The organism is Pseudomonas sp. R37(2017), from assembly GCF_002113375.1.
GTDB lineage: Bacteria > Pseudomonadota > Gammaproteobacteria > Pseudomonadales > Pseudomonadaceae > Aquipseudomonas.
The window spans coordinates 229,894-314,268 of the sequence record NZ_NEHO01000006.1 but is presented as its reverse complement, the minus strand read 5'-3'; the positions used below and the strand labels follow the sequence as shown (position 1 = coordinate 314,268).

Sequence of the window (84,375 nt, the reverse complement as noted above, 5' to 3'; positions counted from 1 at the left end):
GTGACCGGGGCAGGCGAAGGTCGCGTTGGCGGATTCGGTGTAGTGCTTGAGCGAGTCGAAGAACGGCGGCAGCAGGCTGTCTTCGTAGGCTTTGGCGGCTGTTTCCAGTTGGTTGCCGTAGTACTGGGCATTATTGCTGGACACATCAAAGACACCATTGACCTGCAAAATCACATCCTGCAGTTGTTTGTAGACCTCCAGGGAGCGATTGCTGTGGACCTTCCTGGCCACCAGAAAGATAGGGATGTCGAAACCGGTACGCTTGATGGCGTCCAGTGACCCTGCTGCCAAGTCTTCTATCGAGAGCACGGCAACCGCGACATCGGTAAAGTCAGTCTGGTCGAGCCGGACAATTTCACGGGGATTGCTGAAGCAATCTCGAACCGCATCGCTGGCTGCAATTTTCAAGGCGTTCATAACCACAATCCCTCGATTTGTATGACGTTGAAGTTCTTGGGACGATCATCTTCAGTGCCATCATGTCCCGGGGGTGGGGAGGCAGGAGCGACTGCCCCTATTGGGTATAGTTCATTTTTATTATTTGTTACTTCTTGCCGGATATATTTCATTGACCCACTTTTCTGTGGACCGAATGAAAAAGCAGCTGGACCTTGCAGGCCTGCGTACAAATTCCGGGTTGTTCAAAAGATGACTTATCCAGCCCTGCTCGATACCCTTTCTCCTCCGGTGCCTGACAGCGATTCAGGCCAATTCACACGCCATCCAGACGAACGAAATAATGAAATCCTCCACCGGTTTGCTGTTGTCAGGTATCGAGCTGGACCGTGCCAGTTCAATCCCCTTGTACCGCCAACTCTACTTGCAGATTCGCAAACAGATTCTCAGCGGCAGGATTCAGGGCGGGGTACGACTGCCTTCCACCCGGACCTTGAGCAAAGAACTGCAGCTGTCTCGAATCAGCATTCTCAATGCGTTCGATCAGTTGATTGCCGAAGGTTTTCTGACGTCGCGCACCGGGGCCGGGACTTATGTCGGCGATGAATGGGAGAGCCGCGGCATCGATGACGAAGAAAGCCAGCGCCAGCCTCCCCGCCTGTCCAATCTGAGCCAGTCCATGCTGTCGTTGCGCAGCGATCATTTTCGTGGCGTTTCCTATGCGGACTGGGCAACCGGAAGCCCGACTTCTTTCCTGCCCAGCCACAGCGCTTATGACGCATTTCCGCAATCGGTCTGGAAGCGGCTGATGAACCGCCACCTGCACAAGCCGACCAAGGCCATGCTCGGTTATGGCGAACTGCAAGGTTTGCTGGCCCTGCGCGAGGCGATTGCCGAGTATGTGTTCGATGCCCGGGGCATCGATTGCACTGCCGAACAGGTGGTCATCGTTTCCGGCGCCCAGCAAGCCTTCAACCTGCTGGGCATGCTGTTGCTCAATCCGCAGGACAGTTTCTGGATGGAAGATCCGGGGCATATCGCGGCGCGCATTGCGCTCCAGGCCCAGGGTGGTCTGGTCGTGCCGCTGCGTATCGACGATCAGGGGATCGATGTCCGGCAAGGCCTGTCGCTGTGTCCTGACGCCCGTCTGGTGTTTACCACACCTTCGCGTCAGCATCCGTTGGGCATCACCATGAGTTATGCGCGGCGCCAGGAACTCATCGATTGGGCCGCCCACAATCAAAGCTGGATCATCGAAGACGACTGCGACAGCGAGTTTCGCTACAACGGCCGCCCCCTGCCGGCACTCTATGCCATGGACCAATGGGCCCGAGTCATCTATGCCGGGACGTTCAGCAAAGTACTGTTCCCCTCGCTGCGGCTGGGTTACGTGATACTGCCCAACGCCTTGATCGAACCCTTCTGTACCCTGCGCGCGGTCATGGACCGCAGCCCGCCCACACTGCTGCAGGCGGTCACGGCAGACTTCATGCGCGAAGGCCACTTTATCGGTCATATTCGTCGAATGCGTGCGCTGTACCAGGCACGCCAGCAAGCGCTGGTCGAACAACTGCAGCAACGCTTGGGCTCGTTCTTCAGGATCACGCCGGTGGAAGCCGGTATGCACCTGATCGCCTGGTTGCCCGCGCATCTTGATGACGACACCCTGGCCAGGGAGCTCGGCCAGCAGGGCATTCATACCTATCCGTTGAGTGACTATTGTCTCGAACATGTCCTGCCGCCGGCGCTGCTGATCGGTTTTGCCAGTACCCCCGAGGACCAGGCCCAGGCGCGAGTCGAAGCGCTGGCCCAGGCCTTGAGCTCAATGGGCTATCTGCAACAGGCCACTTGACGCGAGGCAAGTGGTCTTAAGATTTAACCGATAATGGATCTATCGAGAGTTCCTGACTGGCGCGATAAAGACTGCGCCGGTAGACCCGGCGTCTGAACCAGGAACGACTCGAATGAACAATAAGATCCAGGAACGATTCAACGCCTTGCTCAGCCACAAGGCTGCCGAGGCCGAAACGCCCCCCCTGCTGACCGAGGCACTGGCTCGCCAGTTGCTCGACCGACTGGCGCAACTGCGCCTGTTTGCCCATGCCTATCCCTTGCTGACCAACCTGACCCATGGCCGCGTGACACCCGCCGACCTGCTGGACTTCGCCTGGCGCCACGAGTTGCAGGGGCTGAGCCTGCACTTGCTCGACGGGGAAGAAAACAGCCTGAGTCAAATGGCGCCTGCGCAACTTCAGGCGTTTGCAGACAAGGCCAGGGCACTCGGGCTGGATGTGCATCTGGAAATCAGCAGCACCTTGAAAAAAGATGTCGATCAGGTGATCGCCATTGCCAAGGCGCTGGGCACCCGCAATATCCGTGTCTACTCACGCTACGAAGGGGCGCTGTCCCGGGTCATGGACGTGATCGAGTCAGACCTGCACTACCTCGCGCAGCAGGCAGACGAGCACGACCTGTACTTCGACTTCGAGCAGCATGAGGAACTCAAGAGCGGCGAGATCGCGCAACTGCTGAACCGCCTGAACCACCCTCGCCTGCACGCCCTCTTCGACTTCGGCAACATGATCAATGCCTGCGAGCAGCCCCTTGCGGCGCTGCGCAACCTGGCGCCGCACATACGCCAGACCCACCTCAAGGGTGTACGCATCGTCCCCGAGCAAAACGGCTTCGGGCATTACGGCGTGCTGCAAGGCAGCGACGAAGACGACCTGCCCAACGCTCGCCTGTTGTTCGAACTGCTGATGCTCGGTGAATCGACCCCGCAAGTGATCGCCTTCATTCTCGAGCAGGAAAACCACTACGTTGCCCCGGCGTTCCGCCAGCTCGACGAAGCCGCCGACCCGTTCATTGCCTACCGGGAGATGAGTGAAACAGCACTGCCGGAAGGCTTCTCGCTGGACCAGATGCTCGCCGGTGAACACCGTTGGGCCAACAACCAGGTCGCCTATGTACGAAGCCTGTTGGCGGAGTTTCGAACCCTGGCCGAGCTGACCCTGGCCCATTGCACTGACGCCTGAACCTGACGTGCCTTGCGGCACTGCCTACCCAATCAAGCCTGGAGAACAATAATGACATCCCACGACAAGGCCAAATGGCTCAGATTCCTGATTCTCATCCTCGGTGGCGGCACCATCTACAAGCTGGCGAATCTCAAGGACGCCTTCTATATCCCCATGCAGGAATTCATGGGGCTGACCCACACCGAAATCGGCGTGCTGCTGAGCGCCAACGCCATCATCGCCACCGCGTTGTTCGTGGTGGGCGGCGTGCTCGCCGATCGGTACGACACCCGCAAGCTGATTCCCCTGGGCCTGATCGGTACCGGCAGTCTCGGGCTCTACCTGGCGACCTTTCCGCCGTTCAGCAGTCTGCTGATCGTGTTCTCCCTGCTGGCCGTGTGTGCGGACTGCATCTTCTGGCCTTCGCTGCTCAAAGCCATCCGCAATCTGGGCGACGACAAGGAGCAGGGACGCCTGTTTGGCCTTCTCGAAGGCGGGCGTGGCGTCATCGATACCCTGGTGGCCTTCTCTGCACTGGGCGTCTTCGTTGCCATGGGCTCCGGTGAAAACGGCCTGAAGTCGGCGATCCTCTTCTACTCGGTCATCGACATTCTTGCCGGCACGCTGACCTGGCTGCTGCTCAAGGGCGGCAATACCCAGTCGACCGTCAAGCCGAAGAACGGTATGTCGAACCTGCTCGAGGCCATCAAGGTGCCGGGTATCTGGCTGGTCAGCCTCAACGTGTTCATGGTCTACATCGTGTACTGCGGCCTGACCTATTTCATTCCTTACCTCAAGGAAATGTACGGACTGCCCGTGGCCCTGGTGGGTGCCTACGGCATCATCAACCAGTACTTCCTCAAGATTCTCGGCGGCCCCGCTGGCGGCTTCATTGCCGACAAGCAATTCAAGAGCGCCAGTCGCTATCTGAAATGGGCATTCCTGGCCTTGTTACCGTTGATGGGCGTGATCATGCTCATCCCGAAAAGCCCGGGTTTCATCTACGCGGGCATGGCGGCCACCCTGTCCTTCGCGCTGATTGTCTTTTCCATGCGCGGCGTGTTCTGGGCTCCCATGGGTGAAGTCGGCATTCCCCAGCACATCACCGGTTCGGCCTTTGGCATCGGTTGCCTGATCGGCTATGCACCCGGCATGTTCGCCTATGTGATCTACGGCGCGATCCTTGACCATTTCCCGGGCCAACAAGGCTACAACTATGTGTTCTCGTTGATGAGTCTGTTGGCCATTGTCGGGTTCATGGTGTCCAGCCTGCTGTATCAAGCGGTCCGCAAGAATGCCACGGTCACTGGCAAGGTCAGCGCCGCGCAAGCCTGAACCCAGACCTTGAACAGGCGGTGTGCAGTCGACCAGCGCAACTGTCGAATCGCTACACCCTGAACTACTGTCAGTCATGGGCGTGGCGCCAATCTTCGGATTGGCGCCACGCCGCAGGGTTTGCAACCGACCTGTCACGATGATCAGGGAGCCTGGCCGATGGCAAAAGATGCAAAGGTCGAATCACCGAACCAGACTTTTACCGCGCAGGGCACTGAGGCGCTGGAGGAGCCAGCCCCTGTTTCCGATGGGCCTGGCAATGGAGTCTGGCGCACCCGTATGAGCATAAGGGCACGCAAGCTGAGCAACTCGACCCAGTTTGTCATTGCCGCTGCGGTGATCCTCGGGCTGACCATGTTCTTCGTCGGCAATCTGGTCAGCGCACGCATAGAAAGTGCCGCGATACATAGCGCAGCAGAAGCAGGCGCCCAGTACATGGATACGTTTCTGGAGCCCTTTGTGCAGGAGTTGAGCCGGGACAACGCGCTCTCGGCTGCAAGTGTCCAGTCCCTGGACCACCTCACGGAAAGTCGTTCGCTGAAACAGCACATTGTCTCGATCAAGATCTGGCGAGCAGATGGCACGGTGATCTACAGCACGAACAAAGACATCACCAACTTTCAGTTCCCATTGGATGAGATCAGTGAGGCACTCAAGGGCAAGGTGGTCACCGACTTTCAAGAACTGGACGAGGATGAGAACACATTCGAGCGCAACCTGAACGTGCCGCTCTATGAGATCTACGCGCCCCTGCGGGATTCACGCAGCGGGAAAATCATCGCGGTGGGCGAGTTCTATGAAAAGGCCGATAGCCTCAAGCGCGAGATCAATCGGGTCCGAGAGGAAGTATGGGCGGTCGTCGGCGCCGCGACGCTGGCCATGCTGACGCTGCTGTTTTTCATCGTGCGGCGCGGGGACAAGATTATCCAGCAACAGCAGGTGGCACTGCGTTTGCGGCTGATAGAGCAAACCCGTCTGCACGCCAGCAATACCGAACTCCAGCACAAGATGGCGACGGCTACCCAGGAGTTTTCCCATGTCAACGAACTCACCTTGAGGCGCATTGGCGCAGACCTGCACGATGGGCCGGCGCAGCTGTTGACCCTGATTCTGATCCGTCTCGACGACCTGGCCGAGAACTGCTCCGCGGTCGATCAGGAGTCGCTGGAAACCATTCGCGGCGCCGCCACCGATGCATTGCGTGAGGTCCGCGATTTGTCACGAGGCCTGGCACTGCCGGAAATCAACGAGTTGAGCCTGGCAGATGAGTTGCAACTGGTGGCGCAACGGCACGAGCAACGCACGGGCACCAAGGTCAAATTGACGCTGGGGGCGCTACCGAAAGCCGCGCCACTGCCGCTCAAAATCTGTCTGTACCGTTTTGTCCAGGAAGCCCTCAACAACGCTTACCGTCATGCCAACGGCGAGGGTCAGGTCATCCAGGCGAAATACATCGATGGCGTATTGAACATCAGCGTCGGGGACAGTGGTCCTGGCATGGCGGCGGACGCCATGCTGCTGGAGAAATCCGGCAGGACCCGATTGGGTCTCGCCGGTTTGCGTTATCGCGTTGAATCGCTGGGCGGGTTGTTCAACATCGACTCCTGCGCCTCCGGTACGTCGGTAAAGGCACAGTTCAAGCTCTAGTCAGGCGCCGTTCCGGCATCCATGGGTGGTTTTGTCGCGCCGAGGTGAAGTCGCCCGTAAGTTTCGCGCTCCCGGTAATGCCGTAGCGCCGAGATCGCTTCGACACGATTGCGGGCATTCAGTTTCTGCATCACGCAGCCCATGTGGTGCTTGACGGTTTTTTCGCTGATCGACAGCTTTGTCGCCACCTCCCTGTTGGTCAGCCCCTTTGAAACTTCGAGAATGACCTCCTCCTCCCGATGGGTCAGATCACACTTGTGGGTTTCCCCTTCGTGCTGCTTGAAGTTGCCCAGCAGTTTGTTGGCAAACTCGGGAGTGATATAGGTCTCACCCTTGGCAACCGACCTGATCGCCAGGACCAGGTCCGGTCCGCTGACACCTTTGAGCACATACCCGCGCGCGCCGGCCTCCAGTGCCAGGAAGGCATCGTCTTCGGACTCTGAAACCGTCAGCATCAACACCTTCACATCCGACAATTGAGTGGAAATGAACCGCACCGCGGCGAAAACATCCCCCGGCATATTCACGTCCATCAACATCACATCCGGATGCGCCCTCTGGGCAATATCCCTGGCTTCGTCCGCATTGGCGCCCTGCTCCACGACCTGAAGATCCGCCCGTTTCCTCAAGGTATTGGCAACGCCCTCACGCAACATCGGATGATCGTCGACAATGCCGATACGAATGACTGGACTCATGACGCGCTCCCCAAAAAAAACAAGCACTCGAACATCCTTGATTAATAGCAGGGAATCGGCGGTGGCGCCGGCCATCAGTCGTATGTCCCCGGAGCCAGGCGTCCGGATATCAGACTTAAGTCGGAGCGAATTCGAGCGTCAACAAGCATTCGCTTTCACAACTACCAGCAACCCATTGTTTTAAAACACCGTTGAACACTTCAGTAAACACGCAGCTCATAAAACCCGGATCTGTGCCGCATCCGACCAACAGTCGCCCGCCTGCGCGGTGCCGGCCGGAACCTTCCATGGCGTGAGAGCAATAAGATACCCTGAGGAAACCGCCATACACCGCTCAGGGAGAGCACCATGCCTGTAAAAATTCAACTTTCGCAAAACGCCACTGAAGCAGAACGGCTGAGCATCCTGGCCCCGTTGCTGGCCCATAACCAGGCCAAAGGCGGGGACGACGCCCATGAAACATTTGCTCTGTTGCTACGAGACCCCGCCAGCAACGAAGTCATCGGCGGACTGTACGGCAAAATCTCCTATCGATGGCTGCTCATCGATCTTGTCAGCGTTCCCGAATCAATGCGCGGCCAAGGCATCGGAGAACGCTTGATGCACATGGCCGAAGAGACCGCGCGGGAAAAGCACTGCCTGGGTATCTGGCTGGAGACTTTCAGCTTTCAGGCCCCCGGCTTCTATCGAAAGCTTGGCTACTCCGAATTTGGACGCCTGGATGATTATCCTCCGGGACATAGCCGGCACTACTTCCTCAAGTCATTGCGCTGATCCCGACGTGGAGACGCAGCGCTAAAAATGCCGCGTATCCGGCCCGGCGGCCGACAGGCTGGTCGCCAGGGGTATGCTCTGCGTGACGTTGGCCATCCGGGTGATTTCCACCTTCAAATGATCCTTGCCGAGCAGGTAGTCGGCCAGCTTCTGGGAAAACGGCCAGTAGTTCAGATCGGCGGTCAGGGTCAGCGGCCCGACGGCATCGGCCGGCACCAGGAAGGAGAATTCCCCGATGTCGTAGCCCTTGGGCAGGATGCGGTTGTCCGAAAGAATCTGCGTGGCATTCCAGACCTCGACGTCCAATGGATTGCCGTCCTTGTCGCCGATGTGCACTTTGAAATTTCGCGTGTTGTCCTCGGTCTTGCCGTCCTTGATCGAACCCAGTCGGTAGAGCTCGCGACCAGTGGCATCGAGCACCCGGAAATCGATCCACATCTCCCGTCCTTCCGGAAAGCCGGTCGGCAACTTGTGCCCGGCGCCGACATTGGTCACCTTGACCGCTACCGAGGTGTATTCCCCGGGAATGATCGTCGCCGGCAATTGCTGGAAGGTGATTTCCCCGGCGCGCCCGAGCATCTCGCGCGCCCGTTGCGACCCCTCTTCCTGACCGAGATGCTTGAGCATCATCGCGTTGGCGCCGCTGAACCAGTGCGAGGCAACCTCTTCGCGATCCGGCCCCATGATCGCGGCCTTCCCCTTGAAACCCGGCATGTGGCAGCTCTGGCAGGTGACATCATTAAGGCTGTAGGTGCTTTCCTGCCATTCGTCATAGGTGCGCTCGACCGCCACGCTGCTGAAGGGATGCGTGACGTTGTGGCAGGTGCCGCAAAAATCCGAACGCGTGTGCAGAGCCGAATACACGGTGTCGTGATAAGGCGAAACGGCATCTTTGCGTGGGCCGAACTTGGTCGGTTTACCGTGGGCTCGAGGGCTCATGACATAGGCGCCGTTATCAAGGCCGGTGCGGGCACTGATGTTGTGGCAGGACTCGCAATCGACTCCGGGCATTGGATGATTCTTCGCGCTGTCTTCGATCGAGGAGCGGTTGACCTCCGAAGTGATCTGCCCGGTCGTGAGACCTATCGGGGTATGGCAGCCAGTGCAGAAGTTGTCGACCTTGCCCTCGGTGCCCGCACTCGCACGCTTGAGCAAGGCCCTGTAGATGGGTTCATCCCAGGCCTGGGACATCATTGACGAGCGCCACTGCCTGTAGATCTCCGTATGACAAGCACCACATACCTGGGCATTGTCGAAGTCCTTCACATTCAAGACCAGGTTACCGGTGGTATTGGCCCGGTGCGGAAAGAACGGCATCCCGCCATTTATGTGCATGAGCCTGGAGCGTGCCGGCTCCAGCCACTTCTCATTATTCTGATTGTCATTGCCGGGAGGATCGTCGGCCGCCACCAACGAGACCATCAGCAGGCACACCAGAAAGCAGAAAAGACGGCGAACGAAAGGTTTGATCAGCAGCAGAATGGGTAAGAACAATGCCGCCAGGGAAATATTCAAGTCGACAATGGCCAGTTTCAGGCCTGCCGGGACATTGAAAAAGGCCATGTAAAAGCTGGTGCACGTCGTCCATGTAATGATCAAGGCCGAAAACAGGCGCAGCGCTGACTTGGAATGGCTCATTGGCATTTCCCCTGGTCGGTGGCAGAGGATGACTGCAGCACTTCTATTGAGTAGCCAGGGTATTTCGTGATGCCAACCGATGGTTATGCGCAATCACTCAATGTAGGTACTTACAGATCCACAGTTTCCCGACTCTGCACCTTCGTGCTCGGGATGAGCTCACTCAGCAATTACCCTGCCATTGATGCAGGAGCACCTGTCATCCGACCTGAACGCTCCCGAAAACATTGCTCGGAACTTGTAGTGCTTGAGCTGCTGCACGCGCGAACTCGGCTGGGGAATCGCGCCCATTAGTGGGGGAGTTCACTCCAGAATCGGGGGCGTGGCTTCAGACCGAAGGCCGGGTATCAAAATTCACCTGCTGGTGTTGATTGAACCCTGTAGGAGCGAGCATGCTCGCGATGGACGTCAACGATGACGTGGGTTGTCTGAATGCCCGCGTTGTCCTGGCGTTTCTCGCGAGCATGCTCGCGATGAACCCGAGAACAACGCGGGGTGTCAGGCCGCCAGCGTTATCGTTGGCGACCATCGCGAGCATGCTCGCTCCTACATCCTGTCTTTCGTCGTCCGGATGAGATTGCCGCGTAACTTCACAATGGCCTTCTGCATTTGCACGAATTCGTCGGGGTCAAGACCGGTTTGCGGGAAGCCGTCTTCACGCAGGCTTTGACGCAGTTTGCGCCCCTCTTTGGTGAGATTGATCCGCACCTGGCGCTCGTCTTCCGGGTCACGCTGGCGCAGCAAATAACCCATCGCTTCAAGCTTCTTCAGGATCGGCGTGAGGGTATTGGATTCCAGGAACAGCTTTTCGCCGAGGCTGCCGACAGTCTGGTTGTCTTCCTCCCACAGCGCCACCAGGGTGATGTATTGCGTGTAGGTCAGGCCGAGCCGTTCGAGCATCGGCTTGTAGGCTTTGCCGAAGGCCAGGTTGGTGGAATAGACCGCAAAACACAGGAAGTCGGAGAGTTTGAGATCCAGGGCGGATGTCTTGTCGGTGTTTTTCATGGACGTTCTCTTGGTTCAGTCTGGCGAGACTGAAACTATACGTCGTACGCGATGATATCGGAACTGCGCATAAACACCGTCGGCCGGTTCACCCGGTAAATCCCCGGTGAACCGGCCGTGCAGTGGGTCATGCGGTCAGGACGTTGATGGCGACATCGATGTTGCCGCGCGTGGCCTTGGAGTACGGGCAGATTGCATCGGCGTTGTGGGCCAGTTCAGTCGCCACGCCATGGTCCAGTCCCGGCACGCGCAATGTCAGTCGCGCCTGGAGGAAGTAAGCCGCGCCGGTCTGGCCCAGATCGACTTCAATATCGACCGCCGTGTCGGTCGGCAGTGTCACTTTCATCTGCTGGGCGACCAGCCCCACCGCTGCGATGTAGCAGGCCGACCACGCGCCGGCGAACAGTTGCTCGGCTTTCGGGTGCGGCTGCACGGCAGTGAGCACGTGTGCGGGTGTATCGCTGCCCGGGGACGACAGCACGATGTCGAGGTTGCCGTTATGCCCACGCGACGTGTTGCCCGCGCTGTTGTGAGTGGTGTGGGTCTTGCCGGTTGCCAGTACTTTTTCGATCTTGCTCATGGGGGATTCCTCTGGTTATGAATTCGTACGATTTAATCGCATACGATATTGTTGATACTTAAAAGACGACGTTGATCAATGGGTGTGTGCAATGATCCAGTTGTTGCCGTTATGGCCATGGGAGGCTTGAGCGGTAGAGACAAACATTCTGCGGCGGCTTCCGGTGTTCATGGCGGTGTCTCCAAACGGCAAGGGTTGATGTTGTTGTAGTCGCATTCGATTTGATCGCATGCGATGGTTGAATACTCAATCAAGGCTCCAATGATGTCAAAGCTTATTTCATGCCTTGGCGATGAGCGGTAGGTTCAGGCCGAGCTCGCTACCCTCCCCGCGCCGGATGGAAGACTGGCTTCTACTATCAGGTGTCGACGGACCAGTGCAGTCAATCGAGCCGGGGTTCTTGTACGCCGGGTATTCATACGGACACAAAAAACCCCCTCGCCAGGAGGGGGTTTGATGTTTGCAAGGTTGAAACGGTTTTAGCCGTCTTCTCCTGGATGCTCGTCAGCTCACCGCGCAGGAATTCCAGCGAACAGCCAGGTCTCTTGAGCGGGCTGCTCCTCATTGCGTTTACGGGCCCACTGGGTCAGCGCGACCATCATCGCAAAGCCGAGCACGATCAACACCGGATAGGCCATCAGCAACTCGGTCAGCGAGTATTTCCAGGCCAGTGGGCGACCGACACCGAGCATGGCGGCATACAGCCAGGACACACCCGACAGTGCGCCAGAGAACAAGGCAAACATGCGCACATTGATATGGAGATCAAGCAACGACCCGGCCTTGAGCATTGCCGGCAATACATAGCGGTGCAACAACATGCCGTTGAATGTCAGCAGCAACACAATAATGACTTTGGCCTGAAGTTTCGGATTGGCAAAATAAGTCATTCCTTTATCAAGATAATCAATCCCGATAATTGCAGCTCCGGTTATCCACAAGAATAACAATGCATTGGCAACAGACTTCTGAAGACTTGCCATATGTTCGTGATCGTGCCCCGACGACACACGCCCCTTCAATAGATCCTTGACCATCGCGACATCGCTGGCAAACACCAGGCCAATGGCTACGCAACAGGCCAACAGGTGAACGTAAACAACGCCCAAACGCAAAAATTCCATGGATTCTTTCTGGCCGAGCAGGCCGACAATTGTATTTATATCCACGACTACATCTCCACTTATTGCGGCAGAGTAAATAGATCATGCCCCAGGAACGTGAAAAAGTTAATCACGCCTGCACGATCAAGTTCACATTGGTTAAAGCAACTGGAATAGTTGGGTATTACAAGAGAGAGCGACTCGCCCCGCGAGTCAGTGATGACGACATACTATCACTCCAGGTCTCAGGTAAAAAAAACCCCATGCGCATTGCATTCAATGCAGATGGGGTATCCGTCCATTTTACTAGGGAGTGCAAAGCGGCATCTCACAGGATCCGCTTGCTGGTACATCAGAGCCGAGCTTATCGGGATCGTTCACTTTTTGAGCTTGAACCGCGACAGACGGTATTGTTTCCAGCACTCGAAAGTCCCGGTTTCATTGGCTGAAACCATCGTCGCCAAGCGGCTGAATCGTTTCCGGTCTGATGTCGAAAAAAATAATCGAATTCACGCTGAACTCACACTGCCTGACCCTGCGAATAGTGAACATTGCCTTCTGAAATTTGAGTCGCGTGAACGAAGACGCGTAAAAGATCCCGGGACGGGCTCAAGCCAGCAACTGGGTGATCCACCGGGCCTGGCGCGCGATGTCCCGCACCTTTTCCTCCGGCACGGCCTGTTGCGCCCGGGCAAATTGGCTCAGGGTCTTCTGCTTCTGGCGCAGCTTGCGCTGCCACTTGAGCAGGAACGCAGGACTGCGTGCCTGCAGCTGCAACGGGCCGAAGTACAGTTCCTGGGCGGTGTAGATCACCGGCCCGGCGCGCTCGGCGACGATGATTTCGTAATCGAAACGATTTTCCCGCAGCACTTCCTCGCAGAGGATGCGGTAGCCATTTTCCATCAGCCATAGACGCAATGGCTGCTCGCCGCCGTTGGGTTGCAGGATCAAGCGCTCCCGGCCGCTCAGGTACGCCTTGCCGCTATCGAGAATGTCGCGGATGGTTTCGCCGCCCATCCCGCAGAGGCTGACTGCCGTGATCCCGTCACCCGGTTCGATTGCCGCCAGGCCATCGGCCAGGCGCACGGTGATCCGCGAATCCAGGCCGTTTTCGCGCACGGTGCGGTTGGCCGCGTGATACGGCGTCAACGCCACCTCACCGGCCACTGCCCCTGCGATGGCGCCACGGCGCATCAACGCCACCGGCAAGTAGCCGTGATCCGAGCCGATATCGGCCAGCCGCGCGCCGGCTGGCACATGTGCCGCCACGCGTTCCAGGCGCATGGACAATGTCTGTTCGTTCAACTGCGGCCCCTTTTCACCACGAGCGTCCGGCACCTTTGGCCGGATCGGGGCGCGATTGTGTAGGGCTACGCCGTGCATTTCAAATTTATGCGACCACAGCTATAGCCCCCTTCACGAAATCACTCGCGCATACACCGGTCTGTCGACGTTGCCGCCGGACAGAATCACACCCACCCTTCTGCCCGACATGGCGTCACGCTCCGAAATCAGCGCTGCCAGCGCCGCCGCACCGGCTCCTTCGACAAGATTATGGGTATCGGTGTAATACACGCGCATGGCTTCGGCGATCTGCTCATCGCTGACGGCTACGATCCGCGCCGCACCTGCTGCGTAGACGGCAAAGGCTTCGGCGATGGGCTTGCGTACGGCCAGGCCGTCGGCAAAAGTGTTGGCCGAGGCGGTTTCACAGATTGCACCCGAGTCAAATGACAACTGTGCAGCCGCCGCCTCCGTGGAAACCACGCCAACCACCTCCGTTTCCAGGCCCAGCGCATCGCGGGCGGCGATGACCCCGCAGATCCCCGATCCACAGCCTATCGGTACGTACACCGTATCCAGGTCAGGGACGGCGCTGAATAACTCCAATGCATAGGTGGCGACGCCTTTTACCAGCTCGGTGTGAAACGGCGGCACCAAGAACAGGTCATGCTCCCGAGCAAGGCGTGCGGCCTCTTCCCGGGCATCGTCGAAATCGCGGCCGTACTCGACCACTTCAGCGCCAAAGCCGCGCATGGCGTTGTTCTTTTCCAGCGAGTTACCTTCCGGCACTACGATCAAGGCCCGCAACCCCAGTGCGCCCGCCGCCAGCGCCAGGCTCTGGCCATGGTTGCCGCGGGTAGCGCTGACGATGCCCTTCACATCCGGATGCTCGCGCTTGAGCCAGTGCATGAACGTGATACCGCCGCGCACTTTGAAAGCACCGGTAGGCGTGTGATTTTCGTGCTTGACCCAAACCGTGCAACCCAACCGTCGAGCCAATAAAGGCCAAGGGTACTGGGCGGTGGCAGGCATGACCTGGTAAACGTGGCGTGCAGCCTGTTCGATGTCGTCGCGAGTCAGTGTGTGCATGAGTCAGCTCCCTGGGGTTTTGCCCAGTCTGCACACGGGCGCAGTCCGCAGGCTTTCAAAAAACCGACCTGACTTTCATGCCCCTTCTTCACTACTATGGCGCTCATGAGCCATCGAAACCGACTGCATTCACCACTTCTGTCCGAACCGGTCCGCCGAATCGAGGCCGGCCCCTGGGCGATCGAATTGCTTCCTGGCTGCGCCTATGCGACCCGATATGTAGCGAATCAGGCGGGAATCGGCTTTGCCTTCGACAGCCAGCGAGGCCTGCACGCGATCGGCAGCGACCGGATACAACCCTTCGATGCCATGCCCAACGGCCTGGCGTTCATCCCGGTCGGGTGTGACGTGTTGTCCGAATCACCCAAGGGCGGTGAATACCTGCGGGTGATGCGCAATGACGGTATTGCGTTGGAGGGGGACCGCGCTTTCAACAATCGCATCGATCAGCAAGCCACTGCTCTCGCATGGCGAATGCGCGCCGCACTATTGCAGGCTTCAGTGCGGGACGATTGGGAGGCCTGGGCACTGGCATTGGCCGAACGGGTGACGGGGAGCGAAGCGGATCCGACAGCACCCCAAGGCGCGATAACCGGCAACCGGATGCGCCTGCTCGATGAGTTCATTGATGCCGGCCTCGACGGTCCGTTGAGTGTACCGGCGATGGCAGGCCTGCTTGGATTGTCCGAAGGCTACTTCATGCGGGCCTTCAAAAACGCCACCGGCAAAAGCCCACATGCCTATCTGATCGACCGACGCCTGGCCAGGGCCAGAGCCCTGATGCGCGACTCGACAGCCACGCTGACTGAAATCGCCTACGCCTGCGGCTTCAACTCCCAGGCGCACATGACGACCACCTTCAAACAACGCCTTGGAGTGAGTCCGGCGCAGTTGCGTCAGTGTTCAAGGTTCAGTTGACGCCGGGTTGTTTCGATGACACGCAGAAGTCGACCAGCAGCAGACCCTGCCAGCGTCTACAACCGAGGCTGTATTCACTGACAGGCCTGCTGCCATAACGAATCAGGTCATGGTTGTTTACCTGTATAGCAGATCCTTATAGGATGCGATCCTTTTCAACTGCTCTCCTTCAGGTCTGGGTGAACCACGGCTATTATTCATGACAATGCGGCCTGACAATCCGAGCTCTATAGCCGCGCAGGATTTTTCGCGGAGAACAAGCGAAAAGCCGGATACAGGTTCAATTACCGCTAAAAACAATTAAAGCACCATTGAGCAAACAAACAATGACCAATCCCGATACGACGGCTGAAAACTGCAAATCCTTCAGCATAGTCATAGTGAATTACAAAACACCCGAAATCACCAAGATATGCCTGGACTTACTGCACCAACACTTAGGCAACGACAACACTCCAATATGGGTAGTTGACAACAACTCCGCCGATGAAAGCACTGAATACTTACGAACCCTTGACTGGATCAATTTAATCGAGCGCTCTGCTCCTGGACCAGAAGCTGGCCACATCGCACATGGCAAGGCACTGGATCTGGTTTTGCAACGAGTTGAAACTGATTATTTATTCCTGATGCACACAGATACATTTGTTTTCGACAAAAACGTTTTCCCAATGATGTTGAACAAGTGCTTGAAAAACCCGAAAACCGTGGCCGTGGGCTGTGTCGAGCAAATCAATCGTGGTACTGCAAGAACGCTTTGGCGCTTTAGCTCACGACTGTTCAAGCATCATTACAGACATCTGAAAATCACCATGGGATTACGCTCAAGAGAACCAAAACCGTACAGGGAAGTCTACTTGAAAAGCTTCTGCACATTATGGAACTGCAAACTTATCAAGCAACATGACATGCATTTTTCCATGGATGATCGCGTACCAGGATATACTCTCCAGGACCGCATGACCGAGCTTGGCTATACCGTGGAAATGTTATCGCCGCGTAAAATCTTCAGCTATCTTGATCACATTCAAGCCGGCACTGTGGCAGCGGCTGGCGGTTATGACAAGTCTCATAGACGAACCAAAATGTACAACAACATCCTCAAGCGCCTGAACAAGGATGACAGAAAAAGCTAAGCGACGAGCAGACGCAACCTGCTCATGGCTATTTCATGTCCCCTGCAAGTCTTTATATCAAGTTATTGGAGCGATAATGGCACCCATCACTCAAGCACTACCTATCACCTTGTCCCCGGAGCTTGATTTCAACCAAAGCGCTGCCAGCGCCCTTGGCGACTCATTGACCAGCCACTATGTTCAGGCTACGCCATTTCCACATATAGTCATCGACAATTTCTTGCATGAAGAGCTGATTTCGAGTATCTGTTCGCACTTCCCAAGCGAGCCGACCAACAATGAAATGCTCTATGAGCGCGGCTACAAAGGTCAACTGAAACGTCAAATCAGCCCCAACGAATGCACCCCCTTTTTGAAGAGTGTCTTCAACGCCTTTAACTCGGCACCGATGTTGCAGTTTCTTGAAAAACTAACAGGCATTCAAGGTTTGATACCCGACCCCTACTTTACAGGTGGCGGCCTGCATGAAACGAAAAGCGGTGGTTTCCTGGGCGTGCACTCGGACTTCAGGCTGAACAAAAAGCTGAATGTCGAGCGCAGACTGAATGTCATCATTTATCTGAATGAAGACTGGCAAGAAGAATACGGCGGCAACCTGGAGCTTTGGGATGTCGGCATGAAGACTTGTCTCAAGAAAGTCCTGCCCATTTACAATCGCTGCGTCATTTTCAACACAGACAAAGACAGCAATCATGGGCACCCAGAACCTTTGACGACTCCAGAGCACATCACCCGCAGGTCAATAGCGCTTTACTACTATACCGCCGCAACCATGGCGATCGACCCCACACAAAGAAACAAAACCCACTACAAACCAAGGCCAAAAGATCGTTTGAGCCTGAAATACTACATCAATAAATTAATCAAGAAGAAAAACTGACCGGCCTCGCCTGACGATCGATTTACTGCATTTTCAGCGTCAGGTTGCAAAGCCGGATATACCCCGCACTCGGTTATAGCCATGACATAGGGTTTCATCTCTTCAACTTTCTCTATGTCGTGGTACTACCGGCTAGCTTCTTTTTTGTTCATATCAGTGACGACTCCGTGGCACAAGGGCAAATTGTGAAGTCGCCTGAAGCGAGGTGATCACGTTTTCACGAGCCTGCGCAAGCATTCCCCTGCAATGCGTACAGGTAATTGACCCAGCATAGCCACTAATTTGCCATCCTGATTGGCGACAGCAGCCATGGCCGTTTTATGCCTTCCGACTGACCATCCTGGGTGGTTTGCAGCCCTTCCCCACACGCAGCAACCAGCCAGAAGTAGCCGGTGGTCGCGGCATTTCGATAGTCCCCGGCGTTTGGCTAAGCTTATTGAATCAAGGGGAACTGAAACCAGGGTGATTGCAGCCTTCAAGGGATCTGCTTTGGCATCAAGACGCAACGCCCAAAGGAGACGACCATGTATGCAGTGATAAGAACCTACCTGGGTACCGGAGCCAGGCAGCTATTCGAGCTTATGGAAGAGCGCAAAGGCGACATCGACGCTACCTTGCGGACAGTACCCGGGCTCGTCAGCTACACGCTGTTGAATACGGGTGATGGTGGTACTTCGATCACTGTTTGCACGGACAAGGCCGGCAGTGATGCGAGCTTGAAAGTTGCGCGTGAGTGGGTTCAGAAGAACACCTCGCATATCCATGCGAACCCGCCGATCGTAACGGAAGGTCCGGTCATTGTGCAGATCAACTAGCGACCGATCAGCAGGGTGGCGAGTGCTATACTTTTTTTCATGTTGCATGAAGTGTGCAATGTTCCCCACGGCACAGACACCGACTGCAACTTCAAGTTGACGGCTGCCGGACAGAGGAGGTCTACAGCAAACCCAAGTCCGGAGGTGTGGCATGAATCGGCACTATTACATCAGTGACAATCTCAACGATCTTGAATCCGTTGAATATGAACTCGAAGCCAGTGGCATCAATTCCGAACAAATTCATGTGCTCAGTGAAAAAGTTGCCGATGTCGAAGAACATCACCTCCACGAGGTCAACTCGTTAATGGAACAGGATGCCGTTCACTCCGGTGAGATCGGTGCGGTGATCGGTTTGCCACTCGCGGCACTGGTTCTGGTTGGCGCCTGGTGGATGGGCTGGACCGAATCCGCCGCAGGCTGGATGCCCTTTGTCTTCCTTTCCATTGTCATTCTGGGCTTCTGCATCTGGGAAGGCGGCTTTTTTGGCTTTCAGGTGACAAATACCCACTTCCGCAATTTCAAGCAGGTGGTAACCGAGGGCAAGCACATCTTCTTCGTCGATGTCGAGCCGAACCAGGAATCGCTTCTGGATCAGGTAATCAGCCAACATCCAAAGCTCAAGATTGCCGGCACTGGAGCGGCAGCCCCCCATTGGACTGTGGCCTGGCAGCACAAATGGCATCAGTTCAAGCGAGTGATATCGGGTTAGCGCCCGGACACTGAAGGCTATTCGAAAAGGGCTTACTGGCCAAAGAAAACGACCCGGCTGAGGAAGACATAGTCTGCCTCGGTGGCCATCAGCCCGACGAGCACCAGCAAACACAAAGGTGGCACCAATATCGCGTAGACCATGGCCAATCTCTCCCAGGCCATGTGCATGAAGATGGAGACAATCAAACCCGCCTTCAACAGCATGAACGTGATGATCAGGAACCATCGCAGGTAACCATGGAAGTGGAAATAGTCGACAAGGTACGACAGCGTGCTGAGGACGAATAGCAGCCCCCAGATCTTGAGGTACAAACTGATTGGATGTTGCTGCCCCTGAACATGTGCCATCGCCTGTGCTCCTCTACCATAAATAGAAGAAAGCAAAAATAAACACCCACACCAAATCCACGAAGTGCCAGTAAAGCCCGGCTATCTCGACATTCTGATAGTTGCCGGAACGCTCATAATCTCCGCGCAAAACCTTCAGCGCCACAATGCTGAGGTAGATGGCGCCGATTGACACATGCAGCCCGTGAAAACCGGTAATCATGAAGAAGCTGGCACCGAATTGCGCCGCCCCCATGGGGTTTCCCCAAGGCCGCACCCCTTCAGCGATGAGCTTGCTCCATTCAAAAGCCTGCATGCTGACGAACGTCACGCCCAAGGCTGCGGTCGCCAGCATCAGGGCCGTGGTTTTCGCGCGATCACGGCGATAGGCGTAGTTGACGGCCATGGCCATGGTGCCGCTGCTACTGATCAGCACAAAGGTCATGATGGCGATCAGAATCAGCGGGATTTCCCTTCCTCCGATGGTCAATGCGAACACTTCGCTCGGGTTCGGCCAAGCCGTAGTGATAGTCATGCGAACCGACATGTAGCCGGTTAAAAAACAGCTGAATATAAACGTATCGCTGAGCAGGAAGATCCACATCATCGCCTTGCCCCAAGGCACCTGCTTGAAGGCCTCTCGGTCCGAGGACCAGTCGCTGGCGATGCCCTGCCATCCGGGTGCTGGTGGCGAGCCCTGCAAATTGGATGAGTTGGTTTCAACCGGGGATTGCGGATGCGATGCCATGGCTTTTCACCTCAGGCCGCAGAATCTGGCGATGGCTTCATAGGTTTGCGGCGTACTGGCCAGCAGAGCGAACAGCACGAACCAGAGACCCAGCAGGTAATGCCAATAGATGGCACAGAGCTCTACGCTGGCACTGAGTTGTGCCAGCGGCACCTGACGCAGAAATTTGGCGGCGATCCAGCACCAGGCGATCAGCCCCCCCAGCAGGTGGAGCCCATGCAGGCCGGTCAACAGGTAGAAGAAACTGTTGGCCGGATTGCCGGCGACAAAGTAACCCCAGTCGACAAACTGCTGCCAGACCCAGAGTTGCCCCGCCAGAAAGGCAATTGCAAACACGCCCCCCAAGGCAAATCCAATGACAGTCAAGCCCGGCCGAGCCGCTCGGGCAGCCATGCGCGAGCATTGCAGTGCGATGCAACCGAGTACCAGAAAAGCCGTGTTCAGCCAGAGCGACCAGAGATTGGCCAGCGGTGCCAGAGGCTCTGTCAGGGGTTGCCAGTCGGTCATTTGTGAGCGGGCAACAAAGGCTATCAGGAAGAGGAAGAATAACGAGCTCACCACCACCAGAAACAAGCGCAGGCCTACTCTTGCGGTCTGGCTTCTATCGCCCGCCTCGGCGGCCTCGATCTCCTCGGGGTCGCGACGCCAGCTGCCGCCTGGGTCAACGCTGCCGGCGTTTTTCAGTAGCAGTCTGTTCATGTCTTGACGTCCGCTGTTTTAGCCCCGGCACTGAGTTGGCGCATTTGCTCCAGTTCCTCGGCAGAGACCGTTTGCGCCACGAAGTCCTGGTCTATCCCCGGCACACTGTAGTCATAGGCCCAGCGATGCACGACTGGCAGCTTCGCTCCCCAGTTACCGTGTTTCGGCGGAGTGTTCGGCGTTTGCCATTCCAGACTGGCTGCGCCCCAGGGATTACTGCCCGCGGGCTTGCCCTTGAACACACTCCAGGCCAGGTTGAACACGAACAGCAATTGGGAAACGCCGACGGTCAATGCGACCACCGTAATGAACGCATTCAACTCTTGCGCCGACTGCGGTATGAACGCGTAGTTTTCATAGGCGTAGTAACGGCGTGGCATACCCTGGAAACCCAGGTAGTGCATGGGGAAGAAGATGGCGTAGGTGCCCAGGAAGGTAATCCAGAAATGCAGTTTGCCCAGGGTGTCGTTGGTCATGCGCCCGGTGACTTTCGGAAACCAGTGATAGATGCCGCCGAACACCACCAGTACTGGCGCGACACCCATGACCATATGGAAATGGGCCACGACGAAATAGGTATCCGAAAGCGGTATATCGACGATCACATTGCCGAGAAACAGACCGGTCAGACCGCCGACCAGGAAGGTAACGATAAAAGCCAGGGCAAACAGCATCGGCACGGTCAGGTGGATGTCGCCGCGCCACAGGGTCAGTACCCAGTTATAGACTTTCAGCGCAGTCGGTACCGCGATGATCAAGGTGCTGACCGCGAAGAAAAAGCCGAAGTACGGGTTCATTCCGCTGACATACATATGGTGCGCCCACACCACAAAACTCAGTACCCCGATCGCAACGATGGCCCACACCATCATTCGGTAGCCGAAGATGTTTTTACGCGCATGGGTGCTGATCAGGTCGGAGACCAGGCCAAAAGCCGGGAGAGCGACAATGTAGACTTCCGGGTGGCCGAAGAACCAGAACAAGTGCTGGAACAGTATCGGGCTGCCGCCCTGGTGATCGAGCTGCTGCCCCAGTGAGACCATCGCCGGCATGAAGAAGCTGGTGCCCAACAGCTTGTCGAACAACATCATCACCGCGCTGACGAACAACGCCGGGAATGCCAGCAAGGCCATGATCGAGGCCATGAAGATTCCCCATACCGAGAGCGGCATGCGAAACAAGGTCATGCCGTGCGTGCGCGCCTGCAACACCGTGGTGACGTAGTTCAACCCGCCCATGGTGGCGGCGACAATGAAAATCGCCAGCGAGGTGAGCATCAGGACAATGCCCCACTCCACTCCCGGTGTCCCCTGAGCTATGGACTGTGGCGGATAGAGCGTCCAGCCGGCACCCGTGGGGCCGCCCGGGACGAAAAAACTGCCGAGCAGCACCAGTACCGCCAGCAGGTAAAACCAGTAACTGAGCATGTTGACATAGGGGAAGACCATGTCGCGGGCGCCCACCATCAACGGGATCAGGTAGTTGCCGAAGCCCCCCAGAAACAAGGCCGTCAGCAAGTAGATGACCATGATCATGCCGTGCATGGTCATCGCCTGATAATAAGAACTGGCATCCATGAACGCCAAACTGCCGGGGAAGCCAATCTGTATGCGCATCAAGTCGGACAACACCAGCGCGACAAGCCCCACGAACAGAGCCGTCAGGGAATATTGAACGGCTATGACCTTGTGGTCCTGACTCCAGATATATTTGGTCAGGAAGCTTTTGGGCTCGTGCAGCGCTTCTGTCTCGGCTTGCTCCGCATAGGCCATCACGTCATCCTCCTGCCGAAGTTTCAGTGTGTTTCCGGCTGCTCTACGGTGACTTCCCTGGCTCCGCTTTGCTCGCATCAGCGTCAGCGTTCGCTTTGGACTTGATAAAAGCGATCAGTGCATTCAGCTCCTTGTCACTGGGAGCGAAGGCCGGCATGACGGCTGCATAGCCCTTGACGATCCTGGCATTGGGATGAAGAACCGATTCTTTCAAATAGCCCTCATCGACCTTTACGCTTGCATCGTCGGCAAGTGTTTCTGTCTTGCCATACAGACCCTGCCAGCTGGGACCGATGCCTTTGGTGCCATCGACACTGTGGCAGGCCAGACAGCCAAGCGACCCGGCCAGCCGCTGCCCTTGTGCCGCCAGGTCTTGCGAAGTTTCACCTGTAGCAGGTTCTTCGCCTTGCCCCGCGACACCCAGTGACTTGATCAAGGCGATGACAGCACCCAGCTCATCGTCCTTGAGAGTATAGGCCACCATGACCGGCGGATAACCCTTAACCAGGCGGGCCTGCGGATCGAGAATCGACTCTTTCAGGTAGGCATCGTCGACCACCACACTGGAGCCATCGGCAAGCTGTTCGGTGCGACCGTACATCCCCTTCCACCCCGGGCCGAGACTGGCACTGCCATCCTGGCTATGGCAGGCCTTGCAGCCGAGTTGTTCGACCAACAGGCGGCCTTTTTCCAGCGCGCTGTCTCGACCGGGTTTGGCAGCTGTCGCCAATGTCTGCGCAAAAGTGGGTTGGGCCTTCAGCCATTGATCGAAGACGCCCTGCTCTTCCACGATCATATGGCCGCGCATGCTGTAATGCCCTACGCCACAAAATTCAGCACAAAGGACTTCATAGTTTCCGGTTTTAGTTGGCGTAAACCAAAAGTACGACACCATCCCTGGCACCATATCCATCTTGCTGCGAATTTGCGGTACATAGAAATCGTGCAGCACATCTTTGGAGCGCAGTAACACTTTCACCGGCCGATCGAGCGGAAGGCGAACTTCATTGTTCATTACAAGCACATCGTCCTGCCCTGCAGGATCCTTGGGATCAAGGCCGAGGGGATTGGCGCCATCAACAAACCTGATATCCGACTTGCCCAACTTTGCGTCTTGCCCGGCAAAACGAAAGGCCCACTGCCACTGCTGGCCGATCACTTCAAGTTCGTAGGCATTTTTCGGTACCCGAATGAAATCGTTGTAGACAACCAGGCCTGGCGCCAACATCGCGGCAATGCCGATCGAAGTAACGACAATCAACCATGATTCCAGCTTTTTGTTTTCCGGCTGGTAGGCCGCCCTGGCCCCCTTCTTGTGGCGATACCGAATCAGCGCCACCGCCATGAATCCCGTGATGGCAATGAAAAATATTCCGCTAATGATCAGGGTGATGAACAGAGTGGTGTCTATGGATCCCCAGTTGGACGCTGCCGGTGTCGCCTGCCAGGGCGCCAGTATGTGGAATAGCACTGATGCAATAACGATTAGTATCAGGACAATTGCTATCGCCATTTGCTCTTCATCCTATTCCTGTAGTTCATTGGTTATGCAAGAAGCATCGCCTCTGACGCCCAGGCAGGGCTGACAAGTACCACCCGTCCGGGCGCTAAAGTCAGTAAGAAGTATAGAGCCATCGGCTTGTACCGTGAGGCTGGCAAGGAAGCTCCGGTTGCCAGCTATACTCTATTTCTGATGACATTGAGCAGGGACGACAGAAACACAGTCCGGCAATCCATATGGGAGGTTCCGTCATGAGTGCCCTGACGATCGAAGGCTGGTGCAAAACCAGCGGCGCCCAAAAGTCCACCCCGATGGGGGAAGTCCATTTCTACGTCGACGGACCTCTGCATGTCCGCCTGGAAGAGGCCGAAGAACACCTGCAAAAGACCCACGAGCGAGATGCCATGGTCGATGTCGATATGGACTCGATGGATTTGATCATGCCCGAGGGATATGCGCCCTTGTCCGACTGCCAGATGCGAGTCTATTTACAGCACGACCGCGGTCAGTTTCACCTGGTCGGGCACCGCGCGAGTGATGGCAGCCTGATCTATACCAACGCGGTGTTGATCGATCAGTTGCTTGAGTAGCGGCTAAAGATTCGCTGCATTGATCTTTCTGCGCAGTACAGTGCACCAGACGGGTTCCTGGCGGAGCCCGTTATCGCGCATCCCGCCTCTGGCTCATCGAAACGGCAAACCTCAAAGCGGCCGGACACTGCTGTCGTCGGCTATTTAAGCAGTGTCTCTCCAGAACTTTTCCCTGTTTTTCGGTCTATGTGGATAGCCACACCCGCTCAGCAAGCGCGATCCCGCAGGCTTCGCGCGGCAAGATGGCCACACGTCCAATTTTCAATCAGAGGTTGTCTTCGTTCATGAAATTCCATGACGCACGGATGGTGCTCTTCGGCCTGTTCGCGTTCGCGGCAGTGGGCTCGGCATCGGCAACACAGATGAAGACCTCGACCCCAGCCTTGGCCACTGAAGTCGCAGTCGTTCAATCTCCGATCCCGGCTGCCGGCAACCCTTGGCCAACCCTGGCCAATATGGCCGGCAAGCAGCCAGGGCCTTTGCTTGCCCATGACGACAGGTACTGGCATGACGGCCATTGGCACTACCGCAGAGACGATTGGCGCCGAGACGACTGGCGTAGAGAACAGTGGCGCAGAGAGCAAGCCCGCCGGGAAGCCGAACGCCATCGTGACTGGGAGCATCGTCAGGACCGGGCCATGCGATATCGCTATGAGGACGATCGCCGCTACTATCGTCGCTAGCAGCCCGCTATTCCTCGAAACGCCCCGTGGAATCCCGATCGCGTTCATAGCGTCGCGTGAGCGCAAACGGCGGTAACCAGGCCTCGCGACGCACGACCCAACTCTCGTAGGTCGGTGTGAGTTGGTCCGGGGCATCCAGTGAGCCGAGGTTCACTTCGATTTCGTCGGCACTGCGCGCGAACACGGATGAACCGCAGTGCGGACAGAAATGCCGCCCTGCGTAGTCATGTGTTTCGCCTTCTATCGTCACGGCATCCTGGTGGAATATCGCGGACGCGTGAAACAGCGCCCCATGATGCTTGCGGCAGTCGAGACAGTGACAAACGCCAACCCGGAACGGGCGCCCCGATGCGACTATTCGCACCTTGCCGCACAGACAACCACCGGTGAATCGCTCCATGTCGTGCCTCCTCGCTATCATGCCGTCGGGATGTTCATCACCACCACGCCGGCGGCATGTCGCAGCAGCCCCTCAGCGCGGAAACAGAAATGTCACGGCGGCGCGAAAGCCCCACCCTTGCGGGCCGTCTTCCGGGCTGTCGAGCCAGTAGCGCGGGCCGGCCTGCACCGTCAGCGGTTGACCGCCGATCTTCAACAGTTGGGTGACCGTCAGGTTGATCGGTACCGACCATTCCCGCGATTGCCAATTGTAGGTCGACTCGGTGTTCACCCCGTAGGTCGTCAGTGTATGGGTGGTATACGAGAAAAAGGGTTGCAGGAAGGTCTGGTTGACCTTTTCCTTATCGTCCGGCGGGCTATCGTCCAGGCCCCAGATATGGTTGGCCAGTATGCCTCGGGTCCAGCCATTCGACTGTTCAAGAGCCACCGCCGTCGGGCCGAGGCCCCATTGCTCACTGCCGAGCAATTCGTCACTGCCCGTCGGTATCAACAACGCAGGCCCGGCGCCGAGTATCCAGCCACTGTCCGTGGGCTTCGTCGGCGAAAAGAAAAAACTCTGGGTGATATCGCCTGTGCCGGATTTGTCAGCCGCGCCATTGGGGGCCAGGCCGTGCTGGTCGATGATCGGCAGAATGGTGCGAGAGATCAGGTTCCAGTCTTCGTTCAGGACAAACGGCAGCACGGGCTGGATGTTGGTCACGCTGTGCATACCCTCGTCGGTCGGCCCCATCTTCTGGTCCCAGTTGTATTGGACCGGCAGGCTGTACATTGCCGCGACTGGATTGAGGGCTTTCTTCGCCAATTCTGCGGAATCTTCGGCCTGGGCCATCGGGATGAAGCCCAACGCAACGACCAGTGCCGACGCGGTAGCCATCCAGCGTTCTTTCACATCCATGCACACTCTCCTTTAGACACCAAACCGCGTTGTAAAGCGATAGCGTAGGCAACAGTAATCAATGTGCAATCCTGCCTGGCCATGTGTTTGACAGTTTTTGAGGGTTATTGATTCGGATTATCCCGCTGCCATGGGCAGCATTCGGCCCGCATTGAACGGCGTGCGAGCACCTGCTTTGCGTAACCGACCGGCGAATGACAGTGCCCGGACACAGGGCGCCCAGGCCAATGCCTGGAGTCAGGCCGGAACCCGAATGACAACTTCATCACTTGAGAACCAAATACATGGGCATGTCGAAAAAATGGATGGTGGGTATTGCTTTGAGCTGTGTATTCCAGGTCGGCTGTGTCTCGAAAGTCGCGCAGCAAGACCAATACTCGGGCTTCCTGGGCAATTACCAGGGTCTGGAGGAGCAGACTACTCCGAGTGAGCAGAAGGTATTGCGCTGGGTATCGCCGGGGTTCGATCCTCGCGCGTACTCCACCGTGGTGTTCAGGCAGATGGAGCTGTATCCAGCACCCCAGCCGACCGAACGCGTCAGCCTGAAGACACTGAAAGACTTGCAGTTGATGGCCAGCGACAGTGTCAAGAACGCCTTTGCCCGTCGCTATGCGATCGTCTCTTACCCGCAGCTGGCACCGACCGATTCGCGCTCGCTGATCCTGCAAGCCGCGATCACTCACGTCAGTGCCAACAACGAAGGCATGCACTGGTATGAAGCCGTTCCAATCGGGGCAATAGTCGGAGCAACACAAGCAGCCACCGGCCATCGGGACCAGACCGCCGAGATGTACATCGAAGCCAACCTGATCGACGCCAAGACCGGTATGCCGGTTGCGAAGATCGTTCGCAAGGTGTTTGGCGCAACACTCGAAAATGCCGAGCAGCCCATTGTTGCCAATGACTTCAAGGTTGCACTCAAAGGCATGACAGACGATATGCAGGCCCTCATCCTCAAGCGTTGACGCTCGTGCAAACCCCATCGCAAGCAGACCGGCATGGGGTTTCAAAGTGGCGCTGCGTCGCGTTTTCCCTCTGACAAACCGTCAGCCGTGCCAACGCCTGACGTGAGACTCAATGATGAAAATACTGGCCCATACCCTATCGGTCCTTATGCTGCTCTTGAGCACCAGCACCCTGGCGGCGACGGTGGTTCCGCTCAAGGGTCAGACCTCCCAGACCATCCAGCAGGACACCAGCGCCTGCCAGTCCCAGGCCAACGCGCAACATCCGGTACAAGGCACGGTGCCATCCGGCGGTCGTGTGAAAGGCGCCGCAACCGCTGCGGTAGCCGGAGCGACCGCGGCAGAAGTCCGGGGCCGTCAGCATGAAAACGTCTATGACCAGATCGACGACGATACCAAGCAAGACTATCGCCAGAACCGGGCGCACAGCGCCGCGGCTGCCGGCGCCGTCGTGGGGGCCTCCAGGCAACGTCAGGCGCGTCGAGAGAATCTTGCCGCAAGCGAGCAAAGCCTTGCCGCCAACAATTCTGTCTACAGCAGTTGCCTGCAACAACGTGGCTACGACGTTTTGCCTTGATCGGTGGCAACGAAGAGCTGATGCGTTCGCCGACTTTCTCGAGCATGACGCAACGAATCAAACCGAATCGAAATCGAGGACCGCACCCATGCGCCTGGCATGTGTTCCTGTCGTGATGATTGCCGCCTGGCTCCTGGCCGGTTGCGCCTCATCCCCGAACAACCCGACTTCAACGTTGCAAACGGACAAATCGCCCGAGCAGTATGTCGACTGCCTCGTACCCAAGTTGAAGGACAGAGAGATGAGCCCTGTCGTGTCAGCGAGCGGACGCAGCTACCGGGTGGTCGTTCCGAGCAGGATCGCCGTCGACACGGTGCTGCAAACCCATTGGGCACAGGATGGAGGCAAGGTGTATCTCTACGAGCGCCAATGGCTGGCCTCGACCTTCAACCCATCGAGTTTCGAGCGCGCCGCGCAGGATTGTCTGTAGCGCCAGACAGCGACCTGCAGGCTCCGATGCCCTGTAATCCTTAATGCAAAAAAAACCCCGCGTCCGCCATGGGAGGACGCGGGGCAAAGTTTTTTGAAACAAGAGGCGAGGATTGTTTGATAACGACAGGCAAACCATGAACGAGATTTGTGCCAACGCTCCTCAAGATCCATTTAAAACGGTAATGAACCCGACTCAAAGCTAATTGGGATCAATAATAATTTCCCATGTATCAGACGCGTCAAACACGCTCATTGATCGGTATCCCGAGCACCTCAAACAACTCAGGTAACAATTAATATCTTGACGAAACAGTGGGCTCAACCCGGCTCAGACCTTGGCTCAGCGCAATGCCAGCAGCCCGAGCTTGCAGTTTTCGGATAGCGCAGTCAGTCCGTTGCAAGCATCATTATCGAGTCCAAATCAGAACCCATGGGTAATCCGGCAATGCTTTTCCTTTGTTCGATTCAACTGCTACCAATGTCGGGCAAGGTGTTGTTTCGCACTGCACGCCGTTGAATCCAGTCGCCCCGCATTGTCCCGTGATACCCGGTGCCCCTTCCGCCTGGCTCCACATCTGCGCACACTCCCCGACCAGAATGTACCGTGCCAAATCCGGTCCCTATAATCAGGCCAGAGTCGCCTGAACGGAAGATTTCCATGAGCTACACCTTCAAACTGAAAAATGGCGCTGTGGCCGTATTCGATCCAGACAGCGCCGTGCTTTGCATTACAACACCCCATGGAGATGTGCAAAATTCCACGCTGGGTAGAGCGGAGTCGCGCCTGTTGCACCTGCTGCTCATGGAGCCAGGCGTCACTAAAAGCCGCGACGAAATCATCGACTACACCTGGAACGACCGCGTGGTTGCCTCAGGCAGTTTGAATCAAACCGTTTTCTCACTACGCAATATTCTTAATGACGGGCGAGATCACGAAATCCTGATGACCGTGCCTCGACGGGGATATTGCTTCAACCGGCACTGTATCGTCGATGCGGCGGCAGATGTACCGGCACCCACAGAGGAAGTTGCGCAGCCGCCCGCCCCCAGCCCTGCGCAACCAGTGTCGCCTGGTATTGACGGACCGTTGCCACCATCAGCCAAAACGGTCAGATCCACCCGCATTACAAAGGCTCAACTGCTCGCTTACATCGTTACGCTGGCAGTCGTAGCCTTTACCGTTTTTCAATTCGACTTCGACACGCCAAAAATTGAAATTTCGAGTATCGACAGGAATGGATTGGTCATACACGCCGTGGGCAACGATCTTGCCGAAGCAAAAGCACTGATGGAGCTGTCGGTCAAACAAACTGAACAGTTATCGCCAAACCTGAAGGGCCAGGTCTGGATCAACCTGTATAAAACCAATTACTCCGTTTCCTGTATCCGCCCGGACCAAAGCACTGCAAATCTACAATTGAACAGCAGCGAAAGAGACCTCGCCTTGATGATTCGTCAATGTCTGGAAGTCACCTTATGAAGTTTGAAATCCCGCAAGCCGTTCACTGGCCGATCATTGCTTTGATCAATGCACTGTGTGTTTTTTCGCTCTTTTACTCGCCATCGCATTACATGGAAAACACCAGTTATCAAACAAAAGCAAGGCAATGGCTGGAGGATCTCAACCAACTCAATACCGAAGAGTACCTCACGATCGGGCATGGTCGACTCACTGGAACCACTCTGGAAAGTCTGAATGGGAAAATCCGCAATGCGACCATTTCAGCGAATATAATCGGAGAAAGCAGTACACACGTCGAAATCAAAGTCAGCAACATCAAACTCAGCCAGGACAATGAACTTTTTGCCATTGAAAAGACTCCCGACCTGTTTTTCAGACGTCAATACGTCTTGCAGGAAGGCGCCATCCTGAATTACGAATTGATTCCGACATACGATAAAAGCGCCGTGTGCTTTTACGTACATGAACTTGGCCGCCTGCGCTGCATGAACCATTGACCGGTATTCCGAACCGATTGGACAGCCGCTTGGCACAGGCTCGCAACACCAAATCTCCCGAACAAAAATAACGCTTATTGATTTGAATCAAACATCTCTCCTGTCAAAATTCGTCGCCGATAATCTTAGGAATCGAGCCTGCTTGATTCTCGTCCGGGACAATGCCCTACTCAGGAGAATCAAGTGAAAGCCATGCATTTCCTGCGAACTCATAAATCGCCGAGTTTCGGATTCCTGGCGGTTGCATTTTTGTCTGCGATGTCTCCATGCGCGTTAGCGCACGATGAGCACTCCGTCGAAAGCACGACCATTGAATATTATGAAATTCAAACAAACCCGGACGACAGCCAGAAACTATCGCATCTGAAAATCCAAAGCGAAAATGAGTATCACGCGGACGAGCAGGACGATGACTTTCCTCTCTCAACCCCTCCACAAGCCGATACCGGCACGAGTTACGCCAGTTCGTTCATATTACTCTGACGCACATGACGTAAATCGCGGCAAAGGGTATTTCCACATCCTGGCGACCTCGCAAATATGAGTTATTGACTTTGGCAGGCGCTACCGGGGTGAGATTATTTTCAGCCCAAGTCGTGGCAGAGATGCAATTGAGATTCTGCTCTGCCTGAACAAACTGCTAATAAGGAATCGCCTCGATGCTACTGAAAAATTTCGTCACCGTGTCGTTTGGTTTATTGCTTTCCCTCAAGGCCATGGCCGACGACAAGGGCGTTTACAGTGCCAAATTGACGAGTGTCGAAACCAACAAGAAGGCTCCAAGTACCGTGAAAACTGGCTATCAGGTAAAAACCGGTTATCGTATTGACGACTTTTACTCCTTTACAGCAGCAGCCATTGACCCGATGAAACCCCAATCGCAGATCTTCAACACGACAATCGACGCGCGCAACGTTCAACGCATGGACGACTCAGCGTCGGACAGCAGGTACGCATTTTCGGCGGAACTGGAACTGATCCGCGAACTCTGACAAGCCATTCAAAGCCATTGGGGTCGATCTCACCGACAGCAAGGACGCCCGATCGCGTATCTTCCCCATGACTGCCCGTCAGGCTTGACCCTATTTTTTTAACAGATGAGCTTTCAATTTCATGAGTATTGCACCGCCCGATGAAATCTTTCATTTGTCTTCTGCCTTGCCGAGCCAACTGAATAGAACAATTGGCAATTGGGAAATGAGCCTGATCCCGACTGAGCATGAGGCGCGCATTCGACAACACAAACTCTTCCACAGCCCAGAGCTTCAGTGCAGTCGCCTTGAGTTTGACTCTTCCGTCACCCTGGTCAGCTCCGTTCCTGCCGGGTTCGTAACGTTCGCCATTTCGCAGGCGCCGATTGGGCGCCCCGTCGTAAACAATCACAAACTACGTCCGAATGAAGTCATCGTGCTGCACAGCGATGAATCGGTGCATTACACCTGCGAACCTAACGAAACGCTTTTCACCATCACCACAACGCTGGAGCACTATGACCGGTGCCGCCAAAAGCACTGCGTCATCGACATTCTTGCCAACAGGAAAAACCACAGCTTTCAGGCTGAAAATTTTCAGCTCATACAGTTGGCCATTCAAGCCATCAGCGCTGCCTGCGTCGACATCAACGATTGCGCATCACCGCAATTCGGCGACGCACAACGTTCAATGATAGAAAGTACGGTACTGGCTTCTCTATTGCTGTCGTTGACACCCGCTGGTGGCATCAACCGCAAGGTTCCGACCAGACGAAAAGTGGCGATAGCAGCCATCGAGTACATTCATGAAAATATTAAAAAAACACTCAACATAAAATCACTGGTAAGGCAGCTTCAAACCACTACCCGCACCCTGCATTTTGGTTTTATTGAAACGTTCGGGATGTCGCCAATCGCTTACATCAGAAACTTGAGACTGGCAAGTGCCCGTCGCGACCTGATCAATAAAACCTGGCCTACCGTAACGGAAACCGCAATGTTCTGGAACTTTCACCACCTGGGTCGATTCTCCAAGGCCTATCAGATAGCTTACGGAGAAGCACCGTCGGAAACGGCCAAGCGTCACTCAGGCAAAACCTGGAACATCACCTCATTCATTTACAACCAGGTCGCTGATGAGCGAAATCATGATTAACGGGCCTTCATCCAAGCCCTGCAAATGATGATTAATAATTTCCTTTAATTAAGCACAGGTACCCAACATTGCTTATTTGCCCATTCAAGGAAATAAGCATGCATCATCGAATAAACACACTGCCACTCAAGCAGAAAATCGCACTGTGCCTGGCCGTCTACGCAAGCGGCATCCTGTTGGCCTGGGTCATTGACTGGTACTGAAGAACGTCTCATCCACGACTACAACCGTGCACCGTGAAATATTGATACCTCGGGGTTTTTCGATGGTTGCCGCATTTAAAGCGTTACTTGGAAGGCACGCAGTCACTATAAGTCTGATTGCTGCAGCGGGTTGGGCCGCATGGTTCTGTGCCGGAGGAATGGCAGAGCTATTGATTTCACGGAAGTTGAATAACGTTTATGCCGATCTGCGTGCGGCTCAAGTGGAGCCCAATGCGCAGATCGACAAGGTACTGGGAACTCTCGGCGATTTTGATCGTTCGGGTCATGAATGCTCCGTCGAGCAATATTCCCAATTGGCCGATCTGGTTAAAAACCTGCGCTTTGTCGATCAAGCGGCAATCCAGTTGCCCAATGGCAAGATCTGTTCCTCCTACGGGCAAGAACTCCCGTCGATACTGGCCAGTAACGAAAAGCGCAGTTTTTCCGTTGGAAAACGAACCTATTGGGTCGACTCCGGCCATGCAGTTTCCGCGGACACCGACTTTATCATCGTGTCGGAACAATCGACCTACGTCTGGGCAAACAAGAAGATCCTGCTCGACAACTTGAAGCTTCCCGAGGACCTGCAACTGGACCTGATCGGTCCCGGCGGCGCAGTTCCCATTGCATCGACGGCCGCCACGCCCCTGACGATGCACAAGCCCTTCCACCTTGAAGAGCTGGTGACCACGGCAGACAAGGTACTCATCGCCTTTGCGGGCAACCGGAATGAATTGATCTCGGTTGTTTCTCTTCCATTGAGCGCCCTGACAGATCTCAAATTCAAATTATTCATTGGCCTTGGCTGCGTGTTCGCAATGCTGCTCTCGCTCGCAAGGTGTATCCAGCGTCGTTATACCTCTACTGCCGCGCGGCTTCGCCGAGCCCTGAAAGCCAACACGCTGGGCGTTCACTATCAACCCATCGTCAATTTGACGACGGGCTACCTGGTTGGCGCAGAATCACTTTCACACTGGAACACCAACGGCACCCATGTGCCTGCGGAGCTTTTCATTGCGGAGGCGGAGAAGTCCGACTTGATCCGTAAACTGACGCGCTCGGTGATTCGGCAAGTGGCGGAGGATTACAGCACTTACCTTTGGGCCTGCAAGGACTTCTATATTACGGTCAATCTTTGCGCCCAGGATATTCAGGACCCGAGCTTTCCAGACTATGTGGCCAGCGTGCTGGCAACCTACTGCATGCCGGCGTCAGCCATGGTCTTTGAAGTCACCGAAAGAACCATGCTCGATCAGAAGCCTGCCGCCATGCAACTGCGACGGCTTCGGGCATGCGGTCATCGCATTGCCGTGGACGACTTCGGTATCGGCTATTCCAACCTTTCGCTCCTGGATTCAGTGCCTTTCGACATTCTGAAAATAGATCGCTCGTTCATCGCAGACGACAGGATCGCGGCCAAGGATGCCCTGTGGCGACACATTGCCCGACTGGCCTGCTCGCAAAGACTCAAGGTCGTGGCCGAAGGTGTCGAGACTGCCGAGCAACTGCCGCACCTGGTTTCGGAGGGAGTTCTATTGGCGCAAGGCTGGTTGTTCTCCAAGGCACTGCCCGTTCAGGCGCTGGCCAGACGCTATTTTCAATGTCCGGCAAACATCGCGCCTTACGACTCAAAAATATCAATCAATGATTTCTATTAACCCCTCCAGGTCCCTCAAATGCTCGCCGAAACCTAACACCAGATAAACCTGTACAAGGACTCCACCACACATGCTACTTCGAAACCTTGGCTTCGCTTCACTGCTATCGCTGCTGTCTGTTCAGGCGCTCGCTGATGACAAAGGTTTATATCTTGGAGCGGGCGTAAGCAGCATACAGACCGAAGAATCCAGACTGGACGACGAGGACACCAGCTACAAGGTTTATGCAGGCTATCGCGTCAATAGCTACCTGGCCTTCGAGGGGGCCTACGTCGATCTCGGTCAATTCAAGGACAACAATATCGATTTCGAAGGCAAGTCGGCCCAGGCTGCCGCCCATATCGGCTTTCCGCTGGGTGATCGGTTGCGGGTATTCGGCAGTGTCGGTGCTCACGCCTGGGACGCCGACGGCAACGCCACCGATGACGATACCGGGGTTGACCTGACCTATGGTGTCGGCATGGAGCTCGATGTCTTCCGCAACATCGGCCTGCGCGCTGAATACGAAGTTCTGGAGGTCGGAGAGATCGACCTGAACCAGACGACCGCATCCGCCTACATTCTTTTTTAACAGCGCTATAACTGAGCGGCCTTGTCGGTCGCTCAACGGCCTTTCAGCAATGTCCTCCACCCTGGCATCGAGCCTGATACCCGGTGCTCAAGTGTGCCTTTCCCCGCGCAAGAACTCAGGACTCCTTCGGCTCTTGTGCCGGGGCCGGGTACCACTGGTCCCTGGGCACCCATTTCTCTTGTTGCGGATCGCCCAGGTAGTGCGGCGACATGATCTGCACGCCGTACTCGTTGAACACATCCTGGATGTTGGCGTGCAGCATGCTCAGCAGCACAGCGCGCGGTCGTGGCTGGCTGGGAATGGCCTGGGCCACCAGCCGGTATTCCGGGTAGAAATCCGACAATGCCGTCTGAAACACCTGGGGCGGTGGCACTTCTAGCACCCCCGGCGTGCGTTTCGCAGCCTCCAGCAACATTGCCTCCACCTGCCGCCAAGGCGTGTCGTAGCCGATGGTCACGACGGTATCGACCACGTAACCGGGGCCTTGCACCACCCGCGAGTAGTTCTTGGTGACGGTGCCGGTGATCATCGAGTTGGGCAGGGTCAGCACTTCGCCCAGACCGGTGCGAATGCTGGTGGTGAACATGCCCAGTTCGGTCACCGTGCCTTCGTAGTCGCCAATGCGCACAAACTCGCCGGGGCGCAGGGTTCGGGTGTAGGTCAGGATCAATCCCGCCGCCGCCTGACCGACCACGCTGGTGGCGCCCAGGGAAATCATCAGGCCGATCAATACCGACAAGCCCTTGAAGGCATCGGTATCGGCGCCCGGCAGGTACGGATAGGCCATGGCCAGGGCGAACAGCCAGATCGCCAGGGACGCCAGGCGCTGGGTCGGTTGCAGGGTTTCATGGTTCAGCCAGTTGAAGGTGCCCGGTGCAGCCATGCGCCGCAGTATCCGCCGCATGAACACGGTTGCGCCGCGGGCGATAAAGAAGATCGCCAGCGCCACACACAGCCCGGGTATGGCACCGACGATCCCTTGCAGCAGATAGTCGCCGAGCTCCAGCAGATTGTTATTGAGGCTTTCGCCCCAGGGCCGGGTATAGGGAAAGCGCGACAGGACAAAGCCCAGCCATTCGTAGGTCAGCAGCAAAACGACAATCCAGCGCACCAGCTCCAGCAGCCGGCTGACCAACGGATACAGGTAACTGGCATCGACCAGCGCAACCCGTCCGACTTTCAGCGCCCTGGTGTGCCGATGCATCAGTTCGGGCAGTTTGTTCAACACCCTGCGCCGCAGGTACGACATGCCGAACAGCAGCGCGATGTAGATGCCGGTGGCGATCAACGCGGCGACCACCGCGCGCAGGATCAACCGCAGGCTGCGGGCTTCCCGGGTTTCGGCCACGACCTGGCGCAGCTTCTCGGCCGCGGCTTCGGCGGCCTGCTGTACCGAGTCGAATTCGGTTTCGTCGAAGTCCCTGGGCGAAACGATGAAGGCACGCCGGCTGCCCAGCAGCACCATGTAGCTTTTCATGATCGGGTCGAGGGTGACAGTGAGGTCGTCCGCGTCATCCAGCGCCTCGCCGATCACCGCTTTCGCCCGTTTGACCCGTGACGCCGGCGCTTCACCGAGCAGAGCGGCGCGGAACACCATGATGCTGCGGTTGGCGACTTTCAATTCAGCGGGAGCATCGACCACCTTCGGCGCGTCCTCGGCCCACAGTTGCATCGACCAAAACATCCCGAAAACGGTAAACAATACAGCGAGCAGCCTGCTCCGCATGTGTCAGATCCTTGCTTCACAAAATTCAAATCGAGGGTGCGTACGCAGCGTAGTTCAGCGATGAACGGTTGTCAGATCCGAGCTACAGACTGTCTCAGGCCCTGTAGGAGCGAGCATGCTCGCGATGGACTCAATAGCGCCGCGTTCAACCAGTAAACACGCGTTATCGTTAACGACCATCGCGAGCGTGCTCGCTCCTACAGATAGGGTGTTCCATACCTCAAGGGTTGACCTGATAACCCTTGCCCTGCAAACAGCTGGTGTAAGCCGTCGCGGTGTTTGCCTGTGTGGTTTTCGCATCCGCCCGGCGTTCCTGGCGCTGACGTGAACCACCGACCACCATGCCGGCCGCCGCTGTTTCCTTGGCGCGGTTCTGGCGGTATTCCTGTTGCACATCACTATCGACGCGGTCATAAACCTCGTCATGCTGATTGCCGCGTACCTGGGCCGCGGCCGCGCCGGCGGCGGCGCCTGCAGCAGCGCCCTTGAGCCTCCCGCCGGAAGACGAGGACGACGTCGAGGTGCTTTGGCTGGCGGCGATGCTGTTGCATTCGTTCATGTCGGCCTGGGTTTGTTGCGAACTTTGCCCTTTCATCGGCACTACCGTTTGCGCCCATACCGGGGCGCTCAAAACCGACAGGGCGATGCACAGGCTGACCGGTGAAAACCTTTTCATGATGACCTCCGACAGGTTTGCCGCAACGGGCAAGCCTTTGGATCGACTGGCGGCGGCAAACAACGCCCATGCGTCGCCTACCGATTGGATGGAGCAATTGAAAAGTGTAGTTCACTCGCTCCACGGGGAAGGATTTGCGATGCAGGAGCGGGTGCGCGCTTGCGGCATGCTCGCGATGAGGGTATCAGCTTCAACATTTGTGTTGGCTGAACCACCATCGCGAGCATGCTCGCTCCTACAGAGAGGATGTGGTGTGGTCAGGTCAGCGGGTAGAGCTTGTCATCGAACTGCGACAGCTTCGGAAACACCAGCGGCTGGTCGTCGCTCAGGTGATGCAAGCGCTGGCCGTAATCGACCAGAAATTGTTGGCGCGCCTCTTCACTGATGTAGGGCACATGCCAGGCCACGAAAGGCTCCAGCACCTCGAACCCGACGTAAGCCAGCGTGCCGCGCAGGATCGGCCGCAGCATGTCTTCCAGCGGGCCGTGAATCGCGCCTTCGCCGAACATGTGCTCGCGACCGCCCAGGGTCACCGTCACCAGCGCTTTCTTGCCGGCCAGGCCGCCCTGATCGTAGAAGCGCTTGCCGCCATAGCAAATGCCCGATACCAGCACCCGGTCGATCCAGCCCTTGAGCATGGCCGGGGCGGAGAACCAGAAAATCGGGAAGTTGAGGATCAGCAGGTCGGCCCACAAGAGTTTATCAAGTTCTGCCTGGATGTCCGGCGCCAGCGACTGGCTCTTCACGCCCAGGCGTTGTTCCAGGGCGTAGACCAGGTACTCCGGGTTTTCCCGACTCGAGAAGTCCGCGTCGCTGGCCACCGGGTTCCAGTTCATTTTGTACAGGTCGCTGACCTGCACTTCGTGGCCCTGGGCCTGAAGGGTGGCCACGGCCTGGTCACGCAGGGCGGCGGTGAAGGATTGCGGCTCCGGGTGAGCGTGGACGATCAGTACTTTCATGGTGGTTCCTTAGACTTTTCCAGCGTATCGGTTGAAAGTGTGGAGTAGCGATATCACGGGTGATGAGCAATCTGAATCGCCAACCGTCACACCTGGATCGCCTTCACTTCGACGAACTCGTTCAGCCCCTCCTCACCCCATTCGCGACCGTTACCCGACTGCTTGTAGCCACCGAACGGCGCCTGATAATTGAATGTCGCGCCATTGACGAAGCATTGCCCGGCGCGCATCTGCCGCCCCAGATGCAAGGCGCGCTCGGCACTGCCGGCCCACACGCCGCTGGACAGGCCGAACGGCGAGTCGTTGGCGATCTGGATCGCCTGTGCTTCGTCGGTGTAAGGAATCAGGCACAGCACCGGGCCGAAGATTTCTTCCTGGGCGATGCGCATGCGGTTGTCGACATCGACGAACAGCGTCGGGCTGACATAGAAGCCGCGTTCGAAGGCCGACGGCGTTTCACCGCCACACAGCAGCCGTGCGCCTTCCTGTTGGCCAACCTTGACGTAGTCGAGAACGGTGCGCCGCTGCCCGGCCGAACACATCGGGCCGAGGAAGCTTTGCGGGTCCAGAGGGTCGCCCATGCGCAGGCTCAAGGTTTCCGCCAACGCCAGTTCGACGGCCTCGGCGTAGCGACTGGCCGGCAGCAGCATGCGGGTCAACGCGGTGCAGGTCTGGCCAGAGTTGATCATCACATCCTGCACGCCGTAGCGCACGGCTGCGGCGAGATCCGCATCCTCGGCGATCAGCAACGGCGACTTGCCACCCAGTTCCAGGCACACACGCTTGACCGAAGGTGCCGCAGCCTGCGCCACACGAACGCCGGCGCCGGTGGAGCCGGTGAACGACACCATATCCACGTCCGGGTGCTTGGCCAGCGCCTCGCCGACTTTCGAGCCGGGCCCGCTGACCAGGTTGAACACCCCCGCCGGCAGGCCGATGTCCTCGATCATTTGCGCCAACAGGAATGCATGCAGCGGCGTGTCCTGGCTCGGCTTGACCACCACCGTGCAGCCGGCGGCCAGGGCCGGGGCGAGTTTGCCGATCAGCTGGTGCAACGGGTAATTCCACGGGTTGATGAACGCGCAGACACCCACCGCTTCGCGGATCACCAGGGAATTGCCGACTTCGCGCACTTCGTCCATCAGCCCCGCGAGTTCAACGTATTGCTCAAGGCCGATGATCGGCCCGTCGACCTGCACCGAGCGGCACCATTGCACCGGCATACCCAATTCCGTGGTGATGACCGTTGCCATCTCATCGGCACGGGCCCGCAATTGCTCGGTCAAGGCACGGATGTAGCCGGCACGTACGCTGGACGGCGTACGCGACCATGAAGCAAAGGCCCGGCGGGCAGCCGCAACGGCGTTTTCGACATCGCGTTCGTCACCCAGCGGAACACTGCCGCACACCTGCTCGGTCGCCGGGTTGATCACCTCGGCGATGCCCTGCCCCGACGGTTTCTGCCAGCGTCCATCAATAAACAGTGTCTTGTGGTCAAGCATGAGCCTGGGCCTCCATCAATTCTCGGGCACAACGGGCAATGCGCTGGCAGGCATCGCGCAGCGGTTCGGCGCCGACCACCAGGCCGAGTCGAATATGCCCCGCCGCGCTCGGACCGAAAGCCTCGCCAGCCAATACCGACACGCCATGACGATCCAGCAAACGGTCGGCGAACGCCTGGGCGCTGAGCCCGGTCTGACGAACATCGAGCATCACGAACATCCCGCCGTCGGGTTTCAACGCCCGCACGCCGGGGCAATCGGCCAGGCTGTCGCACACCAGATCGCGCCGCTGGCGATAGGCTTCGCGCATGGCGTCGAGCTCCGGCAGGTTGCTTTCCAGGGCAATCACGGCGGCGTCCTGTACGAAATCCGGCGAGCCGTAGAGCATGCACAGCGCGAGGTTTTCCAGGTGCGCGGCCAGGGATGGCGGCGCCACCACCCAACCCACGCGCCAACCGGTCATGGCATGGGATTTCGACAGACTGTTGAGAGTCGCGGTGCGCTCGGCCATGCCCGGCAGACTCGCCGGGCTGACGTGCTCGCCTTCGAACAGCAATTCGCTGTAGACCTCGTCGGAAATCAGCCACAGGTCATGGGCAATGCACAACTCGGCCAAGGCGGCCCAGGTGCTGCGCGGCAGACTGGCGCCGGACGGATTGTGCGGGCTGTTCAGCGCCAGCGCACGGGTACGAGGGGTGATACGCGCGGCGACATCTTCGGGCAGCACGCGAAAGTCGTTTTCCGAGCGCACCGGTACCGGCACCACCACGGCGCCGCAGGCACCGAACACGGCTTCGTAGGTGACGTACATCGGTTCGGCGACGATCACCTCGTCACCGGGGTTGAGCACGCATTGGGCCACGCTGAACAGCGCACATTGCGCCCCGGCCAGGACGGTGACCTGGTCCGCCGACACCGATTGGCCGCTGCGTTGTTGATGACGCCGGGCGATGGCTTCGCGCAGGGCACGCTTGCCGCGCACTTCGGCGTAATGGGTGTTGCCATTGAGCAGGCTGTCGATGGCGCCCTGCACGATAGGCTGCGGCGTGTCGAAATCCGGGTCGCCCACGGACAACAGCAGAATGTCCTGGCCTTGCTCGCGCAGCGCCAGGGCGCGGTAGTGAATGTCCCACGCGGCGGCGCCATCGCCGGCGATTCGTTGAGTCAGATCGGAAAAGCGCATGGCCTTCCTCCTATAAACATGATCCTTGTAGGAGCGGGTGCCCGCTTGCGGCATGCTCGCGATGGCGGCACAGGCACCGCGGGGTGTCAGGCCGCCAGTGTCATCGTTGACGTCCATCGCGAGCTTGCCGCAAGCGGGCACTCGCTCCTACAGTGAATTCAGCGAACGCAAGCATGCTTGAGCTCGATCAGGGTGACACCATTGCGAGTGAAGCCATGGCGCAGGTCGGTTTGCAGTTCCGCGAGGTTCTGCGGCTGGGTCACGGTGCAGCCGAACGCACGAGCGAGGGCTGCGAAATCCGGGTTGCGCGGCAGTACGCCGATGGGCTCGATGTCCAGGCCGAGCATGTCGTCGCGGATCTGCCCCAGCGCATCGTTGTTCCACAGCAGCACCACCAGCGGGCTGTCCAGTTCTTCAACAGCCGTGGCCAGCTCCTGGGCGGTATAGAGAAAACCGCCGTCACCGACCAGCACCAGCCCCGGACGCTGGGGCGCGCCGAACTTGGCCCCGATCCCGGCCGGCAGACCGTAACCCAGGGTGCCGTAGCCCGTCGGGTGCAACCAACTGCGGGGAGCCAGGCTGTCAAAGGCGTAGTTACCCGTATACGCAAGCTGGGTCATGTCGGTGCTGATGAAGGCGTTTTCCGGCAGTTCTGCAGCAATGCGGTCAAGAATCGATTGATGGATCGACTGCAACGGACCATGGCTGGCCTTGACCGCTTCACGCAGGGCGGCGACCGAGGCAACCGCTGCGCTGGCATCGCGCACGTCGCTCGGCAGTCGCTCAAGCAAACCGCCGAGGGTTTGTTGGGCGTCGCCATGCAAGGCCACTGCGCAGGGGTAGAAGTCATTGAACTTGCGCGGGTCGATGTCGATGCGCAGCAGTTCGGCATTGAGCGGTAAACGCTCGCGCCAGAAGTCGGTGTCGGCCATTTCGGTGCCGACCGCCAGAACCACATCGGCCTCGGCGATGAAGTTCCAGCCTGGCTCTACGCACAGGCAGGAACCGGCGTTGAGCGGCGCATCCGGTGGCAGCAGGCCTTTGCCAGCGACGCTGGTGAACAGCGGTGCGGCGAGCCGGGTGCTGATTTCCTGCAATTCGTCAGTGGCTTTCAGCGCACCGCCACCGGCAATGATCATCGGGCGTTTGGCAGCGTTGAGCCTGGCCACGGCCTGGTCCAGCGCAGTGGCGGATGCCGGGCCACGGCCCGGACGACGCACCACTTCATTGCTCCAGTCACGGGCGATCGGCGCCGCCAGCACGTCCAACGGCACCGAGATGTGCACCGGACGCGGCCGCTCGCTGTCGAACACCGCGTAGGCACGGGCGATCAGTTCCGGCAGGTCCTCGGCGGTCAGCGCCACCGCCGAGAACGCGGTGATCGGCGCGGTCATGGCGCGCTGATCCTGACACTCGTGCAGGCTGCCCCAGCCCTTGCCGAGGCTGGCGCTGTGGTTGACGCTGGAAATCACCAGCATCGGAATCGAGTCGGCGTAGGCCTGGCCGATGCCGGTGGCGGCGTTGGTCACGCCGGGGCCGGTAATGACGAAGCACACGCCGGGTTTGCCGCTGACCCGGGCATAACCGTCGGCCATGAAGCTGGCGCCCTGCTCATGGCGAGTCAGCACATGGCGGATGCCGCTGCCGGGCAAGCCGCGATAAAGTTCCAGGGTGTGTACGCCGGGGATACCGAACACGGTATCGACGCCGTAGTTGGCGAGCAGACGCACCAGCGCCTGGCCACCGGTCAAGGTTTTGCTTTGCATGTTCAGATCCTCACGCATGGCCGAGGCGGATCAACGCATCGACCGCAGTCGTGCCATCGGCACCGACCAACAATGGGTTCACATCGAGCTCCAGCAACTGGGCAGCGTTTTCGCAGGCGTAATCGGCCACGGCACGGATCGCCGTCACCAGGGCGTCGAGGTCGGCGGATTCGCGGCCACGGAAACCTTGCAGCAACGGGGCACTGCGCAGACTGAGCAAGGCATTGCGGATGGCGCCGTCGGTGGTCGGCAGCAACAGGCTGCGACTGTCCTTGAGCAGCTCCACCAGAATGCCGCCGGCACCGATCACCAGGGCCAGGCCAAAATCGTTTTCCCGTTTGATACCAACGATCAACTCAGCCAGTGGCGGCCTGGCCATCGGTTCCAGCAACAGCTGGTCGAAAGCAACGCCCGGGGCGTAAGCGGCAATGCTGGCGCGCATCTTCTCCAGTGCGGCGCTCAATGCCGCGCCGTCCTTGAGGTTCAGCGCCACGGCGCCGGCCTCGGTCTTGTGCGGCAACCGGGCGCTGACCGCTTTCAATACCAGCGGGTAACCCAGTGATTCGGCGTCCTTCAGGGCCTGCTCCGGGCTACTCAAGACACCGTTCGGAACCGGCAGGCCAAAACCTTTCAACGCCTGCTTGGAATCCCATTCATTGAGCAAACGCCCCTCACCTTCCAGCGCTTGCGGGCATAGCGGGACCAGCGCCGATTCGCCCAGCGCCAACAACGCCTGGCGCTGGCGCTGATAACCGGCGATGCGGCCCCACGCGGCCAACCCGTCTTCAACGCCCTGCAACGCCGCGACACCTTGCGCGTGCAAACGCTCGCGAGCATGGGCCGGCAGCAATTCGGGGAACGCCGAGGTGACAAAACCGACCTTGCCGTGACGTTGCAACGCCGCGCAGTACAGCTCCAGCAGCAGGTCGCACTCCTTGCGCTCGCCGGTGAACTCCGATGGGTAGTCGAGCACCAGCATCGCCGCGTCGGCTTCAGTGCGCAGGGCACTGTCGAGCATGCGGTTCAAGGCTTCGCCGTCGCCCCAGATGGCCGTGGTGAAATCCAGCGGGTTGACCAGGTTGGCGTAGCTCGGCAGCACTTGCGCGAGTTCGCCGACTTGTCCTTGATCGAGTTTGGGCAGGCTCAGGTCGTTGCGTTCGGCATAGTCGGCAATCAGCCCGGCATCGCCGCCGGAACAGGCCAGCGCGACCAGGCTGTTGCCCGTCGGCAGGTTGCCGCAGGCAGCGGCTTTGAGGGTTTCGACAAAACTCACAGGGCCACTGACGCGAATCACCCCGAGGCGATCGAACAGTGCGTCGTACAGCGCATCGGAACCGGACAGCGAACTGGTGTGACTCAGGGCCAGCTCGGCACCGATCTGTGACACGCCGGTTTTCAGCGCGATGATCGGGATGCCCTTCTCCAGCGCCTTGTGTGCGGCACGAGCGAAACCCGGCACGTTTTTCAGGCCTTCCAGGTGCAGGCCGATCGCCGTGACGCGCGGCTCGTCGAGCAACACATCCATCAGTTCAGCCACGCCCAGTTGCGCCTGGTTTCCCACCGAGGCCATGTAGGCCACCGGCAGCGAGCGGTCGCTCATGGACAGGTTGTAGGCGAAGTTGCCGCTCTGGGTCAGCACCGCCACGCCCTTCTCCACCGCTTTGCCACCGTGGGCCACCGGCCACAGCGCAGAGCTGTGCAGGTAGTCGAGCAGGCCGTAGCAGTTGGGACCCAGCAAGGCCATGTCGCCAGCGGCCTTGAGCAGTTGCTGTTGCAGGGCCTGGCCTTCGGCGCCGGTCTCGGCGAAACCGGAGGCATAGCAGATCGCGCCGCCCGCGCCGATGGCAGCCAGTTCGGCAACGCAAGTCAGGGTGAGTTCACGGTTGGTGGCGATGAATACCGCGTCCGGCCCGCAAGGCAGCTCGGCCACGCTGCGCACGCACGGCACACCTTCGAGGTTGTCGTGCTGCGGATTGACCAGCCACATTTGCCCCTGGTAGCCGCCGTCGGCACAGCGCTTGAGCGCGCGAGCCATGCTGCGGCCACCGACGAACGCCACGTGCTGTGGCGCGAGCATGCGTTTGAGGTTGTCACGAATGGTATGGGACATGGGAATTCTCCAGGCCGATCAGCGCAACAGCGGCCGCAGCAGCTCGCGGGAAATGATGTGGCGCTGGATTTCCGAGGTGCCTTCCCAGATCCGTTCGATCCGCGCGTTACGCCAGATGCGCTCCACCGGACCTTCGTCCATCAGGCCCATGCCACCGAAGATCTGCACCGCTTCATCGGCGGTACGGCCGAGCACTTCACTGGCGAACAGCTTGGCCATGCCGGCCTCGCCATCGGTCATGGTGCCCTGATCCATTTTCCACGCGGTGTGCAGGGTCAGCAGTTCAGCGGCGCGGATTTGCGTGGCCATGTCGGCCAATTTGAACGACACGCCCTGGTAGGTGCCAATCGGCTGGCCGAACTGTTTGCGGTCCGCCGCCCATTGCAGCGACACATCCAGTGCGCGCTGGGCCTGACCGACGCAGTTGGCGGCGACCATCACCCGCCCGGCGGTCAGCCAGGCGTTGGCCACGTCCCAACCCTTGCCGACTTCACCCAGCACTTTGCTGGCCGGCACACGGCAGTCGTCGAAGAACATTTCGAAGGTGTGATAACCACGGTTGCTCACGCACTTCGGTCCACGGCGAATGGTCATGCCCGGCGTGTTGCGGTCGACCAGGAACGAAGTCACGGCGTTGCGCTTTTTGCCGTTGTGTTCGTAGGTGTCGGTGACGGCGAAGACAATGGCGAAGTCCGCATGGCCGGCGTGGCTGATGAAATGCTTGCTGCCGTTGAGAATGAAGTCGTCGCCTTCACGCACGGCGCGCGTCTTGATCGCATTGGCGTCGGAACCGGCACCCGGCTCGGTCAAGGCGAAGCAGTCGATCTTTTCACCCTGGATGCACGGCAAGAGGTAGTCGTTGATCTGGTCGCCGGTGCAGGCCATGAGGATTTTCGACGGCCGTGCGACAAACACGTGCAATGCCCAGGACACCTTGGACAGCTCTCGCTCGATCAATGCCTGGGACAGGTAATCCAGGCCACCGCCGCCCACTTCTTCGGGCATGTTGAAGGCGTAGAAACCGGCGGCAATCGCCTTGCCGCGAATCTGCGCCGCCAGCTCCGGGGACACTTCATCGGCGCGGTCGACTTGTTCTTCATAGGGCAGCAGTTCCTTCTCGACGAAGCTGCGTACCGAGTCCACCAACATTTCTTGTTCTTGGGTCAGTTGGAAATTCATGGTGCTACCTGTTGTTCGTGTGCTGAAAGAGGTGTGGGAAATCAACGTCCGATGAAATGCGCCGGGCGCTTTTCCATGGCGGCGCGCAGGGCCTCATTGCCGTCTTCGCTGCGACCGCACAACAGGCCGGCGGCGAGTTCGGCTTGCAGTTGTTCGGCCAGGCTGCGCTCGGCGCCTTCACGCATGAGCCTTTTGGTCTGGGCGAAGGCGAAGGTCGGGCCGGCGGCCAGGCGTGCGGCCAGTTCGCTGGTAACGCTCAGCAGTTGCTCGTCGGCGCACACTTCGCCCACCAGCCCGGCGGCCAGGGCACGGTCGGCGCCCCACAGTTCGTCGAGGAACAGCAGGCGCTTGGCCTGTTCGCTGCCGATCAAACGCGGCAGGTGCCAACTGGCGCCGGCGTCCGGCGAGTAGGCCATGCTGGTGTAGCCGGCCTTGAAGCGCGTCGATTGCCCGGCGATGCGCAGGTCGCAGCACAGGGTCAAGTCCATCCCGGCACCGACGGCGGTGCCGTTGATGGCGGCGATGGTCGGTTTGTCCAGGCTGTGCAGGCGGGACATCAGCGCGTGGGCGGTTTCGGTCCAGCCGTAGGTTTCCAGCGCGCCCCGGGCTTCGGCATCGGCCCATTCATCGAGGTCGGCACCGGCGCAGAAGCTGCGTCCGCTACCGGTCAACACCACCACGCGCACCGCCGGATCGGCGTTGAAACCGTCGAGCAAGGCGTGCAGGTTTTTCAGCGTCGGAATGTCCAGTGCGTTGCGCTGGGCAACGCGATTGAGGGTGATCCAGGCAACGCCTGCTTCGACCTGGCTGAGCAGCGACGATTGAGTGGTCATGGGTATCCTCGAATTGTTGTGATGGGTCTGAGGTGACGCGACTTGAGGCCATACTAAACGAGTGTTCAGTAAGGCGGCAATTGGCGGAGAAATGCGCTGTAACAAGCACAACATCTCGATAACCAATTGGTTTTATTGATTTTTTTCTTGATTCGCGAGAGCAGTCCATGGACGCTGTTACAACTTCGAACAACTGCCCACAGAGCACCGTAAAACGCCTGTGGGAGCGAGCCTGCTCGCGAAGACGGCGTCACATCCAACATCTCTGTTGATTGACACACCGCCTTCGCGAGCAGGCTCGCTCCCACAGGGGGAAGTGCTTACTGGAAGGTATTACGTCGTCGGCAAGCTCGGCGCCAACACGCCCTGGCGCTTGCGGTGAATCAGGAAGTACGCGCCATAACACAGCGCAATGAATCCAAAGCCCCAATACAGCGACGGACGCTGGGTTTCATCCAGGGCCAGGAACACGAACAACGAACTGCACAGCGTGATGCACATCAGCGGCAGTACCGGGAACCACGGCGCGCGGTATTTCAGGTCGCCGAGTTTGCCGCCATCGCGCAGGTACGCCTTGCGGAACTTGTATTGCGCCAGGGCTATGACAATCCAGGTCACGGTGCCGGACATGCCGCTCACCGCCATCAGCACCATGAACAAGGTGTCGGCGGCGACGAAGCTGGTCATCAGCGACACCAGCGCGAAGCACAAGGTGATGCACAAGGCACGCAACGGCACGCCACGCTTGCTCAGCGGCGACAGGCTTTTCGGCGCCATGCCGGTTTTCGACATCGCCCACAGAATGCGCGTCGAGGCGTACAGGCCGGAGTTGCCCACCGACAGGATCGCGGTAAGGATCACGAAGTTCATCAGGTCAGCGGCGTAAGGTATGCCGACCATGTCGAACACCTGCACGAACGGACTTTCCATCAGCCCCGCCTGCTGCCAGGGCACGATGGCCGACAGCACGACAATCGCCAGCACGTAGAAGATCAGCACGCGGAACACCACGTTGCGCACGGCGCGGGGGATGCTCTTTTCCGGCTGATCGGTTTCACCGGCCGCCACGCCCATGATCTCGCAACCCTGGAACGCGTAGACCACGGTCATCATCACCGCGAACACTGCCGACAGACCGTTGGGGAACAGCGAATCGCCAATCAGGTTGGTTGCCATCGGTGCCGGTGCGCCGCTGCTCAAAGGCATCACCCCGAAGATCACCAGCACGCCGACCACGATGAAACCGAGAATGGCCGCGACCTTGATCCCCGAGAACCAGTATTCGGCTTCACCGAAAGCGCGGGTCGCCAGGGCATTGATGCCGAACAGCACCACCACGAACAGCGCCGACCAGTACCAGATCGGCACCGTCGGAAACCAGCGCGTCATCAGCATGCCGGCGGCGGTGAATTCCAGGCCGACGGTGGTGGCCCAGCTCATCCAGTACACCCAGCCGATCATGAACCCGGTGGCCGGGCCGATGTATTTGCTGGCGTGGGTCTGGAACGAACCGGACACCGGCATCTGCACCGACAGTTCGCCCAGGCAGACCATCACCAGGTACATCAGGAAACCCGCGACCAGGTAAGCCAGGATCGCCCCGACCGGGCCGCCCTGATTGATGGTCACGCCGGAGCCCATGAACAGCCCGGTGCCGATGACGCCGCCCAGGGACAGCATGAAAATGTGCCGGCTCTTGAGGGCGCGGGTCAGCTGGATGCCTTTTTGACCCGTGCTGCGATCAGTGTTTTCGCTCATGTCGGCACCTCAGCAGTCGGTGAGGTGTGCAGCGCGTGACAGGACGTCACTGCGCAGGGAGGGATCAGCTTTACGGCAATTCATTATTATTATCTCCAATAAGCGTCGAAGACCGCGCTGCGGCGGTTGCGTCGATTATTGGAAAGCCATGTAAGTTCGCGTTGACCGTAAAGATCGAAGTTGTACAAAGTCGTAACAAACTTGTACGTCAGCTCTGCAACAGGCCTTTGAGGGTCGTCAGCGCGTGCTGCAATTGCTCATCCAACACGCAATTCATGCACCGGATCGCCGATTCATCGTTTGCCAACGCCAAAGTCTCCAGCGCCCTTAACGTGGCGGCCAGGGCACGAAAGCCCAGGGAATCGCAGCTGCCGGCCAGGCGATGCGCCAGTTGCGCGACCTCGGTGCAGTCTTCGGCGGCCATGGCTTCATGCAGCGCATCACGGTGCTGAACAATCGAGTCGCGCAGCACCGCCAGCAGGCCCTGGACCTTTTGCTCGCCGAGCAGATTGCGATGGGTCTGCAACAACGACCAGTCCATGGTTTCATCGCTCAGCAGCGACTCGACGACGGGCACTTGCCCTTCCAATACCTGGCGCAGGTTTTCCAGCTTCAAGGGCTTGGCCAGGACACCGTCCATGCCGGCCTCCAGATACCCACGCACCAGTGCCGGCTGTACGCTGGCGGTCAGGGCAAAGATGCGGGTGTGGCGATTGGGCCCGTCGCCGCTGCGGATCCTTCGGCATAATTCGACACCGCTGATGCCCGGCAGATGCACATCCAGCAACAGCAGGTCGAACACCTGCGCCGCGCACTGCTCCAGCGCCTGTTGCGCCTCTTCGGCCAGCCACACCCGATGGCCGTCCCGTTGCAGTAACCCCCTGGCCACGTCGCGGTTGAGCGCCACGTCCTCGACCACCAGGATGTTCAGTGCCGGCCCCGGCGCCCGCACCGGCTCCGCCTCGACCACGCCGCTGGCCGGCTGCAAGGCCAGCTCGAACCAGAAGCAGCTGCCGCGCCCCACCTCACTGTCCACGCCGATGCAACCGCCCATCTGTTCCACCAGATGTTTGCAGATCGCCAACCCCAATCCGGTGCCGCCAAAACGCTGGGCGACTTCTTCGCTGGCCTGGGTGAAGCGCTCGAAAATCTTTGCCTGCATGGCCGGGGCGATGCCGATGCCGTCGTCAGTGACACTGACCCGCAGGCGCTGTCCGTTCTGTTCGTTTGCTTCGCTGAGAAGCGTCACTTCGACGCTGACTTCGCCGCCCTCGGTGAACTTGATCGCGTTGGCCAGCAGGTTGCTCAGCACCTGGCGCAGGAACTGTTCGGCGCCGTGGTGATGTTCGGCAATGCGCTGATCGACCCGGCAACCGAGGATCGTGTCGTTGTTCAGCGCTCGCGGCTCCAGCAGTGTCAGCACCTCATCGAGCAATTGGCGCAGCGAGAAATCCACCGGCTCGGGGTGGCTGACGCCCTCCTCCAGCTTGGCGAAATACAGGACTTCGTTGAGGATCGTCAGCAAGCCTTCGCCGGCCTTGTGCAAGGCATCCAGGCGCTTGCCGTCCTGGGCATCCAGACGCGCGCCGCGCAACAGTTCGGCCATGCCGAGGATGCCATTGAGGGGCGTGCGCAGTTCATGGCTCATGGTTGCCAGGAACCGTGATTTGGCGAGGTTGGCCGCTTCCGCTTCGTCTTTGGCGCGCATCAGGCTGGCGGTCCGTCGTTCGACCATTTTCAGCAGCTCGTCGCGGTTGTCCTGCAAGGCCAGGCGATCGGTTTCCCGACGCTCGATGTCCCGCAGGATCGCCCGGCGCATGTCATCCAGCGCATGGGCCACGGTGTCGATTTCATCATTGCCGCGACGCTTGTCCAGATCCAGGGGTTCGTGCCATTCACCGGCGGCGATGCGCCGGGCAAACTCGGCCATGACTTTCAGGTGGCGGGTCACCAGTCGATAAAACAGCCCGGACAACGCCACGGCCAGGCCGCAGAGAAACACCGCCATCCACAACAGGCTGGTCAATCCGGTGGCGTAGAGACGCTGATACACCGCCCCCAGATCGGTGCTCACTTCCAGTTCGCCAAGGCGGCGCAACGGGCCGGACGGTGGCTGATAGTCCAGGGCGAACCGCTCGATGCGCAGCGGTCCGAGCGGCTCGGGATTGCCCTGCAACAGATTGAAATCGGCGCTGGTCAAGCGCACCCGGGCGACGTCGGAAAAATCAACCAGGCCGCGCAACTGCACGTTCAGCTGGTCCTGGTTCAAGTCCCAGAGGCTGCGCTCCAGGCTGGCCAGATAGCCGGCGCGGATCAGTTCCATGCGCGAATCGATGTCGCGCATTTCCCGCCGGTACTCGATGTACAGTTGCACGCTGCTGGCCAGCACGGTGAAGCACAGGCTGAACAACAGAATGAACAGCAGCAGGCGCCGCAACAGTCCGCCGGAACGGGCGCGAATCATTGCGCATCCGCCGGCAGGTTGATCATGTCGCGGTAGGTCACCTCACTCTCGTTGAGCCAGCGCTCGATGTCACCGGCTTCGACCATGCGCTGCAACTGTGCATTGATCTCTGGCATGCGGGTGGCCAGGAACGAGCGCCGCGACACGGCGACCCGCAGGTAGTCCACACTCAATGCCTTGGGCAAGGCGACGATGTCCTGGCCACCGGGCAGGTTTTCCAGGTACAACTGGCCGGTACGCCGCTCCTGGGTGATGAAATCGATACGCCCGCGAATCAGCTTGCCGAAGTTCTGGTGGCTGTCGGAAACCCACTCGATATTGTTGTTGCGCGCGACCATGCGATCGAACTCCACGCCGTAGCTCTCACCGAACAACAGGCCACCGCGGTAATGGGCCAGGTCGTCCAGCCGTTCGAATGTCACCGGGTGCTGACGGTTGATGAACAGCGCCACTTCTTCGCGCAACACCGGCACCGTCGAAAACAACATGCTCTGCTCCCGTTGCGCGGTGCTGTAGGCCAGCACGACATCGACCCGGCCTTCGGCGGCGTCCAGCAGGCAGCGTTTCCAGTTGCCCAGCACCACGATCTCGACCTCGTAACCCAACTCACTGAACAAATTCTTCACCACGCTCGGCGCCAGGCCTCGCACTTGCTTGCCGTCGCTCCAGGAGATCGGCGGGTACACCGGGTAATCGCAATAGCGAACCTTGTCCGCCGCGGCGGCATGGCCGGCCACCAGCATCGCCAGCAGGCAAAGCCATCGAGTCATCGGCTTCAGATCGCCACACCCGCGGTGAACAGATAACCGGCGCCGTGAATGGTGATGATCAACTGTGGCTCGGCCGGGTCGTCGTGCAACTTGCGGCGCAGGCGCCCCACCAGTACGTCGATGGAGCGGTCGTTGGGCACCCATTCGCGATTGCGGATCTGGTCCATCAACTGGTCGCGGCTGAGGGTGTGGCCGCTGTTGCGCAGGAACACGCTGAGCAACTGGTACTCACCATGGGTCAACAGGGTTTCGCTGCCGGCTGGATCGATCAGGCGTCGGCGGTCGGTGTCCAGCGCCCAGTCGGCGAACTGCTTGACCGGTTTGGCCACCGCGACGGCAGTCTGCGGCGTTTGCGCATGACGGACCCGGCGAATCAGGTTTTTCGCCCGAGACACCAGTTCCCGTGGATTGAGAGGCTTGATCACATAGTCATCGGCGCCGCATTCAAGGCCGACGATGCGGTCGATTTCGTCGTTGCGCCCGGTGATCAGGATGATCCCGACTTCCGAGCGCACCCTCAGCTCGCGGGTCAGGGTCAGGCCGTCCTTGCCCGGCAGGCGGATGTCGAGCATCACCAGGTCCACGGTCTGGCTGGCCAGGAAGGTTTCCGCCAGTTCCGCCGTGGCGGCACAATGGACGTCGTAGCCTTCCTGGGACAGGTAGGCATGCAGCAGATCGCGAATCAGCGGATCGTCATCGACGATCAATACCCGAGGAGTCATCGCTTGGTGTCCGGCATAGGCCCGAAGGCCAGTTTCTTATTAGAGTGTTTTCCTGCATCGGCGCCAGAGAGTATCCATTGCTGAACGACTGATCAACAGTCGCTCGTCCGCACGCAAAAACGCTGGCGTCCGCCGGCCTGCAAACCATCGACCCAGGCCTCGCAAATCTGGATGCCCTGCTCCGGGGTAAAGGTGTCGGGGTTGAGCCCGGACTCCAGCCACAAACCGTCGAGCAATGCGCTGAGGCTGATGGCGGCGAGGTCGGCATCGAAGTGTTCCCAGCCCTCCTCCTGGGCCAGTTGCGCCAGCACCTTGCGCAGGATGCCGCGATACTCGCCATAGGAATGATCGTGAACCTGATTGATGGCCTGGGCAGTTTTCACCGCGCCCCAGAACGCCAGCCACGCATCGATCAGTTGCGGGTCCAGCAGTTCGGCGGAAAACGAACCACGGAAAAACGCCGACAAGCGCTCCCGGGCATTCGGTGCGGCTTGGTCCATGGCGTCGCGCAGCAGGGTCATGACCCGCCCGGTGATCGCCATGTAGGCCTCGGCCACCAGTTCGTCCTTACCGGAATAGTGATGGCTGATCAGCCCCACCGAAACGCCGGCCTCGGCGGAAATCTTGCGGATCGACGCGCCCTGGAAGCCGTGACGCTTGAGGCACACCAGCGTCGCCTCGATCAGGTTGGCTTTGCGCAACTCCGGTTCCATGCGGGAAAAACGGGCTTCCTGATTCATGGGCGACACGCTCCTTGGTTCAATCGTTCAGGCCCGCGCAGGCAAGCGTTGGGCTGAACGACTGTACAGCAAGAGCGGGCCATTTCTCCAGTCGGGTTTAAGTCCGGGAGCCGGGGCGCGCCCATCGCGAGCTTGCTCGCTCCTACAGGGAATTGAGTCGTTCGCAGATCTTGCGTACACCCGTTAACCCTGTGGGAGCGAGCTTGCTCGCGATAGCGTCAGCCCATACAACACAAAATCCTGATCAGTCGCGTTACCCCCGCTTCAGCATCCTCATCATGGTGACGCGAGAAATTCACTTGCGGGGTTTGGAACGACTGTAGGTTGATTTCCTCCTATTCTGGAAAGACCGGCACGTGGGAAAAAACCTCCATGATTGGCTCCTTTCGTTCACCCCAAGCCCTCTTTCTTGCATTACTGGCTGCATTCGATGCACAGGCGCAGCCTGGTGACACGCCGGCGCAAGTGGATCGAATCATCCGCCCGATGCAACCTGTCTGGTTGCTCGAGCAACCTTTTGCCAATAACCCTTTGCTGACTGCGCGCACATTCGGCGACAGCGCTTACGGTGAATACCACGTCAAGGCCACTCTGCAGATCAGTTGCCACTCTCAAACTCACGGCGCCAGTGTGACGCTGCAAATCGCACCGCGCTCCCTGGGCTTTCACAGCGATCCATTCGAAGGTCCGGATGCCGCTGCCAACGGGCCCATGCATATCACGATGGGAAACCGCCCGACCCTCGAACTGCGGGTATCCGGTTTTTGGACGTCGGCCGGGGCATTCCAGGTCGGTTCCATTTTTGCGATCCAAACTCACATCCCACGGGATGAGTTGGCCTATTTGGCAAGCGATGCTTCACGCAACCAGCCGTTGAAACTGTCGTTGGTCCCGGCAAAGGCAGGCGCCAAGCCCTTGACCGCCGAGTTCTCATTGCCGCAAAGCAATGACGGACTCAAGCAGGTCATCCAGCCTTGTCTGTGAACGGTCCGATTGCCAAAAAGTAAATAAATATATTGATTTTTTACTGAGGGTAAATTTTATAGTCAAACAATAATACCTCTGTAGGAGCGAGTGCCCGCTTGCGGCATGCTCGCGATGGACCTGAGAACACCGCTGGGTGTCAGGCTTCCAGCGTTATCGTTAGCGACCATCGCGAGCATGCCGCAAGCGGGCACTCGCTCCTACACAGGTCAGCCTGCCTGGAGTACCCGCACCATGCCGACCCCGAAGCTCGCCTTCGCACACCTGTTCGAACCCCTGGAGATCCGTGGCAAGCGCCTGAAAAACCGCATCATGTCCAGCGGACACGACACGTCGATGCCCACCGACAACCTGGTCAATGAGCAATTGATCGCCTATCACCGGGCGCGTGCCGAGGGCGGTGCCGGTCTGATCGTGCTGCAAGTGGCCGGCGTGCACGACAGCGCTCGCTACACCTCTCACGTGCTGATGGCCACCGACGATGCGTGCATCGAGGGTTACCGCAAACTGGCGCAAACCTGCCATGCCCACGGCACCGTGGTGTTGTCCCAGGTGTTCCATCCAGGGCGGGAAATCATGGAATCGAGCGATGGCCTGTTGGCGGTGGCCTACTCCGCCTCGTCGGTGCCCAACGAACGCTTCCGGGTAATGCCCCGCGCGCTGGATCAGGCAATGATCGACGAGATCGTCGACGGATATGCCGCTGCCGCCCGGCGCTTGCATCAGGCCGGGATCGACGGCGTCGAGGTCGTGGCCAGCCACGGCTACCTGCCGGCGCAGTTCATCAATCCGCGCGTCAACCGACGTACCGATGGCTATAACGGTGGGCTGGAGCATCGTTTGCGATTTCTGCGCGAGGTCATCGACGCCGTGCGCGCGGCGACCGACGAGCAGTTCATCGTCGGCCTGCGCATATCCGCCGACGAACGCGACCCGCAAGGCCTGACCGAAGACGAGTCCCTGGCCACCGTGCAGTCGCTGCAGGCGCAGCTCGATTACGTGCACATCGTCGCCGGCACCTCGGCATCCCTGGGCGGCGCGGTGCATATCGTGCCGCCGATGGCGATCGAAGCGGCGTACCTGGCCAGGGAAGCCGGGACATTCAAGGCCAGTCTGGACATTCCGCTGTTCGTCACCGGGCGCATCAACCAACCCCAGGAGGCCGAGCTGATTCTGGCTCGCGGCCAGGCCGATGTGTGTGGCATGACCCGGGCGCTGATCTGCGATCCGCAAATGCCCAACAAGACCGACACCGGCCGCGTCGAAGACGTGCGGGCGTGCATTGCCTGCAACCAGGCCTGCATCGGCCACTTCCACAAGGGCTTGCCGATTTCCTGTATCCAGCACCCGGAAACCGGGCGTGAGCTGATCTTCGGCGAACGCCGACAAGCGCCACGGCGCAAACGCATCATGATTGCCGGCGGTGGCCCGGCCGGGATGAAAGCCGCCGCCGTCGCGGCCCAGCGCGGACATGACGTGACCCTGTACGAAGCCAGTTCGCAACTGGGCGGTCAGGTATTGCTTGCGCAGTTGCTGCCACGGCGCAGCGAATTCGGCGGTGCCAGCACCAACCTGCAACGGGAAATGCAACTGGCCGGCGTGCGCGTAGTGCGCAATACCCGGGTCGACCGCGCACTGGTGGAGCAGGAAAAACCCGACATGGTGATCGTCGCTACCGGTGCCGAGCCGTACTGGCCGGCCTTCGAGCGCGGCGGTGAATTGCAGGTGGTGGATGCCTGGCAGGTGTTGCGCGACGAAGTACGGATCGGCCGTTCGGTGGTGGTGGTCGACTGGCGCTGCGACTGGATCGGCCCCGGCATCGCCGAGCGTCTGGTGCGTGCCGGGCACCAGGTGCAACTGGCAGTCAACGGCACCCATTGCGGGGAAAACCTGCCGCTGTACGTGCGCGATCAACTGGCCGGCGAGTTGCACAGACTGGGGGTGCCGATCACGCCGTACGCGCGGCTGTATGGCTGCGACGACAATACGGTCTACCTGCAACACACCGCCAGCGGCGAGCCAATGCTGATGGAGAACATCGACACCCTGGTGCTGTGCCAGGGGCACCAAGCGCTCGATACCCTGGGTGCCGAGTTGCAAGGACGGGTGGAGTTTCGCCGCATCGGCGACTGCCTGGCGCCGCGCACCGCCGAAGAAGCGATTTATGAAGGCCTGAAAGTCGCGTGGGAGCTTTAAGGCTGTTTATACTCCGGGACTTTTACGGCTGAAACGGTCTCTGTAGGAGCGAGTGCCCGCTTGCGGCATGCTCGCGATGGAGGATCAGACTCCTCGGGGTGTCAGGCCGCCAGCGTTATCGTTGACGACCATCGCGAGCATGCTCGCTCCTACAGGGATTTGTGCCACTCCTCCCGGTTCGGAATTTTCCATGAGCAACAGCAAATCACAGCCCGCAACCGGCAACGCCGAACCGCACTTCCTCGGCACGCGCATTCGCGGCCTGCGCAAACGTCGCGGCATGACCCTGGCGGAACTGGCGCAACAGAGCGAACTCACCGCCGGCTACATCAGCCAGTTGGAACGCAACCTCGCTTATCCGTCGATCCCGGCGCTGTTCAACATTGCCCGCAGCCTCGGCGTCACCATCCAGTGGTTCTTCGCCAGTGAAGCGGTCACCGCGCCTGAAGACGACGGTGTCGTGGTACGCAAGCACAGCCGCCTGAACGTGCATTACGAGGACGGCATCGTCGACCAGTTGCTGACCCCGCAAGCCAATCGCCAACTGGAAATGCTCCACTCGCGTTTCCCGCCCGGCACCTACAGCCAGCAAAGCTACAGCCACGACGGTGAAGAAGCCGGCTACCTGCTGTCCGGCAGTTTCGAACTGTGGGTCGGCGAACGCCATTTCCAGCTCAATGAAGGCGACAGCTTCAGCTTTTCCAGCCAGGAGCCGCACCGCTACGGCAATCCCGGCGAGGTGGATGCGGTGGTGATCTGGGTGATTACGCCGCCGACGTTTTAACGTCGGCCGCGCCCGGTTGGCGGCGAGACGCTCGCACGCTTGAGGGTGTCGCTGGGCAACTCCTTGAACAGCGCGCGATAGCTGCTGGAGAATCGCCCCAGGTGCCAGAACGACCAGTGCATGGCCACTTCCGCCACGGTGGTTTGCGTCGGCGTGCGGCTGAGCAATTCGCGGCGGGCGCTGTTGAGCCGGCGCAGGCGCAACCATTGGGTTGGCGCCATGCCAGTGTAGGTCTTGAACGCATGCTGCAACTGGCGCAGTGAAACCCCGGCAACCTGGGACAGTTCCAGCAGGTTGAGGTGTTCTTCCGGAGTGTCCGCGGCCCATTCCCCTACCCGCTTCATGATCGCCCGCTCCCCGGCCCGACGCTGCAATGCGCTTTGGTCGAGACCGACACAGGCGTTGTCGAGGATGAACAGGCAGTCTTCCAGCAATTGCTGGGTCAGCGCTTCGCGGCTCGGTGGATCGAAGGTCTGCGACAACCGCGTCAAGGTCCCGCTGAGCCAACGGCAGAACAGCGCGTTCTGCTGGGAATTGAGCGGCGCCATGAACAGCCCTTCGAGCCGGGCGATATCCAGACTGTGACGCTTGACGAACTCCGGCCCGAACACCACGGCGATTTCCTGGTAGTTCTCCGGGGTGATCCAGATATTGCGGCTTTCGCCATTCAACACGTACAGCGCGTTGTCGCCACGATCGAAACAGAACGACAACGAGCCCTGGGGCGCGCTGAAGTTCTGCTCGACCCGAGTGTTCATCGACTCTTCGTAAATCTCCACCCCCTGCAGATCCAGATAACGCACCAGGCCTGCGAAATGCCCCGGCGACATCTGCTGGTAATGCTGGGTCCAGCCCGGTGTGGCGCGGATTTGCTCGGCGACATCGGCGGTGTTGAAGGCTTGGACCTGGAGGGAATTGCAACCTGTCATGGGGTGACCTTACGCACTCTTTTGGTGCGCTTTGTGCTGCTTAAAGTGGATAGATGGAACCGCAAGGCTCGCCCAAGATAGACCTCAACGCGCTACAGGGGAAGTGTCCGGCGGATGAAACCGGTCTCTCCTGGCGTTAATAAAACCAATAACGAGGTCTTTATGAATGTCCCTTTCGATCAGCTGTTCACTTGGCTGAAAGATCACAAGATTACCGAAGTCGAGTGCGTCGTCAGCGACCTGACCGGCATTGCACGCGGCAAAATTGCACCGACCAACAAGTTCCTGCATGAGCGAGGCATGCGCCTGCCGGAAAGTGTCCTTCTGCAAACGGTAACCGGGGACTTCGTCGACGACGACATCTACTACGACCTGCTCGACCCGGCCGATATCGACATGGTCTGCAAGCCGGATGCCGACGCCATCTACGTGGTGCCATGGGCCATCGAGCCGACCGCCATCGTGATCCACGATACCTTCGACAAATTCGGCAACCCGATCGAACTGTCGCCGCGCAACGTGTTGAAGAAAGTCCTGCAGTTGTACACCGACAAAGGCTGGCGGCCGATTGTCGCGCCGGAAATGGAGTTCTACCTGACCCAGCGCTGCGAAGACCCGGACCTGCCGCTCAAGGCTCCGATGGGCCGTTCGGGCCGTGCCGAAAGCGGTCGCCAGTCGTTCTCCATCGACGCGGCCAACGAATTCGATCCGCTGTTCGAAGACGTCTACGACTGGTGCGAACTGCAAGGTCTGGACCTCGACACGTTGATCCACGAAGACGGCCCGGCGCAGATGGAAATCAACTTCCGCCATGGCAACGCACTGGACCTGGCCGACCAGATCACCGTGTTCAAGCGCACCATGCGTGAAGCGGCGCTCAAGCACGACGTGGCGGCGACCTTCATGGCCAAGCCGGTCGGCGACGAGCCAGGCAGTGCCATGCACATTCACCAGAGCGTGGTGGACATTGCCACCGGCCAGCCGATCTTTGCCGATGCCGATGGCAACATGAGCGAGCTGTTCCTGCATCACATCGGCGGCTTGCAGAAGTACATCCCGAAAGTGCTGCCGATGTTCGCGCCGAACGTCAACTCGTTCCGTCGCTTCCTGCCGGACACCTCGGCACCGGTGAACGTCGAATGGGGCGAAGAAAACCGCACCGTCGGCCTGCGCGTGCCGACTTCCAGCCCGGACGCCATGCGCGTGGAAAACCGTCTGCCGGGCGCCGACGCCAACCCGTACCTGGCCATCGCCGCCAGCCTGCTTTGCGGTTACCTAGGCATGGTCGAGCGCATCGAGCCGAGCGCCGCGGTACAAGGTCGCGCCTATGAGCGTCGCAATCTGCGCCTGCCGATCACCATCGAGGACGCCCTGACCCAGATGGAAGAAAGCGACACCATCAGCCGTTATCTGGGCAGCAAGTTCGTACGGGGCTATGTCGCGGTCAAACGCGCCGAGCACGAGAACTTCAAGCGGGTCATCAGTTCGTGGGAGCGTGAGTTCCTGATGCTCAGCGTCTGAAACCCTCGCTCTCGCATGGGATCACACATCCCCTGTGGGAGCGGGCTTGCCCGCGATGAGGCCATAACATTCAACATCACCATTGATTGACAGGCCGCCATCGTCGGATCGCCGCCCGGAGCAAGCCCTCTCCCACAGGAGGAGAGTGAACACCAAAGAATCACCTGAAGAATCCAATAATTCCAAGAAGGTATCGATATGCGTCTATTGAAATCCATGGCCCCGGTCGCGCTGGCAGCGATGTTCAGCGCCGCAGTACAGGCTCAACCACAGGTCAGCGTCTACAACTGGACCGACTATATCGGCGAAACCACCCTCGCCGACTTCCAGGCCAAGACCGGGATCAAGGTGATCTACGACGTATTCGATTCCAACGAAACCCTGGAAGGCAAGCTGCTTGCCGGGCGTACCGGGTATGACGTGGTGGTGCCGTCCAACCACTTCCTCGCTCGCCAGGTAAAGGCCGGCGCGTTCCTCAAGCTCGATCGCGAGCAACTGCCGAGCTTCAAGAACCTCGACCCGAAACTGCTGACGCTGCTGGAGAAAAACGATCCGGGCAACTCGCACTCGGTGCCATACCTGTGGGGCACCAACGGCATCGGCTATAACGTCGACAAGGTCAAGGCGGTGCTGGGCATCGACAAGATCGACTCCTGGGCCGTGCTGTTCGAACCGGAAAACATCAAGAAACTCAGCGCCTGCGGCGTGTCGATGATGGACTCGGCGGACGAAGTGTTCCCGGCAATGCTCAACTACATGGGCATGGACCCGCGCAGCGAAAGCCCCGAGGACTACAAGAAGGCCGAAGCCAAGTTGCTGGAGATCCGTCCTTACGTCACTTACTTCCATTCCTCCAAGTACGTCTCGGACCTGGCCAACGGCGACATCTGCGTGGCGTTCGGTTATTCGGGCGACGTGTTCCAGGCCGCCAACCGCGCCAAGGAAGCCAAGAACGGCGTGAACATCGCCTATGCCATTCCCAAGGAAGGCGCCAACCTGTGGTTCGACCTGCTGGCCATCCCCGCCGACGCCAGCAATCCAAAGGAAGCCCACGCCTTCATCAACTACCTGCTGGACCCGCAGGTGATCGCCAAGGTCAGTGCGTCGGTCGGCTACGCCAACCCGAACCCGGCCGCCAAGCAGTACATGGACCCTGAGCTGGTCAGCAACCCAGAGGTATATCCGTCCCAGGAAGTCCTCGACAAACTCTACATCTCCACCACGCCGCCGCAGTCGATCATGCGCCTGATGACCCGCTCGTGGAGCAAAGTGAAGTCCAACAAATGAATCAGTACACCAAGGAACATACCCACTCTTATTACGCGGCGTCCGCCAAGGGCATGAGACAGCGCCCCGCGCTGGCCTCGGACCTTGAGGCCGATGTCTGCGTGGTCGGCGCGGGTTTCACCGGCATCAACACCGCTATCGAGCTGGCCCAGCGCGGGCTCTCGGTGGTCCTGCTGGAGGCCCGGCGGATCGGCTGGGGCGCCAGCGGGCGCAACGGCGGCCAGTTGATTCGCGGCATCGGCCACGACGTCAGTGGTTTTGCCAAACACATCGGCGCCGAGGGCGTGCAGTACCTTGAGTTCGCCGGGACCGAGTCGGTGCAAGTGGTGGCCAATCGCATCCGCGAACACGGCATTGATTGCGACCTGCGCTGGGGCTTCTGCGAGCTGGCCAACACCGCCGCACACTTCGCCGGGTTGAAGGCCGAGCACGCCGAACTGCTTGAGTCCGGTTATGCCCATGAAACCCGCTTGATCGAACCAGGCCAGATCCGTGAGCAGGTGGTGAACTCCGGCGTATATGCCGGCGGTCTGGTGGACATGGGCTCGGGTCATTTGCATCCGCTGAACCTGGCACTGGGCGAAGCGCAAGTCGCCGAGTCCCTTGGCGTGCAGATCTTCGAGCAAAGCCCGGTGCTGGAGCTGATCCACGGCAGTACCGTGCAAGTGCGCTGCGCCGGTGGCACCGTGCGTGCCGGTACGTTGGTGCTCGCTTGCAATGCCCACCTGGAAGAGCTGGAACCGAAGCTCAGCGGCAAGGTGCTTCCGGCAGGCAGCTATATCATCGCCACCGAACCCTTGTCGCAAGACGCCGCCCGGCAACTGATCCCTCACAATGTCGCGCTGTGCGACCAGAAAGTCGGACTTGATTACTACCGGCTCTCGGCGGATCGGCGCCTGTTGTTCGGCGGTGCCTGTCATTACTCCGGGCGCGACCCGGCGGACATCGCGGCCTACATGCGCCCGCAAATGCTCAAGGTGTTCCCGCAACTGGCCGATGCGCGCATCGACTATCAGTGGGGCGGCATGATCGGCATCTCGGCCAACCGCTTCCCCCAGGTCGGGCGTCTGAGCCAGCACCCCAACGTGTACTACGCCCAGGGCTACTCCGGCCATGGCCTGAACGTCACCCACTGGTGCGCCAAGTTGTTGGGCGAAGCGATCCATGCCGGACACAGCAAAGGCTTCGACGTGTTCAGCGCCGTGCCGCACATGACCTTCCCCGGCGGACGCGCCCTGCGCTCGCCGTTGCTGGCCCTTGGCATGTTCTGGTATCGGATGCGGGAAATGCTGGGTTGACCAGCGGATGCCTGAGACGAGTCGACCCTCGCCTCAGGCATTCCTTAGCGCCTGTTACAGCATCGGCATGTTGACGCCCTCCTTCTGCAAATCCTCCCGCACCGACTGGAATTCCTGAAACCTGGACAACTCGATCGGCCCGTAGCAGGTCATGCCTTGCATCTTGCGGGGCGGGTATTTGCTGCAGGTCTGCATGAGCCCGTCATCGACCGGCCCGCTGGCGGACTGTGCGAGCTGAGTCCTTGTTTTAACTTTATATTTGCTCAATCGCGAGTCGCTTCTATATTGAGGGGGTGCTCTGAATTTCCTGCCACTTGTTGAGCTTGACCCATGGCATCTACCGATCAGCTGATCATCTGCGAGCACTGCGACAGCGTTTACCAGAAGGTCACGCTCGCCAAACATCAGAAAACCTTGTGCACGCGCTGCGGAGGCGTGCTACAGCGCTATAACGGCCTCACGGTGGAGCAACGTCTTGCGTTGACCTTCACCGCGCTGATGCTCTGGATTTTCGCCAATTTCTACCCGGTGATGAGCATCAGCCTCAAAGGCGTGAAAAACAGCGCAACTCTATGGGACTCGGTGCTGGCCCTGAGCCTGGGATCTATCACCTTCATCGCCATGGTGGCGGCAATCGCCATGATCATCGCGCCGATTTTCCAGTTAGTGCTGCTGATCTGGGTGCTCGGCTTCGCGCTCCGCGGGAAACGTTCGCCCGGCTTCAGGTTCTGCATGCGCTGGCTGGAAACCCTGAGGCCCTGGAGCATGCTCGAAGTCTGCCTGCTGGGCGCCATGGTCGCGGTGATCAAACTCGCCGGACTGCTTGATGTGCTGCCCGGCATAGGGCTGTTCGCCCTGGCGGCACTGAGCCTGATGATGATCCGCATTGCCGGGCGCGACATTCGCGAACTGTGGGACATGGTATGAGCACACCTCCTTACGCCGACGAGCTCAACCTGTGCCTGTGCCACACCTGTGGCCTGGCCTGCGACATGACAGGCGAACCTCACGAATGCGAGCGTTGCGGTGCACCGTTGCACCGGCGCAAAACCAATTCGCTGACCCGCACCTGGGCCTACATGCTCGCGGCCCTGGTGTTCTACATCCCGGCCAACCTGTTGCCAGTGATGAACACCGAAATGGTCGGCAATGGTGCCGACAGCACGATCATGAGCGGTGTGCTGGAATTCTGGGAAGCCGGGGCCTGGGACATCGCCCTGATCATTTTCATTGCCAGTATCGCGGTGCCGGGCATCAAGTTCGTCGCCATCACACTGCTGTTGGTGACCGTGCAACGCGACAGCGAGTGGGCACGAAAAGAGCGCTCGACGCTGTACCGCTTCGTCGAGATCATCGGCTACTGGTCGATGCTCGATGTGATCGTGGTCGCCCTGGTGGCCTCGCTGGTGAAATTCCAGGCCCTGGCGGACATCGAACCGCGCCCGGGCATTCTGTTTTTCGGCCTGGTCGTGGTGTTCACCATGCTCTCGGCAATGAGTTTCGATCCCCGCATGATCTGGGATAAAGAACGGGGAAACCCACACAATCAGGAGGTCACGGATGAAGTCACAAGCCACTGACGGGCCGCAAGCCCCCGGGCAGGCACCGATCAAGACCCGCCGATTCAGCGTTTCGCTGGTCTGGATCGTACCGATCGTAGCGGTGCTGGTGGGTATATCACTGGTGGTTCACAGCTATTTGCAGCAAGGCCCGACCATCGTTGTCACGTTCAAGACCGGGAGCGGCCTGACCGCGAACAAGACCGAGGTCAAATATCGAAATGTGGTGATTGGTCATGTCTCCGATGTGGAACTGAGCAGTGACCAGAAGAGTGTCAACGCCACCATCAAACTGGCCAAGCAGGCCGAGAGCTTTACCCGCGAGGATTCGCAGTTCTGGGTCGTGCGGCCGCGCATTGGCGCTGGCGGCGTGTCCGGTATCGATACCCTGCTGTCGGGCGACTACATCGGTGCCGATATCGGCCAGGCCAACGGCCGGAAGAAAAATTTCCAGGGGCTGGAAAACCCGCCGCCCATTACATACGGCGAGCCGGGAAAGCGCTTCACCCTGTTCACCCAGGACCTGGGATCGCTGGACATCGGCTCCCCGGTCTACTACCGCAAGATCCCGGTGGGCCAGGTGGTGGCCTACGCGCTGGACCCGGATGGCAAGGGCGTGAACATCGAGCTGTTCATCCATGCGCCCAATGACAAGTACGTCACCGAAAACACCCGGTTCTGGAACGCCAGCGGCATCGACGTAAACGTCGGTGCCAACGGTTTTGCGGTCAAGACCGAATCGCTGTCCTCCCTGCTGGTGGGCGGCATTGCCTTCCGCGCCCCCGACTACAGCCCTGACGATAAACCGGCGGCCGCGGAATACGCCTACGAACTGTTCGAAGACCAGCAGACCGCCCTCGCCCCGCCAAGCGGCAAGCCGCAGTACCTGGCCATGCGCTTCGACCAGGCGATGCGCGGGCTCAAGGTCGATGCTCCGGTGGAGTTCCTCGGCGTGGAAATCGGCAAGGTGGTGGCGGTCAATCTGGATTACGACGCAAAGAAACGCAGTTTTCCAGTCAACGTCGGCATCGTGATTTATCCGCAACGCCTGGGCCAGGCCCACATCCAAATGCTCAAGGCGCTCAATCATGACCCCAATGACGAAGCCGGGGGCGCGCGGGTGATCGGCACCTTTATCGAAAACGGTTTGCGTGCCCAGGCGCGCACCGGCAACTTCCTGACCGGCCAGTTGTACATCGCCCTGGACTTCTTCCCCAAGGCGGACAAAGTCGTTTTCGATCCGACAGCGCGCCCGGTCATGATCCCGACCATTCCGGGCAGCCTCGAGCAATTGCAGGAAAAACTCGAAGCCATGGTCGACAAGGTCAACAAACTGCCGATCGAGCGCATTGCAGGCAATCTCGATGGCAATCTGGTTGAGCTGCGCAAAGGCATGATGCAATTCAACGGCAAGATCCTGCCTGGCGTGCAAGCGACCCTGTCGGATGTCAGCAAGACCCTGGAGACCGCCAACTCGACCCTGCTATCCGCCAGCTCGACCTTGGCCGAGGACTCGCCGCAACGGGAAAAACTGGGGCAGACCCTGGATGAACTGGGACGCACATCGAGATCCTTGCGTGATCTTTCGGATTACCTGGGGCGGCATCCGGAATCGCTGCTTCGTGGCCGTCCGAACAATGCCGCGCCCGTGGATCTGCAGGGACCACCGCGCAATTGAACACAGGAGCAACACCCATGGCTTTTCCGCTGAAGTTCACACTGGTCGCTGCGCTGTTGCTGCTCACCGCGTGCCGCAGTGACCCGATTCAATTCCACACCCTGACCCCGGCGCAGGCCGGTGATCACTCAAGGGCCACCGTCGGCGTGATTCAGATCGAGACGATCAGCGTGCCGCCCCAGGTAGATCGCGCACAGATCGTCATTCGCGAAAGCAACAGTGGCCTGGCGATCCTGGAAAACCAATGGTGGGGCGCGACCCTCGTGGACGAATTACGCAGTGCGCTGGCCGATCAACTGAGCAATAGTCCCGTACAAGGCAAATACTCGGTGCGCGTCGATGTGCAGCGTTTTGACTCGGTCCCCGGTCAATACGCGCTGATGGATGTGAGATGGCGTCTGCGCAGTGCCGAGACAGGCGACACGGCACGGGTGATTTGCCGCAGCACCCTGCAAACGCCTTCGGGCGCAACCATCGACGACCTCGTACTGGCCCAGCAAAACAATGTCAAACGCCTAGCCGCGTTGATCAGCCAGGCTGCGACCCGATCACAGCCAAGTTGCACTTCGCCCTGATCGCCTTTTTGCTGCCGCCCGGATTAACGGCGACAAGTTCGCCGTTAATCCCTCCCCCAAGTCCCGCTTGTTTCTCACTGAGACCCCCATACAAATACAAACGATAAGAATTCTCAATAAATGACTAATTACCCGCCGCTATCTTCACTGCATTTTTTTCACATTCCGTTCACCGTTCCGAGACCTGCGCACATTTAACTTGGCACGCAACTAGTTCACCGAAACTCAATTCGGCGGATATTCATTGCGCTGTTCCGGGTTTTGTTTAACCGCATAGCCCCTGGCGCTCCAACGGGTGGAAAAACTTGTTCAACTCCGACTCGCGTAAACCATCTTCCAGGCTGTCTAAAACGGTCGTGGCTATCGCTGTACTGACTGTCGCCGTGCTGGTCACCGGTTTTATCCTGTGGCCGAAATCCCCGACCAACCTGGCTGAGGAAAATGCGCAAGCCCGGGCCCAGTTGCTGCAACAATGGAAGGCCGGCGAGATCGCGGTGCTGGTTCGTCATGCCGAGCGCTGCGACCGCTCCGACAATCCTTGCCTGGGTCCGGCCGACGGCATTACCCGTATCGGCAGTGAAGCGGCTGCCGGTGTTGGCCAGGGCTTCGCCCGCCTGGGCCTGCAGCAGACCGACATCCTCACCAGCCCTGTGACCCGCACGGTGCAAACCGCGCACTACATGTTCAACAGTGACCCTCAGACCCAGGAATGGCTCGCGACCTGCGGCACGACCATGCGAAACGATGTCGTGGCGCACAAGGTGGCCCATCGCAACCTGGTGCTGGTGACCCACAGCGGCTGCATCGCTGACTTTGAAGAGCAGACCGGTCTGAAACATGCGGCGAAAGACGCCGAGTACACCAGTGCGTTGTTTGTGCGCATCGATGGCAGCGGGCAACTGCAAGTGCTCGGCATTGTCAATGCCGAGGACTGGAATGACCTGCTGAAGTAAACGACTGAGTCATTACACGACGACAACTTTTGTAACAAGTTACTTCGAAGTTGACTGAATAACAGCTGAACAAACAGTGAGAAGCATCAATGAACTTCTCACTGTTCTATATCGTCGCGCTTTTCTCTCTTGCAAGTTTCCTATCATTCTTCAACCAGCCCTTTGAGCGCCAAGGTCGAGACATGACGTCAAAACAGCCACTGCCAGATTGCGTTGGCCATTCTTCCCGCCAGTACGCCCCGACTACACCTGCCAACGAGCGCTGGCTGCTGTTCGCCCTGGTGCTTGCATTCATGGCGTTCTACTTGCTGCCGCTGATGAGTCATGGCCTGTGGATTCCCGATGAAACCCGTTATGCCCAGATCAGCCAGGAAATGCTGCAGGGCGGGAACTGGATCTCGCCGCACTTCATGGGCCTTCGCTATTTCGAAAAACCCATTGCCGGGTACTGGATGATTGCCATCGGCCAGGCAGTGTTTGGCGACAATCTGTTCGGGGTTCGTATCGCGTCAGCGCTGAGTACCGGGCTGAGTGTGTGGCTGACCTGGCTGATTGCTCGCCGCTTCTGGAACGATCCCCGCACCAGCTTTGCCTGCGCATTGTTGTACATGAGCTTCGGACTGATTGCCGGCCAGGCTGGGTATGCCAACCTCGATCCGCAGTTCACCCTGTGGGTCAACCTGAGCCTGGTCTCCCTGTGGTTCGCCATCGACAGCCGCACCACCCGTGCCCGCCTGGGTGCCTGGGCAGTGCTGGGCGTTGCCTGCGGCATGGGCTTCATGACCAAGGGCTTTCTGGCCTGGCTGCTGCCGGCGGTCATCGCCCTGCCCTGGATGCTCTGGCAGCGACGCATCGGGGAGCTGTTGCGTTACGGGCCGTTGGCGGTAGTCGTTGCCACGGCAGTCTGCTTGCCCTGGGCATTGGCCATTCATTATCAGGAACCGGACTTCTGGAACTTCTTCTTCTGGAACGAACACGTACGCCGCTTCGCCGCCGACAATGCGCAACACGCACGCCCATGGTGGTTCTACCTGCCGATACTGGCCGTTTCCGTGCTGCCCTGGAGTGCGTTGTTGCCGGCGACATTCCTCCAAGCCTGGAAACACAAGCATCGGCCCGTCAGCGGTTTCCTCCTGCTCTGGTTGTTGTTGCCACTGGCGATTTTCAGCATGAGCAGCGGCAAGTTGCCAACCTACATCATGCCGTGCCTGTTGCCGCTGGCATTGCTGATGGGCGATACACTGACCGGCTTGCTGCAACAGGCAAGGGAACGGACGATTCGCGTCAACGGATGGCTCAACGTCGCCATCGCCACGACAGCCCTGGCGGCCTTGCTGTACCTGCAATTGAGCCAGAAAATCTTTGAAAATACCGAGATGTTCAGCCTGTCCCTGGCATTCATCGTGCTGCTGGGCTGGATCATCGCCAACGCCCTGCAAGTCCTGCGGCCGTTGACGTTGTGGGCGATGCCGGCCCTCGGCATCTGGCTACTGGTGGCTCTGCTTCCCGCCGCCATGCCGAACCAGATCGTCGACAGCAAGATGCCCGACCGGTTTATCTCCGAACACTTGGACAGCTTGAACCAGACCACCTCGCTGTTGAGCAACGACCTGGGTGCGGCATCGGCCTTGTCGTGGCTGACCAGGCGACCGGAAGTGGCGCTCTACAATATTGTCGGCGAAATGAAATACGGCCTCCAGGATCCCGCCGCAGCCTCGCGCAAGGTGACTCTGCAAGACGTCGGGCGATGGATGACCGAGGCACGTAAAAAGGGCTCGGTCGGGGTGGTGATGCGGGTCAACAGCGTCGATGAGCTACAGGAGGTCGATGCGTTGCCCAGCGACGGCAAACGTTATCGGCGCGGCAACCTGCAAGTATTGATCTTCCCGCAAATCCAGCCCTGACAAGCAAGATGGCCATCACCGAGCTATCCTTTCGCAACCTTGGCGAACCCAGCAGCAACTGGCACCGTCAGGGGCGCCGAACACGCGATAAAAGGCATCCGGGGACAGCGCCATATTCTCATCGACGACATCGTTTGATCGACGAGGCGAACCACAGTCCCTACACTGCTGCTAATCTGAATGAAAATTACATGTATTAACGGTTTTTTTGACGTTATTTTCTCATTTGGATCTCTACATTTCCCGCAATTCAAATTCATGCAAATGATTCGCATTGGTTAACTGGCGTTTCAATGCGCACGACTTTCAAAAAATGCACCAGGAGCAGCCCGCAGAATGATTTCCAAAATCCCTTCGTTCTTGAAAAAAGCCCTGCTGACCACCGCTTTGCTGAGCGCTGGCCAGGTCTATGCCGAGGACTCCGTCGGCATCGTGGTGTACAACGCGCAACACGAAGGCCTGACCAAGGTCTGGGTCGAAGGCTTTACCCAGGAGACCGGAATTCCGGTGACCTTGCGCAACGGCGATGACACCGAGATGGGCAATCAGCTCGTACAGGAAGGCGCGGCCTCCCCCGCAGACGTATTCCTGACCGAAAACTCCCCGGCCATGGTGCTGGTCGACAACGCCGGGCTGTTTGCGCCGGTCGACAAAGCCACGCTGGAACAGGTTGATTCCGCCTACCGCCCGGCCCACGGCAAATGGACCGGAATTGCCGCGCGCTCCACCGTGTTTGTCTACAACCCGAGCAAACTGCCGGAAGCAAACCTGCCGAAATCGATCATGGACCTGGCCGGTCCGAGCTGGAAAGGACGTTGGGGGGCGTCGCCAGGTGGTGCTGACTTCCAGGCCATCGTCGCTGCCATCCTCGAGCAAAAGGGTGAAGCCGCCACGCTGGAATGGCTCAAAGGGATGAAAGCCAACTACGCCAACTACCGTGGCAACAGCTCGGTACTCAAAGCGGTGAATGCCGGACAGATCGACAGCGGCGTGATCTACCACTACTACAGCCTGGTCGATCAGTCCAAGACCGGTGAAAACAGCAAGAACACCGCTCTGCACTATTTCAAGCACAAGGATCCGGGCGCTTTTGTTAGTATCTCCGGCGGCGGCGTCCTTGCCTCCAGCAAACACAAAGAACAAGCCCAGGCGTTTCTCAAATACATTACCGGAAAGGATGGCCAGGCCGTCCTGAAGAACGGCAAGTCGTTCGAGTACGCCGTGGGCAAGAACGCTGAATCCAACCCTAAACTGGTGCCTCTGCAGCAACTCGATGCGCCGACTGTCGATGCTTCGAAACTCGACAGCAAAAAAGCCGTGGAGCTGATGACACAGGCTGGACTGCTCTAATTGATGCCTGAAACCCTGCCTGCGGGTGTCGCCGAGGCGACACCCGCGCATTTGCGTCGACGATCCCGTGGAGTCTTTGCGGGACGTGGCGGTGTATGGGTGATCGGTTTGTCGGTGCTGGTTTCATTACTGGCGCTGCTACCGATTGCTTACGTTATAGGCGTGTCCCTGCAGACAGGCTGGTCGACCGTCGTGACCCTGGTGTTCCGCCCTCGGGTCGGCGAGCTGCTGGTCAACACCGTGCTATTGGTGCTGCTGACGATTCCCTTGTGCGTGGTACTGGGGGTGACACTGGCGTGGCTCACCGAGCGCACGAATTTGCCGGGACGGCGCTGGTGGTCGTTGCTGGCCACCGCACCGCTGGCGGTGCCTGCGTTCGTTCACAGCTACGCGTGGGTCAGCCTGGTGCCGCCGATTCACGGCTTGTTTGCCGGCGTCCTGGTCTCGGTCATCGCCTACTTCCCCTTCCTGTATTTGCCGGTGGCGGCCACCTTGCGGCGACTCGACCCGGCCATCGAAGACGTCGCCGAATCCATGGGGCTCAAGCCCTGGAAAGTGTTTTTCCGCGTCGTGCTGCCGCAGTTGCGCCTGGCGATCTGCGGTGGCGCCTTGCTGGTCGGCCTGCACCTGTTGGCCGAATATGGCCTGTACGCCATGATCCGCTTCGACACCTTTACCACCGCGATCTTCGATCTGTTCAAGTCGACCTTCAACGGTGCAGCGGCACACATGCTGGCCAGCGTGCTGGCGCTGTGTTGCCTGGCGATGTTGACGTCTGAATCCGCCGCCCGGGGTTCGGCGCGTTACGCTCGCGTCGGTTCGGGGAGCGCCCGGGAGCAACGGGTCGTGCAACTGAAATGGGCATCCACCCTGCTCTCACTGACGCTGCAAATCGCGACCTGCGCCCTCGCCCTGGGTGTGCCCCTGATTACCCTCGGCAAATGGCTGATCGCCGGCGGCGTGGACGTCTGGGACATGACCGAATTGCTGCCCGCCCTGGAGCAAACCCTGCTGCTCGGTGTCGCGGGCGCAGCGCTGACCACCTGCGCGGCCATTCCAATTGCCTGGCTGTCGATCCGCTACCCCGGCCGACTGCAACGGGTACTGGAGAGCTGCAACTACATCACCAGTTCCCTGCCCGGAATTATCGTGGCGCTGGCGCTGGTGACCGTCACCATCCATTTCGCCCGGCCGATTTACCAGACCGTTTTCACCGTGCTGCTGGCCTACCTGTTGATGTTCCTGCCCCGCGCCCTGGTGAGCCTGCGCGCTGGCATTGCCCAGGCCCCGGTGGAACTGGAGAACATCGCCCGCAGCCTTGGCCGCTCACCGGCCCGGGCCCTGTGGCTGATCACCTTGCGCCTGGCCGCGCCGGGGGCAGCCGCCGGCGCGGCGTTGGTGTTCCTGGCGATCACCAACGAACTGACCGCCACACTGCTGCTGGCCCCGAACGGCACTCGCACCCTGGCGACCGGATTCTGGGCCATGACCAGCGAAATCGATTATGCCGCCGCTGCACCCTACGCCTTATTGATGGTCTTGCTGTCGCTGCCGCTGACCGGACTTCTTTATCACCAATCGAAAAAAACGGCTGGCCGATGAACACTCTTGAACTCAATGCCCTCTACAAGTCCTATGGCGCCCAATGCGCCCTGGACAACGTCAGCCTGTCGGTGCCCAGCGGCAGTCGCACTGTCATCGTCGGCCCGTCCGGTTCCGGTAAAACCACCTTGCTGCGGATGATTGCCGGCTTCGAATTCCCCGACTCCGGGCGTCTTTCGCTCAATGGCCAGACACTGGTCGACGGCACCCACGAAGTGCCGGCCCATCAACGCCTGATCGGCTACGTGCCGCAGGACGGCGCACTGTTCCCGCACATGACCGTGGCGGCGAACATCGGCTTCGGCTTGTCGACCAAGGGCAGTGAGAAACAACAGCGCGTCGCTGAGCTGATGGACAGCGTGGCGCTGGATGCAAAGATGGCCGAGCGCTGGCCTCACGAATTGTCCGGTGGCCAGCAACAGCGGGTGGCCCTGGCCCGCGCCCTGGCGCAGCAACCACGGCTGATGCTGCTGGACGAGCCGTTCTCGGCGCTCGATACCGGATTGCGCGCCGCGATGCGCAAGATGGTTGCACGGCTGTTGGAAGACGCGGGCGTCACCACCATTCTGGTCACCCATGACCAAAGCGAAGCCTTGTCGTTCGCCGACCAGTTGGCGGTGATGCGCCAAGGCCGCCTGGTCCAGTCAGGGCACCCGCTGGACCTTTACCGCTATCCCGAAGACGAACAGACCGCCCTGTTCCTGGGGGATGCCGTGGTGATGCCCGCCCGCATCGAGGCCGGTTGGGCCCATTGCGACCTGGGACGGATCCCGGTCAACAACCACCGCAACAATAGCTCGGCGCAGATCATGCTGCGCCCCGAACAACTGCAATTGGCCAGTATCCTCCCCACCGACCCGGATGCCGGTGGTTGCCGGGCCGTGGTCACCGATCGTGACTTCAGCGGCAACACTTGCACACTGACGGTTGAGCTCCAGTCAATGACCCGCAGCGAACAACCGGGCCGATCACTGCTGGTGCGCAGTTCAGGCATGTATGCACCACCCGCCGGCAGCGCGGTTCAGGTCTCGACCATTGGCCACGCCCATGTACTGAGCGAGATTTGATCGCTCACAGGTCGAATCGGTCCACCGCCCGACGTCGCTCGTTGTCGTCGCGCACATCGTAGTTGGCCGTGGTCTGGATGTTGCTGTGGTGCGCCAGTTTCTGCGCAATCGACAAGTCATGCTCTTCGATCACCCGGGTAATGAATGAACGCCGGAAATCGTGGGGCATGATTTTCACCCCGACCTGCGCGCCCCGCTGCCGGGCGATGTAGTAAATCGCATGTTTGGTGATGCGCTCGCGGGTGATGTGGCTGCCACGGCGGATGCGGTTGAACAGGAACGGATCGTCCGACTCACCTTCCTTGAGCAACGAACGGCGTAGCTCAAGCCAGGCTTCAAGCTTGGCGAAGGCCCAGGCCGGCGCATACTTGATCAACTGCTTGTTGCCCTTGGCCGTCACCCGCAGGCTGCGCTCGGTGAAATCGACCTGGTCCAGTTCCAGGTTCACCGATTCGGACTTGCGCATCCCCGAACCGTACAGAATCCCGATGATCGCGGCATCGCGCAGGCCTTGCGGCCGCGGATCAGCGGCGCAGGCCGCCATCAGCTCCTGGATCAGCGTGCGCCTGAGATTGCGCCCCTGGGACAGCCGTGTACCGGCGATACCCTTGACCGAACGCATCTTCAGCAGGTGTTCCTGAGAGATCAGGCTCATGCGCCACGCTTCGTTCATCACCCCGCGCACCGCGTTGACATACAGCGAGGACGTGTTCGGCGCATAGCCGTCCGTGCGCAAAGTGGCCACCAGCGCGATCACGTCCTCGGGCTGCAGGTTATGCCAGGGTATCTCCTCGATATCGTGGTCTTCGAAGCCCAGGCGGTCGGCGGCGTCCTGCAGCACGTATCGCATGGTCAGTTGGCTGGACGGCGCCAGTCGCGCCAGATACAGGGTCAGCGGATTGGTGAGGGATGTGCGTGAATCGGTTACAGATAAGTCAATCAAACGAAACGGCCTTGAATGAAAACAGTTCAATGAAGCAACTAAGAAGTGAATTAACGATCATGTAAAAGACATAACTTTTGTAGGACTTTTCCTAAAAGACACCATGAAAGCAGGAAGTCTGAACAGCAGCTTAATAGCTATGAGATAAACGATTCCCCAACCGTTTTTTCATGTTCCTTTCACAAAATCGGGCATAACCTTCTGCAAAATCGGCGCAACCCGGATGGACGCCCAACCTGCCGCCCATGGAAAAAAAAGTCAACCGATGCTGTTTTTTACCGCCAACCGGTAACTATTTGATTTGATGCAGATTCTGATTTAGCGTCTAAGCTGATTTTTGGACCCATTTTTAGCCTCAAAGGCTATTTACGCTTTCAGCCCCCGAGGTACCCATGAGTCAGGCGTTTCTCCCTTTTTCCCGTCCCAGTATCGGCGACGAAGAAATCACTGCCGTAGAGCAAGTATTACGTTCCGGGTGGATCACTACCGGGCCGAAGAACCAGGCACTGGAAGAACACTTTGCCAACTACGTCGGTTGCCGGCATGCCGTCGCACTTTCCTCGGCCACCGGCGCAATGCATATCACCCTCCTTGCGTTGGGCATCGGTCCCGGCGATGAAGTAATTACGCCGTCGCAGACCTGGGTGTCCACCGCCAACATGATCACCCTGCTGGGCGCCACGCCGGTGTTCGTCGACGTCGACCGCGATACGCTGATGACCGACGCGGCCACGATCGAAGCGGCGATCACTCCGCGCACCAAAGCCATCATCCCGGTGCATTACGCCGGCGCGGCATTCGATCTCGATCCGCTCTACGCCCTGGCCGACAAGCACGGCATTGCCGTGATCGAAGACGCCGCCCACGCTGCCGGTACTCTTTACAAAGGTCGGCACGTCGGTGCCAGGGGCACGGCGATATTCTCGTTCCACGCGATCAAGAACATGACCTGCGCCGAAGGCGCCATGTTCGTCAGCGACGATGAAGCCCTGGCCTCACGGGTACGCATGCTCAAGTTTCACGGGCTGGGGGTCGATGCCTACGACCGCCTGACCCATGGCCGCAAACCCCAGGCCCAGGTGGTCGAACCGGGCTTCAAGTACAATCTGGCCGACATCAACGCCGCCATCGCCCTGGTGCAACTGGAGCGCCTGGACGAGATCAACGCCAGGCGCACTCAACTGGCCCAGACCTACTTGCAACGTCTGGAAGGCTTGCCGGTACAACCGCTGGCGATCCCCGCTTATTCGCAGCAACACGCCTGGCACCTGTTCATCCTGCGTATCGACGCCGAGCGTTGCGGGCTGGATCGCGAAGCGTTCATGAAAGCCCTCCAGGAACAGAATGTGGGCACCGGCATTCACTTCATTGCAACGCACCTGCACACCTACTATCGTCAGCGTTACCCCAACCTGCACCTGCCCAACACCGAATGGAATTCGGCGCGACTGTGTTCGATCCCGCTGTTCCCCGACATGACCACCGATGATGTCGAACGCGTCGTCGGCGCCATCGAAAACTGCATGGACAAAAGCCTTTGAGACCTTACCCAATCAACTTCGTATCGATCGTCATTCCGGTCTACAACGAACAGGAAAGCCTGCCTGAATTGCTCAGGCGCACCGAAGCCGCTTGTCAGCAGTTGAACCATCCCTATGAAATCGTGCTGGTCGACGACGGCAGTCGCGATGACTCCGCCGATCTGCTGGAAGAAGCCGCCTCCCGTGAAGGCAGCCCGGTGGTGGCGGTCATCCTCAACCGCAATTACGGCCAACACGCGGCGATCATGGCCGGTTTCGAACAGTGCAAGGGCGATGTCGTCATCACCCTCGATGCCGACCTGCAAAACCCGCCGGAAGAAATCCCGCGACTGGTGGCCCAGGCCGAGCTGGGCTATGACGTCGTCGCGACTGTGCGCAACAACCGCCAGGACTCGGCCTTGCGCCGCTGGCCTTCGAAGCTGATCAACCTCGCCGTGCAACGCTCCACGGGCGTGGCCATGAGCGACTACGGCTGCATGTTGCGCGCCTACCGACGCACCATCGTCGATGCCATGCTCGCCTGCCGTGAACGCAGCACCTTCATTCCGATCCTGGCCAACAGCTTTGCCCGCCACACCACGGAAATCCTCGTGACCCACGCCGAGCGTGAACACGGCGACTCCAAGTACAGCCCGATGCGCCTGATCAACCTGATGTTCGACCTGGTCACCTGCATGACCACCACGCCACTGCGACTGCTGAGCATCGTCGGCGTCGGCATGGCGACCCTGGGCGTGCTGTTCGCCATCGCGCTGATCCTGTTGCGCCTGGTGTTCGGCGCCGGCTGGGCCGGTGGCGGTACTTTCGTACTGTTCGCCGTGCTGTTCGTCTTCACCGGCGGTCAATTCATCGGCATGGGCCTGCTGGGTGAATACCTGGGCCGCATGTACAGCGACGTTCGCGCCCGCCCGCGCTTCTTCATTGAAAAGGTGCTGCGCAGCCAGCCCGACTCCCCTGCTTCCGTTGTTACCGTTGACGGCCTTACTTCCACCTCTTCAGATCAGGTTCCTTCATGAGTGCAAAAGCTGTTGTCTTCGCCTATCACGATATTGGCTGTGCCGGCATCGAGTCCCTGCTCTCCTCCGGTTTTGAGATCGCTGCGGTGTTCACCCACGCCGACGATCCGAAGGAGAACGCGTTCTACGGTTCCGTCGCGCAGCTGTGCGCCCGCCACGGCATTGCCGTGCATGCACCGGAAGATGCCAACCATCCGTTGTGGATCGAGCGTATCGCCAAACTCGATCCCGACTACATTTTCTCCTTCTACTACCGCAATCTGCTGAGCGAAGCGCTTCTGGCCACGGCCCGTAAAGGCGCGTTCAACCTGCACGGTTCGCTGCTGCCGCGCTACCGTGGTCGCGCACCGGCCAACTGGGTGCTGGTCAATGGCGAAACGGAAACCGGCGTGACCCTGCACCGCATGGTCAAGCGTGCCGATGCGGGCGCCATCGTTGCCCAGCAAAAGGTCGCGATCGAGCGCAGCGACACGGCGCTGAGCCTGCACGGCAAGTTGCGCACGGCGGCCTCTGACCTGCTGCGCGACACCTTGCCAGCGCTGCTGCAAGGCAAAGTCAGCGAAACACTACAGGACGAATCCAAAGCCACGGTGTTCGGCCGTCGCACCCCGGCCGACGGCAAACTGGTCTGGGCCAGGCCGGCCGAAGAGCTGTTCAACCTGGTCCGTGCCGTGACCCAACCGTACCCGGGCGCCTTCTGCGCGGTGGGCGAGCACAAACTGATTGTCTGGAGTGCCGAAGTCGCCAAGGGCAACGAGGGCCAGGCACCTGGCCGCGTCATCAGCGTCGACCCGCTGCGCATCGCCTGCGGTGAAGACTCGCTGATCATCAACGCCGGCCAGCGCAACGACAACGGTCTGTACCTGAGCGGTCCGCAACTGGCCAACGAACTGGGCCTGGTGGATGGTTCCGTGCTGCGCGGTGCCGAATCCGGTCGCGCGCCGCGTCGTACGCGCGTGCTGATCCTCGGCGTCAACGGCTTCATCGGCAACCACTTGTCCGAGCGCCTGCTGCGCGACGACCGCTACGAAGTCTACGGCCTGGACATCGGTTCGGACGCCATCGAGCGCCTGCGCAGCCACCCGAACTTCCACTACGTCGAAGGCGACATCAGCATCCACTCCGAGTGGATCGAGTACCACATCAAGAAGTGCGACGTAGTACTGCCGTTGGTGGCCATCGCCACGCCAATCGAATACACCCGTAACCCGCTGCGTGTGTTCGAACTGGACTTCGAAGAGAACCTGAAGCTGGTTCGCTACTGCGTCAAGTACAACAAGCGCGTGATCTTCCCGTCGACGTCGGAAGTCTATGGCATGTGCCAGGACCCTAACTTCGACGAAGACAGCTCCAACCTGGTGGTCGGTCCGATCAACAAACAACGCTGGATCTACTCGGTGTCCAAGCAACTGCTTGACCGCGTGATCTGGGCCTATGGCCAGAAAGGCCTGAACTTCACCCTGTTCCGCCCGTTCAACTGGATGGGTCCACGCCTGGACCGCCTGGATTCGGCCCGTATCGGCAGTTCCCGGGCAATTACCCAGTTGATCCTGAACCTGGTGGAAGGTACGCCGATTCGCCTGTTCGACGGTGGCGAGCAAAAACGCTGCTTCACCGACATCGCCGACGGCGTGGAAGCACTGGCTCGGATCATCGACAACGACAACGATGTCTGCAACGGCCAGATCATCAACATCGGCAACCCGGAGAACGAGGCCAGCATCCGCCAGTTGGGCGAAGAACTGCTGCGTCAGTTCGAAGCTCACCCGTTGCGCGCCAACTTCCCTCCGTTCGCTGGCTTCCGTGATATCGAAAGCAAGGCGTTCTACGGCACCGGCTACCAGGACGTGTCTCACCGCAAGCCAAGCATCGCCAACGCCAAGCGCCTGCTGGACTGGACACCGACCGTAGAGATGCGCGAAACCATCGGCAACACCCTGGACTTCTTCCTGCGCGAAGCCATGCTCGAAATCGCGGACAAGCGTTGATGCAGGCTGGCCTTCGGATCGATGTCGACACCTACCGGGGCACTCGTGAGGGGGTGCCGCGTTTGCTGGAAATCCTTGATGAGGCCCAGGTCAAGGCGACGTTCTTCTTCAGTGTCGGGCCGGACAACATGGGGCGCCACTTGTGGCGCCTCATCCGTCCACAGTTTCTCTGGAAAATGCTTCGGTCAAATGCAGCCGGCCTGTATGGCTGGGACATTCTGCTGGCCGGCACCGCATGGCCTGGAAAACCGATCGGCCGCGACCTGGGGCACTTGATGCGCCAGGCCCGGGATGCCGGGCATGAAGTCGGCCTGCACGCCTGGGATCACCACGGCTGGCAGGCAAATGCCGGGCGCTGGAGCGATGCACAACTGGTCGAACAGATACGCCGTGGCGTGGACACCCTCAGTGACATTCTGGGCGAAAGGATCACCTGTTCGGCGTCCGCCGGCTGGCGTGCCGACGAGCGCGTGATCGAAGCCAAGCAAGGTTTCGGCTTTCGCTACAACAGCGATTGTCGTGGCCATAGCCTGTTCCAGCCGCAACTGGCCGATGGCCGCCGGGGTGCGACACAAATCCCGGTGGACCTGCCGACCTTCGACGAAGTGGTCGGGCCGAGCGTCGCCGCCAAGGATTTCAACAGGTTCATCCTGGACCGGTTCACTCCGGGAAAACTCAATGTCTACACGATCCATGCCGAGGTAGAAGGGATTCTGATGGCCAACGATTTCCGTCAACTGCTGATCGATGCACATCAGCGCGACATCCGTTTTCAACCCTTGGGCGACTTGTTGCCCGAGGCCCCTGACAGTTTGCCGATTGGCCGCGTGGTACGCGGTGCGCTCGAAGGTCGCGAAGGCTGGCTGGGAGTGCAAGGCGCATGAGCAAACGCTGGGCTTTGCCGTTATTGCTTGCCATGGTGGCGCTGGCCTACCTGCTGCCGCTGGGCAGCCATGGCTTATGGATTCCCGACGAAACCCGCTACGCCCAGATCAGCCAGGGCATGCTCCTGAGCGGCAACTGGGTGTCGCCGCACTTCATGGACGTGCGCTACTTCGAAAAACCCGCGGCCGGCTACTGGATGATTGCCATCGGTCAGGCATTGTTCGGCCAGAACCTCTTCGGGGTGCGTTTCGCCTCGGCACTGAGCACTGGCTTGAGCGTGCTGCTGTGCTACCTGGTCGCCCGCCGGATGTGGAACGAACCGCGCAAGAGTTTCGCCTGCGCATTGCTGTACATGAGCTTCTCGGTCATTGCCGCTTCGGCGGGGTATGCCAACCTCGATCCGCAATTTACCTTCTGGGTGAACCTCAGCCTGGTGGCCTTGTGGTTTGCACTGGACAGCGTCGGCCGCGGTCAACGCCTGATCGGGTGGGCAGTGCTGGGCCTGGCCTGCGGCATGGGTTTCATGACCAAGGGCTTCCTCGCCTGGCTGCTGCCGGTGCTGATCGCCCTGCCCTGGATGATCTGGCAAAAACGCTGGCGTGAACTGCTGGTCTACGGTCCCGTGGCGATTGTGGTCGCCATCGTCGTCAGCCTGCCCTGGGCGCTGGCAGTACACGCCCAGGAGCCTGACTACTGGCGGTTCTTTTTCTGGCACGAACATATCCGTCGTTTTGCCGGGGACGATGCCCAGCATGACGCGCCCTGGTGGTATTACCTGCCGTTGCTGGTAGCTTTCAGCATGCCCTGGGCTGCGTTGCTGCCGCCCGCATTGAAGCAAGCCTGGCAAACCCGACGCCAATCCAATATCGCCTTCCTGTTGCTGTGGCTGTGGATGCCGTTGTTCTTCTTCAGCCTGAGCAAAGGCAAACTGCCGGCCTACATCCTGCCGTGCCTGCTGCCTCTGGCCTTGTTGCTCGGCCATGCATTGGCTGACCGTTTGAAGCTGGAACAAGGTCGCGCCCTGGGCATCAACGGCCTGTTGAACCTGGCGCTGGGTGTGATCACCTTGCTGGCTTTGGTGTATCTGCAACTGAAAAAGCCGATCTACGCTCATGAACTGCACAACCTGGTATTGGTGTTCATCGGTTTGATCGGCTGGATCATGGCCAACCTGCTGCAAGCGTTCCGTCCCCTGCAATGCTGGGCTGCCCCGGCTTTCGGCAGCTTGCTGTTCGTCGGCGTGCTGCCGGCCGGACTGCCCAATTCCGTCGTTGCCAACAAGACGCCCGACCAGTTCATCCTCGATCACGCCCAGGAGCTCGGCCAGAGCGCCAGGTTGCTGAGCAATGACCTGGGTGCCGCGTCGGCGTTGTCCTGGCGGGTGAAGCGGCCGGAAGTGGCTTTTTTCAACACGATAGGCGAATTGAAATATGGCCTTGCCTATCCTGATTCGCTCAAGCAGCGCGTCGACACCGATCAGGTGCAGCAGTGGATGCACGATGCCCGCCAGCAAGGCTCGGTGGGTGTGGTCATGCGGGTCAAGGGCGAAGAAGAACTGCGCGAACTGGAACAATTGCCCAAAGAGGGCAAGCGCTACGAACAAGGCAACCTGGTGATTTTGATCATTCCACAGGCGACACCATGAGCCTGCTCTTGCTACTAGTCGCCTGCCTGCTGACTTGCCTGGGCCAGATCGCTCAGAAATATGCCGTGGAAAGCTGGCGCGGCAAGCCTTCCGGGTGGGTCGACAAGCTACGCTCGCCCTGGCTCTGGCTGGCCCTGGCCTCTTTGGGACTGGGCCTGCTGGTGTGGCTGTTGGTACTGCAACGCCTGGAAGTCGGGATCGCCTATCCGATGCTGAGCCTGAACTTCGTGCTGATCACCCTGGTTGCGCGTTTCGTGTTCCACGAAACCATCGACCGCCGCCACTGGCTGGGTGTGGCACTGGTGATCGGCGGCGTGGCATTGCTGGGGCAACACGCATGAACCCGACTCGCGGTATCACCTTCGCACTGGGCAGCGTGTTGCTGGTCAGCGCCGCCCAATTGGGCATGCGCTGGAGCATGAGTCACCTGCCACAACCCGAACAATGGCTCAGCGCCCACATCGACCTGACAGCGGTTGCCGTGGTGCTTGCGGCGATCTTCGCCTATGCCTTGTCGATGCTCTCTTGGCTTGCCGCCCTGCGGGACCTGCCCCTGGGCCGTGCCTACTCGTTGCTGAGCGTCAGTTATGCGCTGGTGTATCTGCTGGCCGCCAGCCTGCCGCTGTTCAACGAATCGTTCAGCCTGTCAAAAAGCCTTGGCGTGGCATTGGTCATCCTCGGCGTCATTACCATCAATTCTCGACCTGCTCGTGCGCCCGAATTAAGGAGTGCCCCATGAAAATCAGTGTGTTTGGTAGCGGTTATGTTGGCCTGGTGCAGGCAGCGGTATTGGCGGAAGTCGGCCACGACGTGGTTTGCATGGACGTCGACGAAAAAAAAGTCGAACTGCTCAAGCAGGGCCACGTCAGTATTTTCGAACCCGGACTCGCCAGCCTGGTACGCGAGGGTCTTGACGCCAAACGGTTGCAATTCACCAGTGACGAAAAGTTTGCGGTCCAGCACGGTCAGGTGCTGTTCATCGCGGTCGGTACACCGTCCCGGGACGACGGCTCGGCGGACTTGCGTTACGTGATGTCGGTAGGCGAAGCGGTCGCACGGCATCGTGAACTGCCAGCGATCCTGGTGGAAAAATCCACCGTCCCGGTCGGCACTGGCGACGCCTTGCGTGCACACATCGACAAATGCCTGCTCAACGCCGGGCGCTTGCTGCAGTTCGATATCGTCTCCAATCCGGAGTTCCTGAAAGAAGGATCGGCGGTGGCCGACTGCCGACGCCCGGACCGTATCATCGTCGGCTGTGAACGCGATGAAGTGCGTGAAGTGATGCGTGACCTGTACTCGCCCTTCAACCGCAATCACGAGCGCATCATGTTCATGGACCTGCGCAGCGCCGAGCTGACCAAATACGCCGCCAACTGCATGCTGGCGACCAAGATCAGCTTTATCAACCAGATCGCCGAACTGGCCGAACACCTGGGCGCCGACATCGAATCGGTACGCCTGGGCATCGGCGCCGACTCACGTATCGGCTACCACTTCATCTACCCCGGTTGCGGCTACGGTGGTTCGTGCTTCCCCAAGGACATGCGCGCCCTGATCCACAGCGCCGAAGAGGCCCACTGCTCCAGCGACCTGTTGCAAGCGGTGGAAGCCATCAACGAGCGGCAGAAACACAAGTTGTTCGAACGCATCAACGCCTTCTACAAAGGTGACTTGCGAGGTAAAACCTTTGCCTTGTGGGGCCTGGCGTTCAAGCCAAACACCGACGACATGCGCGATGCACCGAGCCGGGTGTTGCTGGAGTCGCTGTGGGCCGCCGGTGCGAATGTCCGCGCATTCGATCCCGAAGCCATGCAGGAAACCCAGAAGCTGTATCCCGATGAGTCGAAACTGATGCTCATGGGTACGCCCGAGTCCGTCTTGTCCGGTGCCGACGCACTGATCATCTGCACCGAATGGCAACAGTTCAAGGCACCGGACTTCGAGTTGATCCGGCAGCGGCTCAGGGCACCGGTGATCTTCGATGGCCGCAACCTGTACGACTCGGACCGCCTGGCACGTATCGGCTTCACCTACTTCCCGATCGGCCGGGGCGAATCGCGCAAATTGCCGATGCCTCACCAGAAATGGCCAAGCGAAGCCGTGGTCGCCTGAACCTCATGCCCCCCCACATCCGCCGACAGTCCCTTGCACTGGGTCTGTTGGCGCTGTTGTTGTTCTGCGCCGGGATGTATCAGCAGGCGGTCATCGGCTTCGATTCGCGCTTCGTGCTGTTCGCCCAGGAGATGCTGCGCAATGGCCCGTCGTTTTTTCCGACGACCTATGGCCAGCCCTACGCAGACTATTCGGGACTTTCAACGCTATTCATCTGGCTGCTTTCACTGCCCTTCGGCCAGGTCACCAGCCTGACCGCGTGGCTGCCGAGCGCCATTGCCGCAGCGGTTATCGTCACCTTGAAGTACCGCCTGCTGGCCCCCTACTCCACACGTTGGGCGCTGCTGAGCATCGCCTTGATGCTGTTGACCAACACCTTCATCACCGAAACCCGCGCCGTTTCCCTCGACCTGATGCTCGCGGCCGTTGCGTTCAGCGTGTTCTACCTCGGTTATGCCGCCGATCACTTTGCGGCGTCGCGCCGCTGGGTGCTGATCTTTGCCTTGCTGATGCTGGGCTTCTGGATTCGTGGACCCATTGGCCTGGTGGTTCCGACCGGAATGCTCTGCAGCTGCTTTCTGCTCGATCGTCAATGGCGGCGGTTGCTCGTCTTCGGCTTGCTGGCCTCCATGCTGCTGGCGGTGTGCGTCGGGCTGTTGTTGTGGCTGGCGGACGTCAGCGGCGGCCCGACCTTCTTGCAGGACGTGATTCGCATGCAGTTCATGGGGCGCATGGACGGCAGTGAAGGCAGCAGCGGTGTGTTGTATTACTTCACCAGTTCGATGGGCAATTACGCGCTGGCCTGGCCGTTGGCAGTACTGGCGCTGGGTGCCGTTGCGTTTACAGGGCCGCGGCAAGTCGGACCGGCCTTGCGCCTGTTGCAGTACTGCGCAGCGGCCGGGCTGATCGTGATGGTCGGCCTTTCCGTCCCCCAGGCGAAAAAGGCCCGCTACCTGCTGCCGATGTTGCCTATGGCGGCGATCGTGGCGGCGTATCCGTTTTATGCCACTCAAGGCCGATTGTTTGTCTGGT

General features: G+C 59.2%; 78 protein-coding genes (1 of these 78 only partly in view). 46 read left to right on the top strand and 32 right to left on the bottom strand.

The genetic code is table 11. From position 1 onward, the window contains the following. Nucleotides 1–417 (bottom strand): Orn/Lys/Arg decarboxylase N-terminal domain-containing protein (locus tag CAG47_RS13325; RefSeq protein WP_305881840.1); only part of this gene is annotated, 417 nt, incomplete at its 3' end. A gap of 322 nt (nt 418–739) precedes the next feature. On the opposite strand from CAG47_RS13325, the gene CAG47_RS13320 reads away from it, so the two are divergent. The 4 genes from CAG47_RS13320 (at nt 740) to CAG47_RS13305 (ending at nt 6,395) form a co-directional block, all read left to right on the top strand. Then, complete coding sequence (locus tag CAG47_RS13320) at nt 740–2,248, top strand: PLP-dependent aminotransferase family protein (protein ID WP_085725318.1); 1,509 nt, start codon at nt 740–742, stop codon at nt 2,246–2,248. A 112-nt stretch (nt 2,249–2,360) separates the two neighbouring features. Beyond that, complete coding sequence (locus tag CAG47_RS13315; protein ID WP_085725317.1) at nt 2,361–3,431, top strand: sugar phosphate isomerase/epimerase; 1,071 nt, start codon at nt 2,361–2,363, stop codon at nt 3,429–3,431. 51 nt (nt 3,432–3,482) lie between these two features. Then, on the top strand, nt 3,483–4,748 hold the full coding sequence (locus CAG47_RS13310; protein ID WP_085725316.1) for an MFS transporter: 1,266 nt from the start codon (nt 3,483–3,485) through the stop codon (nt 4,746–4,748). A gap of 159 nt (nt 4,749–4,907) precedes the next feature. Then, a complete protein-coding gene (locus CAG47_RS13305) occupies nt 4,908–6,395 on the top strand; it encodes a sensor histidine kinase (RefSeq protein ID WP_085725315.1) in 1,488 nt (495 codons plus the stop codon). Here the strand turns inward: CAG47_RS13305 and CAG47_RS13300 are convergent. Further along, nucleotides 6,392–7,093: a response regulator transcription factor gene (locus CAG47_RS13300; protein WP_085725314.1), complete on the bottom strand. Its 702-nt coding sequence runs from the start codon at nt 7,091–7,093 to the stop codon at nt 6,392–6,394. The genes CAG47_RS13305 and CAG47_RS13300 overlap by 4 nt on opposite strands. A gap of 348 nt (nt 7,094–7,441) precedes the next feature. Between CAG47_RS13300 and CAG47_RS13295 the strand changes: the two genes are divergently transcribed. Next, nucleotides 7,442–7,867 (top strand): N-acetyltransferase, encoded by a 426-nt coding sequence (locus CAG47_RS13295; protein ID WP_085725313.1) that lies wholly within the window; start codon nt 7,442–7,444, stop codon nt 7,865–7,867. A 21-nt stretch (nt 7,868–7,888) separates the two neighbouring features. Here CAG47_RS13295 and CAG47_RS13290 read toward each other — a convergent pair whose 3' ends face one another. The 6 genes from CAG47_RS13290 to CAG47_RS13260 form a co-directional block, all read right to left on the bottom strand. Beyond that, nucleotides 7,889–9,505, bottom strand: a complete 1,617-nt coding sequence (locus CAG47_RS13290) for a multiheme c-type cytochrome (protein WP_085725312.1) — start codon at nt 9,503–9,505, stop codon at nt 7,889–7,891. 546 nt (nt 9,506–10,051) lie between these two features. Continuing rightward, nucleotides 10,052–10,510, bottom strand: a complete 459-nt coding sequence (locus CAG47_RS13280; protein ID WP_085725310.1) for a MarR family winged helix-turn-helix transcriptional regulator — start codon at nt 10,508–10,510, stop codon at nt 10,052–10,054. A 127-nt stretch (nt 10,511–10,637) separates the two neighbouring features. Then, the gene (locus CAG47_RS13275; protein ID WP_085725309.1) at nt 10,638–11,090 is read right to left on the bottom strand and encodes an Ohr family peroxiredoxin; all 453 of its coding nucleotides are present in this window, start codon (nt 11,088–11,090) and stop codon (nt 10,638–10,640) included. 509 nt (nt 11,091–11,599) lie between these two features. Beyond that, complete coding sequence (locus CAG47_RS13270; RefSeq protein ID WP_085725308.1) at nt 11,600–12,214, bottom strand: hypothetical protein; 615 nt, start codon at nt 12,212–12,214, stop codon at nt 11,600–11,602. 588 nt (nt 12,215–12,802) lie between these two features. Continuing rightward, nucleotides 12,803–13,498, bottom strand: a complete 696-nt coding sequence (locus tag CAG47_RS13265; protein WP_305881839.1) for a tRNA (adenine(22)-N(1))-methyltransferase TrmK — start codon at nt 13,496–13,498, stop codon at nt 12,803–12,805. A gap of 111 nt (nt 13,499–13,609) precedes the next feature. After that, complete coding sequence (locus tag CAG47_RS13260; RefSeq protein ID WP_085725306.1) at nt 13,610–14,566, bottom strand: threonine dehydratase; 957 nt, start codon at nt 14,564–14,566, stop codon at nt 13,610–13,612. A 96-nt stretch (nt 14,567–14,662) separates the two neighbouring features. On the opposite strand from CAG47_RS13260, the gene CAG47_RS13255 reads away from it, so the two are divergent. From CAG47_RS13255 to CAG47_RS13235, 5 genes are all read left to right on the top strand, one after another. After that, the gene (locus CAG47_RS13255; protein WP_085725305.1) at nt 14,663–15,484 is read left to right on the top strand and encodes a helix-turn-helix transcriptional regulator; all 822 of its coding nucleotides are present in this window, start codon (nt 14,663–14,665) and stop codon (nt 15,482–15,484) included. Nucleotides 15,485–15,810: 326 nt separating this feature from the next. Beyond that, a complete protein-coding gene (locus CAG47_RS13250) occupies nt 15,811–16,620 on the top strand; it encodes a glycosyltransferase (RefSeq protein ID WP_085725304.1) in 810 nt (269 codons plus the stop codon). A 76-nt stretch (nt 16,621–16,696) separates the two neighbouring features. Continuing rightward, nucleotides 16,697–17,500 (top strand): 2OG-Fe(II) oxygenase, encoded by an 804-nt coding sequence (locus CAG47_RS13245; RefSeq protein ID WP_085725303.1) that lies wholly within the window; start codon nt 16,697–16,699, stop codon nt 17,498–17,500. A gap of 524 nt (nt 17,501–18,024) precedes the next feature. After that, nucleotides 18,025–18,315, top strand: a complete 291-nt coding sequence (locus tag CAG47_RS13240) for a hypothetical protein (protein WP_085725302.1) — start codon at nt 18,025–18,027, stop codon at nt 18,313–18,315. Between the two features lie 151 nt (nt 18,316–18,466). Beyond that, nucleotides 18,467–19,027: an NAD/FAD-utilizing enzyme apparently involved in cell division gene (locus CAG47_RS13235; RefSeq protein ID WP_085725301.1), complete on the top strand. Its 561-nt coding sequence runs from the start codon at nt 18,467–18,469 to the stop codon at nt 19,025–19,027. Between the two features lie 32 nt (nt 19,028–19,059). Here the strand turns inward: CAG47_RS13235 and CAG47_RS13230 are convergent, their stop codons facing one another. Genes CAG47_RS13230 through CAG47_RS13210 form a run of 5 tightly spaced genes read right to left on the bottom strand, consistent with a single transcriptional unit; the run spans nt 19,060 to nt 24,088 of the window. Next, nucleotides 19,060–19,377, bottom strand: a complete 318-nt coding sequence (locus CAG47_RS13230; protein WP_085725300.1) for a cytochrome C oxidase subunit IV family protein — start codon at nt 19,375–19,377, stop codon at nt 19,060–19,062. A gap of 13 nt (nt 19,378–19,390) precedes the next feature. Then, the gene (locus tag CAG47_RS13225; RefSeq protein WP_085725299.1) at nt 19,391–20,104 is read right to left on the bottom strand and encodes a heme-copper oxidase subunit III family protein; all 714 of its coding nucleotides are present in this window, start codon (nt 20,102–20,104) and stop codon (nt 19,391–19,393) included. A gap of 6 nt (nt 20,105–20,110) precedes the next feature. Then, a complete protein-coding gene (locus CAG47_RS13220) occupies nt 20,111–20,803 on the bottom strand; it encodes a cytochrome c oxidase subunit 3 (protein WP_085725298.1) in 693 nt (230 codons plus the stop codon). Next, nucleotides 20,800–22,575, bottom strand: coding sequence for a cytochrome c oxidase subunit I (gene ctaD, locus CAG47_RS13215; RefSeq protein WP_085725297.1), 1,776 nt, complete (start codon nt 22,573–22,575; stop codon nt 20,800–20,802). Before ctaD ends, CAG47_RS13220 begins: the two co-directional genes overlap by 4 nt. Before the next feature lie 43 nt (nt 22,576–22,618). Next, the gene (locus CAG47_RS13210; RefSeq protein WP_085725296.1) at nt 22,619–24,088 is read right to left on the bottom strand and encodes a cytochrome c oxidase subunit II; all 1,470 of its coding nucleotides are present in this window, start codon (nt 24,086–24,088) and stop codon (nt 22,619–22,621) included. 239 nt (nt 24,089–24,327) lie between these two features. Here CAG47_RS13210 and CAG47_RS13205 point away from each other — a divergent pair, with 239 nt between their 5' ends. Together CAG47_RS13205 and CAG47_RS13200 are read left to right on the top strand one after the other, a co-directional pair. Further along, nucleotides 24,328–24,666 (top strand): hypothetical protein, encoded by a 339-nt coding sequence (locus CAG47_RS13205; RefSeq protein ID WP_085725295.1) that lies wholly within the window; start codon nt 24,328–24,330, stop codon nt 24,664–24,666. A 284-nt stretch (nt 24,667–24,950) separates the two neighbouring features. After that, nucleotides 24,951–25,349: a hypothetical protein gene (locus tag CAG47_RS13200; protein WP_085725328.1), complete on the top strand. Its 399-nt coding sequence runs from the start codon at nt 24,951–24,953 to the stop codon at nt 25,347–25,349. A 7-nt stretch (nt 25,350–25,356) separates the two neighbouring features. Here the strand turns inward: CAG47_RS13200 and CAG47_RS13195 are convergent, their stop codons facing one another. Further along, nucleotides 25,357–25,749: a GFA family protein gene (locus CAG47_RS13195; protein ID WP_085725294.1), complete on the bottom strand. Its 393-nt coding sequence runs from the start codon at nt 25,747–25,749 to the stop codon at nt 25,357–25,359. A 72-nt stretch (nt 25,750–25,821) separates the two neighbouring features. Beyond that, nucleotides 25,822–26,643, bottom strand: coding sequence for a hypothetical protein (locus tag CAG47_RS13190; protein ID WP_085725293.1), 822 nt, complete (start codon nt 26,641–26,643; stop codon nt 25,822–25,824). A 284-nt stretch (nt 26,644–26,927) separates the two neighbouring features. Between CAG47_RS13190 and CAG47_RS13185 the strand changes: the two genes are divergently transcribed. The 10 genes from CAG47_RS13185 to CAG47_RS13140 all read left to right on the top strand — a co-directional run bounded on the left by CAG47_RS13185 (nt 26,928) and on the right by CAG47_RS13140 (nt 35,135). Continuing rightward, entirely contained in the window at nt 26,928–27,608 is a 681-nt protein-coding gene (locus tag CAG47_RS13185) for a DUF3313 domain-containing protein (protein WP_085725292.1), read from the top strand. Nucleotides 27,609–27,723: 115 nt separating this feature from the next. Further along, on the top strand, nt 27,724–28,185 hold the full coding sequence (locus CAG47_RS13180; RefSeq protein WP_085725291.1) for a YMGG-like glycine zipper-containing protein: 462 nt from the start codon (nt 27,724–27,726) through the stop codon (nt 28,183–28,185). Between the two features lie 88 nt (nt 28,186–28,273). Next, nucleotides 28,274–28,615 (top strand): hypothetical protein, encoded by a 342-nt coding sequence (locus CAG47_RS13175; RefSeq protein ID WP_085725290.1) that lies wholly within the window; start codon nt 28,274–28,276, stop codon nt 28,613–28,615. Nucleotides 28,616–29,275: 660 nt separating this feature from the next. After that, nucleotides 29,276–30,097 (top strand): transcriptional regulator, encoded by an 822-nt coding sequence (locus CAG47_RS13170; protein WP_085725289.1) that lies wholly within the window; start codon nt 29,276–29,278, stop codon nt 30,095–30,097. Continuing rightward, nucleotides 30,094–30,576, top strand: a complete 483-nt coding sequence (locus CAG47_RS13165; RefSeq protein ID WP_085725288.1) for a hypothetical protein — start codon at nt 30,094–30,096, stop codon at nt 30,574–30,576. The genes CAG47_RS13170 and CAG47_RS13165 overlap by 4 nt, the downstream gene beginning before the upstream one ends. A gap of 192 nt (nt 30,577–30,768) precedes the next feature. Next, entirely contained in the window at nt 30,769–31,059 is a 291-nt protein-coding gene (locus CAG47_RS13160) for a hypothetical protein (protein ID WP_085725327.1), read from the top strand. Between the two features lie 176 nt (nt 31,060–31,235). Next, a complete protein-coding gene (locus CAG47_RS13155) occupies nt 31,236–31,568 on the top strand; it encodes a hypothetical protein (RefSeq protein WP_085725287.1) in 333 nt (110 codons plus the stop codon). A gap of 121 nt (nt 31,569–31,689) precedes the next feature. Then, nucleotides 31,690–32,703 carry a helix-turn-helix domain-containing protein gene (locus CAG47_RS13150; protein ID WP_085725286.1) on the top strand — a complete coding sequence of 338 codons (1,014 nt, stop codon included), beginning with the start codon at nt 31,690–31,692 and terminating at the stop codon, nt 32,701–32,703. A gap of 265 nt (nt 32,704–32,968) precedes the next feature. Next, a complete protein-coding gene (locus CAG47_RS13145) occupies nt 32,969–34,564 on the top strand; it encodes an EAL domain-containing protein (RefSeq protein WP_085725285.1) in 1,596 nt (531 codons plus the stop codon). 70 nt (nt 34,565–34,634) lie between these two features. Beyond that, the gene (locus CAG47_RS13140; RefSeq protein WP_085725284.1) at nt 34,635–35,135 is read left to right on the top strand and encodes an outer membrane beta-barrel protein; all 501 of its coding nucleotides are present in this window, start codon (nt 34,635–34,637) and stop codon (nt 35,133–35,135) included. 115 nt (nt 35,136–35,250) lie between these two features. Here CAG47_RS13140 and CAG47_RS13135 read toward each other — a convergent pair whose 3' ends face one another. The 14 genes from CAG47_RS13135 to CAG47_RS13065 form a co-directional block, all read right to left on the bottom strand. Continuing rightward, complete coding sequence (locus tag CAG47_RS13135) at nt 35,251–36,861, bottom strand: mechanosensitive ion channel family protein (RefSeq protein ID WP_085725283.1); 1,611 nt, start codon at nt 36,859–36,861, stop codon at nt 35,251–35,253. Nucleotides 36,862–37,081: 220 nt separating this feature from the next. Then, a complete protein-coding gene (locus CAG47_RS13125) occupies nt 37,082–37,537 on the bottom strand; it encodes a YMGG-like glycine zipper-containing protein (RefSeq protein WP_085725281.1) in 456 nt (151 codons plus the stop codon). 257 nt (nt 37,538–37,794) lie between these two features. Further along, on the bottom strand, nt 37,795–38,496 hold the full coding sequence (locus CAG47_RS13120) for an NAD(P)H-dependent oxidoreductase (RefSeq protein WP_085725280.1): 702 nt from the start codon (nt 38,494–38,496) through the stop codon (nt 37,795–37,797). 86 nt (nt 38,497–38,582) lie between these two features. Next, nucleotides 38,583–39,998, bottom strand: a complete 1,416-nt coding sequence (locus CAG47_RS13115; protein ID WP_085725279.1) for an aldehyde dehydrogenase family protein — start codon at nt 39,996–39,998, stop codon at nt 38,583–38,585. Continuing rightward, on the bottom strand, nt 39,991–41,181 hold the full coding sequence (locus tag CAG47_RS13110; protein ID WP_085725326.1) for a pyridoxal phosphate-dependent aminotransferase: 1,191 nt from the start codon (nt 41,179–41,181) through the stop codon (nt 39,991–39,993). Before CAG47_RS13110 ends, CAG47_RS13115 begins: the two co-directional genes overlap by 8 nt. A 158-nt stretch (nt 41,182–41,339) precedes the next feature. After that, entirely contained in the window at nt 41,340–42,947 is a 1,608-nt protein-coding gene (locus CAG47_RS13105) for a 5-guanidino-2-oxopentanoate decarboxylase (RefSeq protein ID WP_085725325.1), read from the bottom strand. Nucleotides 42,948–42,957: 10 nt separating this feature from the next. Beyond that, nucleotides 42,958–45,057 (bottom strand): acetate--CoA ligase family protein, encoded by a 2,100-nt coding sequence (locus CAG47_RS13100; RefSeq protein ID WP_085725278.1) that lies wholly within the window; start codon nt 45,055–45,057, stop codon nt 42,958–42,960. An 18-nt stretch (nt 45,058–45,075) separates the two neighbouring features. Further along, nucleotides 45,076–46,236 (bottom strand): acyl-CoA dehydrogenase family protein, encoded by a 1,161-nt coding sequence (locus CAG47_RS13095; RefSeq protein WP_007981552.1) that lies wholly within the window; start codon nt 46,234–46,236, stop codon nt 45,076–45,078. 41 nt (nt 46,237–46,277) lie between these two features. Continuing rightward, nucleotides 46,278–47,069 (bottom strand): enoyl-CoA hydratase/isomerase family protein, encoded by a 792-nt coding sequence (locus CAG47_RS13090; RefSeq protein ID WP_085725277.1) that lies wholly within the window; start codon nt 47,067–47,069, stop codon nt 46,278–46,280. A 333-nt stretch (nt 47,070–47,402) separates the two neighbouring features. Continuing rightward, nucleotides 47,403–48,827 carry an amino acid permease gene (locus tag CAG47_RS13085; protein WP_085725276.1) on the bottom strand — a complete coding sequence of 475 codons (1,425 nt, stop codon included), beginning with the start codon at nt 48,825–48,827 and terminating at the stop codon, nt 47,403–47,405. A gap of 208 nt (nt 48,828–49,035) precedes the next feature. Then, nucleotides 49,036–51,291 (bottom strand): ATP-binding protein, encoded by a 2,256-nt coding sequence (locus CAG47_RS13080; protein WP_085725275.1) that lies wholly within the window; start codon nt 51,289–51,291, stop codon nt 49,036–49,038. Then, the gene (locus CAG47_RS13075; RefSeq protein WP_085725274.1) at nt 51,288–52,061 is read right to left on the bottom strand and encodes an ABC transporter substrate-binding protein; all 774 of its coding nucleotides are present in this window, start codon (nt 52,059–52,061) and stop codon (nt 51,288–51,290) included. Before CAG47_RS13075 ends, CAG47_RS13080 begins: the two co-directional genes overlap by 4 nt. Nucleotides 52,062–52,066: 5 nt before the next feature. Next, the gene (locus CAG47_RS13070) at nt 52,067–52,783 is read right to left on the bottom strand and encodes a response regulator (RefSeq protein WP_085725273.1); all 717 of its coding nucleotides are present in this window, start codon (nt 52,781–52,783) and stop codon (nt 52,067–52,069) included. Nucleotides 52,784–52,875: 92 nt separating this feature from the next. Further along, nucleotides 52,876–53,523 (bottom strand): TetR family transcriptional regulator C-terminal domain-containing protein, encoded by a 648-nt coding sequence (locus CAG47_RS13065; protein ID WP_085725272.1) that lies wholly within the window; start codon nt 53,521–53,523, stop codon nt 52,876–52,878. Nucleotides 53,524–53,847: 324 nt separating this feature from the next. Here CAG47_RS13065 and CAG47_RS13060 point away from each other — a divergent pair, with 324 nt between their 5' ends. The 3 genes from CAG47_RS13060 (at nt 53,848) to CAG47_RS13050 (ending at nt 57,487) form a co-directional block, all read left to right on the top strand. Continuing rightward, the gene (locus tag CAG47_RS13060; protein ID WP_143515842.1) at nt 53,848–54,507 is read left to right on the top strand and encodes a hypothetical protein; all 660 of its coding nucleotides are present in this window, start codon (nt 53,848–53,850) and stop codon (nt 54,505–54,507) included. Between the two features lie 234 nt (nt 54,508–54,741). Further along, the gene (locus tag CAG47_RS13055; RefSeq protein WP_085725270.1) at nt 54,742–56,703 is read left to right on the top strand and encodes an FAD-dependent oxidoreductase; all 1,962 of its coding nucleotides are present in this window, start codon (nt 54,742–54,744) and stop codon (nt 56,701–56,703) included. Between the two features lie 190 nt (nt 56,704–56,893). Beyond that, nucleotides 56,894–57,487: a cupin domain-containing protein gene (locus CAG47_RS13050; RefSeq protein ID WP_085725269.1), complete on the top strand. Its 594-nt coding sequence runs from the start codon at nt 56,894–56,896 to the stop codon at nt 57,485–57,487. On the opposite strand, the gene CAG47_RS13045 is transcribed toward CAG47_RS13050, so the two are convergent. Then, complete coding sequence (locus CAG47_RS13045; protein ID WP_085725268.1) at nt 57,484–58,416, bottom strand: helix-turn-helix domain-containing protein; 933 nt, start codon at nt 58,414–58,416, stop codon at nt 57,484–57,486. The two genes, CAG47_RS13050 and CAG47_RS13045, sit on opposite strands and share 4 nt — an antisense overlap. 162 nt (nt 58,417–58,578) lie before the next feature. Here CAG47_RS13045 and CAG47_RS13040 point away from each other — a divergent pair, with 162 nt between their 5' ends. The 3 genes from CAG47_RS13040 to CAG47_RS13030 all read left to right on the top strand — a co-directional run bounded on the left by CAG47_RS13040 (nt 58,579) and on the right by CAG47_RS13030 (nt 62,522). Then, a complete protein-coding gene (locus tag CAG47_RS13040; RefSeq protein WP_085725267.1) occupies nt 58,579–59,937 on the top strand; it encodes a glutamine synthetase family protein in 1,359 nt (452 codons plus the stop codon). A gap of 198 nt (nt 59,938–60,135) precedes the next feature. After that, nucleotides 60,136–61,224: a polyamine ABC transporter substrate-binding protein gene (locus CAG47_RS13035; protein ID WP_085725266.1), complete on the top strand. Its 1,089-nt coding sequence runs from the start codon at nt 60,136–60,138 to the stop codon at nt 61,222–61,224. After that, on the top strand, nt 61,221–62,522 hold the full coding sequence (locus CAG47_RS13030) for an FAD-binding oxidoreductase (protein ID WP_085725265.1): 1,302 nt from the start codon (nt 61,221–61,223) through the stop codon (nt 62,520–62,522). The genes CAG47_RS13035 and CAG47_RS13030 overlap by 4 nt, the downstream gene beginning before the upstream one ends. 54 nt (nt 62,523–62,576) lie before the next feature. Here CAG47_RS13030 and CAG47_RS28575 read toward each other — a convergent pair whose 3' ends face one another. Then, nucleotides 62,577–62,717 carry a hypothetical protein gene (locus CAG47_RS28575; protein ID WP_158091313.1) on the bottom strand — a complete coding sequence of 47 codons (141 nt, stop codon included), beginning with the start codon at nt 62,715–62,717 and terminating at the stop codon, nt 62,577–62,579. Between the two features lie 135 nt (nt 62,718–62,852). Here CAG47_RS28575 and CAG47_RS13025 point away from each other — a divergent pair, with 135 nt between their 5' ends. From CAG47_RS13025 to CAG47_RS12985, 9 genes are all read left to right on the top strand, one after another. Next, on the top strand, nt 62,853–63,449 hold the full coding sequence (locus CAG47_RS13025) for a paraquat-inducible protein A (protein ID WP_085725264.1): 597 nt from the start codon (nt 62,853–62,855) through the stop codon (nt 63,447–63,449). Next, nucleotides 63,446–64,102, top strand: a complete 657-nt coding sequence (locus CAG47_RS13020; protein ID WP_085725263.1) for a paraquat-inducible protein A — start codon at nt 63,446–63,448, stop codon at nt 64,100–64,102. The genes CAG47_RS13025 and CAG47_RS13020 overlap by 4 nt, the downstream gene beginning before the upstream one ends. Continuing rightward, nucleotides 64,083–65,759 carry an intermembrane transport protein PqiB gene (locus CAG47_RS13015; RefSeq protein WP_085725262.1) on the top strand — a complete coding sequence of 559 codons (1,677 nt, stop codon included), beginning with the start codon at nt 64,083–64,085 and terminating at the stop codon, nt 65,757–65,759. The genes CAG47_RS13020 and CAG47_RS13015 overlap by 20 nt, the downstream gene beginning before the upstream one ends. Nucleotides 65,760–65,776: 17 nt before the next feature. After that, entirely contained in the window at nt 65,777–66,334 is a 558-nt protein-coding gene (locus tag CAG47_RS13010; protein WP_085725261.1) for a membrane integrity-associated transporter subunit PqiC, read from the top strand. Between the two features lie 305 nt (nt 66,335–66,639). Further along, nucleotides 66,640–67,287, top strand: a complete 648-nt coding sequence (locus CAG47_RS13005; protein ID WP_085725260.1) for a histidine phosphatase family protein — start codon at nt 66,640–66,642, stop codon at nt 67,285–67,287. Between the two features lie 182 nt (nt 67,288–67,469). Further along, nucleotides 67,470–69,191, top strand: coding sequence for a lipid IV(A) 4-amino-4-deoxy-L-arabinosyltransferase (arnT, locus tag CAG47_RS13000; RefSeq protein WP_085725259.1), 1,722 nt, complete (start codon nt 67,470–67,472; stop codon nt 69,189–69,191). Nucleotides 69,192–69,527: 336 nt separating this feature from the next. Continuing rightward, complete coding sequence (locus CAG47_RS12995) at nt 69,528–70,541, top strand: iron ABC transporter substrate-binding protein (protein WP_085725258.1); 1,014 nt, start codon at nt 69,528–69,530, stop codon at nt 70,539–70,541. A gap of 3 nt (nt 70,542–70,544) precedes the next feature. Next, nucleotides 70,545–72,143 (top strand): iron ABC transporter permease, encoded by a 1,599-nt coding sequence (locus CAG47_RS12990; RefSeq protein ID WP_085725257.1) that lies wholly within the window; start codon nt 70,545–70,547, stop codon nt 72,141–72,143. Then, a complete protein-coding gene (locus CAG47_RS12985; protein ID WP_085725256.1) occupies nt 72,140–73,210 on the top strand; it encodes an ABC transporter ATP-binding protein in 1,071 nt (356 codons plus the stop codon). The genes CAG47_RS12990 and CAG47_RS12985 overlap by 4 nt, the downstream gene beginning before the upstream one ends. Nucleotides 73,211–73,214: 4 nt before the next feature. Here the strand turns inward: CAG47_RS12985 and xerC are convergent, their stop codons facing one another. After that, on the bottom strand, nt 73,215–74,153 hold the full coding sequence (xerC, locus tag CAG47_RS12980; protein WP_085725255.1) for a tyrosine recombinase XerC: 939 nt from the start codon (nt 74,151–74,153) through the stop codon (nt 73,215–73,217). A gap of 392 nt (nt 74,154–74,545) precedes the next feature. Here xerC and arnB point away from each other — a divergent pair, with 392 nt between their 5' ends. The 9 genes in view from arnB to CAG47_RS12935 are tightly spaced (at most 5 nt apart) and all read left to right on the top strand, a layout consistent with a single transcriptional unit that may run on beyond the window. Then, entirely contained in the window at nt 74,546–75,694 is a 1,149-nt protein-coding gene (gene arnB, locus CAG47_RS12975; protein ID WP_085725254.1) for a UDP-4-amino-4-deoxy-L-arabinose aminotransferase, read from the top strand. Then, nucleotides 75,691–76,710, top strand: coding sequence for an undecaprenyl-phosphate 4-deoxy-4-formamido-L-arabinose transferase (gene arnC, locus CAG47_RS12970; RefSeq protein WP_085725253.1), 1,020 nt, complete (start codon nt 75,691–75,693; stop codon nt 76,708–76,710). Before arnB ends, arnC begins: the two co-directional genes overlap by 4 nt. Continuing rightward, complete coding sequence (arnA, locus tag CAG47_RS12965) at nt 76,707–78,698, top strand: bifunctional UDP-4-amino-4-deoxy-L-arabinose formyltransferase/UDP-glucuronic acid oxidase ArnA (protein ID WP_085725252.1); 1,992 nt, start codon at nt 76,707–76,709, stop codon at nt 78,696–78,698. Before arnC ends, arnA begins: the two co-directional genes overlap by 4 nt. Then, nucleotides 78,698–79,582: a 4-deoxy-4-formamido-L-arabinose-phosphoundecaprenol deformylase gene (gene arnD, locus CAG47_RS12960; RefSeq protein ID WP_085725251.1), complete on the top strand. Its 885-nt coding sequence runs from the start codon at nt 78,698–78,700 to the stop codon at nt 79,580–79,582. Before arnA ends, arnD begins: the two co-directional genes overlap by 1 nt. Next, complete coding sequence (gene arnT / locus CAG47_RS12955; RefSeq protein WP_085725250.1) at nt 79,579–81,228, top strand: lipid IV(A) 4-amino-4-deoxy-L-arabinosyltransferase; 1,650 nt, start codon at nt 79,579–79,581, stop codon at nt 81,226–81,228. The genes arnD and arnT (CAG47_RS12955) overlap by 4 nt, the downstream gene beginning before the upstream one ends. Next, a complete protein-coding gene (arnE, locus tag CAG47_RS12950; protein WP_085725249.1) occupies nt 81,225–81,569 on the top strand; it encodes a 4-amino-4-deoxy-L-arabinose-phosphoundecaprenol flippase subunit ArnE in 345 nt (114 codons plus the stop codon). The genes arnT (CAG47_RS12955) and arnE overlap by 4 nt, the downstream gene beginning before the upstream one ends. Then, entirely contained in the window at nt 81,566–81,967 is a 402-nt protein-coding gene (arnF, locus tag CAG47_RS12945; RefSeq protein ID WP_085725248.1) for a 4-amino-4-deoxy-L-arabinose-phosphoundecaprenol flippase subunit ArnF, read from the top strand. Before arnE ends, arnF begins: the two co-directional genes overlap by 4 nt. Continuing rightward, complete coding sequence (locus CAG47_RS12940) at nt 81,964–83,343, top strand: UDP-glucose/GDP-mannose dehydrogenase family protein (RefSeq protein ID WP_085725247.1); 1,380 nt, start codon at nt 81,964–81,966, stop codon at nt 83,341–83,343. Before arnF ends, CAG47_RS12940 begins: the two co-directional genes overlap by 4 nt. Before the next feature lie 5 nt (nt 83,344–83,348). Beyond that, nucleotides 83,349–84,375 carry the 5' portion of a glycosyltransferase family 39 protein gene (locus CAG47_RS12935; protein ID WP_256577415.1) on the top strand. 557 nt of this gene lie beyond the right edge of the window, so 1,027 of the gene's 1,584 nt are visible here — the first part of the coding sequence; the start codon lies at nt 83,349–83,351; its stop codon lies beyond the right edge, outside the window.

Bases quoted from the DNA above. Each gene is read 5' to 3' on its own strand.
- CAG47_RS13120 (WP_085725280.1), bottom strand. From the start codon at position 38,496: ATGAAAGTACTGATCGTCCACGCTCACCCGGAGCCGCAATCCTTCACC.
- CAG47_RS13090 (WP_085725277.1), bottom strand. From the start codon at position 47,069: ATGACCACTCAATCGTCGCTGCTCAGCCAGGTCGAAGCAGGCGTTGCC.
- arnT (WP_085725250.1), top strand. From the start codon at position 79,579: ATGAGCAAACGCTGGGCTTTGCCGTTATTGCTTGCCATGGTGGCGCTG.
- arnD (WP_085725251.1), top strand. From the start codon at position 78,698: ATGCAGGCTGGCCTTCGGATCGATGTCGACACCTACCGGGGCACTCGT.
- CAG47_RS13110 (WP_085725326.1), bottom strand. From the start codon at position 41,181: ATGCGCTTTTCCGATCTGACTCAACGAATCGCCGGCGATGGCGCCGCC.
- CAG47_RS13155 (WP_085725287.1), top strand. From the start codon at position 31,236: ATGCTACTGAAAAATTTCGTCACCGTGTCGTTTGGTTTATTGCTTTCC.
- arnE (WP_085725249.1), top strand. From the start codon at position 81,225: ATGAGCCTGCTCTTGCTACTAGTCGCCTGCCTGCTGACTTGCCTGGGC.
- CAG47_RS13250 (WP_085725304.1), top strand. From the start codon at position 15,811: ATGACCAATCCCGATACGACGGCTGAAAACTGCAAATCCTTCAGCATA.
- CAG47_RS13230 (WP_085725300.1), bottom strand. From the start codon at position 19,377: ATGGCACATGTTCAGGGGCAGCAACATCCAATCAGTTTGTACCTCAAG.
- CAG47_RS13190 (WP_085725293.1), bottom strand. From the start codon at position 26,643: ATGGATGTGAAAGAACGCTGGATGGCTACCGCGTCGGCACTGGTCGTT.
- CAG47_RS13165 (WP_085725288.1), top strand. From the start codon at position 30,094: ATGAAGTTTGAAATCCCGCAAGCCGTTCACTGGCCGATCATTGCTTTG.
- CAG47_RS12990 (WP_085725257.1), top strand. From the start codon at position 70,545: ATGCCTGAAACCCTGCCTGCGGGTGTCGCCGAGGCGACACCCGCGCAT.
- CAG47_RS13305 (WP_085725315.1), top strand. From the start codon at position 4,908: ATGGCAAAAGATGCAAAGGTCGAATCACCGAACCAGACTTTTACCGCG.
- CAG47_RS13205 (WP_085725295.1), top strand. From the start codon at position 24,328: ATGAGTGCCCTGACGATCGAAGGCTGGTGCAAAACCAGCGGCGCCCAA.
- CAG47_RS13045 (WP_085725268.1), bottom strand. From the start codon at position 58,416: ATGACAGGTTGCAATTCCCTCCAGGTCCAAGCCTTCAACACCGCCGAT.
- CAG47_RS13095 (WP_007981552.1), bottom strand. From the start codon at position 46,236: ATGAATTTCCAACTGACCCAAGAACAAGAAATGTTGGTGGACTCGGTA.
- arnA (WP_085725252.1), top strand. From the start codon at position 76,707: ATGAGTGCAAAAGCTGTTGTCTTCGCCTATCACGATATTGGCTGTGCC.
- CAG47_RS13135 (WP_085725283.1), bottom strand. From the start codon at position 36,861: ATGCGGAGCAGGCTGCTCGCTGTATTGTTTACCGTTTTCGGGATGTTT.
- CAG47_RS13105 (WP_085725325.1), bottom strand. From the start codon at position 42,947: ATGCAAAGCAAAACCTTGACCGGTGGCCAGGCGCTGGTGCGTCTGCTC.
- CAG47_RS13145 (WP_085725285.1), top strand. From the start codon at position 32,969: ATGGTTGCCGCATTTAAAGCGTTACTTGGAAGGCACGCAGTCACTATA.
- CAG47_RS13225 (WP_085725299.1), bottom strand. From the start codon at position 20,104: ATGGCATCGCATCCGCAATCCCCGGTTGAAACCAACTCATCCAATTTG.
- CAG47_RS13150 (WP_085725286.1), top strand. From the start codon at position 31,690: ATGAGTATTGCACCGCCCGATGAAATCTTTCATTTGTCTTCTGCCTTG.
- CAG47_RS13195 (WP_085725294.1), bottom strand. From the start codon at position 25,749: ATGGAGCGATTCACCGGTGGTTGTCTGTGCGGCAAGGTGCGAATAGTC.
- CAG47_RS13320 (WP_085725318.1), top strand. From the start codon at position 740: ATGAAATCCTCCACCGGTTTGCTGTTGTCAGGTATCGAGCTGGACCGT.
- CAG47_RS13295 (WP_085725313.1), top strand. From the start codon at position 7,442: ATGCCTGTAAAAATTCAACTTTCGCAAAACGCCACTGAAGCAGAACGG.
- arnF (WP_085725248.1), top strand. From the start codon at position 81,566: ATGAACCCGACTCGCGGTATCACCTTCGCACTGGGCAGCGTGTTGCTG.
- CAG47_RS13260 (WP_085725306.1), bottom strand. From the start codon at position 14,566: ATGCACACACTGACTCGCGACGACATCGAACAGGCTGCACGCCACGTT.
- CAG47_RS13210 (WP_085725296.1), bottom strand. From the start codon at position 24,088: ATGGCGATAGCAATTGTCCTGATACTAATCGTTATTGCATCAGTGCTA.
- CAG47_RS12995 (WP_085725258.1), top strand. From the start codon at position 69,528: ATGATTTCCAAAATCCCTTCGTTCTTGAAAAAAGCCCTGCTGACCACC.
- arnB (WP_085725254.1), top strand. From the start codon at position 74,546: ATGAGTCAGGCGTTTCTCCCTTTTTCCCGTCCCAGTATCGGCGACGAA.
- CAG47_RS12940 (WP_085725247.1), top strand. From the start codon at position 81,964: ATGAAAATCAGTGTGTTTGGTAGCGGTTATGTTGGCCTGGTGCAGGCA.
- CAG47_RS13010 (WP_085725261.1), top strand. From the start codon at position 65,777: ATGGCTTTTCCGCTGAAGTTCACACTGGTCGCTGCGCTGTTGCTGCTC.
- CAG47_RS13300 (WP_085725314.1), bottom strand. From the start codon at position 7,093: ATGAGTCCAGTCATTCGTATCGGCATTGTCGACGATCATCCGATGTTG.
- CAG47_RS13065 (WP_085725272.1), bottom strand. From the start codon at position 53,523: ATGAATCAGGAAGCCCGTTTTTCCCGCATGGAACCGGAGTTGCGCAAA.
- CAG47_RS13290 (WP_085725312.1), bottom strand. From the start codon at position 9,505: ATGAGCCATTCCAAGTCAGCGCTGCGCCTGTTTTCGGCCTTGATCATT.
- CAG47_RS13125 (WP_085725281.1), bottom strand. From the start codon at position 37,537: ATGAAAAGGTTTTCACCGGTCAGCCTGTGCATCGCCCTGTCGGTTTTG.
- CAG47_RS12985 (WP_085725256.1), top strand. From the start codon at position 72,140: ATGAACACTCTTGAACTCAATGCCCTCTACAAGTCCTATGGCGCCCAA.
- CAG47_RS13255 (WP_085725305.1), top strand. From the start codon at position 14,663: ATGGCGCTCATGAGCCATCGAAACCGACTGCATTCACCACTTCTGTCC.
- CAG47_RS13315 (WP_085725317.1), top strand. From the start codon at position 2,361: ATGAACAATAAGATCCAGGAACGATTCAACGCCTTGCTCAGCCACAAG.
- CAG47_RS13270 (WP_085725308.1), bottom strand. From the start codon at position 12,214: ATGGAATTTTTGCGTTTGGGCGTTGTTTACGTTCACCTGTTGGCCTGT.
- CAG47_RS13240 (WP_085725302.1), top strand. From the start codon at position 18,025: ATGTATGCAGTGATAAGAACCTACCTGGGTACCGGAGCCAGGCAGCTA.
- CAG47_RS13020 (WP_085725263.1), top strand. From the start codon at position 63,446: ATGAGCACACCTCCTTACGCCGACGAGCTCAACCTGTGCCTGTGCCAC.
- CAG47_RS13235 (WP_085725301.1), top strand. From the start codon at position 18,467: ATGAATCGGCACTATTACATCAGTGACAATCTCAACGATCTTGAATCC.
- CAG47_RS13050 (WP_085725269.1), top strand. From the start codon at position 56,894: ATGAGCAACAGCAAATCACAGCCCGCAACCGGCAACGCCGAACCGCAC.
- CAG47_RS28575 (WP_158091313.1), bottom strand. From the start codon at position 62,717: ATGCAGACCTGCAGCAAATACCCGCCCCGCAAGATGCAAGGCATGACC.
- CAG47_RS13160 (WP_085725327.1), top strand. From the start codon at position 30,769: ATGCATTTCCTGCGAACTCATAAATCGCCGAGTTTCGGATTCCTGGCG.
- CAG47_RS13025 (WP_085725264.1), top strand. From the start codon at position 62,853: ATGGCATCTACCGATCAGCTGATCATCTGCGAGCACTGCGACAGCGTT.
- CAG47_RS13070 (WP_085725273.1), bottom strand. From the start codon at position 52,783: ATGACTCCTCGGGTATTGATCGTCGATGACGATCCGCTGATTCGCGAT.
- CAG47_RS13030 (WP_085725265.1), top strand. From the start codon at position 61,221: ATGAATCAGTACACCAAGGAACATACCCACTCTTATTACGCGGCGTCC.
- ctaD (WP_085725297.1), bottom strand. From the start codon at position 22,575: ATGGCCTATGCGGAGCAAGCCGAGACAGAAGCGCTGCACGAGCCCAAA.
- CAG47_RS13040 (WP_085725267.1), top strand. From the start codon at position 58,579: ATGAATGTCCCTTTCGATCAGCTGTTCACTTGGCTGAAAGATCACAAG.
- CAG47_RS13310 (WP_085725316.1), top strand. From the start codon at position 3,483: ATGACATCCCACGACAAGGCCAAATGGCTCAGATTCCTGATTCTCATC.
- CAG47_RS13140 (WP_085725284.1), top strand. From the start codon at position 34,635: ATGCTACTTCGAAACCTTGGCTTCGCTTCACTGCTATCGCTGCTGTCT.
- CAG47_RS13080 (WP_085725275.1), bottom strand. From the start codon at position 51,291: ATGATTCGCGCCCGTTCCGGCGGACTGTTGCGGCGCCTGCTGCTGTTC.
- CAG47_RS13075 (WP_085725274.1), bottom strand. From the start codon at position 52,061: ATGACTCGATGGCTTTGCCTGCTGGCGATGCTGGTGGCCGGCCATGCC.
- CAG47_RS13035 (WP_085725266.1), top strand. From the start codon at position 60,136: ATGCGTCTATTGAAATCCATGGCCCCGGTCGCGCTGGCAGCGATGTTC.
- CAG47_RS13085 (WP_085725276.1), bottom strand. From the start codon at position 48,827: ATGAGCGAAAACACTGATCGCAGCACGGGTCAAAAAGGCATCCAGCTG.
- arnT (WP_085725259.1), top strand. From the start codon at position 67,470: ATGACGTCAAAACAGCCACTGCCAGATTGCGTTGGCCATTCTTCCCGC.
- CAG47_RS13185 (WP_085725292.1), top strand. From the start codon at position 26,928: ATGGGCATGTCGAAAAAATGGATGGTGGGTATTGCTTTGAGCTGTGTA.
- CAG47_RS13275 (WP_085725309.1), bottom strand. From the start codon at position 11,090: ATGAGCAAGATCGAAAAAGTACTGGCAACCGGCAAGACCCACACCACT.
- CAG47_RS13015 (WP_085725262.1), top strand. From the start codon at position 64,083: ATGAAGTCACAAGCCACTGACGGGCCGCAAGCCCCCGGGCAGGCACCG.
- CAG47_RS13180 (WP_085725291.1), top strand. From the start codon at position 27,724: ATGAAAATACTGGCCCATACCCTATCGGTCCTTATGCTGCTCTTGAGC.
- CAG47_RS13200 (WP_085725328.1), top strand. From the start codon at position 24,951: ATGAAATTCCATGACGCACGGATGGTGCTCTTCGGCCTGTTCGCGTTC.
- CAG47_RS13170 (WP_085725289.1), top strand. From the start codon at position 29,276: ATGAGCTACACCTTCAAACTGAAAAATGGCGCTGTGGCCGTATTCGAT.
- CAG47_RS13220 (WP_085725298.1), bottom strand. From the start codon at position 20,803: ATGAACAGACTGCTACTGAAAAACGCCGGCAGCGTTGACCCAGGCGGC.
- CAG47_RS13100 (WP_085725278.1), bottom strand. From the start codon at position 45,057: ATGTCCCATACCATTCGTGACAACCTCAAACGCATGCTCGCGCCACAG.
- CAG47_RS13055 (WP_085725270.1), top strand. From the start codon at position 54,742: ATGCCGACCCCGAAGCTCGCCTTCGCACACCTGTTCGAACCCCTGGAG.
- CAG47_RS13175 (WP_085725290.1), top strand. From the start codon at position 28,274: ATGCGCCTGGCATGTGTTCCTGTCGTGATGATTGCCGCCTGGCTCCTG.
- CAG47_RS13245 (WP_085725303.1), top strand. From the start codon at position 16,697: ATGGCACCCATCACTCAAGCACTACCTATCACCTTGTCCCCGGAGCTT.
- CAG47_RS13115 (WP_085725279.1), bottom strand. From the start codon at position 39,998: ATGCTTGACCACAAGACACTGTTTATTGATGGACGCTGGCAGAAACCG.
- CAG47_RS13280 (WP_085725310.1), bottom strand. From the start codon at position 10,510: ATGAAAAACACCGACAAGACATCCGCCCTGGATCTCAAACTCTCCGAC.